General features: G+C 71.4%; 102 protein-coding genes and 1 tRNA gene (1 of these 103 cut by a window edge). 41 read left to right on the forward strand and 62 right to left on the reverse strand.

The window, feature by feature from the left end; genetic code table 11:
• The first annotated feature begins 520 nt into the window (after window positions 1–520).
• Window positions 521–1,591: a tryptophan--tRNA ligase gene (gene trpS, locus ABT137_RS29455; RefSeq protein ID WP_351714137.1), complete on the forward strand. Its 1,071-nt coding sequence runs from the start codon at window positions 521–523 to the stop codon at window positions 1,589–1,591.
• Here the strand turns inward: trpS and ABT137_RS29460 are convergent.
• Window positions 1,486–2,535 (reverse strand): GlxA family transcriptional regulator, encoded by a 1,050-nt coding sequence (locus tag ABT137_RS29460; RefSeq protein ID WP_351714138.1) that lies wholly within the window; start codon window positions 2,533–2,535, stop codon window positions 1,486–1,488. The genes trpS and ABT137_RS29460 overlap by 106 nt on opposite strands.
• Window positions 2,536–2,610: 75 nt before the next feature.
• Here ABT137_RS29460 and ABT137_RS29465 point away from each other — a divergent pair, with 75 nt between their 5' ends.
• The gene (locus ABT137_RS29465) at window positions 2,611–3,276 is read left to right on the forward strand and encodes a cysteine hydrolase family protein (RefSeq protein WP_351714139.1); all 666 of its coding nucleotides are present in this window, start codon (window positions 2,611–2,613) and stop codon (window positions 3,274–3,276) included.
• A gap of 18 nt (window positions 3,277–3,294) precedes the next feature.
• On the opposite strand, the gene proC is transcribed toward ABT137_RS29465, so the two are convergent.
• The 7 genes from proC to ABT137_RS29500 all read right to left on the reverse strand — a co-directional run bounded on the left by proC (window position 3,295) and on the right by ABT137_RS29500 (window position 8,134).
• Window positions 3,295–4,107, reverse strand: a complete 813-nt coding sequence (gene proC / locus ABT137_RS29470; RefSeq protein WP_294009600.1) for a pyrroline-5-carboxylate reductase — start codon at window positions 4,105–4,107, stop codon at window positions 3,295–3,297.
• A gap of 68 nt (window positions 4,108–4,175) precedes the next feature.
• Window positions 4,176–4,967 (reverse strand): ABC transporter permease, encoded by a 792-nt coding sequence (locus ABT137_RS29475; protein ID WP_351714140.1) that lies wholly within the window; start codon window positions 4,965–4,967, stop codon window positions 4,176–4,178.
• Window positions 4,964–5,773 (reverse strand): ABC transporter ATP-binding protein, encoded by an 810-nt coding sequence (locus ABT137_RS29480; RefSeq protein WP_351714141.1) that lies wholly within the window; start codon window positions 5,771–5,773, stop codon window positions 4,964–4,966. Before ABT137_RS29480 ends, ABT137_RS29475 begins: the two co-directional genes overlap by 4 nt.
• A gap of 170 nt (window positions 5,774–5,943) precedes the next feature.
• Window positions 5,944–6,765 carry a class I SAM-dependent methyltransferase gene (locus ABT137_RS29485; protein ID WP_351714142.1) on the reverse strand — a complete coding sequence of 274 codons (822 nt, stop codon included), beginning with the start codon at window positions 6,763–6,765 and terminating at the stop codon, window positions 5,944–5,946.
• Between the two features lie 121 nt (window positions 6,766–6,886).
• The gene (locus ABT137_RS29490; RefSeq protein WP_351714144.1) at window positions 6,887–7,393 is read right to left on the reverse strand and encodes an EamA/RhaT family transporter; all 507 of its coding nucleotides are present in this window, start codon (window positions 7,391–7,393) and stop codon (window positions 6,887–6,889) included.
• 56 nt (window positions 7,394–7,449) lie between these two features.
• Complete coding sequence (locus tag ABT137_RS29495) at window positions 7,450–7,731, reverse strand: SH3 domain-containing protein (RefSeq protein ID WP_351714145.1); 282 nt, start codon at window positions 7,729–7,731, stop codon at window positions 7,450–7,452.
• Between the two features lie 76 nt (window positions 7,732–7,807).
• A complete protein-coding gene (locus tag ABT137_RS29500; protein ID WP_351714146.1) occupies window positions 7,808–8,134 on the reverse strand; it encodes an SH3 domain-containing protein in 327 nt (108 codons plus the stop codon).
• 180 nt (window positions 8,135–8,314) lie between these two features.
• Here ABT137_RS29500 and ABT137_RS29505 point away from each other — a divergent pair, with 180 nt between their 5' ends.
• Window positions 8,315–10,456 (forward strand): serine/threonine-protein kinase, encoded by a 2,142-nt coding sequence (locus ABT137_RS29505; RefSeq protein WP_351714147.1) that lies wholly within the window; start codon window positions 8,315–8,317, stop codon window positions 10,454–10,456.
• A 60-nt stretch (window positions 10,457–10,516) separates the two neighbouring features.
• Here ABT137_RS29505 and ilvD read toward each other — a convergent pair whose 3' ends face one another.
• From ilvD to ABT137_RS29525, 4 genes are all read right to left on the reverse strand, one after another.
• Window positions 10,517–12,370: a dihydroxy-acid dehydratase gene (gene ilvD / locus ABT137_RS29510; RefSeq protein ID WP_351714148.1), complete on the reverse strand. Its 1,854-nt coding sequence runs from the start codon at window positions 12,368–12,370 to the stop codon at window positions 10,517–10,519.
• A 109-nt stretch (window positions 12,371–12,479) separates the two neighbouring features.
• Window positions 12,480–13,175 (reverse strand): TetR/AcrR family transcriptional regulator, encoded by a 696-nt coding sequence (locus ABT137_RS29515; protein ID WP_351714149.1) that lies wholly within the window; start codon window positions 13,173–13,175, stop codon window positions 12,480–12,482.
• On the reverse strand, window positions 13,172–14,002 hold the full coding sequence (locus tag ABT137_RS29520) for a sugar phosphate isomerase/epimerase family protein (protein WP_351496963.1): 831 nt from the start codon (window positions 14,000–14,002) through the stop codon (window positions 13,172–13,174). Before ABT137_RS29520 ends, ABT137_RS29515 begins: the two co-directional genes overlap by 4 nt.
• Before the next feature lie 152 nt (window positions 14,003–14,154).
• The gene (locus ABT137_RS29525; RefSeq protein WP_351714150.1) at window positions 14,155–15,087 is read right to left on the reverse strand and encodes a Ppx/GppA family phosphatase; all 933 of its coding nucleotides are present in this window, start codon (window positions 15,085–15,087) and stop codon (window positions 14,155–14,157) included.
• 80 nt (window positions 15,088–15,167) lie between these two features.
• Between ABT137_RS29525 and ABT137_RS29530 the strand changes: the two genes are divergently transcribed.
• On the forward strand, window positions 15,168–16,025 hold the full coding sequence (locus ABT137_RS29530; RefSeq protein ID WP_351714151.1) for a DUF3109 family protein: 858 nt from the start codon (window positions 15,168–15,170) through the stop codon (window positions 16,023–16,025).
• A 461-nt stretch (window positions 16,026–16,486) separates the two neighbouring features.
• On the opposite strand, the gene ABT137_RS29535 is transcribed toward ABT137_RS29530, so the two are convergent.
• Window positions 16,487–18,190: a BACON domain-containing protein gene (locus ABT137_RS29535; protein ID WP_351714152.1), complete on the reverse strand. Its 1,704-nt coding sequence runs from the start codon at window positions 18,188–18,190 to the stop codon at window positions 16,487–16,489.
• A 207-nt stretch (window positions 18,191–18,397) separates the two neighbouring features.
• Here ABT137_RS29535 and radA point away from each other — a divergent pair, with 207 nt between their 5' ends.
• Both radA and disA read left to right on the forward strand, forming a co-directional pair.
• Window positions 18,398–19,807, forward strand: coding sequence for a DNA repair protein RadA (radA, locus tag ABT137_RS29540; protein ID WP_351714153.1), 1,410 nt, complete (start codon window positions 18,398–18,400; stop codon window positions 19,805–19,807).
• 80 nt (window positions 19,808–19,887) lie between these two features.
• On the forward strand, window positions 19,888–21,012 hold the full coding sequence (disA, locus tag ABT137_RS29545; RefSeq protein ID WP_351714154.1) for a DNA integrity scanning diadenylate cyclase DisA: 1,125 nt from the start codon (window positions 19,888–19,890) through the stop codon (window positions 21,010–21,012).
• Window positions 21,013–21,129: 117 nt separating this feature from the next.
• Here the strand turns inward: disA and ABT137_RS29550 are convergent, their stop codons facing one another.
• A complete protein-coding gene (locus tag ABT137_RS29550; RefSeq protein WP_351714155.1) occupies window positions 21,130–21,990 on the reverse strand; it encodes a hypothetical protein in 861 nt (286 codons plus the stop codon).
• Window positions 21,991–22,192: 202 nt separating this feature from the next.
• Here ABT137_RS29550 and ABT137_RS29555 point away from each other — a divergent pair, with 202 nt between their 5' ends.
• The 5 genes from ABT137_RS29555 (at window position 22,193) to cseC (ending at window position 26,679) form a co-directional block, all read left to right on the forward strand.
• Window positions 22,193–23,068 (forward strand): HhH-GPD family protein, encoded by an 876-nt coding sequence (locus tag ABT137_RS29555; protein WP_351714156.1) that lies wholly within the window; start codon window positions 22,193–22,195, stop codon window positions 23,066–23,068.
• 267 nt (window positions 23,069–23,335) lie between these two features.
• Entirely contained in the window at window positions 23,336–23,875 is a 540-nt protein-coding gene (locus ABT137_RS29560) for a SigE family RNA polymerase sigma factor (RefSeq protein WP_294009562.1), read from the forward strand.
• Window positions 23,863–24,534 (forward strand): hypothetical protein, encoded by a 672-nt coding sequence (locus tag ABT137_RS29565; protein ID WP_351714157.1) that lies wholly within the window; start codon window positions 23,863–23,865, stop codon window positions 24,532–24,534. Before ABT137_RS29560 ends, ABT137_RS29565 begins: the two co-directional genes overlap by 13 nt.
• Before the next feature lie 76 nt (window positions 24,535–24,610).
• Window positions 24,611–25,315, forward strand: a complete 705-nt coding sequence (gene cseB, locus ABT137_RS29570; RefSeq protein ID WP_351714158.1) for a two-component system response regulator CseB — start codon at window positions 24,611–24,613, stop codon at window positions 25,313–25,315.
• Window positions 25,316–25,326: 11 nt separating this feature from the next.
• A complete protein-coding gene (gene cseC / locus ABT137_RS29575) occupies window positions 25,327–26,679 on the forward strand; it encodes a two-component system sensor histidine kinase CseC (protein ID WP_351714159.1) in 1,353 nt (450 codons plus the stop codon).
• A gap of 88 nt (window positions 26,680–26,767) precedes the next feature.
• Here cseC and ABT137_RS29580 read toward each other — a convergent pair whose 3' ends face one another.
• The 4 genes from ABT137_RS29580 to ABT137_RS29595 all read right to left on the reverse strand — a co-directional run bounded on the left by ABT137_RS29580 (window position 26,768) and on the right by ABT137_RS29595 (window position 30,370).
• Window positions 26,768–27,661, reverse strand: coding sequence for a class I SAM-dependent methyltransferase (locus ABT137_RS29580; protein ID WP_351714160.1), 894 nt, complete (start codon window positions 27,659–27,661; stop codon window positions 26,768–26,770).
• Between the two features lie 2 nt (window positions 27,662–27,663).
• Window positions 27,664–28,095, reverse strand: a complete 432-nt coding sequence (locus ABT137_RS29585) for a VOC family protein (protein ID WP_351714161.1) — start codon at window positions 28,093–28,095, stop codon at window positions 27,664–27,666.
• 32 nt (window positions 28,096–28,127) lie between these two features.
• Entirely contained in the window at window positions 28,128–28,589 is a 462-nt protein-coding gene (locus ABT137_RS29590) for a helix-turn-helix transcriptional regulator (RefSeq protein WP_351714260.1), read from the reverse strand.
• A gap of 182 nt (window positions 28,590–28,771) precedes the next feature.
• A complete protein-coding gene (locus ABT137_RS29595; RefSeq protein WP_351714162.1) occupies window positions 28,772–30,370 on the reverse strand; it encodes an MDR family MFS transporter in 1,599 nt (532 codons plus the stop codon).
• Between the two features lie 148 nt (window positions 30,371–30,518).
• Here ABT137_RS29595 and ABT137_RS29600 point away from each other — a divergent pair, with 148 nt between their 5' ends.
• A complete protein-coding gene (locus ABT137_RS29600) occupies window positions 30,519–31,115 on the forward strand; it encodes a TetR/AcrR family transcriptional regulator (protein ID WP_351714163.1) in 597 nt (198 codons plus the stop codon).
• Between the two features lie 23 nt (window positions 31,116–31,138).
• On the opposite strand, the gene ABT137_RS29605 is transcribed toward ABT137_RS29600, so the two are convergent.
• Entirely contained in the window at window positions 31,139–31,690 is a 552-nt protein-coding gene (locus tag ABT137_RS29605; RefSeq protein WP_351714164.1) for a M23 family metallopeptidase, read from the reverse strand.
• A 382-nt stretch (window positions 31,691–32,072) separates the two neighbouring features.
• Between ABT137_RS29605 and ABT137_RS29610 the strand changes: the two genes are divergently transcribed.
• The 3 genes from ABT137_RS29610 (at window position 32,073) to ABT137_RS29620 (ending at window position 38,952) form a co-directional block, all read left to right on the forward strand.
• On the forward strand, window positions 32,073–35,099 hold the full coding sequence (locus ABT137_RS29610; protein ID WP_351714165.1) for an NACHT domain-containing protein: 3,027 nt from the start codon (window positions 32,073–32,075) through the stop codon (window positions 35,097–35,099).
• A gap of 143 nt (window positions 35,100–35,242) precedes the next feature.
• Window positions 35,243–35,845: an HAD family acid phosphatase gene (locus ABT137_RS29615; protein WP_351714166.1), complete on the forward strand. Its 603-nt coding sequence runs from the start codon at window positions 35,243–35,245 to the stop codon at window positions 35,843–35,845.
• Between the two features lie 47 nt (window positions 35,846–35,892).
• A complete protein-coding gene (locus tag ABT137_RS29620; protein WP_351714167.1) occupies window positions 35,893–38,952 on the forward strand; it encodes an NACHT domain-containing protein in 3,060 nt (1,019 codons plus the stop codon).
• Window positions 38,953–39,004: 52 nt separating this feature from the next.
• Here ABT137_RS29620 and ABT137_RS29625 read toward each other — a convergent pair whose 3' ends face one another.
• The gene (locus ABT137_RS29625) at window positions 39,005–41,530 is read right to left on the reverse strand and encodes an ATP-dependent Clp protease ATP-binding subunit (protein ID WP_351714168.1); all 2,526 of its coding nucleotides are present in this window, start codon (window positions 41,528–41,530) and stop codon (window positions 39,005–39,007) included.
• 430 nt (window positions 41,531–41,960) lie between these two features.
• On the opposite strand from ABT137_RS29625, the gene ABT137_RS29630 reads away from it, so the two are divergent.
• Window positions 41,961–42,716 carry an SCO3374 family protein gene (locus tag ABT137_RS29630; protein WP_351714169.1) on the forward strand — a complete coding sequence of 252 codons (756 nt, stop codon included), beginning with the start codon at window positions 41,961–41,963 and terminating at the stop codon, window positions 42,714–42,716.
• Here the strand turns inward: ABT137_RS29630 and ABT137_RS29635 are convergent.
• From ABT137_RS29635 to ABT137_RS29680, 10 genes are all read right to left on the reverse strand, one after another.
• Window positions 42,695–43,030: a histone-like nucleoid-structuring protein Lsr2 gene (locus tag ABT137_RS29635; RefSeq protein ID WP_351714170.1), complete on the reverse strand. Its 336-nt coding sequence runs from the start codon at window positions 43,028–43,030 to the stop codon at window positions 42,695–42,697. The genes ABT137_RS29630 and ABT137_RS29635 overlap by 22 nt on opposite strands.
• Before the next feature lie 298 nt (window positions 43,031–43,328).
• Complete coding sequence (locus tag ABT137_RS29640) at window positions 43,329–43,862, reverse strand: amino-acid N-acetyltransferase (RefSeq protein ID WP_294009416.1); 534 nt, start codon at window positions 43,860–43,862, stop codon at window positions 43,329–43,331.
• A 9-nt stretch (window positions 43,863–43,871) separates the two neighbouring features.
• Window positions 43,872–44,294: a BlaI/MecI/CopY family transcriptional regulator gene (locus ABT137_RS29645; RefSeq protein WP_502984592.1), complete on the reverse strand. Its 423-nt coding sequence runs from the start codon at window positions 44,292–44,294 to the stop codon at window positions 43,872–43,874.
• A 171-nt stretch (window positions 44,295–44,465) separates the two neighbouring features.
• A complete protein-coding gene (locus tag ABT137_RS29650; protein ID WP_093500017.1) occupies window positions 44,466–44,645 on the reverse strand; it encodes a hypothetical protein in 180 nt (59 codons plus the stop codon).
• 83 nt (window positions 44,646–44,728) lie between these two features.
• Entirely contained in the window at window positions 44,729–45,346 is a 618-nt protein-coding gene (locus tag ABT137_RS29655; protein WP_351714261.1) for a hypothetical protein, read from the reverse strand.
• A 318-nt stretch (window positions 45,347–45,664) separates the two neighbouring features.
• On the reverse strand, window positions 45,665–46,462 hold the full coding sequence (locus tag ABT137_RS29660; RefSeq protein ID WP_351714172.1) for a type III pantothenate kinase: 798 nt from the start codon (window positions 46,460–46,462) through the stop codon (window positions 45,665–45,667).
• Between the two features lie 4 nt (window positions 46,463–46,466).
• Window positions 46,467–47,444, reverse strand: coding sequence for a carboxylating nicotinate-nucleotide diphosphorylase (gene nadC, locus ABT137_RS29665; protein ID WP_351714173.1), 978 nt, complete (start codon window positions 47,442–47,444; stop codon window positions 46,467–46,469).
• A 5-nt stretch (window positions 47,445–47,449) separates the two neighbouring features.
• Window positions 47,450–49,198 carry an L-aspartate oxidase gene (locus ABT137_RS29670; protein WP_351714174.1) on the reverse strand — a complete coding sequence of 583 codons (1,749 nt, stop codon included), beginning with the start codon at window positions 49,196–49,198 and terminating at the stop codon, window positions 47,450–47,452.
• Window positions 49,195–50,196, reverse strand: a complete 1,002-nt coding sequence (gene panC, locus ABT137_RS29675) for a pantoate--beta-alanine ligase (protein ID WP_351714175.1) — start codon at window positions 50,194–50,196, stop codon at window positions 49,195–49,197. The genes ABT137_RS29670 and panC overlap by 4 nt, the downstream gene beginning before the upstream one ends.
• Window positions 50,193–51,149, reverse strand: a complete 957-nt coding sequence (locus ABT137_RS29680) for a Rossmann-like and DUF2520 domain-containing protein (RefSeq protein WP_351714176.1) — start codon at window positions 51,147–51,149, stop codon at window positions 50,193–50,195. Before ABT137_RS29680 ends, panC begins: the two co-directional genes overlap by 4 nt.
• A gap of 186 nt (window positions 51,150–51,335) precedes the next feature.
• Between ABT137_RS29680 and ABT137_RS29685 the strand changes: the two genes are divergently transcribed.
• Together ABT137_RS29685 and ABT137_RS29690 are read left to right on the forward strand one after the other, a co-directional pair.
• Window positions 51,336–52,541 (forward strand): threonine aldolase family protein, encoded by a 1,206-nt coding sequence (locus tag ABT137_RS29685; protein WP_351714177.1) that lies wholly within the window; start codon window positions 51,336–51,338, stop codon window positions 52,539–52,541.
• Between the two features lie 144 nt (window positions 52,542–52,685).
• Window positions 52,686–53,810: a DUF5937 family protein gene (locus ABT137_RS29690; protein WP_351714178.1), complete on the forward strand. Its 1,125-nt coding sequence runs from the start codon at window positions 52,686–52,688 to the stop codon at window positions 53,808–53,810.
• 28 nt (window positions 53,811–53,838) lie between these two features.
• Here ABT137_RS29690 and ABT137_RS29695 read toward each other — a convergent pair whose 3' ends face one another.
• A complete protein-coding gene (locus ABT137_RS29695; protein ID WP_351714179.1) occupies window positions 53,839–54,513 on the reverse strand; it encodes a response regulator in 675 nt (224 codons plus the stop codon).
• Window positions 54,514–54,599: 86 nt separating this feature from the next.
• Window positions 54,600–55,805, reverse strand: a complete 1,206-nt coding sequence (locus ABT137_RS29700; RefSeq protein WP_351714180.1) for a sensor histidine kinase — start codon at window positions 55,803–55,805, stop codon at window positions 54,600–54,602.
• 118 nt (window positions 55,806–55,923) lie between these two features.
• Here ABT137_RS29700 and ABT137_RS29705 point away from each other — a divergent pair, with 118 nt between their 5' ends.
• On the forward strand, window positions 55,924–56,946 hold the full coding sequence (locus ABT137_RS29705) for an SAM-dependent methyltransferase (protein WP_351714181.1): 1,023 nt from the start codon (window positions 55,924–55,926) through the stop codon (window positions 56,944–56,946).
• Between the two features lie 63 nt (window positions 56,947–57,009).
• Here the strand turns inward: ABT137_RS29705 and ABT137_RS29710 are convergent, their stop codons facing one another.
• On the reverse strand, window positions 57,010–58,161 hold the full coding sequence (locus tag ABT137_RS29710; RefSeq protein WP_351714182.1) for an NADH-quinone oxidoreductase subunit D: 1,152 nt from the start codon (window positions 58,159–58,161) through the stop codon (window positions 57,010–57,012).
• A 31-nt stretch (window positions 58,162–58,192) separates the two neighbouring features.
• Here ABT137_RS29710 and ABT137_RS29715 point away from each other — a divergent pair, with 31 nt between their 5' ends.
• Together ABT137_RS29715 and ABT137_RS29720 are read left to right on the forward strand one after the other, a co-directional pair.
• Window positions 58,193–58,696 (forward strand): PH domain-containing protein, encoded by a 504-nt coding sequence (locus ABT137_RS29715; protein WP_351714184.1) that lies wholly within the window; start codon window positions 58,193–58,195, stop codon window positions 58,694–58,696.
• The gene (locus ABT137_RS29720; RefSeq protein WP_351714185.1) at window positions 58,693–60,021 is read left to right on the forward strand and encodes a PH domain-containing protein; all 1,329 of its coding nucleotides are present in this window, start codon (window positions 58,693–58,695) and stop codon (window positions 60,019–60,021) included. The genes ABT137_RS29715 and ABT137_RS29720 overlap by 4 nt, the downstream gene beginning before the upstream one ends.
• Window positions 60,022–60,177: 156 nt before the next feature.
• Here ABT137_RS29720 and ABT137_RS29725 read toward each other — a convergent pair whose 3' ends face one another.
• Both ABT137_RS29725 and ABT137_RS29730 read right to left on the reverse strand, forming a co-directional pair.
• The gene (locus tag ABT137_RS29725) at window positions 60,178–61,404 is read right to left on the reverse strand and encodes a hypothetical protein (RefSeq protein WP_351714186.1); all 1,227 of its coding nucleotides are present in this window, start codon (window positions 61,402–61,404) and stop codon (window positions 60,178–60,180) included.
• Window positions 61,405–61,501: 97 nt separating this feature from the next.
• The gene (locus tag ABT137_RS29730; RefSeq protein WP_351714187.1) at window positions 61,502–62,614 is read right to left on the reverse strand and encodes an alpha/beta hydrolase; all 1,113 of its coding nucleotides are present in this window, start codon (window positions 62,612–62,614) and stop codon (window positions 61,502–61,504) included.
• Between the two features lie 224 nt (window positions 62,615–62,838).
• Here ABT137_RS29730 and ABT137_RS29735 point away from each other — a divergent pair, with 224 nt between their 5' ends.
• The 6 genes from ABT137_RS29735 to ABT137_RS29760 all read left to right on the forward strand — a co-directional run bounded on the left by ABT137_RS29735 (window position 62,839) and on the right by ABT137_RS29760 (window position 67,980).
• The gene (locus ABT137_RS29735; protein WP_351714188.1) at window positions 62,839–64,650 is read left to right on the forward strand and encodes a phosphatidylglycerol lysyltransferase domain-containing protein; all 1,812 of its coding nucleotides are present in this window, start codon (window positions 62,839–62,841) and stop codon (window positions 64,648–64,650) included.
• Window positions 64,651–64,750: 100 nt separating this feature from the next.
• Window positions 64,751–65,695, forward strand: coding sequence for a dihydropteroate synthase (gene folP, locus ABT137_RS29740; RefSeq protein ID WP_351714189.1), 945 nt, complete (start codon window positions 64,751–64,753; stop codon window positions 65,693–65,695).
• A complete protein-coding gene (locus ABT137_RS29745) occupies window positions 65,692–66,195 on the forward strand; it encodes a nuclear transport factor 2 family protein (RefSeq protein ID WP_351714190.1) in 504 nt (167 codons plus the stop codon). Before folP ends, ABT137_RS29745 begins: the two co-directional genes overlap by 4 nt.
• A 278-nt stretch (window positions 66,196–66,473) precedes the next feature.
• Window positions 66,474–66,833: a dihydroneopterin aldolase gene (gene folB / locus ABT137_RS29750; protein WP_351714191.1), complete on the forward strand. Its 360-nt coding sequence runs from the start codon at window positions 66,474–66,476 to the stop codon at window positions 66,831–66,833.
• Window positions 66,830–67,441, forward strand: coding sequence for a 2-amino-4-hydroxy-6-hydroxymethyldihydropteridine diphosphokinase (gene folK, locus ABT137_RS29755; RefSeq protein WP_351714192.1), 612 nt, complete (start codon window positions 66,830–66,832; stop codon window positions 67,439–67,441). The genes folB and folK overlap by 4 nt, the downstream gene beginning before the upstream one ends.
• A gap of 50 nt (window positions 67,442–67,491) precedes the next feature.
• Entirely contained in the window at window positions 67,492–67,980 is a 489-nt protein-coding gene (locus ABT137_RS29760) for a DUF3180 domain-containing protein (protein ID WP_351714193.1), read from the forward strand.
• Window positions 67,981–67,999: 19 nt separating this feature from the next.
• Here the strand turns inward: ABT137_RS29760 and folE are convergent, their stop codons facing one another.
• The 6 genes from folE to dacB all read right to left on the reverse strand — a co-directional run bounded on the left by folE (window position 68,000) and on the right by dacB (window position 75,837).
• The gene (folE, locus tag ABT137_RS29765; protein WP_351714194.1) at window positions 68,000–68,605 is read right to left on the reverse strand and encodes a GTP cyclohydrolase I FolE; all 606 of its coding nucleotides are present in this window, start codon (window positions 68,603–68,605) and stop codon (window positions 68,000–68,002) included.
• 137 nt (window positions 68,606–68,742) lie between these two features.
• Window positions 68,743–70,782, reverse strand: coding sequence for an ATP-dependent zinc metalloprotease FtsH (gene ftsH / locus ABT137_RS29770; RefSeq protein WP_351714195.1), 2,040 nt, complete (start codon window positions 70,780–70,782; stop codon window positions 68,743–68,745).
• A 209-nt stretch (window positions 70,783–70,991) separates the two neighbouring features.
• Window positions 70,992–71,552 (reverse strand): hypoxanthine phosphoribosyltransferase, encoded by a 561-nt coding sequence (gene hpt, locus ABT137_RS29775; RefSeq protein WP_093500061.1) that lies wholly within the window; start codon window positions 71,550–71,552, stop codon window positions 70,992–70,994.
• A 76-nt stretch (window positions 71,553–71,628) separates the two neighbouring features.
• The gene (tilS, locus tag ABT137_RS29780; protein ID WP_351714196.1) at window positions 71,629–72,741 is read right to left on the reverse strand and encodes a tRNA lysidine(34) synthetase TilS; all 1,113 of its coding nucleotides are present in this window, start codon (window positions 72,739–72,741) and stop codon (window positions 71,629–71,631) included.
• 191 nt (window positions 72,742–72,932) lie between these two features.
• Window positions 72,933–74,066, reverse strand: coding sequence for an Rv3626c family coenzyme F420 biosynthesis-associated protein (locus tag ABT137_RS29785; RefSeq protein ID WP_351714197.1), 1,134 nt, complete (start codon window positions 74,064–74,066; stop codon window positions 72,933–72,935).
• Window positions 74,067–74,220: 154 nt separating this feature from the next.
• Window positions 74,221–75,837 carry a D-alanyl-D-alanine carboxypeptidase/D-alanyl-D-alanine endopeptidase gene (gene dacB, locus ABT137_RS29790; protein WP_351714198.1) on the reverse strand — a complete coding sequence of 539 codons (1,617 nt, stop codon included), beginning with the start codon at window positions 75,835–75,837 and terminating at the stop codon, window positions 74,221–74,223.
• Between the two features lie 124 nt (window positions 75,838–75,961).
• On the opposite strand from dacB, the gene ABT137_RS29795 reads away from it, so the two are divergent.
• Window positions 75,962–76,453 (forward strand): inorganic diphosphatase, encoded by a 492-nt coding sequence (locus tag ABT137_RS29795; protein WP_351714199.1) that lies wholly within the window; start codon window positions 75,962–75,964, stop codon window positions 76,451–76,453.
• Between the two features lie 161 nt (window positions 76,454–76,614).
• Window positions 76,615–78,270, forward strand: coding sequence for a threonine/serine exporter family protein (locus tag ABT137_RS29800; protein WP_351714200.1), 1,656 nt, complete (start codon window positions 76,615–76,617; stop codon window positions 78,268–78,270).
• Window positions 78,271–78,376: 106 nt separating this feature from the next.
• Here the strand turns inward: ABT137_RS29800 and ABT137_RS29805 are convergent, their stop codons facing one another.
• Window positions 78,377–79,306: a DedA family protein gene (locus ABT137_RS29805; RefSeq protein WP_351714262.1), complete on the reverse strand. Its 930-nt coding sequence runs from the start codon at window positions 79,304–79,306 to the stop codon at window positions 78,377–78,379.
• A gap of 156 nt (window positions 79,307–79,462) precedes the next feature.
• On the opposite strand from ABT137_RS29805, the gene ABT137_RS29810 reads away from it, so the two are divergent.
• A complete protein-coding gene (locus ABT137_RS29810; RefSeq protein ID WP_351714201.1) occupies window positions 79,463–79,828 on the forward strand; it encodes a YbjQ family protein in 366 nt (121 codons plus the stop codon).
• 12 nt (window positions 79,829–79,840) lie between these two features.
• Here the strand turns inward: ABT137_RS29810 and ABT137_RS29815 are convergent, their stop codons facing one another.
• On the reverse strand, window positions 79,841–80,602 hold the full coding sequence (locus ABT137_RS29815) for a MerR family transcriptional regulator (RefSeq protein ID WP_351714202.1): 762 nt from the start codon (window positions 80,600–80,602) through the stop codon (window positions 79,841–79,843).
• 136 nt (window positions 80,603–80,738) lie between these two features.
• Between ABT137_RS29815 and ABT137_RS29820 the strand changes: the two genes are divergently transcribed.
• Both ABT137_RS29820 and gad read left to right on the forward strand, forming a co-directional pair.
• Complete coding sequence (locus ABT137_RS29820; protein ID WP_351714203.1) at window positions 80,739–82,025, forward strand: ion channel protein; 1,287 nt, start codon at window positions 80,739–80,741, stop codon at window positions 82,023–82,025.
• A 40-nt stretch (window positions 82,026–82,065) separates the two neighbouring features.
• Window positions 82,066–83,475 carry a glutamate decarboxylase gene (gene gad, locus ABT137_RS29825; RefSeq protein ID WP_351714204.1) on the forward strand — a complete coding sequence of 470 codons (1,410 nt, stop codon included), beginning with the start codon at window positions 82,066–82,068 and terminating at the stop codon, window positions 83,473–83,475.
• Between the two features lie 3 nt (window positions 83,476–83,478).
• Here gad and ABT137_RS29830 read toward each other — a convergent pair whose 3' ends face one another.
• From ABT137_RS29830 to ABT137_RS29840, 3 genes are all read right to left on the reverse strand, one after another.
• Window positions 83,479–84,018 carry a DinB family protein gene (locus ABT137_RS29830; RefSeq protein ID WP_351714205.1) on the reverse strand — a complete coding sequence of 180 codons (540 nt, stop codon included), beginning with the start codon at window positions 84,016–84,018 and terminating at the stop codon, window positions 83,479–83,481.
• 122 nt (window positions 84,019–84,140) lie between these two features.
• The gene (locus ABT137_RS29835) at window positions 84,141–85,601 is read right to left on the reverse strand and encodes an aldehyde dehydrogenase family protein (protein WP_351714206.1); all 1,461 of its coding nucleotides are present in this window, start codon (window positions 85,599–85,601) and stop codon (window positions 84,141–84,143) included.
• 176 nt (window positions 85,602–85,777) lie between these two features.
• Window positions 85,778–86,614 carry a Sco1979 family transcriptional regulator gene (locus ABT137_RS29840; RefSeq protein ID WP_502984594.1) on the reverse strand — a complete coding sequence of 279 codons (837 nt, stop codon included), beginning with the start codon at window positions 86,612–86,614 and terminating at the stop codon, window positions 85,778–85,780.
• 321 nt (window positions 86,615–86,935) lie between these two features.
• On the opposite strand from ABT137_RS29840, the gene ABT137_RS29845 reads away from it, so the two are divergent.
• The gene (locus ABT137_RS29845; RefSeq protein ID WP_351714207.1) at window positions 86,936–87,436 is read left to right on the forward strand and encodes an ATP-binding protein; all 501 of its coding nucleotides are present in this window, start codon (window positions 86,936–86,938) and stop codon (window positions 87,434–87,436) included.
• Window positions 87,437–87,527: 91 nt separating this feature from the next.
• On the opposite strand, the gene ABT137_RS29850 is transcribed toward ABT137_RS29845, so the two are convergent.
• From ABT137_RS29850 to rpmG, 5 genes are all read right to left on the reverse strand, one after another.
• Window positions 87,528–87,797 carry a DUF397 domain-containing protein gene (locus tag ABT137_RS29850; RefSeq protein ID WP_177232996.1) on the reverse strand — a complete coding sequence of 90 codons (270 nt, stop codon included), beginning with the start codon at window positions 87,795–87,797 and terminating at the stop codon, window positions 87,528–87,530.
• A gap of 541 nt (window positions 87,798–88,338) precedes the next feature.
• A complete protein-coding gene (gene rpsR, locus ABT137_RS29855; protein ID WP_351714208.1) occupies window positions 88,339–88,575 on the reverse strand; it encodes a 30S ribosomal protein S18 in 237 nt (78 codons plus the stop codon).
• 4 nt (window positions 88,576–88,579) lie between these two features.
• Window positions 88,580–89,779, reverse strand: coding sequence for a CobW family GTP-binding protein (locus ABT137_RS29860; protein ID WP_351714209.1), 1,200 nt, complete (start codon window positions 89,777–89,779; stop codon window positions 88,580–88,582).
• Complete coding sequence (locus ABT137_RS29865) at window positions 89,779–90,039, reverse strand: type B 50S ribosomal protein L31 (RefSeq protein ID WP_351714210.1); 261 nt, start codon at window positions 90,037–90,039, stop codon at window positions 89,779–89,781. The genes ABT137_RS29860 and ABT137_RS29865 overlap by 1 nt, the downstream gene beginning before the upstream one ends.
• A gap of 9 nt (window positions 90,040–90,048) precedes the next feature.
• Window positions 90,049–90,213: a 50S ribosomal protein L33 gene (rpmG, locus tag ABT137_RS29870; RefSeq protein ID WP_217556043.1), complete on the reverse strand. Its 165-nt coding sequence runs from the start codon at window positions 90,211–90,213 to the stop codon at window positions 90,049–90,051.
• Between the two features lie 74 nt (window positions 90,214–90,287).
• Between rpmG and rpmB the strand changes: the two genes are divergently transcribed.
• From rpmB to ABT137_RS29890, 4 genes are all read left to right on the forward strand, one after another.
• A complete protein-coding gene (gene rpmB / locus ABT137_RS29875; protein WP_351714211.1) occupies window positions 90,288–90,524 on the forward strand; it encodes a 50S ribosomal protein L28 in 237 nt (78 codons plus the stop codon).
• A gap of 18 nt (window positions 90,525–90,542) precedes the next feature.
• A complete protein-coding gene (gene rpsN / locus ABT137_RS29880) occupies window positions 90,543–90,848 on the forward strand; it encodes a 30S ribosomal protein S14 (RefSeq protein WP_351714212.1) in 306 nt (101 codons plus the stop codon).
• 227 nt (window positions 90,849–91,075) lie between these two features.
• Entirely contained in the window at window positions 91,076–91,525 is a 450-nt protein-coding gene (locus tag ABT137_RS29885; protein WP_351714265.1) for a hypothetical protein, read from the forward strand.
• A gap of 166 nt (window positions 91,526–91,691) precedes the next feature.
• A complete protein-coding gene (locus ABT137_RS29890) occupies window positions 91,692–92,216 on the forward strand; it encodes a DUF4232 domain-containing protein (protein ID WP_351714213.1) in 525 nt (174 codons plus the stop codon).
• A gap of 98 nt (window positions 92,217–92,314) precedes the next feature.
• On the opposite strand, the gene ABT137_RS29895 is transcribed toward ABT137_RS29890, so the two are convergent.
• On the reverse strand, window positions 92,315–93,451 hold the full coding sequence (locus tag ABT137_RS29895) for a DUF2786 domain-containing protein (protein WP_351714214.1): 1,137 nt from the start codon (window positions 93,449–93,451) through the stop codon (window positions 92,315–92,317).
• A gap of 149 nt (window positions 93,452–93,600) precedes the next feature.
• On the opposite strand from ABT137_RS29895, the gene ABT137_RS29900 reads away from it, so the two are divergent.
• A complete protein-coding gene (locus ABT137_RS29900; protein WP_351714215.1) occupies window positions 93,601–94,359 on the forward strand; it encodes a Clp protease N-terminal domain-containing protein in 759 nt (252 codons plus the stop codon).
• Window positions 94,360–94,426: 67 nt separating this feature from the next.
• Window positions 94,427–96,115 carry a bifunctional 3'-5' exonuclease/DNA polymerase gene (locus ABT137_RS29905; protein ID WP_351714216.1) on the forward strand — a complete coding sequence of 563 codons (1,689 nt, stop codon included), beginning with the start codon at window positions 94,427–94,429 and terminating at the stop codon, window positions 96,113–96,115.
• On the opposite strand, the gene ABT137_RS29910 is transcribed toward ABT137_RS29905, so the two are convergent.
• The 7 genes from ABT137_RS29910 to ABT137_RS29940 form a co-directional block, all read right to left on the reverse strand.
• The gene (locus tag ABT137_RS29910; protein WP_351714217.1) at window positions 96,116–99,481 is read right to left on the reverse strand and encodes an AfsR/SARP family transcriptional regulator; all 3,366 of its coding nucleotides are present in this window, start codon (window positions 99,479–99,481) and stop codon (window positions 96,116–96,118) included.
• Window positions 99,482–99,992: 511 nt separating this feature from the next.
• Entirely contained in the window at window positions 99,993–100,886 is an 894-nt protein-coding gene (locus tag ABT137_RS29915; protein WP_351714218.1) for a glycosyltransferase family 2 protein, read from the reverse strand.
• Between the two features lie 381 nt (window positions 100,887–101,267).
• The gene (locus ABT137_RS29920; protein ID WP_351714219.1) at window positions 101,268–102,611 is read right to left on the reverse strand and encodes an MFS transporter; all 1,344 of its coding nucleotides are present in this window, start codon (window positions 102,609–102,611) and stop codon (window positions 101,268–101,270) included.
• Window positions 102,612–102,623: 12 nt separating this feature from the next.
• Window positions 102,624–103,688 carry a sugar ABC transporter substrate-binding protein gene (locus ABT137_RS29925; RefSeq protein ID WP_351714220.1) on the reverse strand — a complete coding sequence of 355 codons (1,065 nt, stop codon included), beginning with the start codon at window positions 103,686–103,688 and terminating at the stop codon, window positions 102,624–102,626.
• Window positions 103,689–103,969: 281 nt separating this feature from the next.
• Window positions 103,970–105,232: a sugar ABC transporter permease gene (locus ABT137_RS29930; RefSeq protein ID WP_351714221.1), complete on the reverse strand. Its 1,263-nt coding sequence runs from the start codon at window positions 105,230–105,232 to the stop codon at window positions 103,970–103,972.
• A 14-nt stretch (window positions 105,233–105,246) separates the two neighbouring features.
• Entirely contained in the window at window positions 105,247–106,026 is a 780-nt protein-coding gene (locus ABT137_RS29935; RefSeq protein ID WP_351714222.1) for an ATP-binding cassette domain-containing protein, read from the reverse strand.
• 41 nt (window positions 106,027–106,067) lie between these two features.
• Entirely contained in the window at window positions 106,068–106,616 is a 549-nt protein-coding gene (locus ABT137_RS29940; RefSeq protein ID WP_351714223.1) for a substrate-binding domain-containing protein, read from the reverse strand.
• 108 nt (window positions 106,617–106,724) lie between these two features.
• On the opposite strand from ABT137_RS29940, the gene ABT137_RS29945 reads away from it, so the two are divergent.
• Window positions 106,725–109,253, forward strand: coding sequence for a SpoIIE family protein phosphatase (locus tag ABT137_RS29945; RefSeq protein ID WP_351714224.1), 2,529 nt, complete (start codon window positions 106,725–106,727; stop codon window positions 109,251–109,253).
• Window positions 109,250–110,359 carry a sugar ABC transporter substrate-binding protein gene (locus tag ABT137_RS29950; protein WP_351714225.1) on the forward strand — a complete coding sequence of 370 codons (1,110 nt, stop codon included), beginning with the start codon at window positions 109,250–109,252 and terminating at the stop codon, window positions 110,357–110,359. The genes ABT137_RS29945 and ABT137_RS29950 overlap by 4 nt, the downstream gene beginning before the upstream one ends.
• A gap of 316 nt (window positions 110,360–110,675) precedes the next feature.
• On the opposite strand, the gene ABT137_RS29955 is transcribed toward ABT137_RS29950, so the two are convergent.
• From ABT137_RS29955 to ABT137_RS29965, 3 genes are all read right to left on the reverse strand, one after another.
• Window positions 110,676–110,752 (reverse strand) — tRNA-Thr (locus ABT137_RS29955).
• A 107-nt stretch (window positions 110,753–110,859) separates the two neighbouring features.
• On the reverse strand, window positions 110,860–112,476 hold the full coding sequence (locus ABT137_RS29960) for an alpha/beta hydrolase (RefSeq protein ID WP_351714226.1): 1,617 nt from the start codon (window positions 112,474–112,476) through the stop codon (window positions 110,860–110,862).
• A 109-nt stretch (window positions 112,477–112,585) separates the two neighbouring features.
• A protein-coding gene (locus tag ABT137_RS29965) for a DNA polymerase III subunit delta' (RefSeq protein WP_351714227.1) crosses the window boundary here: on the reverse strand, window positions 112,586–113,236 show its 3' portion. It continues 555 nt past the right edge of the window; the window shows 651 of its 1,206 coding nt (coding positions 556–1,206); the start codon falls outside the window, past its right edge — the gene reads right to left on this strand; the stop codon is at window positions 112,586–112,588.

The following is a 113,236-nucleotide window of genomic DNA, read 5'->3' on the forward strand; positions in this document are numbered from 1 at the left end:
TTCCCTTTCCGGCGGTTCCGACTCTATCAGATCCTTTCGGCGTCTGATTCCCAGTCAGCGGGTGTTGCCTTCCCGGCCGTTGAGCCGTTCCGACGAGTGAGACTTTAGCGGATTCCCGGCCTCCGAGCTAATCGGGGGCCGCGTCCTTTCGAACGTGGATTCCTCATTACGCGAATACGCATGCCAAAGCACTCGACGACGTGTCGCCGATTACTGGTAGGTACTTGCGAAATGGCTGTCCGGGGACCGACCGGGGTCGGCGCTCACGTCGGACAACTCGGAGAACACTACGTATCCGGTTGGGGCGTGTCAACTTACGGCGGGACGGCACCCCGGCGGCGTATGGTGGACGCCATGACTACGCGTACGTGTACCCAGCAGTGGTGGCCCGCCTGACGGCGGCCGCGCTCACGTACGTATTCAACGGCCGCCGCCTCGGCGGCCGTTCGCGTATCTCCCTCCAGAACCCCTGAGGGCCGGCCGCCGGGGACGGCGGCCTCGACCAGGAGGTGGAGAGGGAATGACACGGGTCTTCAGCGGGATCAAGCCGACCGGGCACCTGACACTGGGGAACTACCTGGGAGCGATGCGGCAGTGGGCTGCCGTGGACCAGCACCAGTCCGACGCCCTGTTCTGCGTCGTCGATCTGCACGGCATGACCGTGGACCACGATCCGGCCCGGCTGCGCAGGCTCACCCGGCAGGCGGCGTCGCTGCTGCTGGCCGCCGGGCTGGATCCGGAGCTGTGCACCGTGTTCGTGCAGAGCCATGTCGACGAGCACACCCGGCTGTCGTACGTCATGGAGTGCGTGGCGACCGACGGTGAGATGCGGCGGATGATCCAGTACAAGGAGAAGGTCGCGAGCGAAGGGGCGCGTGGGCGGGGGGTGCGGCTGTCCCTGCTGACGTATCCGGCGCTGATGGCGGCGGACATCCTCGCGTACGGGGCGGACGAGGTGCCGGTCGGGGACGACCAGGCACAGCACGTGGAGCTGACGCGGGATCTCGCGGTGCGGTTCAACCAGCGGTACGGGCACACCTTCGTGGTGCCGAAGGCGACCGTGCCGACGGTGGCGGCGCGGGTGATGAACCTGCAGGATCCGACGTCGAAGATGGGCAAGAGCGACGACTCCGGCCCCGGGATCGTCTATCTGCTCGACGAGCCGGACGTGATCCGGAAGAAGGTCATGCGGGCCGTGACCGACAGCGGGCGGGAGGTCGTGTACGACCGGGAGGAGCAACCCGGGGTCGCGAATCTGCTGGAGATTCTCGCTGCGTGCACGGGTGGGAACCCTGAGTCACTGGCAACCGTTCACGATTCGTACGGCGCTCTGAAGCAGGCCACCGCGGAGGCGGTCCTGGAGACGCTCAGGCCCGTGCAGGCCAGGCACAAGGAGTTGTGTGCCGATCCGGGATATGTGGAGGGGGTGCTGCGGCATGGGGCGGAGAAGGCTCGGGCGATCGCCCGGCCGATCGTCGATACGGCTTACCGGGCGATCGGGCTGTTGCCACCGGGCGCCGTCTCTGGCGCGGGCTCGGTCCCGGTTGCGGGCTCGGTGACAGCTGAGCCGGCGTTGAACGCGGCGCGGTAGGCGCGGGGGCTGGTGGCGAGGCGCGACGCGAAGTGCTGGCGCATCGTGACCTCGCTGCCGAACCCGGCCCGGCGGGCGATCTCGGGCATGGGCAGGTCGGTGCGTTCGAGGAGTTTCTGAGCCGCGGCGAGGCGCTGGTCGAGGAGCCAGCGGAGCGGGGTCGTGCCGGTCTCCGCCGTGAAGTGGCGGGCGAAGCTGCGCGGGGACATGCCGGCGTGCGCGGCCAGGTCGGCGACCGTCAGTGGTTCGTGGAGGTGGCGCAGGGCGTGTTCGCGTACGGCGGCCAGGGTGTCGGCGTCGCGGCCGGCGCGCGGTGTGGGGTGCTCGATGAACTGAGCCTGGGTTCCGGTGCGGAAGGGGGCCGTGACCATCGAGCGGGCGATGGTGGCCGCGACCTCCGCGCCGTGGGCCTGCCGGACCAGGTGGAGGCAGAGGTCGATGCCGGCCGCCGTGCCGGCGGCGGTCCAGATGTTGTCGTCCTCGATGAAGAGGGCGTCGGGGACGACGGTGATGCGGGGGTGCCGGGTGCGGAGGAGGTCGATCAGGTTCCAGTGGGTGATGGCGCGGCGGCCGTCGAGCAGGCCGGCCTGGGCGAGGGTGAAGGCGCCGCCGCAGAGGGCGGCGACGGTGGTGCCGCGGGCGTGGGCGCGGCGAAGTGCGTCGAGAACGGGGGTGGGTGCGGGGGTGAGGTCGTCGTCGAGGCCGGGGACGACGATGAGATCGGCTCGGTTCAGCCAGGCGAGGGTGCGGTCGGGGTGCAGGGCCAGGCCGCCGCGCATCGGGATGGGGGTGCTGTCCACGGCGACTCTGCGCAGGTCGAAGGCGGGGGCGCCGCGGTCGGTGCGGTCGGCGCCCCAGACCTCGGTGATCACGGAGACGTCGAAGGCGCGAATGCCGGGGAAGGCGACGAGGGCGATGCGCTGTGCGGGGGCCGTGGTCGGCATGGCTGGCAGTAAACCATCGATCGCTGGCTTTTGCCGCTCTGGGGTGTGGCGGTCCCCGGCGGCAGGATCGTGGCCATGGGAAACGACACGGAAAGCACGCAGCGCACGGAAAGCACGCAGCGCACGGAGAGCGCAGAGAGCACGGTGCTCGCGGTTGCCGCCGACTCGGCTCTGGTGGTCATCGACGTGCAGAAGGGCTTCGAGGAGCTCGGCTTCTGGGGGCCGAGGAACAACCCCGGGGCCGATGAGAACATCGCGGCGCTCATCGACGTATGGCAGGGGACCGGGCGGCCGGTGGTGTTCGTGCGGCACGACTCGTCCAAGCCGCAGTCGCCGCTGCGGGCGGGTCAGGAGGGGAACGAGTTCAAGGAGTACGTGGCGGAGCGGAGGGGGAAGGGGGCTACCGGGGGCGGCGTCGAGCTGCTGGTCACGAAGTCCGTGAACTCGGCGTTTCTCGGGGCGCCGGATCTGGGGGCCTGGCTGGCGGGGCAGGGCATCGGGCAGATCGTGCTGGCCGGGATCCAGACCAACATGTGCGTCGAGACGACGGCCCGGATGGGCGGGAACCTCGGGTACGACGTGCTGGTGGCGTACGACGCGACGTACACCTTTGATCTGGTGGGGCCGTTCGGCTGGCGGCGCGGTGCGGAGGAGCTGGCGCAGGCGTCGGCGGTGTCCCTGCACGGGGGTGGCTTCGCGCGGGTGCTGACCACGAAGGAGATCGTGGCGGCGGCGCGGTGAACACCCCCGGGCGGACCGTCAGTCCTTCTTGCCGGAGGCGAGTTCGCGGCTGCGGTCGCGGGCGGCTTCGAGGGCGGCGATGAGGGCGGCGCGGACGCCGTGGTTCTCCAGTTCGCGAATGGCGTTGATGGTGGTGCCGGCGGGTGAGGTGACGTTCTCGCGGAGTTTGACGGGGTGTTCGCCGCTGTCGCGGAGCATCACGGCGGCGCCGATCGCGGACTGGACGATGAGGTCGTGGGCCTTGTCGCGGGGCAGGCCGAGCAGGATGCCGGCGTCGGTCATGGCCTCGACCAGGTAGAAGAAGTACGCCGGGCCCGAGCCGGAGAGGGCGGTGCAGGCGTCCTGCTGGGACTCGGGTACCCGGAGGGTCTTGCCGACGGCGCCGAAGATCTCCTCGGCGTGGGCGACATGGGCCTCGGTGGCGTGGGTGCCGGCGGAGATGACGGACATCGCCTCGTCGACGAGGGCGGGGGTGTTCGTCATGACGCGGACGACCGGGGTGCCGGTGGCGAGGCGCTCCTCGAAGAAGGAGGTGGGGATGCCCGCGGCGCCGCTGATGACGAGGCGGTCGGCGGGCAGGTGCGGGGCGAGTTCGTCGAGCAGGGTGCCCATGTCCTGGGGCTTGACCGTGAGGATCAGGGTGTCGGCGGTCTTCGCGGCCTCGGGGTTGGTGACCGGGGTGACTCCGTGGCGGGCGCGGAGTTCTTCGGCCCGTTCGGGGCGGCGGGCGGTGACCAGGAGGTCGGCAGGGGCCCAGCCGGCGCGGATCATTCCGCTGAGCAGGGCTTCGCCGATCTTGCCGGTGCCGAGGACTGCGACTTTCTGGCTCATGCGGTTCAGTCTGGCACCGGGGGTGCGGGCGGGGGCCGGTTGTCCGCTGGACGGACGTCGGCGGCGGGTTACGCGGTCCGCCGGCGCAGGGTGGCGGCTCCGAGGGCCAGGACCAGCAGGGCGCAGCCGGCGACGATCAGGACGTCCCTGACGAAGGTGGCGGTCATGTCGGTGTGGTGGAGGACCTCGTTCATGCCGTCGACGGCGTAGGACATGGGCAGGACGTCGGAGATGGCTTCGAGGGCGGGGTGCATCTCGGAGCGCGGGGTGAAGAGGCCGCAGAGGAGGAGCTGGGGGAAGATCACCGCGGGCATGAACTGGACCGCCTGGAATTCCGAGGCCGCGAAGGCCGAGACGAAGAGACCGAGGGCCGTGCCGAGCAGGGCGTCGAGCAGGGCGACCAGGAGCAGGAGCCAGGGGGAGCCGGTGACGTCGAGGCCCAGGAGCCAGACGGCCAGGCCGGTGGCGAGGGCCGACTGGATGATCGCGAGGATGCCGAAGGCGAGGGCGTAGCCGGCGATGAGGTCGGCCTTGCCGAGGGGCATGGCGAGGAGGCGTTCGAGGGTGCCCGAGGTGCGTTCGCGGAGGGTGGCGATGGAGGTCACCAGGAACATCGTGATGAGCGGGAAGATGCCGAGGAGTGAGGCGCCGATGTTGTCGAAGGTGTGCGGGCTGCCGTCGAAGACGTAGCGGAGCAGGACCAGCATCAGGCAGGGGATGAGGATCAGCAGCGCGATGGTGCGGGGGTCGTGGCGGAGCTGGCGCAGGACGCGGGCGGCGGTGGCGGTGGTGCGGGAGAGGTTCAGGGCGCTGACGGGGATGGCCGCAGTGGTTCCTGTGGTGGCCGGCTGAGTGGTCATCGTGCCGATTCCTTCGTGCGGGAGTTGGCGGTGGCTTCGTCGACGAGGTGGAGGAAGGCGGCTTCGACGGTGTCGGAGCCGGTGCGGGTGCGCAGGGCCTCGGGGGTGTCGTCGGCGAGGATCTCGCCCTCGCGCATGAGGAGGAGGCGATGGCAGCGTTCGGCCTCGTCCATGACGTGGGAGGAGATGAGGAGGGTGGCGCCGCGGGTGGCGGCGATGGAGTGGAAGAGGTTCCAGAGGTCGCGGCGCAGGACGGGGTCGAGGCCGACGGTGGGTTCGTCGAGGACGAGGAGTTCGGGGCTGCCGAGCAGGGCGACGGCGAGGGAGACGCGGTTGCGCTGGCCGCCGGAGAGGTTGCCGGCGAGGGCGTCGGCGTGGCTGGTGAGGTCGACTTCGCCGAGGACGCGGTCGACGTCGGCGCGGCGGGCCGCGGTGGGGCGGGTGGGGGCGAGGATCGAGCCGAAGTAGTCGAGGTTCTGGCGGATGGTCAGGTCGTCGTAGACGGAGGCGGCTTGGGTGACGTAGCCGATGCGGGTGCGCAGGGAGGGGTGTCCGGCGGGGCGCCCGAGGACGTTCAGGGTGCCGGTGACCTTGGCCTGGGTGCCGACGACGGCGCGCATCAGGGTGGACTTGCCGCATCCGGAGGGGCCGAGGAGGCCGGTGATCTGACCGCGCGGGACGGTGAAGTCGAGGCCGCGCAGGACGGTGCGGGGGCCGCGGACCGCGGTGAGTCCGGCGGCCTGGATGGCGGGGGGCAGGGCTGGGTTGCCGGGGGCCTGGGGCGGCTCCGGCGAATAATTCACCATGTGATGAATAATTGCTCGGGAGGGGATGGGGCGTCAAGGGGAGGAGGCGGGCGCCGCGTCAGGGGCGCTGAGGGTACCCCCGGCCGAAGGCTGGGGGAGGAACTGCGCGACCAGCCCCCACCGGCCCGCAGCCGAATCGCTGCCGCGGGCCGGTGCCTACCAGCACGCGCTCAGGTGTTGAGGGCGACGAGGAGGAGGACGTCGTACGTCTCCTCGACGGCACCGTCCGGGAAGATCTTCAGGAGGTGGGCGCGTTCCTCGGCAAGGAAGTCGGTGCGGCGGGCCTCGGGGGTGACGAGGAACGCCGAGTGGCTGCTGATGTTGGCGAGGTGGGTGTCGACCGGGACGCGGCGGCTCCAGCGGACCTCACGGCGGGCGAAGCGGAGCCGGCCACTGGGGTCGGCGAGGTCGGTGCGGTCCGCCCTCTTGCTCTGCTCGGCCGCGTTGTCGATCCCGAAGAAGTTGCTGATGCGGTCGGAGGCGTCGGCGATCCAGTCGACGTCGAGTGCGCTGGTGTTCCACCACAGCGCCAGCGCCCCGCCGGGACGCAGCACGCGGAGCGCCTCGGGCACGGAGCGGGCCGGGTCGGTCCAGTGCCAGGCCTGGGCGTAGGTGAGGAAGTCGGCGGTGGCGTCGGCGAGCGGAAGGGCATTGCCGTTGCCGCGGACGATCGGGATGTCGGGGCGGGTGGCGTGGAACTGCGCCGCCATGCCCTCCCCCGGCTCCACCGCGACCACTTCGGCGCCGCGCGCGTGCAGGAGGGCGGTCGCGATGCCGGTGCCCGCGCCGACGTCGACCACCCGGGCGCCCGTGAGGGAGCGGCCGGCCTCCTCCTCGACGGCGTCGAGGAGAGCGGGCGGGTAGGAGGGGCGGTTCGCGGCGTACTGGGCAGCGGCGGCGTTGAAGGACCGCGCGCGTGCGGCGTGGGAGGGGGCGGGGGTCGGGTTGGGGCTCGGGTTTCGGGGGTGCGACTGCGACTGGCCTGTGGTCATGGGGCCATGGTCCCGGGGGGTGGGGCGGGGGCGACAGGGATTTCCGGGGGGGCGGGTTGGATCCGGCGCGTCGGCTACCGCACTCGCGCTTCTCCTTCGCGACCGTGCGTCGGCCTCGGCGTCAGCGCTTCCGCTTCTTCTTCGACGGGTTGCCCGAGCGGCGGGTGGTGCGGTGTTCGTGTTCCTGGACGGCGGTGTCGTACTCGGTGCGGTGGAGCTTCTCGCCGGGGGCCTCGGCGAGGGAGCGGAAGAAGTAGGCGAGGAGCGAGCCGACGAAGCCGATGGCGAGGAGGCCGCGCAGGGAGGCCTGGCGTTCGAGGTCGGGGCGCTTGCCGAAGGACTCCCAGGTGTTGCGGAAGGCCAGGGCGCTGCAGATGGCGAACATCGCGACGACGAGGACGGTCACGAAGGAGCCGGTGTCGGCGAGCTGGACGCCCTCGTAGGCGAGGCGCAGCACCAGGCAGGAGACGACGGCCGCAGCGAGCGAGCCCACGGCCACGCCGATCCGGCGGGCGGTGTAGCCGTCGTCGTGGTTCACCCAGGACGTGCCGAAGAAACGGAGGGGCTCGGGGCGGGGTCCGCCGGTGGAGCCCGCGGGGATGTCCGGGGTGCCTGGTTCGTCGCTCACGGGACGATTATGGCGCCGGGCGGCCGCGGGCTCCGGGTCGGGTCGGACCGGCAGGGTCAGGCGCAGCGGTCGGCTACGTAGCCGTCGCTGCCCGTGTTGACGTAGGCGTCCGAGACGAATTCGCCGTTGTCGATGTTGTCCCAGATGTTCGACGTGCCGTAGTAGCCGGACACCGTCGTACCCGGGGTCTGGCAGAAGATCGGGACCTTGGTGTTCTCGGGGAGGGTCCGGGTGATGCTGTAGCTGGTGCCCGGGCCGCTGCGGACGTTCAGGCGGATGTTCGGGGCCACCGAGTACGTCGATACGGCGGCGGCGGAGGAAGCCGTCCCCAGGACCATGAGGAAGGCTCCTGCGGAGCCTGCGAGAAGGACGGAAGCGCGTTTCAAGGGTGTCATCCCAGTCCTCCTGGACCGGTCAGGAGCAGCGGTCGGCCACGTAGCCGTCGCTGCCCGTGTTGACGTAGGCGTCTGACACGAACTCGCCGTTGCTGATGTTGTCCCAGATGTTCGACGTGCCGTAGTAGCCGGACACCGAGGTGCCCGGCGTCTGGCAGTAGATCGGGACCTTGGCGCCCTCGGGGAGGGTGCGGGTGATGTCGTAGCTGGTGCCCGGGCCGCTGCGGACGTTCAGGCGGACGCCCGGGGCGACTGAGTAGTAGCGAACTGTGGTGGCTGCCGCCAGCATCGTGGCGGCTTCTTCCTCGCCGCTGCTTTCGGCTTCCTTCACGTGGTCGACAGACATGCAGTGCTCCCCCCACTGGACCCATGAGTGCCATGGAGTCCCGTTGATTCCCCTGATTCGAGCCACGAAACACATGTGCGTAACTCGCACGCGGAGGCCAGCAAGCCGCCTCTGTCCCGAACGAGTCATCGACTAGGCTCCGTGCGTCGCGCTCCGCGGAAATAGCACGGGGGTGGTCCCTTGACGCCACAGCGCAACACCGGAGCGGGCGCGGAAGCGGAACTTCCCGAGTACGCCGGGCACTACCGCCTTGAGTCCTGCCTCGGGTCCGGTGGCATGGGTGTGGTGCACCTGGCCCGCAGCACCTCGGGGCTGAAGCTCGCGGTGAAGGTCGTACACGCTCAGTACGCCACGGACCGTGAGTTCAGGGGCCGTTTCCGGCAGGAGGTGGCCGCCGCGCGCAAGGTCAGCGGCGCCTTCACCGCACCCGTCGTGGACGCCGACCCCGAGGCCGAGCGGCCCTGGATGGCCACCCTCTTCATCCCCGGCCCGACCCTTGCCGAGCACGTGAAGCGGAACGGGCCGATGCCTCCTGCCCAGTTGCGCCGGCTGATGGCCGGACTGGCGGAGGCGTTGCGCGATATTCACAGGGTCGGCGTGGTGCATCGGGATCTGAAGCCGAGCAATGTGCTGCTCGCCGAGGACGGTCCCAAGGTCATCGACTTCGGTATCTCCCGACCGAAAGACAGCGAACTGCGGACCGAGACCGGGAAGTTGATCGGTACGCCGCCGTTCATGGCGCCGGAGCAGTTCCGGCGGCCGCGTGAAGTGGGGCCCGCCGCCGACATCTTCGCGCTCGGGTCGGTGCTGGTGCACGCGGCGACGGGGCGGGGGCCGTTCGACTCCGACAGTCCGTACGTCGTCGCCTACCAGGTCGTGCACGACGAGCCCGAGCTCACCGGCATGCCGGAGGAACTCGCTCCACTGGTGCTGCGCTGCCTCGCCAAGGAGCCCGAGGACCGGCCGACGCCCGACGAACTCATGCGGGGACTGCGGTCGTTGTCCGCGTCGTACGACACGCAGGCGTTCATACCGGCACAGCGGGTCACCGTCGGTGATGACATCAGCGAGGCCGCGAAATCGGAGCCGCCGAAGGAGACGGAGGAGAAGCCTCCGAAGGATGAGAAGCCGCAGCAGCCGGGCAGACCTCGGCTCGGCAGGCGAGCCGCCTTGGCCACGGGTGCCGTTGTCCTCGCGCTCGGCGCGGTCGCGGCGTTGGTCGAGTGGGGCGTCGGGAGCACCTCGCAGCCGCAGGTCAGCAACCCGAGAACGACGGCCGCCGCCTTCTCCGCCTGGCAGGCGAAGCCCGTCACCAAGGGTGCGACCACTCCCCAATGCGCCGTCGGCGAGGGGAGGTTGTTCTGTACCGAGGCGTCGGTGGCGTTCGCCCTGGACCCGGTGACAGGTGACGTGCTCTGGCGGCACTCCGTCGCGAACGCCCACTGGAACCGGCCCCCGGTCCTCTCCGGCGGGCTCCTCCAGCTCGTCACGGACAAGGCCCGGCACGTAACCGCGCTCGACCCGGACTCAGGCAAGAGCCGATGGCAGCGGGACCTGCCCGAGAACAGAGGGATGAAGTACGCCGGCGACACGCTCCTGCTCACACACGCCGACGGCACGGTCACCGGGGTGGACGGCGCCACCGGCACCACCAGGTGGAGCCGGCCGACGGGGATTCATGGCACAGCGCGGATCGACTTCTTCCCCGCGGATCCGTCCTCGGCATACGTGACCAGTACGTCCGCGGACGGGACCAGCACGCAGGTCACCGTCCTGGATCCGGCCACCGGAGACGTACGGGCGGACACGCGGTTGCAGGGACTGCTGACACCGGTCGGCGCACAGGACGGGACGGTGTTCCTGCGGTCCTCCGATCCGGTCTACGGCGACGCCGACGCCGTGATCCGCTACACGCCGGGGTCCGGGGACACCCGCCGGGTCAAGCTGCCCGTACCGCGTGAGGACGTGCAGGCCGGGGTGCACGGCGGCGTGGTCTATGTGCTGGCCGCCACCGGCTCGCTGGACGCAGTCGACATGACGGCGGGCAGGCGCACGTGGCATGCGGAGACCTCGGTCAGCCGGGGCTCGGCACCCGTCGCCGACGACCGGTACGTGTACTTCTCGGCTGCCGACGGTCGGCTCATGGCCGTCGACGTGCGCAGCGGAGCGGTCGCCGGACAGACCTCGGCCCGCTTCGGAACGGCCTCGGACGGAGTCACCACCTCGGTGCCCGCCCCCCTGCTCCTCGACGGCCACGTCTACGCCACCGCCCCCGACGGCACCGTCTTCGCCGTGGACGCGGCGGACCCCGCCGACTGGTGACGACCGGCGAAGGGGCCGCCCCCCTGCGGGAGGCGGCCCCTTCGGGGTTTACGGGGCGGCTCAGCCCAGCTTCGTCACGTCACGGACCGCGCCCTTGTCGGCGCTGGTGGCCATCGCGGCGTAGGCGCGCAGGGCCGCCGAGACCTTGCGGTCGCGGTTCTTCGGGGCGTAGACGCCGTTGAGGGCCTGCTCGCGGCGGGACAGTTCGGCCTCGTCGACGAGGAGTTCGATCGTGCGGTTCGGGATGTCGATGCGGATGCGGTCGCCGTCCTCGACGAGGGCGATGGTGCCGCCGGAGGCCGCCTCCGGGGAGGCGTGGCCGATGGAGAGGCCCGAGGTGCCGCCGGAGAAGCGGCCGTCGGTGATCAGCGCGCAGGTCTTGCCGAGGCCGCGGCCCTTGAGGAAGGACGTCGGGTAGAGCATCTCCTGCATGCCGGGGCCGCCCTTGGGACCCTCGTAGCGGATCACGACGACGTCGCCGTCGGTGACCTGCTTGTTGAGGATCTTCTCGACGGCTTCCTCCTGGGACTCGCAGACGACCGCGGGGCCCTCGAAGGTCCAGATCGACTCGTCGACGCCGGCCGTCTTCACCACGCAGCCGTCGACGGCGAGGTTGCCCTTGAGGACCGCGAGGCCGCCGTCCTTGGAGTACGCGTGGTCGACGCTGCGGATGCAGCCCTCCGCCGCGTCCTCGTCCAGGGCCTCCCAGCGCTCGGACTGCGAGAACGCCTCGGCGGAGCGGACGCAGCCGGGGGCCGCGTGCCAGAGCTCGACGGCCTCGGGGGACGGGGAGCCGCCGCGCACGTCCCACGTCTTCAGCCAGTCCGCGAGGGAGGGGCTGTGGACGGAGTGCACGTCCTCGTTGAGGAGGCCGCCGCGGTGCAGTTCGCCGAGGAGGGCGGGGATGCCGCCGGCCCGGTGCACGTCCTCCATGTAGTAGGTGCGGGTCTTCGCGACGTTCGGGGCCACCTTGGCCAGGCAGGGCACCCGGCGCGAGACCTCGTTGATCTCCTCCAGGCCGAAGGGGACGCCCGCCTCCTGGGCGGCGGCCAGCAGGTGGAGGATCGTGTTCGTGGAGCCGCCCATCGCGATGTCGAGGGCCATCGCGTTCTCGAACGCGGCGAAGGTCGCGATGTTGAGCGGCAGGACCGTGTCGTCGTCCTGCTCGTAGTAGCGGCGGGTGAGGTCCATGACCGTGCGGGCCGCGTCGACGTACAGCTGTTTGCGGGCCGTGTGGGTGGCCAGGACCGAGCCGTTGCCGGGGAGGGAGAGGCCGATCACCTCGGTCAGGCAGTTCATCGAGTTGGCGGTGAACATGCCGGAGCAGGAGCCGCAGGTCGGACAGGCGTTCTCCTCGATCTTGAGGACGTCCTCGTCGGAGACGTTCTCGTTCGCCGCCTCGACCATCGCGTCGATCAGGTCGAGGGTGCGGACCGTGCCGTCCACGAGGGTCGCGCGGCCGGCCTCCATGGGGCCGCCGGAGACGAAGACCGTCGGGATGTTCAGGCGCAGGGCGGCCATGAGCATGCCCGGTGTGATCTTGTCGCAGTTGGAGATGCAGACCAGGGCGTCGGCGCAGTGCGCCTCGACCATGTATTCCACGCTGTCCGCGATCAGGTCGCGGGAGGGCAGGGAGTACAGCATGCCGCCGTGGCCCATCGCGATGCCGTCGTCGACGGCGATCGTGTTGAACTCGCGCGGGATACCGCCCGCCTCCTTGATCGCCTCGGAGACGATCCGGCCGACCGGCTGGAGGTGGGTGTGGCCCGGCACGAACTCCGTGAAGGAGTTCGCGACGGCGATGATCGGCTTGCGGCCGATGTCCGCACCCGGTACACCGGAGGCGCGCATAAGGGCGCGGGCGCCCGCCATGTTGCGACCGTGGGTGACTGTGCGGGACCTCAGCTCGGGCATCGTCGCTCGCTCCTTCAGACAGATAGGGCTGCTGTCGAGCGTACGCCCGTTGTTCAGGCCTCGGGACGAGGTGTCCGGAATGCGGGACGGGTGTCTCGCACGGCCGGGCTCACGGCCCGGTCAGATGCCCCTGCACCACCGGGGCGACCCTGCTCACGATCTGCTCCAGGTCCGCGGACGCCAGCGGCTCCACCTTGATCACGTAGCGCAGCATCGCGCACCCCACCAGTTGCGCCGCGGCCAGCTCGGCGCGCAGCTCCCCGTCGGGGTGGTCCAGCTGCTCCGCGAGCCGGCGCAGCAGCTGGGCGGCGATCAGGCGGCGGAAGACGGCGGCGGCCGTGTCGTTGTTGACGGCGGAGCGGACGATCGCGAGGAGGGGCGTACGGGTGGTGGGGTTCTCCCAGATGCCGAAGATGAACCGGGTCAGCCGCTCGCCGACGCCCTCCAGCGGGCCGTCGGCGACGGCGACGGGCGCGTTGAGCGCGGGGGCGAAGGCGACCGAGATGGCGGCCTCGAAGATCTGTTCCTTGGTGCCGAAGTAGTGGTGGACCAGGGCGGAGTCGACCCCGGCGGCCTTGGCGATGGCACGTACGGACGTCTTCTCGTAGCCGTGTTCGGAGAACTCCTCGCGGGCGGTGACGAGGATACGGTCCCGGGTGTCGGCCGACTCGGTACGCGGGGGGCGGCCGCGGCGGCGGACACCGGTGCCGCCGTTCCCCGAGCCGCCGTTCCCCGAGCCGCCGTTCCCCGAGCCGGCGTTCCCCGAGCCGGCGTTCCCGGTGCCGCCGCTTTCGGTGCGGGTCATCGGCGGGGCACCTTCACCGCCGAGGCCAGATGCAGCCGGGTGAAGGCCAGGGCCTCCGCGAGGTCGGCCTCGCGTTCCGCGCCGGACATCGCGCGCCGGGTGTTGACCTCGATGACGACATGCCCGTCGAAGCCGGTGACCGCGAGCCGCTCCAGCAGCTCGGCGCAGGGCTGGGTGCCGCGCCCCGGCACCAGGTGCTCGTCCTTGGCGGAGCCGCGGCCGTCGGCGAGGTGGACGTGGCCGAGCCGGCCGCCCATACGGTCGAGCATGGCGAGCGCGTCGACACGGGACGTCGCGGCATGGCTGAGGTCGATCGTGAAGTGCCGGTAGTCGTCCTTGGTGACGTCCCAGTCGGGGGCGTACGCGAGCATCTCGCGGTCGCGGTAGCGCCACGGGTACATGTTCTCCACCGCGAACCGCACATCCGTCTCGTTCGCCATGCGCCAGATCCCCTCGACGAAGTCGCGGGCGTACTGGCGCTGCCAGCGGAACGGGGGGTGGACGACGACCGTGCTCGCGCCCAGCTTCTCCGCGGCCGCCCGGGCCCGCTGGAGCTTCACCCAGGGGTCGGTGGACCAGACCCGCTGGGTGATCAGCAGACAGGGCGCGTGGACGGCGAGGATCGGGATGCGGTGGTAGTCGCTCAGCCGGCGCAGGGCCTCGATGTCCTGGCTGACCGGATCGGTCCACACCATGACCTCGACGCCGTCGTAACCGAGGCGTGCGGCGATCTCGAAGGCCGTCGCCGTCGACTCCGGGTAGACGGAGGCCGTGGAGAGCGCGACCTTCGCATCCGGGATGCGGACGACGTCCCTTGGGTTTGCCACGAGGGACAGGTTACGGGGTGGGGACGGGTGGGCAGGGGGCGCCTGCTCGCCGTTGTGACCGGGGTCGCGTTGGCGGTGCGGCGCCGTTTTGGTTGATCGCGCCCGCGCGGCGGAGCCGCATATCGATACAGCCCCGCGCCCCTGAAGGGGCGCTACGCGGAACCCATGTGATCAAGGCGACGCAGGATCACGCCCTCCCTCAGGGCCCACGGGCACACCTCCACGGTCTCCACCTCCAGGAGGTCCATCGCCGCCTCCGCCACCAGCGCGCCCGCCACCAGCTGGCCCGACCGTCCCTCCGAGACTCCCGGGAGTGCGGAGCGCTGGGCCGTGGTCATGGCCGCCAGTCTCGGGACCCAGGTCTGCAGCGGGCCCCGCTTGAGTTCGCGCTGGACGTAGAGGCCGTCGGCGGAGCGGGCCGCGCCGGCGATGCGGGCCAGCTGCTTGAAGGTCTTGGACGTGGCGACCACGTGGTCGGGGGCGCCGAAGCGGCTGAACTCGCCGACCGTACGGGCGATCTCGGCGCGTACGTGGCGGCGCAGCGCCCGTATGTCGTCGGAGGACGGCGGATCGTCGGGGAGCCAGCCGGCAGTGAGCCGGCCGGCGCCAAGCGGCAGCGAGACGGCCGTGTCGGGCTCCTCGTCGATGCCGTAGGCGATCTCGAGAGAGCCGCCGCCGATGTCCAGGACCAGCAGCTTTCCGGCGGACCAGCCGAACCAGCGGCGGACCGCGAGGAAGGTCAGCCGGGCCTCCTCGGCGCCGGTGAGAACCTGGAGCTCGACACCGGTGTCGGCCTTCACGCGCGCGAGGACGTCGTCGGCGTTGCTGGCCTCGCGCACGGCGGAGGTGGCGAACGGCAGCAGGTCCTCGACGCCCTTGTCCTCCGCGGCCTGCAGGGCGTCCTTGACGACACCGACCAGTTTCTCGACCCCGTCGGGGCCGATCGCCCCGTTGCCGTCGAGAAGTTGGGCAAGGCGCAACTCCGCCTTGTGCGAGTGCGCCGGCAGCGGGCGCGCGCCGGGGTGCGCATCCACCACCAGCAGATGCACCGTGTTAGATCCCACGTCGAGGACACCGAGTCTCATGTACGGAACTGTACGGAACACTGCTGACGGCGGGCCCTGAGCAGTCCCCGGAGCGGCCTTCGGCGACTTACCCTGGACGCGTGCCAAAGACGAAAAAGACGAAGGACCACAAGGCCGCCAAATCAGCCGACGGTTCTTCGCGGGCTAAGCCACCGAAGCAGTCGAAGACCCCGAAGACGCCCCTCGCGGCGGACGAGAAGGGTCTGGACTTCGCGCGCGCGTGGGTGGAGTTCCCGGATCCGGCGGACGACGAGCAGGTGTTCCGCTGTGATCTGACCTGGCTGACCTCTCGCTGGAACTGCATCTTCGGCAGCGGCTGCCAGGGCATCCAGGCGGGCCGCGCGGACGACGGCTGCTGCACGCTGGGCGCGCACTTCTCCGACGAGGACGACGAGAAGCGGGTCGCCGGTCATGTGGCGAGGCTCACGCCGGAGATCTGGCAGCACCACGACGAGGGCACCCGCGACGGCTGGGTCTCGGAGGACGACGAGGGCTCCCGTCAGACCCGCCCGTTCAACGGCTCGTGCATCTTCCAGAACCGGCCCGGTTTCGCGGGCGGCGCGGGCTGCTCGCTGCACATCCTGGCGCTGCGGGAGGGCCGCGAGCCGCTGGAGACCAAGCCGGACGTCTGCTGGCAGCTCCCGATCCGCCGGACGTACGACTGGATCGACCGCCCCGACGACACCCGGGTCCTCCAGGTCTCGATCGGCGAGTACGACCGCAGGGGCTGGGGCCCGGGCGGCCACGACCTGCACTGGTGGTGCACCTCGGCGACCTCGGCACACGGCGCGGGCGACCCGGTGTACGTCTCCTACCGGGCGGAACTGACCGAACTGATGGGCAAGGCCGGCTACGACCGCCTGGCGGAGCTGTGCGAGGAACGCCTCGCTTCCCAGCTCCCGCTGCTGGCGCCGCATCCGGCGGATCCGGTCGGGTAGCGCCCACTGCAGCGCCCCGAAAGGGGCGCTGGGGGTACCCCCGGCCGAAGGCTGGGGGAGGAACTGCGCGACCAGCCACGACGCCGCCGCACCCGCCGACGCACCGCACCGGCAACGGCGGGTGGCGCCGAGCCCGGCACCGCCGAATTCCACCGTCGTGGCCGAGCGCCGTCGCGGCGGAAAGAGGAAACCGGCGGAAGCAACGGAATCAAGAGACCGGCAGAGGCAAGAGACCCGCAGAGGCAAGAGACCGGCGGAGGCAAGAGACCGGCGGAGGGAACGGCCGGCGGAAAGAGGGCGGCCGGTGAAGGTGCTCACGGAGTCGGTCGTGGGCCCTCTGTGCTCGCGGAATCCGGAGCGGGCCCCCGGCACTCGCCGAGTCCGTAGCGGACCCCCGGCACTCGCCGAGTCCGAAGTAGGCCCCGCAACACTCACAGAGTCCGAAGTAGGCCCCCCGGCACTCACGGAGTCGGTGGTGGACTCTCGCTGCCGGGGTCCGTCGGCGAAGCCGACCCCGTGGGACCTGGGGTATCCGACTCCGTGGGCGTCGGTGTGGGCGAAGCCGAGGTCGGCGGATCGGTGACCGGCGGTGTCGGCTGGGTCGGGTCGGATGCCGTCGGTGTCGGCGTCGGCCGCCCCGCAGGGGGCGGTTTCGGCCCCCCGCGCGTCGGCGGAGCCATCCCGTATCCGTCGATCGACACCACCGTGCCCGCCGGCGCCACCGCCACCCGCGCGCTCCAGTGCCCGGCCGGCTCCCGCAGATGATCGACGTACACCTTGATCGTGAACGACTCGCCCGGCCGGAGCGTTCCCGACGGCCGGGAGAAGTACAGCCAGCCCGCCGAGGTGGACACCGACCACCGCACCGCCGCGTCCCCGGACGCCGCGAGCGTGATCAGGGTCGTGTCGCCGTCGTTCGCGGCGGTCACGGCGAGGTGCCCCGCACCGGCTCTCTTCCGGTCGGCTCCCGTGACGCTGATCACCTCCACCGACACGTCGGCCTTGCCGTCCTTGCCGATGCGCGGCCCGGGTCTGGTGCTGGCGTTGCCGGCGTTCTCGTAGCCCCCGCCCGCGTCGCCGTCGAGCGCGTCGGGTCCTGCGGCCTCCCGCGCGGTCGCGGACGGCCCGTCGTGGCCCTCCCCCGCCGGCGAGCCCCGGTAGGCCGCCCACAGGGCCAGCACCGGCGCGGCCACCACCGTGGCGACGACGGTCGTCGTGACGGCACGCGCGCGTAGGCGGTCGCGGCGGGCCGCGCGGTCCTTGGGGTCCATCGGGAAGCCGCGCCGGTCGAAGCGCGGGGCGGCGGCGCCACGCGCGCGTGGCTGGTGCGCCATGGCCACGTGCAGGGCGGCGCGGGGCGCCTCCAGGACGGGCAGCTCGGCGGGCGTGGTCATCGCGCCGGGCCACCGGCCGGGGGCCGCGCGCTCGGCGGTACGGCGGCAGCGCGGACAGTCGTCGACGTGCCGGACCAGTTCGCGGCGCAGGGCGCTGCTGAGGACCAGCTGGCTGTCGCCGGTGAGGTGGGACACGCTCGGGCAGCCGCCGGTCTCGACGACGGCGAGGGCCGCGCGGGTGCGTTCGACCTCGCAGGCGGCGGAGGCGAGCAGCTCCCGGGCGCCGGCCAGGTCCATGCCGAGGACGGCGGCGACCTCGTGGGCGGCCAGGTGGTGGCGTACGGCGAGTTCGAGCGCCTCGCGCTGCTCGGGGGTGGTGCCGGCGGCTTCCGGCCAGGCGAGCAGGGCGAGTTCGCGGCGCCGCTGCTCCTGGGTGTCGGCGGGGGCCACGACCACGGGGTCGGGGGCGAGGTGCCGGCCCGCCGCGTGGGTGGCCTGACGTTTCTGCTTGGCCTGGGCGAGCCCGCGCAGACAGGCCCAGCGGGCCAGCGCGTACAGCCAGGCCCTGCGGTCCCCGGCGGCCTCCGGGACGCGCTGGCCGCGCCGATCGGCGAGGGCGAGGACGTCCCCGAGGGCGGCGGTGGCCGCGTCGTGGTCGCACAGCACCGAGAGGCAGTAGGTGAACAGCCCGTCCAGGTACGGCTCGTAGCGGGCCGGCGGCCGCTGCGCCAGCGCACGCGCCGCCGCGCGGTCACGCGCCGTGCGCGCCTCCCGGTGCGCCCGGTGTGCGCCGGTCATGCGGGGCGAGGTCTCCGGACTGATGCTCATCACCCGTGCGACCGTAGGCGGCGCCGGATGGCCCCATCTTGCGGCTTGAGCTCTTTTAATCCGTACGGGTGAAACGATCCCTCAATCGGGGACAGGAACCTGTTCTACCGCGGCTCATTCCCGTCCCGGGGTGGCCTGGGCCGGTCCACCCACACCTGTCACGCGGGCCACCGTGGACCCACTGTCGGTGGCGGGGGCTACGGTTTCCGCATGGCTGCCCGTACCAAGACCTCGAAGGACCGTCCGTCCTACCGCTGCACCGAGTGCGGCTGGCAGACGGCCAAGTGGCTCGGCCGGTGTGCCGAGTGCCAGGCGTGGGGGACGGTCGAGGAGTACGGCGCGCCCGCGGTCCGTACGACGGCACCCGGCCGGGTCACCACCTCCGCGGTGCCGATCGGCCAGGTCGACGGCCGTCAGGCCACCGCCCGCACCACCGGCGTCCCTGAACTGGACCGGGTCCTCGGCGGCGGCCTGGTGCCCGGCGCGGTGGTGCTGCTCGCCGGCGAGCCCGGGGTCGGCAAGTCCACCCTCCTGCTCGACGTCGCGGCCAAGGCGGCCAGCGACGAGCACCGCACGCTCTATGTCACCGGCGAGGAGTCGGCGAGCCAGGTCCGGCTGCGCGCCGACCGCATCGGCGCCATCGACGACCACCTCTATCTCGCCGCCGAGACCGATCTGGCCGCCGTCCTCGGCCACTTGGACGCGGTGAAGCCGTCGCTGCTGATCCTGGACTCCGTGCAGACGGTCGCCTCCCCGGAGATCGACGGCGCCCCGGGCGGCATGGCCCAGGTGCGCGAGGTGGCCGGCGCCCTCATCCGCGCATCGAAGGAGCGGGGCATGTCCACGCTCCTCGTGGGCCATGTCACCAAGGACGGCGCGATCGCAGGACCGCGGCTCCTCGAACACCTGGTGGACGTCGTCCTGCACTTCGAGGGCGACCGGCACGCGCGCCTGCGCCTGGTCCGGGGCGTCAAGAACCGCTACGGCACCACGGACGAGGTCGGCTGCTTCGAACTGCACGACGAGGGCATCACGGGCCTCGCCGACCCGAGCGGACTCTTCCTGACACGACGTGCCGAGCCGGTCCCGGGCACCTGCCTGACCGTCACCCTGGAGGGCCGCCGCCCGCTGGTGGCCGAGGTCCAGGCGCTGACGGTGGACTCGCAGATCCCCTCCCCGCGCCGGACCACCTCCGGCCTGGAGACCTCCCGGGTCTCGATGATGCTGGCCGTCCTGGAGCAGCGCGGCCGGATCAGCGCACTCGGCAAGCGGGACATCTACTCCGCGACCGTCGGCGGGGTGAAGCTCTCCGAGCCCGCCGCGGACCTGGCCATCGCCCTCGCCCTGGCCTCCGCCGCCAGCGACACCCCGCTCCCGAAGAACCTGGTCGCCATCGGGGAGGTCGGCCTCGCGGGCGAGGTCAGACGGGTCACCGGGGTCCAGCGCAGGCTCGCGGAGGCGCACCGGCTCGGCTTCACGCACGCGCTCGTACCGGGCGATCCCGGCAAGATCCCGGCGGGCATGAAGGTCCTGGAAGTCGCCGACATGGGGGACGCGCTGCGGGTGCTGCCGCGCTCCCGTCGCCGAGAGGCCCCACGGGAGGCGGAGGAGCGCCGGTAGACTTTGCCCTGGTCTCGCCCGTCCGTACGAACCGAGTGCGGGGACGGCAGCGCCTCAGAACCTGCGACCGGAGGAGTGCAGTGGCAGCCAACGACCGGGCAGGAGCTCCCGGAAAGTCCGGTGGGAGTGCCGGTTCCGATGGCCTGATGCGCGCCTCGCTGAGCGCCGTGGCTCCGGGCACGTCCATGCGCGACGGCCTGGAGCGGGTCCTCCGCGGCAACACGGGCGGACTCATCGTCCTCGGCTTCGACAAGACGGTCGAATCGATGTGCACGGGCGGTTTCGTCCTGGATGTCGAGTTCACGGCGACGCGGCTGCGCGAGCTGTGCAAGCTCGACGGCGGCATCGTGATCTCCTCCGACCTGTCGAAGATCCTCCGGGCGGGTGTGCAGTTCGTTCCGGACGCGACGATCCCCACGGAGGAGACGGGCACCCGGCACCGCACGGCGGACCGCGTCTCCAAGCAGGTCGGGTTCCCGGTGGTCTCGGTCTCCCAGTCGATGCGGCTGATCGCGCTGTACGTAGAGGGGCAGCGCCGTGTCCTGGAGGACTCGGCGGCGATCCTCTCCCGCGCGAACCAGGCGCTGGCGACCCTGGAGCGGTACAAGCTCCGCCTGGACGAGGTCGCGGGAACGTTGTCGGCGCTGGAGATCGAGGACCTGGTGACGGTCCGCGACGTGTCGGCGGTCGCCCAGCGTCTTGAGATGGTCCGCCGCATCGCCACGGAGATCGCCGAGTACGTGGTCGAGCTGGGCACCGACGGGCGGCTGCTCGCCCTCCAGCTGGACGAGCTGATCGCCGGGGTGGAGCCCGAGCGCGAGCTGGTGGTCCGGGACTACGTCCCCGAGCCGACGGCAAAACGCTCCCGCACGGTGGACGAGGCGCTGTCCGAGCTGGACGCCCTGAGCCATGCGGAGCTGCTCGAACTGCCGACGGTGGCGCGGGCGTTGGGGTACACGGGTTCGCCGGAGGCCCTGGACTCGGCGGTGTCGCCGCGCGGCTTCCGGCTGCTGGCGAAGGTGCCGCGGCTGCCGGGGGCGATCATCGACCGGCTGGTGGAGCACTTCGGGGGCCTGCAGAAGCTGCTCGCTGCGAGCGTCGACGACCTGCAGACGGTGGACGGAGTGGGCGAGGCTCGCGCCCGAAGCGTCCGGGAGGGGCTGTCCCGGCTGGCGGAGTCTTCGATTCTTGAGCGGTATGTCTGATTTCGCCGATTAGCTCGGGCTGCTGCGCTGTCCGGCGGCTGCGGGTGGGTGGGGGTTGCTCGCGCAGTTCCTCCCCCAGCCTTCGGCCGGGGGTACCCCCAGCGCCCCTACGGGGCGCTAGTCCGCCGCCAGCACGAAAGACGCCTGGGCCTTGGCGTACCCCGGTGCCGTCGCCTCCAGCAGATACGTGCCCGTCCCGGCCGACCCCGCAGGAGGCGTCGCGCACTGGGCGGCGCTCGGCTTGCGGTCCCACTTCAGGGTGTACGTGATGCTGCTCCCGGACGGCACCCGGTACCACCGGCTCCCCGCCGCCTTCGGGCAGTCCGCCGACGACCAGTAGGTGTCGTCCGCACTGGCCTGCGTGATGGTCAGCACCGCGTTCTTCGGCCCGAGGTCGATCTTGCAGTCGCTGGACGACGCGTTCTTCGCGGTGAGCTCGAAGGTCGGCGCCTGCTCCGGCGAGTACGAGTTGTGCAGGCTCCGCAGCGTCAACGCCACCGACCCGGCGGTGCAGTTGGGCAGCGTGGAAGTCCCCGGCAGCGAGGCGACCGTACCGCCGGAACCCGACGTCACGTCGTCCCCCGAGCCGGACGTGGAACCCGACGAGCCCGCGGAACCGCCCGCGCCGGCCGACGTGTCGCCGCCCGAGCCCGCCGAACTCCCGCCGTCGGCACCGGAACCGGAGCTCGACCCGGAACTCGAACCGGAACCGCCCCCCGAACCGCCCCCGCTCGACCCGTCCCGGCCACCCGGTGCCTGGCTGATCGCCGGCCCGCTGCCGGACGGCCCCGGCGTGATCGTGGACACGGGATTCTTGCCGTCCGACCCGCCGGCGTTCTTCTTGCCGCCCCCGCCGCTCGACGTCACGATCCACGCGATCAGCAGCGCCAGGACGACGAGCGCCGACAGCATGAAGACCCTCCGTCGCCAGTAGATGGAGGAGGGAAGCGGCCCGACCGGATTGCGCAGAGATCCCACGGCGCAAACTGTACGAGAGATCCGTGCAGTTCCTCGCCCCACCCGCCGCCCAAACCTCAACTTTTCCGGATCATCATTCCGGCAACTCCCGTCGGCACGGCCGCCCTTCGCGGCAGGTGGCGTCAACCCCGGCCCCGCCGCGCCCCCGCCGTGAACCACGTCCACCCCACCCGTCGCCGGACGTGGCAGGATCGGAAGGGCCATGACTGAGAAGCTGCACACCCCTGTGATCGCCTGGTTCGACGCCCACGCCCGTGACCTCCCCTGGCGCCGCCCGGAGGCGGGCCCGTGGGGTGTGATGGTCAGCGAGTTCATGCTGCAGCAGACCCCGGTGAGCCGAGTGCTGCCCGTGTACGAGCAGTGGCTGGCCCGCTGGCCGCGCCCCGCCGACCTCGCCGCGGAGGCGCCCGGCGAGGCGGTCCGCGCCTGGGGCCGGCTCGGCTACCCGCGCCGCGCCCTGCGGCTGCACGGCGCCGCCGTCGCCATAACGGAACGGCACGGCGGGGACGTACCGACGGATCACGGGCAGCTGCTCGCGCTGCCGGGCATCGGCGAGTACACCGCCGCGGCCGTGGCCTCGTTCGCGTACGGGCAGCGGCACGCCGTGCTCGACACCAATGTGCGGCGGGTGTTCGCGCGGGCGGTGACCGGTGTGCAGTACCCGCCGAACGCCACCACCGCCGCCGAGCGCAAGCTCGCCCGCGAACTGCTGCCCTCGGACGACAAGACCGCCGCCCGCTGGGCCGCCGCCTCGATGGAGCTGGGCGCGCTGGTCTGCACGGCGAAGAACGAGACGTGCCAGCGGTGTCCGATCGCCGGGGAGTGTGCCTGGCGGCTGGCCGGCAAGCCGGAGCACGAGGGGCCGCCGCGGCGCGGGCAGACGTACGCCGGTACCGACCGGCAGGTGCGCGGCAAGCTGCTCGCCGTCCTGCGGGAGGCGCACGCCCCGGTGGCACAGACGGCGCTCGACCGGGTGTGGCACGAGCCGGTGCAGCGGGCCCGCGCGCTGGACGGGCTGGTCTCGGACGGCCTGGTGGAGCCGCTCGCGGGCGGTCTGTACCGGCTTCCGCTGAGCTGACGTACAGCCACATCACAGGAGACAGGGCTCTGTTACGGCTCCACCCTCACGGCAAATCAATCCATAGTCGGGCATACAACCGCACCCGCTTACCCCGCACCTACTTCCGTTACACAACCGACGGACAGCCGATTGCTACCCGCAGGCTGCTCCGCACAGCCCCGTGACAACGGGTCCGTAGCTTCGTTTCTGTGCCCGCCAGGACCGCGGGACGGCAGGAACTCAGGCACAGGGCCGGGGAATACGGGGATCGGGAGGCGGTTGATCATGGCGCAGGGCGAGGTGCTCGAATTCGAGGAGTACGTCCGCACTCGACAGGACGCGCTGCTGCGCAGCGCCCGCCGGCTGGTCCCGGACCCGACGGACGCCCAGGACCTGCTGCAGACGGCGCTGGTCCGGACGTACGGCCGCTGGGAGACCATCGAGGACAAGAAGCTCGCGGACGCCTACCTGCGCCGGGTCATGATCAACACGCGGACCGAGTGGTGGCGGGCCCGGAAGCTGGAGGAGGTCCCGACCGAGCAGCTGCCCGACGCCTGCGTGGAGGACTCCACCGAGCAGCACGCGGACCGCGCTCTCCTCATGGACATCATGAAGGTGCTGGCTCCGAAGCAGCGCAGTGTCGTGGTGCTGCGACACTGGGAGCAGATGTCCACGGAGGAGACGGCCGCCGCCCTCGGCATGTCGGCCGGAACGGTCAAGAGCACGCTGCACCGGGCGCTCGCCCGGCTCCGCGAGGAGCTGGAGTCACGCGACCTCGACGCACGCGCGCTGGAGCGTGAGGAGCAGGAGCGTTGCGCGGCCTGACCGGCACGGGGTCCAGCAGGGGCCCGGCGAGTGCACAGGCGGTGATCACGGCGACGGCCGTGCTCGCCGCCCTCGCCCTTTTCGCCGCGGCCTGCGGCACCGGCGGCACCGGAGCCCGTGACGAGGGCCCGGCGCACGCCGGCTCGGTCGCGCCCGCCCCGGCCGCCAAGGCCCCCTCGCCCAACCCGTCACAGACGTACGAGAAGGTCGACGCGGTCGCCCTGGTGAAGGCCGACCCGGCGGTCTCGGCCACGGTGAAGCGGGACCTGAAGCCGTGCTCGGGCGACGAGTACCCCGTCGACGTGACGTACGGCGATCTGACCGGCGGCCCGGTCGAGGACATCGTCGTGAACGTCCTGACCTGCGGGGACGCGGTCGGGATCGGGGCGTACGTGTACCGCAGGGAGAGTGGCGCGTACAAGAACGTCTTCAAGGCGGAGGAGTCTCCGGTCTACGCGGAGATAGACCGGGGCGACCTGAGCGTGACCAAGCAGGTGTACGAGAAGGGCGACCCGGTGTCGAGCCCCTCGGGCGAGAACGTGATCACCTACGGCTGGTCCGCGGGACGTTTCGTCCAGGAGGACTTCCACCACACCGACTACGGCAACGCGGCCGGCAGCGGCGACGACGTCACGCCGGAGCCCTCCCCGGCCAACTGAACCAGCTGAACCAACTGAACCCGCCGCACCTGTCGTACCCACTGAACCGACCCCACCGACTACCGAGAGAGCCGGGATGGCAGACCAGACCCACGTCCTCTTCGTCGAGGACGACGACGTCATCCGCGAGGCCACCCAGCTCGCCCTGGAGCGGGACGGCTTCGCGGTCACCGCCATGCCCGACGGCCTGTCGGGCCTTGAGGCCTTCCGCGCCGACCGGCCCGACATCGCCCTGCTGGACGTGATGGTGCCGGGCCTGGACGGGGTGAGCCTGTGCCGGCGCATCCGGGACGAGTCGACCGTCCCGGTGATCATGCTGTCGGCACGCGCCGACTCGATCGACGTGGTGCTCGGCCTGGAGGCGGGCGCCGACGACTACGTCACCAAGCCGTTCGACGGGGCCGTCCTGGTCGCCCGGATCCGGGCCGTGCTGCGCCGCTTCGGGCACGCGAGCGGCGGCGAGAAGCCGCACGAGGACGCGGCGGAGGTGACGGGTGGCATGCTCACCTTCGGCGATCTGGAGATCGACACCGAGGGCATGGAGGTGCGCCGGGCCGGGCAGCCGGTCGCGCTGACGCCCACCGAGATGCGGCTGCTCCTGGAGTTCTCCTCGGCGCCGGGGACCGTACTCTCCCGCGACAAGCTGCTCGAACGCGTCTGGGACTACGGCTGGGGCGGGGACACTCGCGTCGTCGACGTCCATGTCCAGCGGCTGCGGACCAAGATCGGGCAGGACCGGATCGAGACGGTCCGCGGTTTCGGCTACAAGTTGAAGGCCTGAGCGAGGCGGTCATGCGGGGGTTCTCCAACAAGTACCGGGGTCCGGGACTGCGCACCGGACTCAGATGGAAGCTGAGCGCGGCGATCGCGCTGGTCGGCGCGCTGGTCGCGATCGCGCTGAGCCTGGTGGTGCACAACGCCGCCCGGGTCTCGATGCTGGACAACGCGCGCGAGCTGGCCAACGAGCGGCTGCAGATCGGCCAGCGCAACTACGAGCTGTACGGGAGGGCGAACTTCCCCGACGTCAAGGTCAACGACCCCCGGCTGCCGCCGGCCCTGCGCGAGCGGGTCGACGCGGGCCGCCGGGCGACCGACGTCATCGACCACGGCAGCGGCGCGCCGGACATCTGGGCCGCGGTGCAGGCCAAGGACGGGCGGGTGCTGTCCCTGCACAGCACCTTCGCGAACCGCAGCAGCAATGTGCTGAAGGACCTCGACCAGGCCCTGGTCATCGGGTCCATCGCGGTCGTCCTCGGCGGCAGCGCGCTCGGTGTGCTGATCGGCGGGCAGCTCTCGGTCCGGCTGCGCAAGGCGGCGGCCGCGGCCAACCAGGTCGCCCAGGGCGAGCCGGACGTGCGGGTGCGGGAGGCGATCGGCGGGGTCGTACGGGACGAGACCGACGACCTGGCGCGGGCCGTGGACGCCATGGCGGACGCGTTGCAGCAGCGCCTGGAGGCCGAGCGGCGGGTGACGGCCGACATCGCGCACGAGCTGCGTACGCCGGTGACCGGCCTGCTCACGGCGGCCGAGCTGCTGCCGCCCGGCCGTCCGACCGAGCTGGTCCTGGACCGGGCGAAGGCGATGCGCACCCTCGTCGAGGACGTGCTGGAGGTGGCCCGCCTCGACAGCGCCTCCGAGCGGGCCGAGCTGCAGGACATCATGCTGGGCGAGTTCGTCGCCCGGCGGGTGGCCGCGAAGGACCCGGAGATCGAGGTGCGGGTGGTGCACGAGTCGGAGGTGACCACGGATCCGCGCCGGCTGGAGCGGGTGCTGTTCAACCTGCTCGCCAACGCGGCCCGGCACGGCAAGCCGCCCATCGAGGTGACCGTCGAGGGCCGGGTCATCCGGGTCCGCGACCACGGTCCCGGCTTCCCCGAGAAACTCCTCGCCGAGGGGCCGAGCCGCTTCCGCACCGGCAGCGAGGACCGGGCCGGCCAGGGCCACGGCCTGGGCCTGACCATCGCGGCGGGCCAGGCCCGCGTCCTGGGCGCCCGCCTGACCTTCCGCAACATCCGCCCGGCCGGCGCACCCGCGCACATCCCGGCGGAGGGCGCGGTGGCCGTCCTGTGGCTCCCGGAGCACGCCCCGACGGCCACCGGCAGCTACCCGATGCTGCCGGGCCCGACCCAGGCGGGAAGCCGCTGAGAAACACCCCGGCCGCGCCTCGGGTGGGGGCCAGTCCGTACCTCAGGTGGGGGCCACGCCGTGCCTCGGGTGGGGACCAGTCCGTACCTCAGGTGGAGGCCACGAGGAGTTCCTCGCCGCGGGACGGGCGGAGTCCGTCGGTGCGGTCGGCGAAGTAGCGGTCGGCGAGTTCCTCCGCCGGGACGTGCCGGGTGTCCCGGAAGCCGGCCTCGCGGGCGAGGGCCGCCATCCGCTCGGGTGCGTAGAAGCTCAGGAAGGGCGTGCCCGAGGCCCGCGCGCCCCGCTGGGCCACCCGGAGCTGCTCCTGCTGGTCCGGCTCGACGTCCTCGATCGGCCGCAGGAACGTCGTGACCAGCGTCGACCCGGGGGCGAGCCGCGCGATGTGCCGGAAGGTGGCGGCGACGGCGTCCTCCGTGAGGTACATCGTGACCCCGGCGGACGCGACCACGGCCGGCCGGCGCGGATCGAACCCGACGGCCACCAGCTGCCCCCACCAGTCCCCCTCGAAGTCCACCGGCACCAGCGTCAGCCAGTCGGGCACCCCGTACCCCAGCTCGGTCAGCCGCCGCCGCTTCCAGGCCACGGCCCCGGCCCGGTCCGCCTCGAACACCCGCAGCCCGGCGGCCACCGCGTCGGCGGCCCGGCGCTGCGCGAAGGTGTCGAGCCCCGCGCCGAGAACGAGGTACTGGTCCACCCCGCGCCCGGCCTGCGCCACCACCAGGTCCTCGACGAACCGGGCCCGGGCCACGATGGACGCCCGGGTCCGCCGGGTGGCTTCGACGTCCATGTCCGGCCGGGCCCGCCAGCCCTCACCGTTCCCGTCTACGTCGCCGTCCCCGTCCCCGTCCCCGGCGTCCGGTTCGGCGAGCCGCAGCCCGACCTCGTCCTCGATGACGTACGGCGGCGCGTCGGCGCGCAGGTGCAGCGCCCGCCACAGGGCGGTGCGGACGGCGGTGTGATCGGGCCCGGCCTCCGTGGGCATGCTCAGAACTCCTTGGAGAAGTCGAGCTCTTCGCTGCGCTCGGTCAGCGAGTACCAGTTGCCGTTGTCGTCACGGAAGATCGCCTCGATGCCGTACGGCCGTTCCTTGGGCTCCTGGACGAACTCGACGCCCCGCGCCCTGAAGGTCTCGTAGTCGCCGCGGCAGTCGTCCGTGCGGAACGCGCCGGCCCCCATGGCCCCCTTGGCGACCAGCTTGCGCAGCGCCTCGGCGGACTCGGGGTCGAGGCCCGGTCCGTCCAGGCGCATCAGCGCGAGTTCGACGCCGGGCTGGTCCTTGGCGCCGACGGTGATCCACCGCATGTCGCCCATCGCGATGTCGGCGCGGACCTCGAAGCCGAGCTTCTCGGTGAAGAAGGCCTTGGTGCGCTGCTGGTCGAAGGTCCACACGGTGGTGATGGCCAGGCCCTGGATCATGGTTCCGCTCTCCTGCCTGCCCGGCCTTGGCCTCAGCCGCCGGACGGTCGCTGTTCCTGTCCGTCACCGTAGGCAGCGGGGTCCGGGCCACGCTTCTCGGAAGTTGCGCTTCTGGTCGGGAACCCGCCCGCCCAGAGCAGGGCGTAGCAGCCGGGGATGAGGGAGGCGCCGCGGCCGACGTGCTCGGTCCGGTACGCGGTGGGGCTGAGCCCGGTACGGGCCTTGAACTTCGCCGAGAAGGTGCCGAGGCTGCTGAAGCCGACCAGATGGCAGATCTCGGTGACGGTGAGGTCCGCGCTGCGGAGCATCTCCTCCGCCCGCTCGATCCTGCGGTGCGTCAGGTACTGGCCGGGGGTCTCGCCGTAGGCCTCCTTGAAGGCGCGCAGGAAGTGGTACCGCGAGTACCCGGCGTGCGCGGCGACCGCGTCGAGGTCCAGGGCGGGGTCGGCCCAGTCCCGGTCCATGGCGTCCTTGGCGAGGCGTAGCTGCCGCAGTTTGTCCACGCCGTCAATTCTCCACGCCGTCGATTCCCGGCCCGGAACGGCGAAGCGGGGGCCCCGGGGCGGTAACCCCCCGGAACCCCCGCACATCGATCAGACGGCATCGACCGCCGGGACATCGTTCGGTCTCGACCGCCGGGACATCGTTCAGACGGTCTCGGCCGCCGGAACCCTGGTCAGATGGCCTCGACCGCCGGCATCGGCGCCGCCTCGTCCGCCTTCTGCGGCCCGCCCCGCAGCGGGACCTCCTTCACGAAGACCGCCGCCACCAGCACCAGCACGGCGATCACGGCACCGAGCAGGAACGCCGAGTGGGTACCGGCCGACACCGCGTGCTGGTACGCCTCGCGGGCCGCCGCCGGCAGCTTCGCCAGGCTCTTCGCGTCCAGCTGCGCCGACTGCTCGGTGATCTTGGAGCCCAGCGAGCCGGCCCGCTCGGCCATGACGTTCTTGACCCGGTCGTTGAAGATCGCGCCCATGATGGCGACACCGAAGGACGAACCGAGCGTACGGAACAGGGTGGTGGACGAGGACGCGACGCCCATGTCCTTCATCTCCACGCTGTTCTGCGCGACCAGCATGGTGATCTGCATCAGGCAGCCCATGCCGAGGCCGACCACGGCCATGTAGACACCGGAGGTGAACCGGGTGGTGTCCGTGTCCATGGTGGACAGCAGGTACAGGCCGACGGTGAGCAGCACGCCGCCCGCGAGGGGGAAGATCTTGTAGCGGCCGGTGTTGGTGGTGACCCGGCCGGCGACCATCGAGGTCACCAGCATCGCGCCGAGCATCGGGAGCAGCAGCAGACCGGAGTTGGTCGCGGACGCGCCCTGCACGGACTGCTGGTACAGCGGCAGGAACAGCGTGGCGCCGAACATCACGAAGCCCACGATGAAGCCGATGATCGACATCAGGGTGAAGTTGCGGCTGCGGAAGATGTGCAGCGGCAGGACCGGCTCGGCGGCCTTGGTCTGCCAGAAGACGAAGCCGATCAGCGCGACGACGCCGATGGCGATCAGTTCCATGATCCGCGCGGACGTCCAGGCGTACTGGGAGCCGCCCCAGGTGGTGACCAGCACGATCGAGGTGATGCCGAGGGTCAGCAGACCGGCGCCGAGGTAGTCGATGCGCGTCTTGTTCCGCTTCCTCGGCAGGTGCAGTACGGCGCTGATGGCGGCCAGCGCGACCACGCCGAGCGGCAGGTTGATGTAGAAGGCCCAGCGCCAGCCCCAGTTGTCGGTGATGGTGCCGCCGACCAGCGGGCCGCCGATCATGGCGAGCGCCATGACGCCGGCCATCATGCCCTGGTACTTGCCGCGCTCGCGGGGCGGCACGAGGTCGCCGATGATCGCCATGACGCCGACCATCAGACCGCCGGCGCCGAGGCCCTGGATGGCCCGGAACCCGATCAGCTGGCCCATGTCCTGGGCCATGCCGCTGAGCGCGGAGCCGATCAGGAAGATGACTATGGAGGTCATGAAGGCGCCCTTGCGCCCGTACATGTCGCCGAGCTTGCCCCAGAGCGGGGTGGAGGCCGCGGTCGCGAGGGTGTAGGCGGTCACGACCCACGACAGGTGCTCCAGACCGCCCAGCTCACCCACGATCGTCGGCATCGCGGTGCCCACGATCATGTTGTCGAGCATCGCGAGCATCATCGCGACCATGAGCGCGAGCATCACGACCCGTACGCTCTTGGGCTCTTTCTCCGGTTGCGCGACCGCTTCCGGTGCCCCCGGTGTTTCCTGGCCGGTCTCGGCCGCCTGGGTGTCCGCCATCTCTCCCACTCCCCCTGGCGACAGCTACTTACTTGCCGCCCGGCTAGTTCAGTACACTCGGAAGTTAGACCCGTTACTAGCCGGGCGTCAAGTAAGTTCACTAGCCGGGCGGCAAGCAAGTTTTCGCGGGAGCACAAGGAGTAAGAGGATGAGCGTCACCATGGACGGCACGAAGCAGCAGCGCCGCGGGAACACCCGCCAGCGCATCCAGGACGTGGCGCTCGAACTCTTCGCCGAGCAGGGCTACGAGAAGACCTCCCTGCGGGAGATCGCCGAGCACCTCGACGTGACCAAGGCGGCCCTGTACTACCACTTCAAGACCAAGGAAGAGATCCTGGTCAGCGTCTTCGAGGACCTGACGCAGCCGATCGGGGACCTGATCGAGTGGGGCAAGGGCCAGCCGCACACCCTGGAGACCAAGCAGGAGATCGTACGGCGCTACCACCGGGCGCTGGGCGACGCCGAGCCGCTGTTCCGGTTCATGCAGGAGAACCAGGCGACGGTCCGGGAACTGAAGATCGGCGACACCTTCAAGGACCGGATGCGCGGCCTGCGGAACATCATCATCGACCCGGACGCGGCCCTGCCCGACCAGATCCGCTGCATCAGCGCGCTCTTCACGCTGCACGCCGGCATGTTCGTGATGCAGGACATCGAGGGCGACCCCCGGGAGAAGCGCGAGGCCGTCCTGGAGGTCGCCGTGGACCTGGTGACCCAGGCCCACCGGGGCTCGCACCCCGCGTAGCGCGCCGCGGTGCGCCTCACCCCTTAGACGATCACGCCCTTGGCGCGCAGGAAGGTGACGGGGTCGACCGCGGAGCCGTAGTTCGGGGTCGTCCGGATCTCGAAGTGCAGGTGCGGGCCGGAGGAGTTGCCGGTGTTGCCGGAGCGGGCGAGGTGCTGACCGGTCTTGACGATCTGGCCGACCCTGACGTCGATGCGGGACAGGTGGGCGTACTGCGAGTACTGGCCGTTGCCGTGCTTGACGACGATGGCGTTGCCGTACGCGGGACCGTCACCGGCGCCGTTGCCGCCGGCCTTGACGACGGTGCCGCCGTGCGCCGCGACGACCTCGGTGCCGCTCGGCACCGCGAAGTCCTGACCGCTGTGCCTGGCCGCCCACATGCCGCCGGCCTGGTTGAAGGTCGCGGAAAGCGTGTACTTCTTCACCGGGTCGACCCAGGCCGCGGCGCTGGAGGTGGCGGCCGACGCGACCCCGGACCCCACCACGGCCGTGACCCCGACGCCGGCGGCCAGAACGGCGGCCCGCTTGCGGAGCGAGGACGTACGGGGGGAACGGAGAGCGGCGCGCAGGGACATCGGAACCTCGTGGAGTAGACAACAGGGCCCCCGCCGGCACCGGCCCACGGGGGGGGCGGCCGCCGAACGGGGCATCTCTTGGTAACCCGGAGGCGGGCCTTCGCCCAACCCCCCGCATCTACGAGGCTTGCTAGTAAGAAAACCAAGAATTGACTGTTCCTTGAAGACTCCCCTTGGGCGACCAACCCCACCCCGACCTCGACGCCTCACCGATGAGCGTGAGACAAAAGCTCCTTCCAGCCTGATATCGGGCTCTACTATCCCTCTTGGTAAGGGCCATTTCACCCGTGCGGTATGTCACCGGTCCCTGCGATCCGCACCCGCCGAAATGTGACGGGCACTACGCTGACCGCCATGCGCACGACTGCGGGGGTGGGCGCGGATGGATCCGGCGGTACTCGGCACGAAGCTCGCGTCGAGCCTTGTCGCTCCGCTGGTGAAACGCCTCTTCGTACGTGACGCGGCCGGCGCCGGCCTGGTGGAACGGCCCGTACGGGTGTCCGCCCTGGTGTCCTTCCGGGGAGAGAAGCGCACGCTGGCCGAACCGGACGTGCACAAGATCGCCGGCGTCCTCGTCCGCACGGCCCTCCGGTCCCCGGGTGAGCGCCCGTTCCCGGCCGACGAGGAGACAGCCGTCACCGACGCCCTCGCCCGTACCCTGCTCGCGCTCGGCGACCTCGACATGGACGACGTCCAGGCGGTCCGCCTCGGCCACGGCGAGCTCGCCCGGGAACTGCTCCGCCGGGCCCCGACGGAAGAGCTCACCGCCGACGCCGAGCACTTCCTGCGTTCGGCCACCGAGTGGGCCTGCGTGCATGTGATCGACTTCTTCACCCGGCGCTCCTCCTTTGTCGCCCGCACCCTGGTGGAACAGGTCCGTGGCCAGGCCGAACTGATCTCCCGGGTGGACGAGCTGATCGCCCGCACCCCCCGCCGGGACGGACGCGACAGCGCATTCGAGCGCCGCTACCTCGCGTACATCGCCAAGAAGCACAGCAAGCTGTTCATCTACGGCATCGACCTGATCAACTCGCCCGGCCGCTGGCCACTGGACGCGGCGTACCTGAGCCTGCAGGCGACCGCGCCCAGCGGCCTGGCCGAGGAGATCGTCTATTTCGACACGGCCCGGCGGAACGCGGAACGGACCCTCATCGCGGCGGAGAACGCGTTACGGCAGGCGGTGACCGCAGGCCTGAGCCAGACCGCGCGGGAGCGCGTCCAGCAGGCCAAGGCCACCCTCGAACACGCCGTCTACCGCACCGCCTCCCTGGCCGCCCTGCATCAGACCTCCCGCATCCCGCTCCCGGCGGACGAGGCCCTGGCCGACCACGAGCGCATCATGCTGCGGGGAGAGGCCGGATCGGGCAAGACCACCCTCATCCAGTGGCTGGCCGTCTCCGCCGCCCGCCCCACCGGCGACAGCGGGCGCATGACGTATCTGCGCGACCGCATCCCGTTCGTCCTGCCGCTGCGGTCCCTGACCCGGCACGGGGGCCGGCTGCCCGCGCCCCAGCACTTCCTCGACGCCGTGGGCGCGGCGATCGCCGGGGAGCAGCCGGCCGGCTGGGAGGCACGAGTCCTGAGCGCCGGCCGCGGGCTCGTCCTCGTCGACGGAATCGACGAGGTACCCGAGGCCGAGCGAGCGCTGGCCCGGGCCTGGCTCGTGGACCTGGTCGACGCCTATCCGGGCAACCGGTGGCTGGTCACCTCCCGGCCCTCGGCCGTCAGGGAGGACTGGCTGGCCGACGAGTCCTTCACCGAACTGGTGCTGTCCCCGATGCGGCCGGAGGACGTGGTCTCCTTCGTCCGGCGCTGGCACACCGCCGCCCGGCCGGCCACCCCGGGGGACGACAGCGACCTCGACCGGTACCAGGCCCAGCTGATCCATGCCGTGCGCGCGAAACCCGATCTCGGCCGGCTCGCCACCAACCCCCTCATGTGCGGGCTGATCTGCGCCCTGCACCGCGACCGCCGCGGCTTCCTCCCGCTCGGCCGCAAGGAGTTGTACGAGGCCGCCCTCACCATGCTGCTGGCCCGCCGCGACCGGGAGCGCGGGATGCCGAGCCCGGAACTGCGGGAGGAACCGCAGTTGCAGATACTGCAGCGGCTGGCGTACTGGCTCATCAAGGACGGCCGGACCGAGATGGCCCGCGAGCGGGCCGTCGCCGAGATCGACAAGGCGCTGCCCGCCCTGCCCGAAGCGGCCGCGCTCGGCGACGCCGACACGGTGCTGGCCCACCTGCTGAACCGCAGCGGTCTGCTGCGAGCCCCGTCCACCGACACCATCGACTTCTGCCACCGCACCTTCCAGGACTTCCTGGGCGCCCGGGCCCTGCTCGACGAGGGCACCTTCGGGATGGTCCACAAACATGCCGCCGACGACCAGTGGGAAGACGTCATCCGCATGGCGGTGGCCCAGGGCCGGCCGCGCGACCGCGGTCAGATCCTGGGCGAGCTGCTGCGCGCGGACTCCCCGCGCGCCCTGCTGCTCGCCGCGTCCTGCCTGGAGCAGGCCACCGAGCTGGACCCGTCGGTGCGCACCGCCATCGAGAACGGTGTCGCCGGGCTGGTACCCCCGCCCGACCTGGAGTCCGCCTACGAACTGGCCGCCGTCGGCCCCCTCATCCTCGACTTCCTGCCCACCCCGCAGCAGCTCACCTCCTCCGGTGCAGAGACCCGCGCGGGCGACGGCGCCGCCGAGGCAGCCCACCTCTGTGTCATCACCGCCTCGCTGATCGGCACCGACACGGCGATCCCGTACCTCGCGGAGTTCGCCGACCACCCCTCCTGGCGGGTCCGCAAGCAGCTCTCGGGCTCCTGGCACCGGTTCGACACGGAGGTGTACGGACGGGAGGTGGTCGCCCGGCTCCGCCACGACGACCTGTACCTGGTCGCGCACTCCGCCGCCGAACTCGCGGCCGTCCGCGCGATGGGCGGCCGTCGCTGGATGCAACTGGAGGGCGACTTCGCCCCGGAGGACCTGACCGCCCATCTTGCCCCGGACCAGCTGACCAGGCTCGACCTGCGCGGCACCGTCCGGGACCTGTCGGTCCTGGCCCGTTTCCCCCGGCTGGAGACGCTGTACATCACCGAATGCCCGCCCGAGGTCTTCCTCGCCGGCCTGGCGGAGCTGCCCCTGCTCACCCAGGCCGGACTGTCGGCCCAGCACGCGGCCGTCTCCGCGCAGGCCGGGCTCGTCCTCCCCCAGGTCACCACTCTCCACGTCTACGACCTCGGCACGGAGCGGCAGTTGAGGTCCCTGCCGGCCGCCTTCCCGGCGCTGCGCGTGCTGCGCCTCCTGCTGCGACCGGGCTACGACCCCCGCAAGGACAGCGGGCTGCTGACCGAGCTCTTCCCCGGCGTGTCGGTACGGGTGGCCGAGGCGGCCCGTCGCGGCAACCACGAGTGACGTCCACGGTCCGCACCGTGTGATCGGCCTCTCAGCCGGGATTACCCTCCAGTAACCCCGCAGTTCCCCCTGCGCCATCCGGGCCTCAGATCATGCACCTGCCATCAGGTACGCGTACGGACGTGAGAGGACACCCCACACCGATGACCACAGGCACCTGGATCCGCCGCACAGCCGTTACCGCCGTCTCCGTGGCCGCGCTCGCCGGGCTGGCCGCGCCGGCCCAGGCCGCGACGGAGAGCAGCTCCACCACGGTCGACTACGCCACCTGGCAGCAGGACTGCCAGTCCGTGATGGACCAGGCCCTGCCCTACCTGAAGCAGCGCATCGCCGCCGCCGAGCCGGGCGAGAAGCAGGCGATCGTCTTCGACATCGACAACACCACCCTGGAGACCGACTTCGGCTTCAGCTACCCCCAGCCGGCCAACAAGCCGGTCCTGAACGTCGCCAAGTACGCCCAGGAGCACGGCGTCTCCCTGTTCTTCGTCACCGCGCGCCCCGGCATCATCTACCTGCCGACCGAGTACAACCTCGAACACGACGGCTACCAGGTCTCCGGCCTCTACGTCCGCGGCTTCCTCGACCTGTTCAAGGACGTCGCGGCCTACAAGACCGCCCAGCGCGTCGACATCGAGAACAAGGGCTACGACATCATCGCGAACATCGGCAACAGCGCCACCGACCTCTCGGGCGGCCACGCCGACAAGACGTTCAAGCTGCCGGACTACAACGGCCAGTTGTCGTAACTCACCGCTAGGCTCCATCCGTTCGCGGAAATCACGGGGGTGGGCGGATGGAGCCGGCGGTACTGGGCGGCAAGCTGGCGTCGAGCCTGATGGGCCCGCTGCTGAAGAAACTGTTCGTGGCGGACGGGCCGGGCGCGGGGCTGGTGGACCGGCCGGTGCGGCTGAAGAGCCTGGTGTCCTTCCGCGGCGAGAAGCGTGCACTGGTCGAGAAGGACGTGCACAAGCTCGCCGAACACCTGGTCCGACAGGCGGTCGACTCACCCGGTGAGCCGCCTTTCCGGACCAGGGAACAGATCGCCGTCGCCGACGCACTGGCCCGCAGACTGCTCGCGCTCGGCGATCTCGACATGGACGACGTGCAGGCGGTACGGCTGGGCCACCTCGAACTGGCCGCGAAGCTGCAGCACGTGGCACCCGCGCCCGACGGCCTCTCCTCCGACGCCTGCTACTTCCTCGACTCCGCGACGGAGTGGGCCTGCCTGCAGATCCTGGAGTTCTTCACCCGCCGCTCCACCTTTGTGGCCCGCACCCTGGTGGAACAGACTCGGGTCCATGCCGAACTGATCGCCAAGATCGATGAGCTGCTCGCCCGCTCACCACGCCCCGACGCCCGCGACACCGCATTCGAGCGCCGCTACCGCGCCTACGTCGCCGAACGCCACAACCACATCACCATCTACGGCCTCGACCTGCGGGACTCCCCCGACCGCTGGCCGCTCGAAGTGGCCTATCTGAGCCTGGAGGCGACGGCCGCCGACGACAGCGCCCTCCCCGGTGACGGCCCCGGCGCGGCCCCGGTCACCGTCCAGCTCCCCGCCGAGGAAGCCCTGCTCACCCACGACCGCGTCCTGCTGCGCGGCGACGCCGGTTCCGGCAAGACGACGCTGGTGCAGTGGCTGGCGGTGACGGCGGCACGCGAGGGCACGCACATCCCGTACGTCCTTCCGCTGCGCACCGTGATCCGCGGCTCCGGCGCTCTGCCCTTCCCCTCTTCCTTCGTAAGCGCGGTGAGCGCCCCGTTGTCCGCACCCGAGGGCTGGACGGAACGCGTCCTCCGAGCGGGCCGCGCCATGATCCTCGTCGACGGTCTGGACGAGATCCCCACCGTCGACCGCCGTTACGTCCGTGACTGGCTGCTCTCCCTCATCAACGCCTACCCGGGCAACCGCTGGCTGCTGACCTCCCGCCCCACCGCGGTCCGCCCGGACTGGCTCGCCGCACAGGGCTTCCGCGAACTGACCCTGGCCCCCATGCGCCGCACGGACGTGGCAACCTTCGTCCACCGCTGGCACACGGCGGCCGACGCCCCGCAGTTCGAGGGCCCGCTCCTCGACTCCCTGCGCACCAAACGCGACCTGGCCCGCCTCGCCACCAACCCCCTGATGTGCGGCCTGATCTGCGCCCTGCACCGGGAACGACGGGGCTACCTCCCGACCGGCCGCAAGGAACTCTACGACGCCGCCCTCACGATGCTGCTGGCCCGCCGCGACCGGGAGCGGGGCATGGGCTCGGTGGACGAGGTGGAGTTGAGCGAGGAGGCCCAGCTGGAGCTGCTGCAACGGCTCGCCTACGCGCTCGTGCTGAGCAACCGTACGGAGATGGACCTGGAGACCGCCGAAACGATCGTGGACCGCAGTCTGCCCTCCATCGCGCTGCCGCGGGGACAGTCGGACGCGTCGACGGTGCTGCGCACCCTGCTCCTCCGCAGCGGCCTGATCCGCCAACCCGCTGACGGGGTCCTGGACTTCGTCCACCGCACCTTCCAGGACTATCTCGGCGCCCGGTACGCGGTGGAGGAAGGCCACTTGAACGTCCTCGCCGACCATGCGGACGACACCCAGTGGGAGGACGTGATCCGCATGGCCGTAGCCCATGCGCGGCCCGGGGAACGGGCGTCGCTGCTACGGCGGTTGCTCGCTGCTCGGTCGCCCCGGCTGACCCTGCTGGCGCTGGCCTGCCTGGAGCATGCGGTGGCGCTGGACGCGGGCGTGCGGGCGGAGGTGGAGAGGCGGTCGGCGGAGCTGATCCCGCCGCAGACCAGGGAGGACGCGCAGACGCTCGCGGAGGCCGGGCCCCTGGTGCTGGAGCTGCTGCCGGGGCCCGAGGGGCTGACCGCGGAGGAGGCGCAGAGCGTCACCGTCACCGCCTCCCTGCTCGGCACCGAGGAGCCGGAGGGAGCCCTCGGAGTGCTGCGCCGGTTCCGCGAACACCGGGACCTCAAGGTGCGTCGGCAGCTGGTGGGGACCTGGAGCCGCTTCGACACCACGGTCTACGCGTCGGAGGTGCTGGACGAGCTGCGTCGCACAGGCCTCTACCTCACCTGTGAGTCCGCCGAGCAGCGTGCCGCTCTGACCGGGATGCGGCCTTGGCCCGGTCTCGCGTTCCTGGGCAGGCACTCGGTCGAACAGATCCTGGACGCGGTCCCCGAGCCCGGGGCCGTGACCCTCCTCGACCTGCGGGACAACCCGCTCCTCACGGACCTGGGCGACCTGTTGTCCTTCGGGTCCCTGCACGATCTGCTGCTGGCCCGCTGTCCGGCGGCGCACGGCCTGGAGCGGCTCGCGGAGCTTCCGCTCGCCGAGCTGATCTGCGGGCAGATCGCCGACGTCACGGGCCTGAGGTCGCTGGGCTCGCTCGTCCGGCTCACCGTGGAACAGGAGCTCCCGGGCGACAGCCTCAGCGAGGTGCTGCCCCTCGACGCGGCACTGGAGTTCCTCTTCCTCGGCCGGACCAGCACGAACCGCACCGGGCTGCGCGGCCTGGAGCACTGGACGAGCCTCACCGAACTCAGTCTCGGACCACTGACCGCGGAGCTGACGGCGGCCGACTGGCAGTCGGTGACCGGACTGCCCGGGCTGCGGACCCTGCATCTGAACGCGCGGATCCTGCGGGAACTGCCGCTCTCCGTCGATCGCATGCCGGAGCTCTCCGGCGTCGAGGTACTGCGCGTCCCCGGGCTGCTCGGCACCGAGGACTTCTCCGCCCTGGCACGCCGGCTGCCCGCCGTGCGCGCCGTGATCCTGCAGAACATGCCGGGGCACGCTTTTCCCACGTCCCGGTTCTCCGAGCACTTCCCGGGAGCGGACATCAGCCTGGTGAAACGCTGAAGGGGCCGGTGCTCCGAAAAGCACCGGCCCCTTCAAGGCACAGCCCTGAGGCTTACGCCTCCTTGCTCAGGTTCGGTCCGGCACCGCCGGCCGCCTGCTCGATCGGCGGGACGTCGGGCAGCGCCGACTTCTCCTCACCGCGGAAGGTGAAGGTCTTGGCCTCACCCTCGCCCTCGGTGTCCACGACCACGATGTGACCGGGGCGCAGCTCGCCGAAGAGGATCTTCTCCGAGAGCGTGTCCTCGATCTCGCGCTGGATCGTGCGACGCAGCGGACGCGCGCCCAGCACCGGGTCGTAGCCCTTCTTGGACAGCAGCTCCTTGGCGGACTGGGAGAGCTCGATGCCCATGTCCCGGTCCTTGAGGCGCTCGTCCACCTTGCCGACCATCAGGTCGACGATCCGCAGGATGTCCTCCTGCGTCAGCTGCGGGAAGACGACCACGTCGTCGACGCGGTTGAGGAACTCGGGCCGGAAGTGCTGCTTGAGCTCGTCCTGGACCTTGTTCTTCATGCGCTCGTAGTTGGACTTCGTGTCACCCGTGGCCGCGAAGCCCAGGTTGAAGCCCTTGGAGATGTCCCGGGTGCCGAGGTTGGTCGTCATGATGATGACCGTGTTCTTGAAGTCCACGACCCGGCCCTGGGAGTCGGTCAGGCGACCGTCCTCCAGGATCTGCAGCAGGCTGTTGAAGATGTCCGGGTGGGCCTTCTCCACCTCGTCGAAGAGGACGACGGAGAACGGCTTGCGGCGGACCTTCTCGGTCAGCTGGCCGCCCTCTTCGTAGCCCACGTAACCGGGGGGCGAACCGAAGAGACGCGACACCGTGTGCTTCTCGCTGAACTCCGACATGTCGAGGGAGATCAGCGCGTCCTCGTCACCGAAGAGGAACTCGGCGAGGGCCTTGGACAGCTCGGTCTTACCGACACCGGACGGGCCGGCGAAGATGAACGAGCCACCGGGGCGCTTCGGGTCCTTCAGACCGGCACGCGTACGGCGGATCGCCTTCGACAGCGCCTTGACGGCGTCGACCTGGCCGATGACCCGCTTGTGGAGCTCGTCCTCCATGCGCAGCAGACGCGAGGACTCCTCCTCGGTCAGCTTGAAGACCGGGATGCCGGTGGCCGTGGCGAGGACCTCGGCGATCAGCTCGCCGTCGACCTCGGCGACGACGTCCATGTCGCCGGCCTTCCACTCCTTCTCCCGCTTGGCCTTGGCGGCCAGGAGCTGCTTCTCCTTGTCGCGGAGGGAGGCGGCCTTCTCGAAGTCCTGCGAGTCGATCGCGGACTCCTTGTCCCGGCGGACGGCGGCGATCTTCTCGTCGAACTCGCGCAGGTCCGGCGGAGCGGTCATCCGGCGGATGCGCATCCGGGAGCCGGCCTCGTCGATCAGGTCGATCGCCTTGTCCGGCAGGAAGCGGTCCGAGATGTAGCGGTCGGCCAGGGTGGCCGCCTGGACCAGCGCCTCGTCCGTGATGGAGACCCGGTGGTGGGCCTCGTACCGGTCACGCAGACCCTTGAGGATCTCGATCGTGTGCGGCAGGGACGGCTCGGCGACCTGGATGGGCTGGAAGCGGCGCTCCAGGGCCGCGTCCTTCTCCAGGTGCTTGCGGTACTCGTCCAGGGTGGTGGCACCGATGGTCTGCAGCTCACCGCGGGCCAGCATCGGCTTCAGGATGGAAGCCGCGTCGATGGCGCCCTCGGCGGCACCCGCACCGACCAGCGTGTGCAGCTCGTCGATGAACAGGATGATGTCGCCGCGGGTGCGGATCTCCTTGAGCACCTTCTTCAGGCGCTCCTCGAAGTCACCGCGGTAGCGGGAGCCGGCGACCAGGGCGCCGAGGTCCAGGGTGTAGAGGTGCTTGTCCTTGAGGGTCTCGGGCACCTCGCCCTTGACGATGGCCTGGGCGAGGCCCTCGACGACGGCGGTCTTGCCGACGCCGGGCTCACCGATCAGGACCGGGTTGTTCTTGGTACGGCGGGACAGCACCTGCATGACCCGCTCGATCTCCTTCTCGCGCCCGATGACCGGGTCGAGCTTGGACTCACGAGCGGCCTGGGTGAGGTTCCGGCCGAACTGGTCGAGGACCAGGGACGTCGAGGGGGTGCCCTCGGCAGGGCCGCCCGCGGTGGCGGTCTCCTTGCCCTGGTAGCCGGAGAGCAGCTGGATGACCTGCTGCCGCACCCGGTTGAGATCAGCGCCCAGCTTGACCAGGACCTGGGCTGCGACGCCCTCGCCCTCACGGATCAGGCCGAGCAGGATGTGCTCCGTGCCGATGTAGTTGTGGCCCAGCTGAAGAGCCTCGCGGAGCGACAGCTCCAGGACCTTCTTGGCACGGGGGGTGAAGGGGATGTGCCCGGACGGGGCCTGCTGGCCCTGGCCGATGATCTCCTCCACCTGCTGGCGGACCGCCTCGAGCGAAATCCCGAGGCTCTCAAGGGCCTTGGCGGCGACACCCTCACCCTCATGGATCAGGCCCAGGAGGATGTGCTCGGTGCCGATGTAGTTGTGGTTGAGCATCCGGGCTTCTTCCTGAGCCAGGACGACAACCCGCCGCGCGCGGTCGGTGAACCTCTCGAACATCGTTAATCGCTCCTCAGAGCGGTCAGGCAGTGGGGGGAACTTCCCCTCCCTGTCCTACCGCAGCTTAGTCCCGCAAGCAGGGACCGCTCATTCCAACTGCCGACACCGTCGATGGCCTCCTGACCCCGAACGCCGACATCTGCTCCAACCCGATGGTGCGAGACGATGTTCCCGCAGGCCAGGCAGTTACCCCTTCCGCCAGTACGCCGATGGCGAACGTGAGACGGCCTCGCCTGCGTGTCGCCCCCTCCCACTAGGGATGTCTTACCCGCAGCTACTGACAGTCCATGCCGTGGGCCCCCGGTCCCTCCGCTACGGGCGAACAACCTTGCGTCCCTCCGGACCTCCGCACACCCCTTCTTCGGGCACCGTGCGCAGCCATACGCACACCCAGCGTAACCCCGGTGGCCTCGGGACGGTTGAACTCGGCATGGCTGGCACAGCGCCTCTGGCCGCTTCAACGCTCCCTCACCCCCGTAGGCCGTCCGACAGGCTCTCCGGCAGTCCGTCCGGTTCCGATTCCGGTTCCGAGTACGGCACCGGTCCCGGTTCCACTCAGGGCACCGGCCGGGCCGTCGCGCCGGACACCCGGCAGCCGAACCGGCTCCGGCACTGGTACGAGAACGATCTGGGGTGGGCAACGGTGCCCGCGGCGCCCGGAGAGCCGCTACGGCTGGTCACGGGCGTGCGTTTCGACGTGTTGGAGGTGCCCGCGCGGGCGGGTGTACGGGCGCTCAGACACCTGGCGCCGGGCTCTCCGGTGGCCCTTCAGGGCGGCCGGATGCGGCTGCTGGTGGCAGCGGGCAGCGCGGAGGAGCTGCCGGGGCTGCTGGCCTGGCTGGAGTGGGGCGCACCGGCCCTCGATCTCGATCTGCGGGCGCTGAGCGCCGGGGGCGCGATGGACGCTCCGGCACGGCCCTGGCCGACGGTCACCGGGATCCGGCCGCCTTCCGGATCCGCCGGGGTCCCGGCCGGGCCCGTACAGGGGGCCGCCGTCTGGTTGCGGCCCCCCGAGTCGGGGTGCGAGGCCGAGGCCTCGCTGCCGACGCTGTCGGCCATGGGGGGCGTTGGAAGCGCCCCCGATCTCGTACGACTGGTGAACACGGTGGCCACGGAGTGCCACCGGGTCCGGCTGCGGCGCGTGGGCCACGGGCCGGAGGACAGTCAGGCGTTCGCGTCCTCGTAAGCCTGGCGAATCGTCGCCGGAACACGGCCACGGTCGTTGACGTCGTAACCGTTCTCCTTGGCCCACGCGCGAATCTGCGCGGTGTCCTGGCTGCCGCCGGAAGCCGAACGGGCCTTTCCGCGTCCGCCCGAAGCACGGCCACCGGTACGCCGGCCGCCCTTGACATAGGCGTCGAGAAGGCCGCGCAGCTTGTCCGCATTGGCGGTCGTGAGGTCGATCTCGTACGTCTTGCCGTCCAACGCGAACGTCACGGTCTCGTCCGCCTCGCCGCCGTCGAGGTCGTCGACAAGAAGGACCTGAACCTTCTGTGCCACCGGATTTCCTTTCATCGATAACTTCAGGGCCGGGGTGTGCGGCGCCCGCCGTTTCGCCGCCCCCTGTTATATGCAGTACTGCAGTACGTCGGAAAGCAAACCGCTTTTGCGGGAAAAACACAAACCCCTGGGAGAGACCGAGGGGCCCGCTCCCACCCGGAAACATGCGCGTTTCGGACATAGGGCACCGGGGCAAGGGGGGATGCCCGGAATAGAGGGCCGATCTCCGGCCCATCACTGCCCATCACTGCCCATCACTGCCGCGATGGCCCTTGTCCGCCGCGATCCCTCTCGGCGATCACAGATGCAGAAGCATCCGGCTGTTGCCCAAGGTGTTCGGTTTCACTCGTTCGAGTCCGAGGAACTCCGCGACACCCTCGTCATAGGAACGCAGCAGCTCCGCGTAGACATCGGTGTCCACGGGTGTCTCGCCGATCTCCACGAAGCCGTGCTTCCCGAAGAACTCGACTTCGAAGGTCAGACAGAAAACACGGCGAACACCAAGCCAACGTGCGGTCTCCAGCAACTTCTCCAGCAACTGATGACCGACACCGGCACCCTTGAGGCCCCGGTTCACCGCGAGAGTGCGCACTTCCGCGAGGTCTTCCCACATCACGTGCAGTGCGCCGCAGCCGACCACCTCGGCGTTGTCGTCGCGTTCCGCGACCCAGAACTCCTGGATGTCCTCGTAAAGCGTCACCGTGGCTTTGTCGAGCAGGATGCGGTCGCGAACGTACACGTCGAGGAGGCGGCGCACGGCCGGGACATCGCTGGTCCGGGCCCGCCGGACGGTGATGGCTTTTGCGGTGACTTCGGGGCGCGTCGCTGACATGAGCGGACGCTATCGCCCGCCGGAGTCCGCCACGGAGCCGGGGTTCTCCTCTTGCGGAGCTTCCCGCTCTTCCCTCTCGCTATCCGGACCCTGCACGATGCGTACGGCGTCCCGCAGGGCCTGCCGCTGTTCGTCGCTCATCATCCCGAAGAAGGCGACGAGTGCGGCGGCCGGGTTGTCACTCTGCGACCAGGCGTCGTTCATCAGGGCGGCGGCGTAGGCGGCCCGGGTGGAGACGGCTTCATATCGATAGGCCCGCCCTTCGGCCTCCCGCCGGACCCAGCCCTTCTGATGGAGATTGTCCAAAACGGTCATCACCGTGGTGTACGCGATGGACCGTTCCCGCTGAAGGTCTTCCAGGACTTCTCGAACGGTCACCGGGCGGTTCCACTTCCACACCCGCGTCATGACCGCGTCTTCGAGTTCTCCCAATGGGCGAGGCACAGCTCAGAACAATAGTGGGAGATCCCGCCAATGGCGTGCCGGACGTGCACTTTCAGCGACAAAGGCGAACAAAAAGGGCGTACGACTCGGAAATCGCGGTACGGGGAAGGGGCACCGGGAGCGCGTCGCCCGCCGCGGCAGGCGCGGGAAGCCCGGCTCTCAGACGCCGTCGGTCTTGGAGACGGCGGCCTGGCGGGCGTTCTCCGCGAAGGCCGCGTCGACGGCGGCGTCCTCCTTGGCCTTGGCGGCCCCGCCCTGGGTCTTCACGATCACCCGGACCAGACCGATGAAGAAGATCGCCATGACGACCGGAGGCACGAGCGCGGAGACGTAGTCCATGGGTCCAGCGTAGCCACGGAGTACCGGGCGAAAGGGGCGGGGTGGGCGAACCGCTCCACAACCCCCCGCCAGCTGCCGTTTTCTCAGCCGGCGGCGAGTTGCTGCGGGGGCCCGGCGGGCGGCGCGGCGGGCCGGCGCCGCGGAAAGACCTCGCCCGGCGTGGGAATGGGCCGCCTCGGCGCGGCGGGCTCGGGAGCCGCGGGCCGCGGGGCGGGCCGCTCCGCCGGCTTCTCCTTGGGCTTCTTCTCCGGCTCCTTCGCCACCCCGCCCGGCAGGGCCGTCAGCCGGACCCTGGAGGCCGGAACGGCCGGTGCCGGGACCTTCCGGGCCCCCTGGGCGAGCCGGGCCCTCACGTCGCGCTCGGCGAGGTCCTGGCAGCGGCAGAGCAGAGCGGCGGCACCGGCGTCCCCCCGCAGCGCCCGCAGCGCGGCGAGGTCGTCCGGGGTGGGCCGGTGCCCGGCCCCCAGCGCCTCCTCCAGGAGGGCCAGGTAACCGGCGACGGCCCCCGGCAGGGCGGCACGGTACCGGGCCAGATCGGCCACCAGGAAGGCACGCAGTCGGGCCCCCTCGCCGATCGCCTCGTCGAGCGACTCGGCGAGCCGATGACAGTCCTTGACGTCCTCGGCGGAGACGGGACCGGGGTGAAGGGCGAGGGCGAGGGCACGGCGGAGCACACGCAGCTCCTCCGCACCGAACACCATGCCGCCGCGGGATCCGTATGGCGTGGGCATGGACCGAAGATACGCGTAAATCAGACAAACTCGACATAGCGACCGGGTGTGGCGCGACAGGGCCACCCACCTGGCCGCGAGCCGGTCCGCACCCGATCCAGCCCGTCTGGGGGTACCCCCTCTGGGGGAGTTTGAGGACGAGGCCGTTCAGGCCGAAGCGGGGTCCGGGGACGGCGGCCCCCGAAACGGACGGCCGCAACGGGAGGTCGAAGGGGGCCCACCCCCTGGAGGACGGGACGGGTAGGGGCAGCGGGGGCGAAGAACCCGCGCCCGCCCCCCACCGCCCGCTCACATCCGCGACACGTTCCGCTCGTACACCAGCCTCAGCCCCACCAGCGTCAGCCACGGCTCATGCTCGTCGATCACCGACGACTCCCCCAGCACCATCGGCGCCAGCCCACCCGTCGCGATCACCGTCACATCGTCCGGATCGTCCGCCAGCTCCCGCGCCATCCGCCCGACCACCCCGTCGACCTGCCCGGCGAACCCGTACACGATGCCCGCCTGCATGGCCTCCACCGTGTTCTTCCCGATCACACTCCGCGGCCGCGCCACCTCGATCTTCCGCAGCTGCGCACCCCTGACGCCCAGCGCCTCCACGGAGATCTCGATACCGGGCGCGATCACACCCCCGACGTACTCCCCGCGCGCGGACACCGCGTCGAAGGTCGTGGCCGTCCCGAAGTCGACGACGATCGCCGGCCCCCCGAACAGCTCGACGGCGGCGACCGCGTTGATGATCCGGTCGGCGCCGACCTCCTTGGGGTTGTCGGTGAGGATCGGCACCCCGGTCTTCACCCCGGGCTCCACCAGCACCGCCGGCACATCGCCGTAGTACCGCCGCGTGACCTCGCGCAGCTCGTGCAGCACGCTCGGCACGGTCGCGCAGATCGCGATCCCGTCGATGCCGTCGCCCAGCTCGTCGCCGAGCAGCGGGTGCATGCCCATCAGGCCCTGGAGGAGCACCGCCAGCTCGTCGGCGGTACGGCGCGCGTCCGTGGAGATGCGCCAGTGCTCGACGATGTCCTCGCCGTCGAAGAGCCCGAGGACGGTGTGCGTGTTGCCGACGTCGATCGTGAGGAGCATGGGGTCACTCCGCCTCGCGCAGGTCCAGGCCGATGTCCAGGATCGGCGAGGAGTGGGTGAGGGCGCCGACGGCCAGGAAGTCCACGCCCGTCTCGGCGTACGCCCGCGCGTTGTCCAGCGTGAGCCGCCCGGACGCCTCCAGGAGCGCGCGCCCGCCGACGATGGCGACGGCCTCCTCGCACTCCATCGGCGTGAAGTTGTCCAGCAGGATCAGGTCGGCGCCCGCGTCGACGACCTCGCGCAGCTGGTGCAGGGTGTCGACCTCGACCTCGATCGGCAGCTCCGGGAACGCCTCCCGTACCGCCTTGAAGGCCTGGCCGACGCCGCCGGCGGCGACCACGTGGTTGTCCTTGACCAGGGCCGCGTCGGAGAGCGACATGCGGTGGTTGACGCCGCCGCCGCTGCGCACCGCGAACTTCTCCAGGGAGCGCAGCCCCGGGGTGGTCTTGCGGGTGTCCCGCACGCGCGTGGTCGTGCCCTCCAGCTCGTCCGCCCACGCGCGCGTGGCCGTCGCGATGCCGGAGAGGCGGTTCAGGATGTTGAGGGCGCTGCGTTCGGCGGTGAGCAGGTCGCGGGTGCGGGTGGTGATCGACAGCAGGCGCTGCCCGGCCTCGACCCGGTCGCCGTCCTCGACGTGCCGCTCGACCTCGAACTCGTCGGTGCAGACCACGGAGACCACGGCCTCGGCGACCCTGAGGCCCGCGACGACACCGGCCTCGCGCGCGACGAAGTCGCCGGTCGCCACCGCCTCCTCGGGGATGGTCGCGACGGTCGTCACGTCCAGGCCGCCCGCCAGGTCCTCCTGAATGGCCACGTTGGCGACGTCCTCGACCTCGATGGGGTCGAGCCCGGCGGCGGCCAGCAGTTCGGCGAGCGCGGGGTCGAGACCGCACTCCAGGTACTCCTCGTCGCCCTCGGCGCCACAGGCACAGCCGTCGCCGCAGCCGCCGCCGTCGGCGAGGGGAAGGTCGTTGGTGCTCACGTCTGTCACTGCTCCTGGTGTGGCTGGTGCGGCCGGGTAGGGGGGAAGTCTGCGGTGTCGGTGGTGCCCACGGCCAGCGTCCGGTCGGGATTCAGCCGTACGACGATGTGGCGCCCCCAGCGGGCGTCGTCGCGGTCGGCGTGGTCCTCGCGCCAGTGGCAGCCGCGGGTCTCCTCACGGCGGCGGGCCGCCTCGACGAGCACGCGCGCGACGCACAGGAGGTTGGTGGCCTCCCAGGTGTCGACGCCGGGCTCGGCGGTCTTGCCGTTCTCGTCCAGGGCGTCGCGGGCGTCCGCGTGCAGCCGCTGGAGCTGTGCGGCGGCCCTGGCCAGGGACGCCTCGGAGCGCAGCACGCCGGCGCCCTCGGTCATGATCCGCTGGATCGCGAACCGTGCCTCGGGGGTCTGCAACGGGTGCGCGGGCTTCTCGGGGTGCGGGACCGGTGCGGGCACGCGCGCGTGCAGGCCGTGGTCCGCGCGGGCCGCCGTGATGTCGGCGGCGATGCGCTCGGCGTAGACGAGGCCTTCGAGGAGGGAGTTGGAGGCGAGCCGGTTCGCGCCGTGCACGCCGGTGCACGCGACCTCGCCGCACGCGTAGAGCCCGGGAACGGTCGTGCGCCCGCGCGCGTCGGTGCGTACGCCCCCGGAGGCGTAGTGGGCGGCGGGCGCTATCGGGATGGGCTCGGTGACCGGGTCGATGCCGTGGGCGCGGCAGGCGGCCAGGATGGTCGGGAAGCGGTGTTCCCACATGTCGGCGCCGAAGTGCCGGGCGTCGAGGTACATGTGCTCGGCGCCCTGCGCCAGCATCCGGCGCAGGATGCCCTTGGCGACGATGTCCCGGGGCGCCAGTTCGGCGAGTTCGTGCTGCCCCACCATGAAGCGCACGCCCTCGGCGTCGACCAGGTGGGCGCCCTCGCCGCGCACCGCCTCGGAGACCAGCGGCTGCTGGCCCTCCGCGTCGGGGCCCAGGAAGAGCACGGTCGGGTGGAACTGCACGAATTCGAGGTCGCTGACCTCCGCGCCTGCGCGCAGGGCCAGCGCCACACCGTCGCCGGTCGACACCGACGGGTTGGTGGTCGCGGAGAACACCTGGCCCATGCCACCGGTGGCGAGGACGACCGCGGGGGCGTGCACGGCGCCCACGCCGTCGTGCTGGCCCTCGCCCATGACGTGCAGGGTGACACCGGCCGTACGGCCCTCGGCGTCGGTCAGCAGGTCCAGGACGAGCGCGTTCTCGAAGGTGCGCAGCCCACGCGCGCGTACCGCCTCCACGAGGGCCCGGGAGACCTCGGCGCCGGTGGCGTCGCCGCCCGCGTGCGCGATCCGGCGCCGGTGGTGGCCGCCCTCACGGGTGAGGTCCAGGCCGCCTTCCGAGGACTCGTCGAAGATGGCGCCGGTGTCGATGAGACGGCGTACCGCGCCCGGGCCCTCGGTGACGAGGATCCGTACCGCTTCCTCGTCGCAGAGGCCGGCGCCGGCCACCAGGGTGTCCCCGAGGTGCTGTTCGGGGGTGTCGCCCTCGCCGAGGGCCGCGGCGATGCCGCCCTGGGCCCAGCGGGTGGAGCCGTCGTCCAGGCGGGCCTTGGTGACGACGACCGTGGTGAGCCCGGCGGCCTGACAGCGCAGGGCCGCGGTGAGGCCGGCCACCCCGGACCCGACGACGACCACGTCCGCCGAGATGCTCCACCCGGGGGCGGGCGCGTGCAGTCGTATGCCGGTGCTGGTGCCTGTACTGCTGGTGCCTGTGCTGGTCACGAGGCGGCTCCGAGGGTTCCGAAGGTGAGCGGAAGGTTGTCGATCAGCCGGGTCGTCCCGACCCGGGCGGCGACGGCGAGGACGGCCTCTCCGGTGAAGTCGTCGTCGATCTCGGTGAAGTCGGACGGGTCGACCAGGGCGAGGTAGTCCAGTTCGAGCGGCGGGTCGTAGTGGACGGCCTCGTCCAGGACCTGGCGGGCGGCCGCGCGGACCGCCGCGGCGGCGTTCGGCACGGCCTTGGCGACGGCGTGCGCGTCGGCGGCCGCGCGGGACTCGCCTATGGCGCTGAGCGCCTCGGCGCGCGCCCGCGTGGACGGCACCTCGAGCGCCCGCGCGCGCAGCGCCTCCTGTGCCGCGTGCCGGTCGCGGCCGGCGAACAGCGCGCGGGACAGCGTGAGCGCCGTGCGCCGGTCGTCGACCGACAGGTAGCGGTTGCGGCTGGACAGCGCGAGCCCGTCGGCCTCGCGCACGGTCGGTACGCCGACGATCTCGATGCCGAAGTTCAGGTCGCGCACCATGCGCCGGATCACGGCCAGCTGCTGGGCGTCCTTCTGCCCGAACAGGGCCGCGTCGGGCCGGGTGAGGTGCAGCAGCTTGGCGACGACGGTGAGGACGCCGTCGAAGTGCCCGGGGCGGGAGGCGCCCTCCAGGACCGTGCCCATGGGACCGGCGGTGACCCGCACCTGGGGCTCCCCGCCCGGGTAGACCTCGTCGACGAAGGGAGCGAACACCACGTCCGCGCCGGCCTGCTCGGCGATCTTCAGATCGGCGTCCAGGGTGCGCGGGTAGCGGTCGAGGTCCTCGCCGGCACCGAACTGGAGCGGGTTGACGAAGACCGTGACGACGACCTCGCCGTCCCGGCCCGCGATCTCGCGCGCGGCACGGATCAGGGTGGCGTGGCCCTCGTGCAGGGCGCCCATGGTCATCACGACGGCGCGGCGCCCGTGCCGCACGCGCGCGTGCAGTTCCTCGGCGGTACGCAGCAGGGCGGTGCTCATCGGGGGTTCCCCTCGGTGCCGTTGGTGCCGGACGTGCCGGTGCCGCCGTCGGCGCTGTGCGCGAGGACACCGAGCAGGTCCTCGGCGAGCTCCGGCTTCAGCAGGCCGTGCGCGAGCGCCCGGTCGGCCGTCGCGCGGGCCATCGCCAGGTAGCCGTCGACGGCCTGCGGGGCGTGCCTGCGCAACTCCGTGACGTGCGCGGCGACGGTGCCCGCGTCCCCGCGCGCGACCGGCCCGGTCAGCGCCGCGTCGCCGGAGCGCAGGGCGTTGTCCAGGGCGGCGCCGAGCAGCGGCCCGAGCATCCGGTCGGGGGCTTCCACGCCGGCGGTGCGCAGCAGCTCCATGGCCTGGGCGACCAGGGTGACCAGGTGGTTGGCGCCGAGGGCGAGGGCCGCGTGGTACAGCGGGCGGTTCTCCTCGAAGATCCACTCCGGTTCGCCGCCCATCTCGATGACCAGGGCCTCGGCGGCCAGCCGCAGCTCCTCGGGCGCGGTCACCCCGAACGAGCAGCCGGCCAGCCGCTGCACGTCGACGGGCGTCCCGGTGAAGGTCATCGCCGGGTGCAGGGCCAGCGGCAGCGCGCCCGCGCGCAGGGCCGGGTCCAGGACCTTCGCGCCGTACCGCCCCGAGGTGTGCACGAGCAGCTGGCCGGGCCGTACGGCACCGGTCTCGGCGAGGCCGGCGACCAGGCCGGGCAGGGCGTCGTCGGGGACGGTCAGCAGGACCAGGTCGGCGCGCCGGAGGACCTCGGCGGGGGGTACCAGCGGGACGTCGGGCAGCATCGCCTCGGCGCGCCGCCGGGAGGCGTCGGAGACCCCGGAGACGGCCACCGGGCGGTGCCCGGCGAGCTGCAGGGACGCGGCCAGCGCGGGGCCCACCCGGCCCGCGCCGACAACGCCGACGGTGAGCCGCGCGGGGCGGTCACTGGGGTCTGGCTGTTGGACTGTACTCACGCGAGGGTGGCCTTCCCGTTCCAGTCCGCTCTGGGTACCGGACGATTTCTCGTCATGTTAACGCTATCCGGTCCGGAGCCGATCGGCCGTCCACAGGCTGTGGGTGACGGGTCACACCGGCGGTACGGAAAGCGGTTCTGAAAAATGACAGGCCCCCGGTCGACGTGCCACGGCATCATCCACGGCATGAGTGATACGGCGACGGCCCAGGACGAGCAGCCGAAGGAACCCCTGTCGGCGGAAGACCGGATGCGGGAGCGGCGCTCCGCCGCCTACCGGGGGGCCACCCGCCTCCTCGCGCGCGTGGGCGTGCGGGCCTCGCTGCGCGAACGGCTCGCGCGGCTCCAGGAGGCCGCCCCCGAGGTGTACGACCTGGACGAACCGTCGGACATCTACGGCAACGGCGTCGTCGAGGCCCTGGAGCGGCGCGTCGCGGCCCTGCTGGGCACGGAGGCCGCCGCGTTCTTCCCGACCGGCACGATGGCCCAGCAGGTCGCCCTGCGCTGCTGGGCGGCCCGCACCGGCAACCCCACGGTCGCCGTGCACGCCCTCGCCCACCCCGAGGTGCACGAGCGCAACGCCTTTCGCGAGGTGGCCGGCCTGCGCACCGTGCGCGTCACCGGCGAGCCCCGGCTCCCCACCGCCCAGGAGATACGCGACTTCGCGGAGCCCTTCGGGGCGCTGATGCTGGAGCTGCCCCTCAGGGACGCCGGTTTCGTCCTGCCCTCCTGGGAGGAGCTCACGGAGCTGGTGGAGGCGGCGCGGGAGCGCGACGCGGTGGTGCACTTCGACGGCGCGCGCCTGTGGGAGTCCACCGTCCACTTCGGTCGCCCCCTGCCCGAGATCGCGGACCTGGCGGACAGCGTCTACGTGTCGTTCTACAAGTCCCTCGACGGCTTCGGCGGCGCCGCGCTGGCCGGCCCGAAGCCCCTGGTCGAGGAGGCGAAGACCTGGCGCCACCGCTACGGCGGCATGGTCTTCCAGCAGTTCCCGACCGCCCTGGCGGCCCTGGCCGGCCTGGACCGCGAACTGCCCCGCCTCCCGGAGTACGTCCGCCACGCGCGCGTGGTCGCCACGGCCCTGCGGGACGGCTTCACCGAGTCGGGCGTCCCCTGGTCCCGCATCCACCCCGAGGAACCCCACACCCACCAGTTCCAGGTCTGGCTGCCGTACGCCGCCGACGTACTCCTGGAGACGGCGGTACGCCAGGCCGAGGAGACCGGTACCTACCTCTTCCCCGGCTTCTGGGACCCGAGGGGCCCGGGCCTGTCCATGACCGAGGTCACGGTGACGGCCGAGGGCCTGGAGTGGACACCGGAGGACGTGAGGGCGGCGGTCGCGGACTTCGTGGGGCGACTGCCTGGAACGCCGCGAGCTGAAGCGCCCCTTTAGGGGCGCTGGGGGTACCCCCGGCCGAAGGCTGGGGGAGGAACTGCGCGAGCAACCCCACACAACCCGCACCCGCCACTCGACCGCACCCGGCACCCCGGTAGGCGCCCGGCCTACCCACGTCGTGGCAACGTGCACGATGGGCATATGAGCGTACGTATCGACATCGCCGGGCTGCGCCCCGAGAGCGTCGCCGTCGTGCCCTCCCCGCTGGCCGAGCTCGGCATGGCGCTGCACGCGCTGTCCGAGCCGGGGCACCACCCCGGCCTGCAGGGCTGGGCGACCGGCGTGACCGCCCGCATGGAGCCGCATCTGGCCGACCGGATGTGCGAGGCGGACTTCCTGTGGCGGACGACGTTCTCGGACCTGTTCCTGCCGTACGCGGCGATGCCGGACGCCCTCCCGGCCGGCACGCTCGTGGCCGAACTCGACCAGCTGGACAAGCTGCCGGACGAACAGTTCGTCGACGCGGCCATGGAGTTCACGTGCGTACTCACCTACGCCACGCGGGCGCCGGCCCTCCTGTCGGATCCCGCCGGGCGCCGCAGGGCACTGGAGGTGGCCGCCTCGCGGGGCCCGCAGCAGGTCCGGTTCGCCCAGCGGCTGCTCGACGATCCGCCGAGCGTGCGCGCGTGGCTGCGCCGGTTCCTGGAGGACTGTGCCGAGGCGTTCTTCGACGAGGCGTGGTCACGGCTGCGCCACCAGCTGGCGGCCGACGCCCGGCACAAGACGGAGCTGCTGCGCCGCAAGGGGCCGGCCGAGGCGCTGGCGGCGGTCTCGCCCGCCGTGACGCTCGACGACGTGACGCTCGACGAGACGGGCGAGAGGCGCGCGCGGATCACCGTGGACAAGCTCACCGACGGCCACGCGCGCGTGGCGGCGGACGGCCTGCTGCTGGTGCCCACGAGCCTGGGCCGGCCGCACCTGATGGTCCTGCACCGCTACGGCTGGCAGCCGGTGCTGCACTACCCGGTCGGCTCGCCGGAGCTCGCCCCGCCCGCGTCGGTGGAGGAGCTGACGCTGCGGATGGCGGCGCTGTCCCATCCGGTGCGGATGCGGCTGTGCCGGCATCTGGCCCGCAGCGCGTACACCACCAGCGAGCTGGCGCAGGTGCACGGCCTGTCGGCGCCGGAGGTGTCCCGGCATCTGGGCGTGCTCAAGAAAGCGGGCCTGGTCACGACGCGCCGCCGCGGCCGGTACGTACTGCACCAGCTGGACGTCACGGTCGTCGCCCGGCTCGGCAGCGACTTCCTGGAGGGGATACTCCGTTAGTCGTGCGGTTCGCCGGCCGTGGGGCACGCTAGCCGTGTCCGCCGCCCGCCCGCACCAGCCCGGTCTCGTAGGCCAGGACGACCACCTGCACGCGGTCCCGGAGCCCGAGCTTGGTCAGGATGCGGCCCACATGGGTCTTCACGGTCGCCTCGGACAGCACCAGCCGGCTCGCGATCTCGCCGTTGGACAGGCCCTGCGCGACCAGCACCATCACCTCGCGCTCGCGCTCGGTGAGCCGCTCCAGTTCCTGGTGCCGGGGCTCCCTGCCGGCGGAGGGCAGCATCGGCGCGAACCGGTCGAGGAGGCGCCGGGTGGTGGAGGGCGCGACGACGGCGTCGCCGCTGTGCACGGAACGGATGGCGGCCAGCAGCTCGCCCGGGGGCACGTCCTTGAGCATGAAGCCGGAGGCGCCCGCCTTCAGCCCCGAGAAGGCGTACTCGTCGAGGTCGAAGGTGGTCAGGATGAGCACCTTGGGCGCGTCGGGCTGCTCGCAGATGCGCCGGGTGGCCTCCACGCCGTCCAGCTTGGGCATGCGCACGTCCATCAGGACGACGTCCACCGCGGTGGACGCGAGCACCTGGAGGGCCTCGACGCCGTCGCCCGCCTCCGCGACGACCTCCATGTCCGGCTGGGCCGCGAGCACCATCCGGAACCCGGTGCGCAGCAGCACCTGGTCGTCGACGAGCATCACGCGGATCGTCATCGGGTCCTCTTCCGTTTCTCATTCGTTCTTGTTCGGCCGCTCGGCCTGGGGGCGTGACAGGTGTCAACCGGGGGCGTGCGTCTGCGTCAATGCGCCGGTTTGAGCGGCAGCAGGGCACTGATGCGGAATCCTCCGCCAGGGCGGGGGCCCGCGTCGAGGGTGCCACCCACCATGCCGACGCGTTCGCGCATACCGATCAGGCCGTGCCCCTGGCCGTCGGCACCGCCCTCCTCGTACATCTCGTGCGGGGCGCCCTTGCCGTCGTCCTCGACCAGCAGGCCGAGTCCGTCGTCGAAGTAGACCAGCCGCACGCTGGCGCCCGTGTTGGGGCCGCCGTGCTTGCGGGTGTTGGTGAGCGCCTCCTGCACGATCCGGTACGCCGTGAGCTCGACGCCGCTGGGCAGCGGTCGCGGGGTGCCCTCGACCTTGAAGTCGACGGGCAGGCCGGAGGTGCGGCACTGCTCGATGAGGTCGTCGATCTGCTCGACGTCGGGCTGCGGGACGTACTCGCCGACCTCCTTGTGCTCGCCGGTGCGCAGCACGCCCAGCAGGCGGCGCATCTCGGCGAGGGCCTGGCGGCCGGTGGAGGAGATCGTCTCCAGGGCCTTCTTCGCCTGGTCGGGGGCGGCGTCGAGGACGTAGGCGGCGCCGTCGGCCTGGACCACCATCACCGACACGTTGTGCGCGACCACGTCGTGCAGCTCGCGCGCGATCCGGGCGCGCTCCGCGGCGACCGCGACCTTGGCCTGCGCCTCGCGCTCCTTCTCCAGCCGGGCGGCGCGCTCCTCCAGCTGTGCGAAGTAGGCGCGGCGGGTGCGCATGGAGTCACCGAGCACCCAGGCGAGCACGAACGGCACCGTCTGGAACAGCACGATCGCGACCTGCCCCGGGAAGCTCGCCTCCTGCTGCGGCCACCGGATCTGCGCCAGGGGCGCGGCGCCCAGCCCCGCGTAGAGGCCGAACCGGGACGCCCAGCGGGCGCCGACGGCCGCGTTCGTGCACACGATCACCAGCATGGCGAAGTTGGCGACGGTCGTCTCCACGTCCAGCATCAGCTGGGCCAGGCCGGTGGCCGCGGCCAGCAGCAGCATCGGCTCCGGGAAACGGCGGCGCAGCGCGACGACGACGCTCATCACGACGGACACGGCCAGCATGGCGGCCTTGGATCCGTGGTGCGGCTGAGCCTCGCCGAGCTTCCAGATGCTCGCGCCGGAGATCCCGAGCAGGACGACGGCCCAGAAGCTGTCGACCCATGTCGGGTGCCTGCGGAGGAAGTCATAGAGGCGCTGCACGTAACCCAGAGTAGGGAAGCGTGATAGGTGCAGGGGTCAACCGGAGGGCCGATCCCTGTTCCGCACGCGTACTCCGCAAGGTGGAGAAGGTGATCACCTGTGCGCCTAGTCTGGCCCGGTGACGGATGAGGCGACGCGAGAGACGGCCGACGACGCCCGTGGCTGGCGTGCGGCCACCGAGGCGGCCCTGTACGGCCCCGGCGGCTTCTACCGCCGCCCGGAGGGCCCGGCCGGGCACTTCCGTACGTCGGTGCACGCCTCGCGGCTGTTCGCCGAGGCCGTGGCCGAACTGCTGTGCCGGGTCGACGAGGCGCTGGGCCGCCCCGAGGCACTGGACTTCGTGGACATGGGCGCCGGCCGGGGCGAACTGGTCACGGGCGTGCTCGCGGCCCTGCCCGCGGACGTGGCGGCACGCACGCGTGCGTACGCCGTCGAACTCGCCGACCGCCCGCCGGGCCTTCCCGACCGGATCACCTGGCTGACCGAACTCCCCCGCACGGTCCGCGGCCTGCTCTTCGCCAACGAATGGCTCGACAACGTGCCGGTCGAGGTCGCCGAGGTGGACCCGGCCGGGGTGCCCCGCCTGGTGCACGTCCGGCGGGACGGCACCGAACTGCTCGGCGAGCGCGTGTCGGGCGCGGACGCCCAGTGGCTCGCGCGGTGGTGGCCGCTGGGCACCGAACCGGGACTGCGCGCGGAGATCGGGCTGCCCCGGGACCGGGCGTGGGCGTCCGCCGTCACCAGCCTCCAGCGGGGGCTCGCGGTGGCCGTGGACTACGCGCACACCGTGGCCACGCGTCCCCCGTTCGGGACGCTCACCGGATTCCGCGAGGGCCGCGCGACGGCACCCGTGCCGGACGGGGCGTGCGACATCACGGCGCATGTGGCGCTGGACGCGTGCACGGCGCTCGACCCGGCGCTCAGGCTGCCCGAGGCGCTCCTGCGCACGCAGCGGGACGCCTTGCGCGCCCTCGGCCTGGTCAGCGCACGCCCGCCGCTCACGCTCGCCTCCACGAACCCCGCCGGATACGTGCGCGCCCTCGCGACCGCGGGCGAGGCCGCCGAACTCACCGCCCCCGGCGGCCTCGGCGACTTCCTCTGGCTGCTCCAGCCGGTGGGCATCGACGACGTGCTGCTCTAGCGCGCCGCGCGCGCCGCACGCCCTGCTCGTCGCTGCCTGTCGCTGCCTGTCACCATTTGGTCGCTACTTGTCGATGTCGCCCACCACGAAGAACAGCGACCCCAGGATCGCGACCATGTCCGCCACCAGCGTCCCCGGCAGCAGTTCGGTCAGGACCTGGATGTTGTTGTACGACGCAGAGCGCAGCTTCAGCCGGTACGGGGTCTTCTCGCCCTTGCTGACGAGGTAGTAGCCGTTGATGCCGAGGGGATTCTCGGTCCAGGCGTAGGTGTGGCCCTCGGGCGCCTTGAGGACCTTGGGGAGCCGCTGGTTGATCGGTCCCGGCGGCAGGTCGGCGAGCCGGTCCAGACAGGCGTCGGCCAGGTCGAGGGCGTTGTGGGTCTGCTCCAGGAGGCACTCGAAGCGGGCCAGGCAGTCGCCCTCGGTCCGGGTGACGACCTTCAGGGTGTCCTGGAGCTCGCCGTAGGCCAGGTAGGGCTCGTCGCGGCGCAGGTCGAAGTCGACGCCCGAGGCGCGCGCGATGGGCCCGCTCACGCCGTACGCGTGCACGGCCTCCGGCGCGAGGACGCCCACGCCCCGGGTCCGGCCGCGGAAGATCTCGTTGCCGAGGACCAGGTCGTCGAAGACGTCCGTACGGGAGCGCACGGCGGCCACGGCGGCACGCGCGCGTGCGGTCCAGCCGGCCGGCAGGTCCTCCTTGAGGCCGCCGACGCGGTTGAACATGTAGTGCATGCGCCCGCCGGAGACCTCCTCCATGACGTTCTGGAGCTCCTCGCGCTCGCGGAACGCGTAGAAGACCGGGGTGATCCCGCCCAGTTCCAGCGGATACGAGCCGAGGAACATCAGGTGGTTGAGGACCCGGTTCAGCTCGGCGAGCAGGGTGCGGGTCCACACCGCGCGGACGGGCACCTCCATGCCGAGCATGCGCTCGACGGCGAGGACCACGCCCAGCTCGTTGGAGAAGGCCGACAGCCAGTCGTGGCGGTTGGCGAGCATGATGATCTGCCGGTAGTCGCGGGCCTCGAAGAGCTTCTCCGCGCCCCGGTGCATGTAGCCGATCACCGGCTCCGCGGAGACGATCCGCTCGCCGTCCAGCACCAGCCGCAGCCGCAGCACGCCGTGCGTGGAGGGGTGCTGGGGGCCGATGTTGAGCACCATGTCGGTGCTCTCGGCGGCGCCGCCGATCCCGACCGTGGTCTCCGTCGTAGGCGTCATGGACCCAGTCTCCCCTACGTACGCTGGCCCTATGGAGACGGGGAGCGCCACCGGCGCCGAGACCACGGGGACCGAGCCGGTGTGGACGGGGCTGCCGCCCGGCCTGCTGCGGATGCGCCGGCTGCTGCTGGTGGTGTGGCTGGGGCTGCTCGCCCTGGCCCTGGGACTGCTGCTCGGCCTGCTCGCGGGCCCGGTGTGGGCGGCCTTCGCGCTGCTGCCGCTGGCCGTGCTGGCCTGGGGCTGGGTGCTGCTGGGCCGCAACTGGCGGTCCTGGCGGTACGCCGAGCGCGCCGACGACCTGCTGATCACCCGCGGGGTGCTGTGGCGCGAGGAGACCGTGGTGCCGTACGGGCGGATGCAGCTGGTGGAGGTCACCTCGGGACCCGTCGAGCGGCACTTCGGGCTGGCCAGTGTGCAGCTGCACACCGCGGCCGCGGCCACCGACGCGACGATCCCCGGGCTCGACCCGGCCGAGGCGGAACGGCTGCGCGACCGGCTCACCGAGCTCGGCGAGGCCCGATCGGCGGGGCTGTGACCGCGCCGGGCGTCGAGGGCGCCATACGCGCGGGCAAGGCCGTCGGCGAGCGGCGGCTGCACCCGGTGACGCCGTTCCGGCGGGCGTGGGCGCCGGTCGCGGTGCTCACCGGCTGGGCGGTGCACGACCCGAACCAGGCGCAGGAGCAGCTGACGAAGCTGACCACCACCATGGTCCTGGGCGGGCTCGCCGCCCTGGTCACGGCGGGTGCCCTGTACGGGTTCCTCACCTGGTGGTTCACCTATTTCTCGGTGACCGACAGCGAACTGCGGATACGCACCGGCCTGTTGTTCCGGCGCACCGCGCACATCCGGCTGGAGCGGATCCAGGCCGTCGACATCACCCAGCCGCTTCTCGCGCGCGTGGCGGGCGTCGCCAAGCTGCGGATAGACGTCGTCGGCACCGACAAGAAGGACGAACTCGCCTTCCTCGGCCAGGGCGAGGCGCGTGCGCTGCGCGCGGAGCTGCTCGCGCGCGCCGCCGGTTTTGCGCCCGAGACGGCGCGCGAGGTCGGCGAGGCGCCGGCGCACGAGCTGATGCGGGTGCCCCCGGCCAAGCTGGCGCTCTCGATCGTGCTGACGGGCGCCACCTGGGGCTCCCTGGCGGCCGCCCTCGTGGCCCCGCCGTTCCTGTGGCTGGCCACCCACAGCGTGTGGACGGTTCTCGCGACCGCCGTGCCGCTGCTCGGCGCGGCGGCCACGACCAGTGTGGGGCGGTTCGTCGGGGAGTACGACTGGACGGTCGGGGAGTCCCCGGACGGGCTGCGCATCGACCACGGGCTCCTCGACCGCACGCACGAGACGGTGCCGCCGGGGCGGGTGCAGACCGTGCGGATCGTGGAGCCGCTGATGTGGCGGCCGCTGCGCTGGGTGCGGGTGGAGCTGGACGTGGCCGGGTCGGCGAACTCGGTGCTGGTCCCGGTCGCACCGCGTGCGGTCGCCGAGTCGGTCGTCGCGCGCGTGCTGCCCGGTGTGACCGTGCCCGGTGAGCTGCTGCGGCCGCCGGGGCGGGCCCGGTGGTGCGTGCCGCTGTGGTGGCGCGGGTACGGGCTCGCGGTCACGGACGCGGTGTTCGCGGCGCGGCACGGGCTGCTGCGCCGGCGCCTCGCGCTCGTCCCGCACGCCAAGGTCCAGAGCGTACGGCTGACCCAGGGGCCCTGGAGGCGGCTGTGGCGGCTCGCGGACGTTCATGTGGACACGGGGGCCGACAAGACCGTGACGGCCCGGCTGCGGGGCGCCGAGGAGGCCGCGGCGCTGCTGCGGGAGCAGGCCGAGCGGTCGCGGACGGGGCGCCGGGCGGCACGGCCGGACCGCTGGATGGCCTGACTCCCCCGACCCCTGGCCCCCGACCCTTCTGCCCCCCTGGCCCCCGCCGCCCCTGAACGGCCTGGGCCGGAGCACCCGTCGGGTGCTCCGGCCCAGGATCGCCGCGTGTCCAGGAGGCGGCGCAGCTTCAGGAGATGCTTCAGGCGCTCAGGTGGTTCAGGAGGCGGCGCTGCGCAGGCCGCCGAGGTTGATCTGCTCCGTCTCGTCGTGCGCGGTCAGGTCGATGACCTGCCCGACGCCCCGCGCCTGCGCGTCGGCGGGCTTGAACTCCGCCTCGGACTCGGCCTTGTGGAGCGCCAGCGCCTCCTGGCCGACGACGTCCGCGAGGTCCTCGTTGTGCATGGAGTCCAGGCCGCCCGCCTGCGAGCCCTTCTGGGTGCCGAAGAAGTCGAAGCCGCCGGTGACCAGCGGGCGCGGGATCGGCGCGGCCGGCAGGACCGCCACCGCGGTCGGCACCGTGAAGTGACCCGAGGGCTTGACGGAGTTCGCGGACGGAGCCGGCGTGGGGTGGGCGTCCTGCTCCGCCGGCGCCGGGGTGGTGTCCTCGTCCGGCCCGGCCGTGATGGCGGCGGCCGCGCGCGCGTGCCCGTCGGCCGCCTCGGGCTGCCCCTGCGCCTCGTCCTCCGGCGCGGTCTCGCCCGTCGGGGCGGCCTCGGGCTCGGCGGCCGTCTCCGCCGTACCCTCGGCCTCGGTGCCCGCGTCGGTCCCGCTCTTGGGGGCGTCCTTCTCGTCGAACCGGGCCAATGCCACCTTGGCCCGCAGGAACAGCTTGGAACCCTCCGGCGAGAAGACCGCGGGAGCCGTCTCCTCGACCGTCAGCGCCTCGGACGTGTCCTCGGCCTTGTCCTCGGCCTTCTCCTCGACGGCCGCCGCGGACTCCTCCGCCTCTTCCGCGCTGCGGGCGGCCGGCAGCGCGTTCGACGGCGCGGTGGCCTCGATCTCCAGCAGGCGGCGGCCCTCCAGGGCGCTCGCGCGCTCGGTCTCGGCCGTGGCGTAGCGGCGCAGCAGGGACGCGTGCTCGTTGCGCAGCCCCGCCAGCTCCGAACGCTTCGCGCGCAGCCGCTGCTCCAGCTTGGCGCGCAGCTCCCGCGACTCCTCGAGGTCGGTCTCCAGCTCGGCGATCCGCTCCTCGTGGCGCCACTCGTCGCTCGCACGCGCGCGTGACAGGTCGGCCACCTGCTTGCCCGCCTCGCTGTCCCAGCGCCGCATGACGGCGGCGCCGACGGCCGTGGTGGCCGCGGCTATCGCGGCCAGGGTGCGCAGCACCGTCGGTTGGGAGAACAACCAGGGGCCCAGGGCGCAGACGAGGGAGACACCGGCGATCGCCGAGGGAGGCAACAGCCTGTGCAAGGGCGGGGAATGACGGTGACGTCCACGTGGCATGGCCAGAAACTTACCGCGCGTAGGCGAATCGTGGTGCCCCGGGCCGTAAAAACACAGCGACAACGAAGTCTTCACACGGTATCGGCAGGGCCCGGACTCAGCGGTCGCTCAACCGGCCGCTGATCCACTGGAGCGTCGCGGGGATCTCGCGGCGCCAGGTGTTGAAGTTGTGGCCGCCGCTGTCGAGGATGATCGACGAGATCCGGGTCAGCTTCGTGGCCTCCACGCTCGCGATGAATTTCAGCGTGGCCTTGTAGTTGGTTTCTCCGACTTTGCTGCTGGTGACCAGCAGGGAGGTGTCCGGGGCGGGCTCGTGCTTCAGGAACCACCAGAGGTCGGCTCGGTTCTGGAGATTCCGGTCGCCCTGGAAGAGGTCGCCGGTCGTGGCGTCGAGGGGCGCCTTGTACGACGGGGAGAGCCCGGCCCCGGCCGCGTACACGCCGGGATGGTGCACCGCGAGCTTGAGCGCGCAGTACCCGCCCGTCGAGTCGCCGACGATCCCCCAGCCGCCCGGCTTCACGGCGGCCCGGTAGTGCGCGCGCACGGCGTCGGGCAGGTCCCTGGCGAAGAAGGTCTCGGTCTGCGGGCCGTGCGGGACGTCCACGCACTCGGTGTCCCGGGGCGGCGCGACCGTGGGCCGCAGCATCACGAGGATCGTCGGCCGCATCTTCCCGTCCCGGACCAGGTGCTGCGCCGTGCGCGGGTAGTGCAGCTTGTCGACCAGCGCCCGGGCGGTGCCGGGATAGCCGCTGAGGACGACCACCACCGGGAACGTCCGCGTGCGGTACTGCGGCTGGAAGTACTCCGGCGGCAGGTACACGTACGCGGGCGTGGTGATGTGGGTGGTACGGCCGACTATGCCGACCTGCTGGATCTGACCGGCCGTCCGGGGCAGCGAGCCGCCCATGCCGTGCACCTCCGACGTGGACAGCACCTGGACCGGGCCGGACGCATGGTTGACGACGACGCCCTGGTCGGTTTCGGTGCCGAACAGGTCCGCCCAGCTCGCGTAGAAACCGAAGGCCTGGTTGACCGCTATCCCGACGCACGCGAAGAGTGCCAACTGGGTGGCCAGCAGAATGCCGACCCGGCCGCTGACGGCCCGCCAGGTCCGGCTGCCCAGCCGGGGCCACAGCCACACCGTGCCTACGAACAGCAGTACGGCGGACAAGATCGCCAATGCCAGCAGTTTATTGCTCGTGAGACCCATGAGGTGCTTCCTGCCTGCGCTTTCCCCCGTGGCCTTCGCTGCTTTCAGCGAGCCTTGCCCCGGGCTTTCCCTGGCCTTTGAACCGGCTTTCCGGTGGGGAGTGAACCTCTCCCCCCGAGACACCGTCCTAGAGGGCGCAATGTCGCCGGATGCCCGAATCGGGCCCGGATTCAAGGTCTCTCGCAGAACTACGGGATGCGATGTCTGTCAGGATAGATGGGGAAATGTCGGGCGAGGTTCCGAGCCGATCAAGCCGGGCGCGGCGCATAATCCGCGGCCCGCGGCCCGAGGCCGTCCCCGCTCTGGTCGGCAGGGCGTGCGCGGTCGTAGGCGTCCTGGACATTGCCGCGGGCGTGTTCCCGCGCTTCCGTCACAGCCGTATGCACGCCATGGCCGAGGTACTGCCCGGCTCGCTCGGCCCGTTCGCCGCCGCGCTCTCGCTCAGCGTCGGCGTGCTGTTGCTGCTGCTCGCACACGGGCTCAAGCGGCGCAAGCGCCGGGCCTGGCGGGCCGCGGTCGCGCTGCTGCCGGCCGGCGCGGTCTCGCAGTTCGTGTACCGGCACTCGGTCATCGGCGCGCTGATCTCACTGGCCCTGTTCGTGCCGCTCGTGATCCACCGCGACGAGTTCAAGGCGCTGCCCGACCCGCGCAGCCGGTGGCGCGCACTCGCCAACTTCGTCCTCATGAGCGCCGGTTCGCTCGCGCTCGGCCTGGTGATCGTCAGCGCCCACCCCAAGCGCACCATCGGCGACCCCAGCCTGGCCGACCGCATCACCCACGTCCTGTACGGCCTGTTCGGCTTCGAGGGCCCCGTCGACTACGAGGGCTCCACCTCCTGGACGGTCGCCTTCTCCCTCGGCGCCCTCGGCCTGATCACCGCGGTCACCACCATCTACCTCGCCTTCCGCCCCGAACACCCCGCCGCACACCTCACCGAGGAGGACGAGACCCAGCTGCGCGCCCTGCTGGAGAAGCACGGCGCCCGCGACTCCCTCGGCCACTTCGCGCTCCGCCGCGACAAGGCGGTCGTCTTCTCGCCCAGCGGCAAGGCGGCGGTCACCTACCGCGTCGTCTCCGGCGTCATGCTCGCCAGCGGCGACCCGATCGGCGACGTCGAGGCCTGGCCCGGCGCCATCGAACGCTTCATGGACGAGGCCAAGGCCCACTCCTGGACCCCCGCCGTCATGGGCTGCTCGGAGACGGGCGGCGAGGTGTGGACCCGCGAGACCGGCCTGGACGCCCTCGAACTGGGCGACGAGGCGGTGGTGGACGTGGCGGATTTCTCGCTCGCCGGACGCGCGATGCGCAACGTGCGCCAGATGGTCAAGCGCATCGAGCGGGCCGGCTACGAAACCCGGGTACGGCGCATCCGTGACCTCGGCGAGGCCGAACTGGACCGCATCCGCCGGGCCGCCGAGGACTGGCGCGGCACCGACACCGAACGCGGCTTCTCCATGGCCCTCGGCCGCATCGGCGACCCCGCCGACGGCGACTGCCTGATCGCCACCGCCCACAAGGCCGACGAGACACCCGGCCAGTACGGCGACCTCAAGGCGATCCTGCACTTCGTGCCCTGGGGCACCGACGGCGTCTCGCTCGACCTGATGCGCCGCGACCGCTCCGCCGACCCCGGGATGAACGAACTGCTCATCGTGGCCGCCCTCCAGGCGGCCCCGAAGCTCGGCATCACCAGGATCTCGCTCAACTTCGCGATGTTCCGCTCGGCGCTCGCCCGCGGCGAGAAGATCGGCGCCGGACCGGTGCTGCGCGCCTGGCGCGGGCTGCTGGTGTTCCTCTCGCGCTGGTTCCAGATCGAGTCGCTGTACAAGTTCAACGCCAAGTTCCAGCCCCGCTGGGAGCCGCGCTTCGTGGTCTACCGGGCCTCCGGCGACCTCCCGCGCATCGGCCTCGCCGCCATGCAGGCCGAGGGCTTCGTCAGCCTCGCCCTCCCGCTCCCACGCTTCCTGCGCCGCCAGGCACCCGCCCCCCGCCCGTGCGCCCACAGCATCGCCGAACAGGGTGTACGAGCGGCCTGACCCCGAGACCGGCCCGAGCGGACGCCCCTCCCCCTCCAGCCCCGGGGCGCCGCTCGGGCGACGGGGGCTGGCCGCGGGGCCCTGGGCCTACGCTGAACGTATGAGCAACCACAGCGGACGTGGCCAGGTGACAGGGCTTCCGGCATGGGACCGGTGCGCGGTCATGGGGGTCGTGAACGTCACCCCCGACTCCTTCTCCGACGGCGGCCGCTGGTTCGACACGACGGCCGCGGTCAAGCACGGCCTCGACCTCGGCGCCCAGGGCGCCGACCTGGTCGACGTCGGCGGCGAGTCCACCCGCCCGGGCGCCACCCGCGTCGACGAGGACGAGGAACTGCGCCGGGTCGTCCCCGTCGTCCGCGGCCTCGCCTCCGAAGGCGTCGTCGTCTCCGTCGACACCATGCGCGCCTCCGTCGCCCGGCAGGCCCTCGCCGCCGGCGCCGCCCTCGTCAACGACGTCAGCGGCGGCCTCGCCGACCCCGACATGATCCCGGTCGTCGCCGACTCCGGCGCCCCCTTCGTCGTCATGCACTGGCGCGGCTTCCTGGAGGGCGGCAACGTCAAGGGCGTGTACGACGACGTCGTCGGCGAAGTCCTCGACGAACTCCACGCGCGCGTGGACGCCGTCCTGGCCGGCGGCATCTCCCCCGACCGGATCGTCGTCGACCCCGGTCTCGGCTTCTCCAAGAACTCCGAGCACGACCTGACCCTGCTCGCCCACCTCGACCGGCTGCACGCCCTGGGCCGCCCCCTGCTCGTCGCCGCCTCCCGCAAGCGGTTCCTCGGCCGGGTCCTGGCCGGGCCCGAAGGGGCGCCCCCGCCGGCCCGGGAGCGTGACGCGGCGACGGCCGCCGTCTCGGCGCTCGCGGCGCACGCCGGCGCGTGGGCGGTGCGCGTGCACGAGGTACACGCCACGGCGGACGCGGTACGGGTCGCGCGCGCCATAGAGGAGGCACGCGCCGGAACGGACGCGCCGGGCGCACGGACCGCGCAGGCCACTTCCGCTGCGCAGAACGCTCCCCACCGCGCAGAAGGAGCCCGGTGAGCGCCCCCCATACCGACGTCGAGCAGGTCGAGGCCGCCAACACCGCCTTCTACGAGGCACTGGAGAACGGCGACTTCGAGGCGGTCTCCTCCCTCTGGCTCACCCCCGCCGACCTGGGCGTCGACGAGGAGTACCACGACCCCGCCGACAGCGGCGTGATCTCCTGCGTGCACCCGGGCTGGCCGGTGCTGACCGGCCGCGGCGAGGTCCTGCGGTCGTACGCGCTGATCATGGCGAACACCGACTACATCCAGTTCTTCCTCACCGACGTGCACGTCTCCGTCACCGGCGACACCGCCCTGGTGACCTGCACGGAGAACATCCTCAGCGGCGGCCCGGCCCCCGAGGGCGGCCAGGAACTCGGCCCGCTGGTCGGACAGCTGGTCGTCGCCACCAACGTGTTCCGGCGCACCCAGGACGGCTGGAAGCTCTGGTCCCACCACGCCTCCCCGGTGCTCTCCGAGACCGACGAGGACGAGGAGGACGACACGCCCTCCTGACCGCGGGCACCCCTCCGGCCCCCTCGCGAACCCCCGCGGGCCCCTTGCGGCCCAAGAAGTGGCTGGAATCACGAACTCGCGAGTAGGTACGGCTACCGGCCCATGAGCCGCCGGGTTCTCCAGGGGAAACACGCGATGAACCCTGCCGCACCCCGGCGAACCCCGTGCCCCGTACCCCGGCTCTGTCAGTGCCCGCAGGTAGATTCGTGTCTGGCCGGTCCATCGCCCGCACGCGGTGCGGCCCGGCCGCCACACCGACGATTGCAGGAGTGATTCGCGTGGATCGTGTCGCGCTGCGCGGCCTGAGGGCCCGCGGGCACCACGGTGTCTTCCCCAAGGAGCGCGAGGAGGGCCAGACCTTCATCGTGGACCTCGTCCTTGGCCTGGACACCCGGCAGGCGGCGGCCGACGACGACCTGGCGAAGACCGTGCACTACGGCATCGTGGCCGAGGAGGTCGTCGCCGTGGTCGAGGGGGAGCCGGTGAACCTGATCGAGACGCTCGCCGAGCGGATCGCCCAGGTCTGCCTGAAGCACGAGGGGGTAAGAGAGGTCGAGGTCCAGGTCCACAAGCCGGACGCGCCCATCACCGTCCCCTTCGACGACGTCACCGTCACCATCACCCGGAGCCGAGTATGACCGCATCCTCCCTGCGGGGTCCCAGCGACCCGACCGTCCAGCCGGTGCCCGCCTCCGTCGTCGAGCAGGTCGACGCCGCCGACACCACCCTGTCCAACCCCAAACGAGCCGTGATCGCCCTCGGCTCCAACCTCGGCAACCGCCTGGAGACCCTGCAGGGCGCCATCGACGCCCTGGAGGACACCCCGGGTGTCCGCATCAAGGCCGTGTCGCCGGTGTACGAGACGGAGCCGTGGGGCGTCGCGCCCGGCAGCCAGCCGACGTACTACAACGCGATCGTGGTGCTGAAGACCACCCTCCCGCCGTCCTCCCTGCTGGAGCGGGCACACGCGGTCGAGGAGGCGTTCAACCGGGTGCGGGACGAGCACTGGGGCCCGCGCACCCTCGACGTCGACATCGTCGCCTACGCCGACGTCGTCTCCGACGACCCGCACCTCACCCTCCCGCACCCGCGCGCCCACGAACGCGCCTTCGTGCTCGCCCCCTGGTACGACATCGACCCCGAGGCCCTGCTGCCCGGCCGCGGCACGGTCGCGGACCTCCTGGCCGCCGTCACCCGGCACGGTGTGGAAGCCCGCGGGGACCTGGAACTCCGACTGCCCGAGTAGTCGTTAAGGTCGAGACGACCACATCGCTGCGGGGGAGCTGAAGGAACACAGTGAAAGAGCTGCGGATCAGGGTGCTGGCCGGCGTCTTCGTCGTGGCCGGAGTGCTGTCCTGGGCGGCCGCCCGCCTCTGGAACGCGGTGGGGACGCTGCCCAGCGTGCCGGTGGCCGCCCCGATCGTCCTCGCCCTGATCGCCGTGGTCCTGCTCTCCACCGCGCTCTCGCTGCGCGCCCGCCTCAAGGCCCAGCGCGAGCGCCGCCCCGGCGCCAAGGGCGTCGACCCCCTGATGGCGGCCCGCGCGGTCGTCTTCGGCCAGGCCAGCGCCCTGGTCGCCGCCCTCGTCGCCGGCATGTACGGCGGCACCGGCGTCTTCCTCCTGGAACTCCTCGACTTCCCCACCCGCCGCGACCAGGCCCTCTACGCGGCCTTCTCGGTCGTCGCCGGCATCGGCGTGATAGCGGCGGCCATCTTCCTGGAACGGGTGTGCAAGCTCCCGGAGGACGACGACAACAACCACAGCGGGGCCGAGCCGGTGGCGTGACCCCGGGCAGGGGCAGGCGTCAGCGGGCCATGATGAGGCTCATCGCCTCGTTCCGGGTGGCCGCGTCCCGCAGCTGGCCGCGAACCGCCGACGTTATGGTCTTCGCGCCGGGCTTGCGGATCCCCCGCATCGACATGCACATGTGTTCGCACTCGACGACCACGATGACGCCCCGTGGCTCCAGGATCTGCATCAGCGAGTCCGCGATCTGCGTAGTGAGACGTTCCTGCACCTGGGGGCGGCGGGCGTAGACGTCGACCAGCCGGGCCAGTTTGGACAGCCCGGTGATCTTCCCCGTCACCGACGGGATGTATCCGACGTGGGCGACGCCGTGGAACGGGACCAGATGGTGTTCACATGTGCTGTAGACCTCGATGTCCTTCACCAGCACCATCTCGTCGTGCCCGATGTCGAACGTGGTGGTCAGGACGTCCTCGGGCTTCTGCCACAGCCCGGCGAAGATCTCCTTGTAGGCCCGCGCCACCCGCGCCGGAGTCTCCCGCAGGCCCTCGCGGTCCGGGTCCTCGCCGACCGCGATGAGGAGTTCGCGTACGGCGTTCTCGGCGCGTTTCTCGTCGAAGTCGCCGATGGTGCCTTCGCCGTCCAGGGTCACGGGGTCGGTCATCTGGGGTGCCTCGTTCCATCGGGTGTGCGCATGTGGATCACGCGCCTCATGTACAGGCATTACGGAAATGCCGCGCCCCCCAGGCTAGATCCTGGGGGGCGCGGCATCCATTCCGAGCCAGGTGAGACCGGTGTGACTCAGCTCTCGGGTCGGTCCTCCGGGGCCTTCTCGACCGCCGTGGCGGGCTCGGCCGCCGTGGACTTCGCGGTGCTGATCGCCGGCGTCGAGCCGTTCGCCCCGTTGGTCAGTGCGAGCTCCCTGGGGGAGAGCACCGGCGGGCGGGTGGACGGCGTACGGCGGGAGGAGCCGGTCCACGCGGGCCGCGCGGGCCGCTTGTGGATCGCCGCGAAGACCTCGGCGATCTCCTCCTTGTTCAGGGTCTCCTTCTCCAGGAGCTGGAGCACCAGGTTGTCGAGGACGTCGCGGTTCTCGACCAGGATCTCCCAGGCCTCGTTGTGCGCGTTCTCGATGAGCTTCTTGACTTCCTCGTCCACCAGGGCGGCGACCTCTTCCGAGTAGTCGCGCTGGTGGGACATCTCACGGCCGAGGAAGGGCTCGGTGTTGTCGCCGCCGAACTTGATCGCGCCGAGACGCTCGGTCATGCCGTACTGCGTGACCATCGCGCGAGCGGTGGCCGTGGCCTTCTCGATGTCGTTGGCGGCGCCGGTGGTCGGGTCGTGGAAGACCAGTTCCTCGGCCGCGCGGCCGCCCAGCATGTAGGCGAGCTGGTCGAGCATCTCGTTGCGCGTGGTCGAGTACTTGTCCTCGTCCGGCAGGACCATCGTGTAGCCGAGGGCGCGGCCGCGGGACAGGATCGTGATCTTGTGGACCGGGTCGGAGTTCGGGGAGGCCGCCGCCACCAGGGCGTGGCCGCCCTCGTGGTACGCGGTGATCTTCTTCTCCTTGTCCGACATGATCCGGGTCCGCTTCTGCGGGCCCGCGACCACGCGGTCGATCGCCTCGTCGAGCATCTGGTTGTCGATGAGCTTGCGGTCGCTGCGGGCCGTGAGCAGCGCCGCCTCGTTCAGCACGTTCGACAGGTCCGCGCCGGTGAAGCCCGGGGTGCGGCGGGCGACCGCCGCGAGGTCGACGTCGGGCGCGACCGGCTTGCCCTTCTGGTGGACCTTGAGGATCTCCAGACGGCCCTGCAGGTCCGGCGGGTCGACCGCGATCTGGCGGTCGAAGCGGCCGGGGCGCAGCAGCGCCGGGTCGAGGATGTCGGGCCGGTTCGTCGCGGCGATGAGGATCACGCCGCCCTTGACGTCGAAGCCGTCCATCTCGACGAGCAGCTGGTTGAGCGTCTGCTCGCGCTCGTCGTGACCGCCGCCGAGGCCTGCGCCACGGTGCCGGCCGACCGCGTCGATCTCGTCGACGAAGACGATCGCCGGGGCGTTCGCCTTGGCCTGCTCGAAGAGGTCACGGACTCGGGAGGCACCGACACCGACGAACATCTCGACGAAGTCGGAACCGGAGATCGAGTAGAAGGGGACCCCTGCCTCGCCGGCGACGGCGCGCGCGAGCAGCGTCTTGCCGGTGCCGGGACGGCCGTAGAGGAGCACGCCCTTGGGGATCTTGGCGCCGACGGCCTGGAACTTGGCCGGCTCCTGCAGGAACTCCTTGATCTCGTGGAGTTCCTCGACGGCCTCGTCGCAGCCCGCGACGTCCGCGAAGGTCGTCTTCGGGGTGTCCTTGGTGATGAGCTTCGCCTTGGACTTGCCGAAGTTCATGACCCGGGAGCCGCCGCCCTGCATCTGGTTCATCAGGAACAGGAAGACGACCACGATGAGGACGAAGGGCAGCAGGGAGAGCAGGACGCTCACGAAGGCGTTCTGCTTGGTCGGCGCGACGGTGTAGCCGTCGGGGATCTGCTTGTCCTGGTACTTGGTCTGCAGCGTGTTGGCGAGGGTGACGCCCTGGTCGCCGATGTAGCTCGCCTGGATCTTCGAGCTGCCGTCGACCTTCTCGCCGCTCTTGAGCGTGACCTTGATGGTCTGCTCGTCGCCGGTGGTCAGCTTGGCCGATTCCACCTTGTTGTCATTGATCGCCGCCACGACCTGGCCGGTGTCCACCGTCTTGTAGCCGCCGGACGAGCCGACGACCTGCATCAACACGACCACGGCAAGGACGGCCAGCACGATCCACATGACCGGCCCACGGAAGTATCGCTTCACGTCCATCCATACGGAGCGGTGTCGCCCCGTCCCTCCTGCCATAGTGAGTTTGATAAGACAGTTCTTCTGACGGTACCCCAGCATTGTGGCCCGAAGCCGCACGAAGCTGCGCGGACGACTGGTGAAACCCGTCTCTGCATGCTCCAACGGCGCGAAACCCGCTGGGGTTCCCGATCGTCTTACGTAAGTGGACCCTCCGGCGTATCAGCCGGGGTTCAGCCGCCGTAGACGTGAGGCGCGAGCGTACCGACGAACGGGAGATTGCGGTACTTCTCCGCGTAGTCGAGGCCGTAGCCGACGACGAACTCGTTGGGGATGTCGAAGCCGACCCACTCGACGTCGATGGCGACCTTGGCCGCGTCCGGCTTGCGCAGCAGGGTGCAGATCTTCAGGGTCTCGGGCTCGCGGGAGCCGAGGTTGTTGATCAGCCAGGACAGGGTCAGGCCCGAGTCGATGATGTCCTCGACGATCAGGACGTGCCGGCCCTTGATGTCGGTGTCGAGGTCCTTGAGGATCCGCACCACACCGGAGGACTGGGTGCCCGCGCCGTACGAGGACACGGCCATCCAGTCCATGGTGACGGGGGTGGACAGCGCCCGGGCGAGGTCCGCCATGACCATCACGGCGCCCTTGAGGACGCCGACGATGAGCAGGTCCTTGCCCGCGTACTCCGCGTCGATCTTCGCGGCCAGCTCGGCCAGCTTCGCGTCGATCTCTTCCTTGGTGATGAGCACCTGCTGGAGGTCGGCACCCATGTCTTTCGCGTCCACCCGCATCACTTTCGGTCGGTCGTCCCACCGGCGTACCCGGCCCTTCGCAGGAGCGCCGGTGAGCGCTCCAGCAGGTCGGGATTCAGCCTTGCCGAATCACCAGTCTGCCACCCTGGCGCTGGGCGACGACTTTGCCGGGGAGATTGATGCCCCCCTGGCCTCGCCAGCCGGTGATGAGGCGGTCGACTTCCTCGATGTGCCGGGCGAACAGGGAGCCGGCCGGTGCGCCCGCCTCGATGGCCGCGCGGCGCAGGATCCGGCGGCGTACCGCGGGGGGCAGGGCGTAGAGCTTGGCGCACTCCAGCAGGCCCGCGGCGTCCCGTACGGAGGCCTCGGCCTGGCTGGCCCAGGTGTCGAGGGCGTCGGCGTCGTCGCGGGAGAGCTGGGCGGTGCGGGCGAGCGCCTCGACGACGCCCTTGCCGAGGGCCTTCTCCAGGGCGGGCAGGCCCTCGTGGCGGAGCCGGGAGCGGGTGTAGGCCGGGTCCGCGTTGTGAGGGTCGTCCCAGACGGGCAGGGACTGGACCATGCAGGCCTTGCGGGCGGTCTGGCGGTCCAGCTGGAGGAACGGGCGGCGGTAACGGCCGCCGGCCCCCGAGACCGCGGCCATTCCGGACAGGGAGCGGATGCCGGAGCCGCGGGCCAGGCCGAGCAGGACGGTTTCGGCCTGGTCGTCCCTGGTGTGGCCGAGCAGGATCGCGGCGCCGCCGTGCCGTTCGAGCGCGGCGTCCAGGGCGGCGTAGCGGGCGTCCCGGGCGGCGGCTTCGGGTCCGCCGTCGCGGCCGACGGTCACGGTGATGGACTCGACCGGGTCGAGGCCGAGTTCGCGCAGCCGCAGGACGACCTCCTCGGCGCGCAGGTCGGAGCCGGGCTGCAGGCCGTGGTCGACGGTGATGCCGCCCGCGCGGATGCCGAGCTTGGGGGCCTCGAAGGCGAGGGCGGAGGCGAGCGCCATGGAGTCGGCGCCGCCGGAGCACGCGACGAGGACGAGCGGGGAGGGGGGCCGCTCGTTCGGTGTCTGCTCCGGGATCTCGGGGACCTCGGGGAGGCCGCCGGCGGGGCGCGCGAGGCGCACGCCGATGCGCCCACCGGAGCGCTCACCGGCGGTACGGCTGTGGCGGCTGTCGTCGGTGAGGATGTCGTGGAGGACGCGGCGGACCGCCAGGCGTATCGCCGCGACCGCAGGATGGGGACCCATGTCCGGTTCCCTTCATGAAGTTTTCGGGGGGTGAACCCGAGATCGGTCACTCAGAGTATGTAGATGGTGACAGAAACGGGCCGTTCCCCGAGCATCGCACGCCTACCCATCGCTCACGGTCCCTCGGACGGGTGATTGGAGGGGCGTTCGCCTGCCGTCGGCCGGTTTCCGTTCACCACACATCCGCTCGTTCACGACTCGGACTTGCGGTGCACCCGCGCGACCCAGTCCGCCGGTTTGGCGATCTCCGCCTTGGTCGGCAGGGTGTTCGGGGAGGTCCACACCCGGTTGAAGCCGTCCATGCCGACCTGCTCGACGACGGCCCGCACGAAGCGTTCGCCGTCCCGGTACTGACGGAGTTTGGCATCCAGGCCGAGCAGCTTGCGCAGGGTCATGTCGAGACGGGAGGCGCCCTTGGCGCGCCGCTGCTGGAACTTCTCGCGGATCTCGGCGACGGTCGGCACGACCGCGGGTCCGACGCCGTCCATGACGAAGTCGGCGTGGCCCTCCAGGAGGGACATGACGGCGGTGAGCCGGCCGAGGATCTCGCGCTGGGCCGGGGTCTGCACGAGTTCGACGAACGACCGTCCGCCGTCGTCCTCCTCGGCCTCGGGGCGGCTCCCGGCGAGGGACTGGGCGGCGTCCCGGATGCGTTCGAGCACGGTCATCGGGTCGACGTCGGTCTCCGACAGGAACGACTGGATCTCGCCCTCCAGATGGGCGCGCAGCCAGGGCACCGCCGTGAACTGGGTGCGGTGCGTCTCCTCGTGGAGGCAGACCCACAGGCGGAAGTCGTGGGGCTGGACGTCGAGTTCGCGCTCCACGTGGACGATGTTGGGGGCGACGAGCAGCAGCCGGCCGCCGCCGTTCTGGTCCGCCGGGAGGTCGCGGGAGGAGGGGGCGAAGGTCTCGTACTGGCCGAGGACCCGGGACGACAGGAACGACAGGAGCATGCCGAGCTCCACGCCGGTGACCTTGCCGCCGACCGCGCCGAGGACCGCGCCGCCGGGGGTGCCCGCGCGCCGCTCCTGCATCTTCTCGAGCAGCGGCTTGAGGAGTTCACGGAAACCGGCGACGTTCGCCTTGACCCAGCCGGGCCTGTCCACCACCAGAACGGGGGTGTCGTGAATGTCGTCGGTCCCCATACGAGTGAAGCCCCGGACGTGTTCCTCCGAGGCCTTCGCGTGCCGCCGCAGTTCCGCGACGATGCCCCGGGCCTCGTCGCGGCTCACCTCGGGCCCCGGCCGCACGAGCCGGGTCGCGGTCGCCACCGCGAGATTCCAGTCGACCATCCCAGAAGAAGCAGCGCCACCGATGCTCGTCATGCGTCAACCGTACGTTAGCGCTCCCACTTGGGGCAGGCCGTGGGGGTTGGTGAGGTTGGCGTGACTTGTGCGGTGGGGTGGGTTGGGGGGCTTGCGTCGGCAGGGGCGGGGTCGGTTTTCGGGTGCCCGGCGGGCGGCGCGCGGCGGGCCGTGGTTACAGGCCCGCCAGGGCCGTTGCCGTCTTGTCCAGGGCCTGCTGGGCCGCTACCGGGTTTGTCGTGTTCGACGTCAGGAAGGCGAAGGCCAGGAGGCGGCCGTCCTTGTCGACGACCGTGCCCGCGAGGGTGTTGACGCCGGTGAGGGTGCCGGTCTTCGCGCGTACGACGCCTGCCGCGCCGTCCGTGTAGCGGCCGGTGAGGGTGCCCGTGAAGTGGGCGACGGGGAGGCCGGTGAGGACCGCGCGCAGGCCTGGCCGTTCGACGTCGGCGGCCTTGACGAGGAGGGCGGTGAGGAGGTTCGCCGTCAGCCGGTCGTCGCGGTTCAGGCCGCTGCCGTCGTTGAAGGAGGCTCCGGCCATCGGCAGGCCCAGCTCGGTCAGCTGGGCGTCGATCGCGGCCGCTCCCCCGTCGAAGCTGGCCGCCTTGCCGCTCGCGAGCGCCGTCTGGCGGGCCAGGGCCTCGGCGATGTCGTTGTCGCTGTTGGTCAGCATGCGCTCGACGACGGCGGACAGCGGCGGCGAGGCGACGGTGGCGAGGGTCTCGGCCCGGCTGCTCGCCTTGGAGGTGCCCGGTGCCGAGGTCTTGATGCCGGCGTCCGCCAGGAAACCCGCGAACTTCCGTGCCGCGTCGGCCGCCGGGTCGCTCACCCGGAGCACGGGTCCCTCGGTGGAGTCGTTGGTGCGGGCCTCGTCGGCCATCAGGGGGCTCACGCGCGCGAGGTTGTCGTTGACGCCGATGGAATGCAGGTCGGGGCCGGAGTAGAGCGTGGTGTCGTACGAGAGGGTGATCTGCTTGATGCCCCGCGCGGTCAGCGATTTCGCCGTCTCGGTGGCGAGGGTGCGCAGGCTGGCCCAGCCGGCCGCGTCCTTGCGGGCGGTCAGGGTGGGGTCGCCGCCGCCGACCAGGACGACCTCCCTGGTGCCGGGTTCGAGGGCCACGCGCGTGGTGATGCGGTGATCGGGGCCCAGGGCGGAGAGGGCGGCGACGGCGGTGGCGATCTTGGTGGTGGAGGCGGGGGTCAGGGCGATGTCGGCGCCGGAGCCGTACAGGCGGCTGCCGGTGGCCACGTCGACGACCACGGCGGTACGGGTGCTGCCGAGCGCCGGGGCCTTCAGGAGAGGCCCCAGGAGGTTCGTGACGGCCGTTCCGGAGATGCCGACGGACTTTCCGGCGGGCGCCGACTTCACGGTGTTCGTGGCGCCGTCCAGCCCCGTGAGGACGGGTCCGGCGCTGGGCGCCGGGCCGGGCGCGCCGTCGGCTGTGACGGAGTCCGCACCGGAGCCGTGATCTGTGCCACCCGACCGCTCCAGGGCGGCGGCCCGGTCCCGCTCGGCCGTACGCTGACCGTTGGCGTCCCAGGGGCCCGCCGCGGTCACCACACCGGCGGCCAGCGCGAGCCCGGCCGTGGCGGCGCCCGCGGTGTACTGCCAGGTCCTGAGGATCCGGGACCGGGGTCGAGGGGGGCGGACCAGGGTGGCCAGCCGGGGTCCCGTCGCGCGCGCGACGCGTGCGAGCCGCGGTCCCACCGCTCGCCACAACCGCGCGACCTGCGGTTTCGTGGCGTTCACCAGGCGTGCCAGCCGCGGTCGTACGGCTCCCGCGATCTTCCGCACACGCGGTTTCGCGGACTGCCAAGGCCTCAGCTCTGGCACGACCACCAGCCCCTTTCGCGATCACACACCTGCGTGGGGGACACTTAACCATCAGAACTATGTGTTGATCATGGAGGAGCCACCGGTGGAGTTCGACGTCACGATCGAGATCCCGAAGGGTTCGCGGAACAAGTACGAGGTGGACCACGAGACCGGTCGGATCCGCCTCGACCGTCGTCTCTTCACCTCGACCGCCTACCCGACCGACTACGGATTCGTCGAGAACACCCTCGGCGAGGACGGCGACCCGCTGGACGCGCTGGTCATCCTGGACGAGCCGACGTTCCCGGGCTGCCTGATCAAGTGCCGCGCGATCGGCATGTTCCGGATGACGGACGAGGCCGGCGGCGACGACAAGCTGCTGTGCGTCCCGGCGACCGACCCGCGCGTGGAGCACCTGCGCGACATCCACCACGTGTCGGAGTTCGACCGCCTGGAGATCCAGCACTTCTTCGAGGTCTACAAGGACCTGGAGCCCGGCAAGTCCGTCGAGGGCGCCAACTGGGTGGGCCGCACCGACGCCGAGGTGGAGATCGAGCGGTCGTACAAGCGCTTCAAGGAGACGGGCGGTCACTGAGACCACCCCGGTAGGCCAACACCGGGAAACGGGCCGCACGCACGCGTGGGGCCCGTTTTTCGTGCCCGGGTTCTTCCCCGCGGCCGGTTTTCGTGTCCGCCGTGTGGTCACGCGCATACTGAGGCTGTCGTGAAAGGTGTCGTTCAGGGAGCGTTACGACGGTGACGGAGGCGGAGGACCGCAAGCCCAGGTCGGACGAGGCGCGGTACGACCCGGAGCTCACGTCCGAGTTCGCCGTCCCCCGGGGCATCGAGGTCCCCGAGGGCGGCGGTGAGCCGGAGACGACGTCCGAGTTCGCGGTGCCGGAGGGACTCGCGGCGCCGCAGCCGGCGGGTGCCGAGCCGGAGGGGTCGGCGTTCAGCCTGCCGAGCACCTACAGCGCCCACGAGGCCCCGCCCGTCTTCACACCCGCCTCCGGGTTCCCCGCGGTCAGCCTCGTCAAGGACGCGCCCTGGCAGGACCGGATGCGCACGATGCTGCGCATGCCGGTGGCCGAGCGGCCGGCCGTGGAGCCGGTGCAGAAGGCCGAGGAGGGCGCTCCCGCCGTCCCGCGCGTGCTCGACCTGACCCTGCGTATCGGGGAGTTGCTGCTGGCGGGCGGCGAGGGCGCGGAGGACGTGGAGGCCGCGATGTTCGCGGTCTGCCGGTCGTACGGGCTCGACCGGTGCGAGCCGGGCGTCACCTTCACGCTGCTGGCGATCTCGTACCAGCCCTCGCTCGTCGACGACCCCGTGACCGCGTCCCGGACGGTGCGGCGGCGCGGGACCGACTACACGCGCCTGTCCGCCGTCTTCCGGCTCGTGGACGACCTCACCGACCCCGAGACCCATGTCTCCCTGGAGGAGGCCTACCGGCGGCTCGCGGAGATCCGCCGCAACCGGCACCCGTACCCCGGCTGGGCGCTGACCGCCGCGAGCGGGCTGCTCGCCGGGGCCGCCTCCGTGCTGGTCGGCGGTGACCTGCTGGTGTTCGTGGCGGCCGCGATCGGCGCGATGCTCGGCGACCGGCTGGCGTGGCTGTGCGCGGGGCGGGGGCTGCCGGAGTTCTACCAGTTCATGATCGCCGCGATGCCCCCGGCCGCGATCGGGATCGCCTTCTCGCTCGCCCACGTCGACGTCGCGGCGTCCGCCGTCGTCACCGGTGGACTCTTCGCGCTGCTGCCCGGACGGGCCCTCGTCGCGGGCGTCCAGGACGGGCTCACCGGCTTCTACATCACCGCCGCCGCGCGCCTGCTGGAGGTCATGTACTTCTTCGTCGGCATCGTCATCGGGGTGCTGACGGTCCTGTACTTCGGCGTGAAGCTGGGCGGCCGGCTCAATCCCGACGCGGCACTGGTCGGCTCCGAACGGCCGCTGCTGCAGATCGCCGCGTCGATGGTGTTGTCGCTGACCTTCGCCGTCCTGCTCCAGCAGGAACGATCCACCGTGCTGGCCGTGACCCTCAACGGCGGTGTGGCGTGGTGCGTCTACGGTGCGATGCACTACGTCGGGGGGATCTCGCCGGTCGCCTCCACGGCGGTGGCGGCGGGGCTGGTGGGGTTGTTCGGGCAGTTGCTGTCGCGGTACCGGTTCGCCTCCGCGCTGCCGTACACGACGGCGGCGATCGGGCCGCTGCTGCCGGGGTCGGCGACCTATTTCGGGCTGCTGTCGATGGCTCAGAACGAGGTCGACAAAGGGCTGGTGTCGCTGGCCAAGGCGGCGTCGCTCGCCATGGCCATCGCCATCGGGGTCAATCTGGGGTCGGAGATCTCCCGGCTGACCCTGCGGGTGGGGTCGGCGGGGAAGCGTCGGGCCGCGAAGCGGACGAGGGGGTTCTGAGCGCCTCAGGGGGAGCCGGTGCGGGTCCGTCGGCGGGTGCGGGTGCGTCGTGGCTTGTCGCGCGGTCCCTCCCCCAGCCTTCGGCCGGGGGTACCCCCAGCGCCCCTTAGGGGCGGTACTGCTGGTCCTCGCTGTACGGGTACGGGTTCTGCTGCTGGCCGTAGCCGTTCTGGTCGTAGCCGCCCTGGTCGTAGCCGTTCTGGTCGTAGTACGGCTGCTGCTGGCCGTACCCGTACTGCTGCTGGGACTGGGGCTGGGGCTGCTGGCCGTACTGCTGCTGGGGCTGCTGGGGCTGCTGGGGCTGCTGCGGGGTGTACGTCGGCTCGATCCTGCGGAGCTGGGTCGTCGCGTCGTCCATCACCGGGGGTGCCGGGTACTGCCGGACCGGCTCCTGCTCCGGCTCCTGGGCCGCCGCCTTCTTGCCCTTCGCGCGGGCCCGCAGGAACTCGATGATGATCGGGACGACCGAGATCAGGACGATCAGGATCAGGATCGCCTCGATGTTGCTCTTGACGAAGTCGATCTTGCCGAGCCAGGAGCCGAGCAGGGTGACGCCGGCGCCCCACAGGACGCCGCCGATGACGTTGAAGGTGAGGAACGAGCGGTAGGCCATGCCGCTGACGCCGGCGATGATCGGCGTGAACGTGCGGATCACCGGCACGAAGCGGGCCAGGATCAGGGACTTGGGGCCGTGCTTCTCGAAGAACTCGTGCGCCTTCGCCACGTTCTCCTGCTTGAAGAGGCGGGAGTCCGAGCGGTTGAAGAGCGTCGGGCCGACCTTCTTGCCGAACATGTAGCCCGCCTGGTCGCCGAGGATCGCGGCGAGGCAGATCAGGCCGATGGCGCCCCACAGCGGGAAGTCCAGCTGGTTCGAGGTGATCAGCAGGCCGCAGGTGAAGAGGAGGGAGTCGCCCGGAAGGAAGAAGCCGATCAGGAGGCCGGACTCGGCGAAGACCACCAGGAGCAGGCCCCAGATGCCGAACGAGTCGAGAAGTTGGTTCGGATCCAGCCAGCTCGGGCCGAGAGCGAGCGTCATAGCGGTTCCGGTCGTCACGGTTCCGGGCTCCTGAAGGGGGAAGGCACGTCGGGTTCCTTGTGCGGGCGCACAAAGCTATCAACGTAATGTGTCCGCCCCAGGTTCCACCGGTGGAACCTGGATGGACTGTGCCCGGCCTGGGGAATGGCTGTGGACATGGGTATCGAAGAGTACGGCGGCGGTCAGGGACCGCAGGCCGATGTGCTGGTCGTCACCACGAACGACGTTCCCGGGTACCGGGTGCGGGAGGTCGTCGGCGAGGTCTTCGGGCTGACCGTGCGCTCCCGGCACCTGGGCAGTCAGATCGGCGCGGGTCTGAAGTCGATGATCGGCGGCGAGCTGAAGGGGCTGACGAAGACGCTCGTCCAGACCCGGAACCAGGCCATGGAACGGCTCATCGAGCAGGCACGCGCGCGTGGGGCCAACGCGGTGCTGGCCTTCCGGTTCGACGTGACCGAGGCCGCGGACGTGGGGACCGAGGTCTGCGCGTACGGCACCGCCGTCGTCATCGACAGGGAGTAGGTCCGACCCGGGTCACGCCGACTGCCGGGCCGCGTTCGCCTCGATCGCCTCCTTCAGGTGCTCGGCCAGGCCCGGGGCCATCGAGTCGTAGAAGGCCTTGAAGCGCTCGTCGGACACGTACATCGCGGCGAGGCAGCGGTGCATCTCGGGCGGGCAGTCGTAGAACCAGGCCGAGATGTGCCGCCGGTGTTCCTCCGCCATGTCCATGGCCCGTTCGCCGGCCGGCGGCTCGGCGGCGGTCACCAGGGCGGCGTAACGCGCGCTCCAGTCGTCGACCTCGGCCTTCATGCGCTGCCAGTCGGCCTTGGTGTAGCGGGCCGCGCGGCGCTGGGACTCGGCGTAGGCCTCGGTGCCGCCCCAGCGCTGCTCGGCCTCCTCGGCGTACTGCTCGGGGTCCTTGTCGCCGAAGACCTCGAAGCGTTCCTCGGGGGTGAGGTTGATGCCCATCCTGCGTGCCTCCATGGCGTGCTCCACGGCCGCGGCCATCTTCTGCAGCTGCTCGATCCGGGCGGTCAGCAGCTCGTGCTGCCGGCGCAGGTGCGCGCGGGGGTCCGCCTCCGGGTCGTCGAGCAGGGCCGCGACCTCGTCGAGCGGGAAGCCGAGCTCCCGGTAGAACAGGATCTTCTGCAGCCGGTCGAGGTCGGCGTCGCCGTAGCGCCGGTGTCCCGCGGTGCTGCGCTCGCCCGGCACCAGCAGGCCGATCTCGTCGTAGTGGTGCAGGGTGCGCACGGTGACGCCGGCGAACCCGGCGACCTGTCCTACGGAGTAGTTCACTTCCGCTCCTTTCCGTGCTCCACCCTGGGTCCTCACGTCACGTGAGGTGCAAGCCCGTTCCGCGCGGGAGCCTTCGGATCCCATACGGCGCACATTTCGGGATGTTGAGCCAGTTTTGCCCCCTTATGGTGAGCCCGTGGCCCAGGACACCGCGCAGCAGGCGCTCCCCATCCCGCCCCCGGCCCCCGCGCGTGCCCTGCTGCCGCTGATCCTGCCCGCTCTCGTCGTCGGTGTCGGCAGCAGCCTGCTGTTCCTGCTGGTGAGCTCGCTGGCCGAGCGGTTGCAGCACGTGCTGTGGAACAACCTGCCGGACGCGCTGGGCATCGGACGGTACTCGGTGCTGTGGATGCTGGTGATGCTGACGGCCACCGGGATCGCGGTGGGGCTGGTGGTGTGGAAGGTGCCGGGGCACGCGGGGCCCGATCCGGCCACCCTGGGCCTGGAGGCGGTGGCGCTGCCGCCGGCCGTGCTGCCGGGGCTGGTGCTGGCGACCGTGCTGATGCTGGCGGGCGGGCCGAGCCTCGGTCCGGAGAACCCCCTCATCGCCGTCAACGTCGGGCTCGCGCTGTGGCTGGGGCGGCTGGCGATGCCCCGGCTGCCGGGCTCGCTGTGGCCCGCGCTGGCCGACGCGGCGACGCTGGGCGCGCTGTTCGGGACGCCGGTGGCGGCGGCCCTGGTGATCTCCGAGGCGCTGGCCGGGAAGCCGCTGAAGGGGGCGCTGTGGGACAACCTCTTCGGGCCGCTGATGGCCGCGGGGGCGGGTTCGATGACGACCGCCCTGGTGGCCCGCCCCACCCTGGACCTCGGGCTGCCCGCGCTCGGCCACCCACGCTGGCCCGATCTGCTGGCGGTCCTGGTGATCGCGCCCGCGGCCGCACTGCTCGGCATGTGCGCCGTCTACGCCTTCCCGTCCGTCCACGGCGCCTTCCGGCGCCTCGGGCACCCCATGGTGGCCCTTCCGGTCGGCGGGCTGGTACTGGGCCTTCTGGGGGCACTGGGCGGCCATCTGACGCTCTTCAAGGGGCTGGACGAGGTCGCGGAGCTGGCGAAGGACCCGGAGGGCTGGTCGGCCGGGCAGTTCGCCGCGATGGCGGTCGTCAAGCTGGCCGCGCTGCTGGTGGCCGCCGCCTGCGGTTTCCGCGGTGGCCGGATCTTTCCCTCGGTGTTCATCGGCGCCGCCCTCGGGCTGTGCGCCCACGCCCTGGTGCCCGCGGTCCAGCCGTCGGTGGGCGTGGCGGCGGGTGTGCTGGGCATGCTGTTGGCGATCACCCGGCAGGGCTGGGTGAGCCTGTTCACGGCCGCGGTGCTCGTGGCCTCGGCGAGCGTCGTCGCGTTGCTGTGCATCGCGTCGCTGCCAGCGTGGCTGCTGGTGACCGGGCGGCCGAGAATGCAGTTGCGGGCGGACGGTACGGCCCTGCGCTGATCCTTGTGAATTCTCTCGTGTCGTTCAGGAGGCACTCCTCATGCCGCTGCACAAAGGTCCCCAGAAGCACCAAGAGCGACCCATGTCCGTCAACCCGTTCTTCGGTGAGGCGAACCCGGTCGCCGGCATGGCCGAGGCCCCGCCCACGCACCGGCTGCCGGACGGCCCGCTGCCGCCCTCGACCGCGTACCAGCTGGTGCACGACGAGCTGATGCTGGACGGCAACGCCCGGCTGAATCTGGCCACTTTCGTCACCACCTGGATGGAGCCCCAGGCCGGGATCCTGATGGCGGAGTGCGACGACAAGAACATGATCGACAAGGACGAGTACCCGCGCACCGCCGAGCTGGAGCGGCGCTGTGTGGCGATGCTCGCCGACCTGTGGAACGCGCCGGATCCGTCGAACACCATCGGCTGTTCGACGACCGGCTCCAGCGAGGCCTGCATGCTGGCCGGGATGGCGCTGAAGCGGCGCTGGACGCAGCGCAACACCGACCGCTATCCGGGCACCGCCCGCCCGAATCTGATCATGGGCATCAACGTCCAGGTCTGCTGGGAGAAGTTCTGCAACTTCTGGGAGGTGGAGCCCCGGTTCGTGCCCATGGAGGGCGACCGCTACCACCTGGACGCGCAGGCCGCAGCCGACCTCTGCGACGAGAACACCATCGGGGTCGTCGCCATCCTCGGCTCCACCTTCGACGGGTCCTACGAGCCGGTCGCCGACCTCTGCGCGGCCCTGGACGCCCTCCAGGAGCGCACCGGCATCGACGTCCCGGTCCACGTGGACGGGGCGTCCGGCGGGATGGTCGCGCCCTTCCTCGACGAGGACCTGGTGTGGGACTTCCGCCTCCCGCGGGTGGCGTCGATCAACACCTCGGGGCACAAGTACGGGCTGGTCTACCCGGGCGTCGGCTGGGCGCTGTGGCGGGACAGGGAGGCGCTGCCCGAGGAGCTGGTCTTCCGGGTCAACTACCTGGGCGGCGACATGCCCACCTTCGCCCTCAACTTCTCCCGCCCCGGCGCCCAGGTGGTCGCGCAGTACTACACCTTCCTGCGCCTGGGCCGGGACGGCTACCGCGCGGTGCAGCAGGCGTCCCGGGACGTGGCGACCGAGCTCGCCGAACGCATCGAGGCGCTCGGCGACTTCCGGCTCCTCACCCGAGGCGACGAGCTGCCCGTGTTCGCCTTCACCACGGCCGACCACGTGACGGCGTACGACGTCTTCGACGTGTCCCGGCGGCTGCGCGAGAACGGCTGGCTGGTGCCCGCGTACACCTTCCCGGCGAACCGGGAGGACCTGTCCGTGCTGCGGGTGGTGTGCCGCAACGGCTTCTCGAAGGACCTGGCGGACCTGTTCATCGAGGACCTGTCCCGGCTGCTGCCCGGACTGCGCCGGCAGCCGCATCCGCTGACCCATGACAAGGACGCGGCCACCGGCTTCCACCACTAGGAGCTACGAGCCCTGTTCCAGCGCCACCAGCTCGAAGGCGGTCTTCCCGTCCAGCGACTCGCGGATGACGTCGGCGTGGCCCGCGTGCCGGGCGGTCTCGCGGATCAGGTGGAGGCAGACCCAGCGCATGGAAACCCGGCCCTCCGGCGGGAACCAGGGCTGCGGCGGGAGCGGGAAGGTGTCGTCGAGGCTGGGGACCGAGCGGATGAACTTCTCGGTCTCGGCGGCGACCTGCTCCCAGTACGCCAGCTGCGAGGCCACCGTCTCGTCGCCGACCAGCTGGAAGGTCTCGTGCCAGTTCGACTGGTCCCGCTCGATCGCCGGCGGCTCCTGCTTGGCGCGGGCGATCCAGCTCTGCTCGACCTCCGCGCAGTGCTTGAGCAGGCCCGCCAGGGACAGTTCGCTCGCGCTCGGCCTGCTCGCGGCCTGCTCGTCCGTCAGGCCGAGCAGCGCCCGGCGGATGCCGCCCCGCTGCTCCTCGATGAAGGAGAGCAGTGCTCCGCGCTCGTCGCCCTGTGCTTCCGCGGGAACGTGAGTGACCATGACCGGCCGCCTTTCCTCAGGTGGTGTTTCCCTGACACGACCGAAACTACGGGCCCTTTAGGACAGGTCGCGTCCTAAAGGGCCCGGGGTGCCGAGCTGTTTCGGCGGGCTTCCGGAAGCTCCTAGAACGGGAAGCCGCTCCGGCCGTGCTGTACCGAGATCCACTTCAGGGTGGTGAAGGACTCCACGGTCGTCTCGCCGTTCAGGCGGCCGATCCCGGAGTGCTTCTCGCCGCCGAAGGGGACGACGGGCTCGTCGTGGACGGTCCCGTCGTTGACGTGGAACATCCCGGTGTCGATCTGCTTGGCGAAGGCCACGCCCCGCTCGATGTTCCCGGTGTGGACGGCACCGCTGAGGCCGTAGGGGGTGTCGTTGACCAGGCGTACGGCCTCCTCCTCGCCGTCGAACGGGATGAGGAAGGCGACCGGGCCGAAGACCTCCTGGCGGAGCAGGTCGGAGTCGGCCGGGACGCCGGTGAGGACCGAGGGCTCGACCAGGTTGTCGGTGGTCGTGCCGCGCACCAGCGCGGTGGCGCCCTCGGCGACGGCCTGCTCGACCGTGGCCGAAATCGACTCCGCCTGCTGGGAGTTGATCAGCGGGCCGATCACGGTCTGCGGGTCGCTCGGGTCGCCGGCCTTGAGGGTCCTGACCTTGGCGACGAACTTCTCGGTGAACTCGTCCGCGATCGAGCGGTCGACCAGGACGCGGTTGGCGGCCATGCAGACCTGGCCCTGGTGGACGTACCGGCTGAACACCGCGGCGTCGACCGCGTAGTCGATGTCGGCGTCGTCGAGGACCACGATCGCGCTGTTGCCGCCCAGTTCGAGCACCGAGCGCTTGAAGAGCGAGGCGCAGACGGTGGCCACGTGCCGGCCGACCTTGTCGGAGCCGGTGAAGGAGATGACCTTGGGGACCGGGTGCTCGATGAAGGCGTCGCCGATCTCCGCGATGTCGGTGACGACGACGTTGAGCAGGCCGCCGGGCAGGCCCGCGTCCTCGAAGATCTTCGCGACCAGGGTGCCGCCGACGATCGGGGTGTTCTGGTGCGGCTTGAGGACCACCGCGTTGCCGAGCGCGAGCGCCGGGGCGACCGACTTGATCGACAGCAGGAAGGGGAAGTTGAAGGGGCTGATCACGCCCACCACACCGACCGGCACCCGGTAGACGCGGTTCTCCTTGCCGTCCACCGGGGAGGGCAGGATTCTGCCCTCGGGGCGCAGCGCCCACTGGATCGACTCGCGCAGGAACTCCTTGGCGAGGTGCAGCTCGAAGGCGGCCTTCAGATGTGTGCCGCCGAGCTCGGCGATGATCGCCTCGGTGATCTCCGCGTCCCGCTCCTCGATGAGGCGCAGGGCCTTCTCGAAGACGGCGCGGCGGGCGTAGGGATTGGTGGCGGCCCACTGCTTCTGGGCGCGCGCGGCGGCCTGATAGGCCTGATCTATCTCCTCGACCGCGGCTATGGTGATCGACGCGAGCTTCTCACCGTCGTACGGGTTGAAGTCGATGATGTCCCAGGAACCGGTCCCCGGGCGCCACTCACCGTCGATGTACTGCTGGGCCAGGTCGGTGAAATAGGACGACATGTGATCCCTCGATCCCCTGCTGCGACGGCAGTCGATGCGGACACCCGGTCCACATCCACATCACGGTCTGATCACGCGTCATCGTACTTGCGTCACAGGGCAGTTGGGGCATCAGTTCGATGATCTAGGGGAATCCCCTGGTGCATCGATATATCTACGACAGCCGCGACAGATGTCTATGACAGCTGGAGCAGCCCGCGCAGCAGGTCCCGGCTCTCGTCCGGTCCCGGGCTGTCCTGCTGGAGTTCCTTGAGTGCCTGCTCGTACTGGGCGACGTCCTCGCGCTTGTCGAGGTAGAGGGCGCTGGTGAGCTGCTCCAGGTAGACCACGTCGGACAGGTCCGACTCGGGGAAGCTCAGGACGGTGAACGAGCCGCCCTCCCCGGAGTGCCCGCCGAAGCTGAACGGCATGATCTGCAGCCGTACGTTGGGCCGCTCGGAGATCTCGACGAGGTGCTGGAGCTGGCCGCGCATCACCTCGCGGTCGCCGTAGGGGCGGCGCAGGGCGGCCTCGTCGAGGACGATGTGGAAGTCGGGTGCGTTCTCGGCCACCAGGTACTTCTGCCGCTCCAGGCGCAGCGTGACCCGCCGCTCGACGTCGGCCTCACCGGCCCCCTTCATACCGCGCCGCACCACCGCGCGCGCGTACTCCTCGGTCTGCAGCAGGCCGTGGATGAACTGCACCTCGTAGGCGCGGATCAGATGCGCCGCGCCCTCCAGGCCGACATAGGTGGGGAACCAGGTCGGCAGCACGTCCGAGTAACTGTGCCACCAGCCGGCCACGTTGGCCTCCCGGGCGAGGGAGAGGAGCTGTTCGCGCTCGGCCTCGTCGGTGATGCCGTACAGCGTCAGCAGGTCTTCCACGTCCCTGGTCTTGAAGCTCACCCGGCCCAGCTCCATGCGACTGATCTTCGACTCGGACGCACGGATCGAGTACCCCGCGGCTTCCCGGGTGATCCCCCGGGCCTCGCGCAGCCGCCTGAGTTGCGAACCGAGCAGCATTCGCCGCACCACCGATCCGGGCTCTCCCGCGCTCACGTTCGCCAGCCTCCCCAACCGTCTTCAGGGCCCGCAGTCTGCCACTAAAACACTCCGAGCAGTACTCGTCCGGTTACGGAAACGGCAAGCGGCCAAAGTTTAAGCACAGGAACTTGCAAGCAGGTAGTAAGCCAAGGGCAGCAAGTTGGCGGAAAAAATGGCCAACAAGCGGTACGGGAGGGTCCAATTCGGTCGCGTGCACGTGCATCTGCCCTTGCATCTGCTGTGCGCATCCGAAACCATGGTCCCGCGCCACCGCTGCATCGCAACGACCGCGAATTCCCGGGAGTGCCTCGCATGGGGACGAATGGATCGACCATGCTCAAGCCATTACGGCAGGGCCTTCCGCCGCTTGATCCAGCGGCCGTGTCCAATGCCGCCTCCTGTGCCCTGCCCGCCCGCTACGAAGCGGTGCGCGAGGCCCGCCTGTTCACCCGGAGAACGCTCGGCCAGTGGGACGTCGGCGACCGCTTCGACGACATCTGTCTCGTCGTCTCGGAGCTCGTCACCAACGCCCTGCGGCACGCGGTGCCCGGCGAGACCGACTGCCTCGCGGCCCCGCAGGCGCCGGCGGTGCGGCTGCACCTGATGCGGTGGACCGGACGGCTGGTGTGCGCGGTGCGCGACCCCAGCCACGAGACGCCCGTCCCGCGCGACTCCGACGACTTCTCGGCGGAGTCGGGCCGCGGGCTGTTCCTGGTCGACTCGTTCAGCGACGGCTGGGGCTGGCACCCGCTGGCGGGCACCCTCAGCGGCAAGGTCGTGTGGGCGCTGTTCCGGCTGCAGGCCGCCGAATGACGGACCCGGCGTCTTCGGACGCCGGGTTTCTACGCGCGTTACCCGCAGGTTATGCACCGAACGCACCGAGTTGCCCCGGATACGGCCGCCGTCAGCTCGTGATCAGGTGGTCGAACTCGCCGTCCTTGACACCGAGGAGCATCGCCTCGATCTCGGCGCGCGTGTAGACGAGCGCGGGCCCGTCCGGGAAGCGCGAGTTTCGGACCGCCACGTCGCCGCCCGGCAGCCGGGCGAACTCCACGCAGGAACCCTGCGAGTTGCTGTGCCTGCTCTTCTGCCAGGCGACTCCGTCCAGCTGCGTGGCAGCCATGCCGTTGTACACGTCAAACCCCCCGTACACGCCGTCAACGTCGAGGTCCACAGGTCGCTCCCCGGTGGTGCACTAACTGGCTGATGTGACCATTGATGCAGCGGTCAACTGACCCGGATCATAACCTTGTTCACGTGCAGATGCATGAGCAGATGCACGTGCACGCGGGGTGTTCCTGCGGTTACAGCTTTGACGTCCGCTTTACCCAACCCGTTCCAGCGTCTGCCCCAGACTCCGCAGGACATGCGACCGCCAGCCCCCGTTCATGATCGCGCGCCGTCATCTGCGCGGGATCGCCCGGATCGAATCCTTCATGCACAAAGAAAAGACGCACACCCCGGCCCCCGTGTTCCAGCACCCGTGTGATGGTCCGGTGAGCGAGATTGACCGGATCGGGATCGGACCACCGGACGGACGGCGTCCACTGCCTGTCGTAGGCGAGAACCTGCACGTCGACGACGCGACAGAGGCCGGTGCGCGGTCATGCGACGGCCGCGCACCGGCCTCTTTGACGTTCCCCGTTGAGCTACGCCGATCGAGCTACGACGATCGAGCTACGCCGGCTGAGCTACGACGGCTGAAACACGACGAGTCATCGCGTGGTTCCGTACGGCAGCAGTGCCATCTCCCGCGCGTTCCTGATCGCCCTCGCCAGCAGCCGCTGCTGCCGGGCGGAGACGCGGGTGACGCGTCGGCTGCGGATCCTGCCGCGGTCGGAGACGAACTTCCGCAGCAGGTCGGTGTCCTTGTAGTCGATGTACGTCACCCCTGCCCGGTCCAGCGGGTTGGGCCGGCTCTGCACAGGCTTGCGGTCGGTCTTGCGGGGCATCGGGTCAGGCCTCCAGGAGGGTGTCGAAGGCGGGCGGCAGCCGTTTCCAGGCGGCGCGCCCGGCGGCATACTCGGCGTCGGTCAACAGGCAGGACTCCAGCAGCCGTTCGAGCCCGTCGCGGTCGAGCCCGGGGGACGTGAAGACCAGGTGCTGGCAGCAGTCGCCGTGCTCCGGGTGCCAGTCGAGGGCGGCGGCGGCCCGGCGTACGGGCGGGACCAGGTCCCAGGCCGCGTCCGGGAGGGAGGCGAGCCAGGGCCCCGCGCTCTCCACGCACAGGGCGCCGCCCGCCGCGTCCCAGTGCAGCAGCACGTCGGGCTTGTCGGCGAGCCAGAACCGGCCCCGGCTGCGGGCGGCCGCGCAGGTCAGGTCCTCCAGGGCGGCGTACAGCCGCTCGGGGTGGAACGGCCGCCTGCGGTGCCACACCAGCGTGGCGACGCCGTGGCCGTCGGCTTCGGCGGGGAGCAGCGCACAGGCCGGGTGCTGGGCGGCCGCGGCCGCCTCGACGTCGAAGCCGGCGAGGGCGGCCCGGGCCAGCGCGCCCGCGGCGCCCGCCAGGTCCCCGGGGTGGCCGCCCGGGAGGGGGACCTGGCGGGCTGTCGGGTGGAGCTGCGCGAGCAGCTCGCGGTCCTCGTCGTCGGCCTCCGGGGAGTCGAGGACGGCGAGGACGGGGGCGTACTCCAGCTGCCGGGCGAAGGTGTCGGCGACCGTGCGCCGGTCGGTGGCGGCCGCGGCGAGCCCGGCGTCGGCGAGATCGTCACCGTTGCCGAGGTACGGCAGCAGCAGCGCCGGGTCGACGGCGGTGATCACGCCGGTGACGGTGAGCCCGCCCGCGACGACGACCTCGGTCATCGCCTTGGGCTCGACGGAGTCCCACAGCTCGACGATCGCGAGCCGGGTGGCGCCGTCGGCGGCGAGCCGCCGCAGCTCGGGCACCAGGTCCTCGCGCAGGGCGCAGCACGCGCAGTCGTCGACCAGCGGCGTCTCACCGGTGGACAGCAGGCCGCCGGCGTCCCGGACCGTCCGTACGACCGTCCCGTCGGCGGCCGTGGCGAGGTCGTGGTGGAGTACGACACTTCCCGGGACGTCGGCGAGCAGCCGGGCGACGGCCTGCCTGCGGGCGTCGCCGTGCAGCCCGCCGACGATCACGACGGGGAGCGGGGCGGAAGGGCGCGGGGCGGAAGGGGGCAGGACGGAAGAGGGCATCAGCCGTGCTTTCCGTACCGTCGCTCGAAGCGCTCCACGCGCCCGGCGGTGTCCAGGACGCGGGCGGTGCCGGTGTAGAAGGGGTGGCTGACGTTCGAGATCTCGACGTCGACCACCGGGTAGGTCCGGCCGTCCTCCCACTCGACCGTCTTCCCGGTCCCCTCCGCGCCCGCCAGCGTCGAGCGGGTGAGGAAGGCGTGGTTCGCGGCCCGGTCACGGAACACGACGGGCCCGTAGGCGGGGTGGATTCCCTTGCGCATGGCGGCGGTTCAGCGCTCCTCTCGGAAGTCGACGTGCCGGCCGGCGACCGGGTCGAACTTGCGCAGGGTCATGCGGTCCGGGTCGTTGCGGCGGTTCTTGCGGGTCACGTAGGTGTAGCCGGTCCCTGCGGTGGACCGGAGCCTGATCACCGGGCGGAGTTCGTTGCGTGCCATGACTGGTAGCTTACTGAAAATGAATTCCATTAGCATCTGCTTCTGGGCCTCCCAGACGAGAGAGGTACGTCACCATGTCCGCCCACTGCATGCTGACCGGCGCCCAGCCCGGCTTCGGCAACCGGATCTCCCACTCCCACCGGCGGACCTCCCGCCGCTTCGACCCCAACATCCAGACCCGGCGCTACTGGCTGCCGAGCGAGAACCGGCAGGTACGGCTCCGGCTGAGCGCACGTGCCGTGAAAACCGTCGACACGATCGGCGTGGAGGCGGCCGTGGCCCGCATCCGCACGCGGGGCGTGAAGGTCTGACGGGGGCGAGGCACCGATATGGCGAAGAAGAGCAAGATCGCGAAGAACGAGCGGCGGCAGGAGGTCGTCGCGCGGTACGCCGCCCGCAGGGCCGAACTGAAGGAGATCCTCCGGCGGCCGTCCTCGACCGGGGCGGAGCGCCTCGCCGCGGGTCGTGAGCTGCGCGGGCAGCCGCGCGACGCGAGCGCCACGCGCGTGCGCAACCGCGACCAGGTGGACGGCCGTCCTCGCGGTTACTTCCGTGCGTTCGGCCTGTCCCGGGTGAATCTGCGGGACCAGGCCCACAGCGGATACCTACCTGGCGTACGCAAGTCCTCCTGGTGAGTGCTGGTAGCTTGCCGCTGTCGTCCGGGCGGCCGGGCGGCCGACCCCTAGAGCTCGGGAGCGTTGCGGTGACCACCACGGCTACGGCGAGTACGGCTACGACGCGCGGGGAGACGGCGTCGGCGGAGACCGCTCCGGCGGGGACTGCTTCCGCGGCGACCGCTGCTGCGCGGACGGCTGCGGCGACCGCCCGGCCGGCTCTGCGGATCGTGGCCGCCGCCGCGGGGATGGTGGGCGCGCTCGCGCTGACCGCGTGCAGCGGCGGCGGCGGGTCCGGCAGCGACTCCTCGGCCACCCCGTCGGGCACGTCGTCCGCCGGCGCCACCGCCACGTCCGGTTCGGACGGCTCCACGGCCTCCTCCGACGCGCTGCAGGGCAGCTGGATCACCACGAGCGGCGGCAAGATCGTCGCACTGGTCGTCACCGGCAAGCAGGCCGGGCTCTTCGAGACCGGCGGTGCCGTGTGCAGCGGGACCGCCGGGGAGGAGGCCGGGATGCGGATGATCCATCTCACCTGCACGGACGGCAGCAAGAACCGGGTCACCGGAATGGTGGACTCGGTCAGCAAGAGCGGCATGAAGGTCACCTGGTCCGGAAAATCGGGCGAGGAGATCTACACCAGGGCGGAGGGCGGCAAGCTGCCGACGGGGCTGCCGACGGCGAGCCTTGGGCAGTAGGGCCCGGTAGGGCCGTGTCCGACCGCCGTGCGGCGTGTTCCCGGCGGCCTGCGCGGGGCGGCGGGAACGCGCCGGGATGGGTCCGGAAGCGGGGGCGGGCGCGCGGCGCCCGGGCCGGGGCGTGATGATGCTGGGACACCGTCACGACCTCGATGGGGATCTGCACATGCGCGCCATTCCGCTCACCGTCACCGCCGTCACCACCGTCGCCGCCGCCCTCGCCCTGACCGCCTGCAATGACGGCGGCTCGGGCTCCAGCGGCAAGAACAGCTCGGCCTGCGAGATCGGCACGGTCTCCGTCCAGGTCGGCTCCGCGAGCGTCGCGCCGGCCGCGGGGGACACCGGTGAGGTGCCGGTGAGCATCACCAACCAGAGCGCGCCGTGCACGCTGGACGGCTTCGCCGGCGTCACGCTGAAGGCGGGCGGTACGTCGGCGACGGTCGCCGCGCAGTCGGGCGCGAAGAGCGAGAAGATCAAGCTCGCCAAGGGCGACTCCGCGACGTTCTCGATCAGCTACGTGCGCGGCAAGGACGGCGACAAGGCAAGCCTCGCGGCCACCTCGCTGACGGTGTCCCTGCCGGGGAGCGACGCGACGGAGAGCTTCCCGTGGAAGTACGGGGCGGTGGCGGGCAAGGGGACGGCGGAGAAGCCGAACGCTGCGGTGGGGGCGTTCCAGCAGGCGGGGGACTGATCCGGGGGCGGGGCGGGGCAGTGCGGTTGCGGTTCGGCCGACCGCCGGTGGGGGGTTCTCGCGCAGTTCCCCGCGCCCCTGACGGGGTGCGTTGCGGCTCAGGGGAGTTGGGTGTGTGAGTGGACCTGGGCCTGGTCGGCTGCTCTGGTGCCCTCTGTCCAGCCGACCTCGTCGGTGACTCCGCGCAGGCGGGTCGTGGTGGTATCCGGGAACATCTGCTCCATGCGGTCGGTCACGGCCAGCTCTCTCGTGGCCAGGACCGGGAGCAGGTCCCGGGGCGACTCGGTGTCGGCCACGGCCGACCGGGCGGCTGCTCTGAGGCGGTCGCCGACCCGGTGGGCGTAGGCCGCCAGGAAGGACTGGCGGAAGGTCTTCGTACGCTTGCGGCCGCCCGCCCGCTGCGCCGCCTCCGCCTTCGTCATCGCGTGCGTGGCCTGCACCAGCAGCGAGGTGTGGAGCAGTTCGACCGCCGCCAGGTCCGCCTCGAAGCCGACGACCGTGGAGAAGGCCAGCGGCTCGTTCCACACCGCGCGGCAGTGGTTGGCCGTGGCGACCGCGTCCAGCAGCACCGCCTTGGCCTGCTCGTAGGGCGGCTCGACGCCGATCCGGCAGGCACCCGGCGCGTCCGGCGCGGTCGCACCCGCGGCGAGCAGCGCCTCGTCCACGCTGTGCCGGGCCATCAGTTCCTGCGCCTTGGCGCTGAGCGCCTCCGCCTCCTCCGGAAAGCCGGTCGCCTCGGCCTTGGCGAGCAGCGCGCGGATCCGGGCGAGCATGCGGGACTCCGGGCGGTGCGCGGCCGCAGCGGGTCGGGGCTCGTCGAGGGGCTCCAGGGCGGGCAGCCGCAGCAGCAGGCGGTAGAGCTCCAGGACGGCGGTGGCCTGCGAGAAACGGTCGCCCACGCGTGCGTGGCCGTCCGTCTCAGGCAGCGCGTCGAGCTGCGCCCGCCAGCGGGGGCCGCGCGGCCGGTCGTCCGGTGCCTGTGCCCGGATCAGCCCGGCGGCGAGCCGGAGGTGGGGGTCGTCCAGCTCGCGCCGCACCAGCCGTACGACGTCGGCGGGCTGCCAGCCGCGCCGCCAGGCCGCCGCGACGAACTCGCGGCCTCGGTGCGCGAGTTCGGCGTCGGCGCTCGAGTCGGCCGCGAGGAGGGACGCACCCGTGTCGAGGCCGGAGTCGGTGTCGTCGTACAGCGCGCTCTGGAAGGCTCGGTCGACGGTGCTGGGCTGGCTGCTGGTCACGTGTCGATCGTGCCACGCGGCACGGACAGTGGTCCGCGGCCGTCCACACCCTGTGGATAAGTGCCCGCTCCGCTGTCGCCGGGCGTCCCCTGCCGTCAAAGTGTCAACCGAAGGTTGACAGGGATCATGTGTCAACCTAGGGTTGACACATGGCTACCGACCCGAACATCACGGCATCCGTACGCCTCGACGACCTCATCGCGGCGATCAAGAAGGTGCACCCCGAACCCCTCGACCAGCTCCAGGACGCGGTGATCGCCGCCGACCACCTGGGCGATGTGGCCGACCACCTGATCGGGCACTTCGTCGACCAGGCCCGGCGCTCGGGCGCGTCCTGGTCCGAGATCGGCAAAAGCATGGGCGTGACCCGGCAGGCGGCGCAGAAGCGCTTCGTGCCGAAGGAGTCCGCCGCCCTCGACCCCGGCCAGGGCTTCGACCGCTACACCCCGCGCGCGCGGAACGTGGTGATGGCGGCCCACAACGAGGCGCTCGCGGCCCGCAACCCCGAGGGCCGCCCCGAGCACCTGGTCCTCGGCCTGCTGGCCGAACCGGACGGCATCGCGGCGAAGGCGATCCTCGCGCAGGGCGTCCTGCTCGACACCGTGCGCCAGGCGGCGACGGCCGCCCTGCCGCCGGCCTCGGACGACATCCCCGACCTCGTCCCCTACGGCCCGGAGGCCAAGAAGGTCCTCGAACTCACCTTCCGCGAGGCCCTCCGCCTCGGCCACAACTACATCGGCACCGAACACCTGCTGCTGGCCCTCCTGGAACACGAGAACGGCGACGGCGTCCTCAGCGAACTGGGCATCACCAAGCCGACGGCCGAGGAGTACATCGCCAAGGTGCTGGGGCTGCTGCTGGAACAGAAGAAGGCCGCGGCCGAGCCGAAGCGGGGTGAGGCGGGCTGAAAGGCCCGTCAGAGCACTGAATCCCCAGTTCAGAGCGATTGTCAGTGGTGGGTGCCACACTCGCAGCATGACCGACCGGTGGGCTCTCGCTCCGGCCGAGGACGGTGGCGTGGACGTCGCCCCCCTCGGTCCGGACGGGCTGCCCGCCGGGCCGGTGCGGCGGGAGCCCGATCTCGCCGGGGCGGTCAGGGGCCGCCCGGAGGTAACGCGCTGGGTGTGGCGGTCGACCGCCGAGGTCTACCCGCGTCTGCTCGCCACGGGGGTGCGAGTAGAGCGGTGCTACGACATCGAGGACGCCGAGACACTTCTGCTGGGCCACGAGGGACGGTCCGGCGAGCCGCACTCGGCCGCCGCCGCCCTGGCCCGCCTCCGCGGCGGCCCCGTACCGCCCGACCCGCCGCAGCGCGCGGCCGAGCCGGGCGCGCAGTCCCCGCTGTTCGAGCCGCAGGGCGCCGCCCGCCTGACGCTCGACGAGCTCCTCGCGGTCTACGCCGAGCAGCAGCGCCGGCACGACCGGGCCGAACACCCGGACCGGATGCGGCTGCTGACCGCCGCCGAGTCGGCGGGAATGCTGATCGCCGCCGAGATGAACGGCGCGGGCGTGCCCTGGAGCGCCGAGGTCCACCGCGAGGTGCTGCGCGAACTGCTCGGCGAGCGGTACGCGGGCGGCGGCGAGCCGCGCCGGCTGGCCGAGCTGGCCGACGAGGTCTCGGCCGCGTTCGGCAGGCGGGTCCGCCCGGATCTGCCGGCCGATGTGATCAAGGCCTTCGCCCAGGCCGGGATCAAGGTGAAGTCCACCCGCCGCTGGGAGCTCTCGGACATCGATCATCCGGCCGTGAAACCACTCCTCGAATACAAGAAGCTGTACCGGATCTGGGTGGCGCACGGCTGGACCTGGCTCCAGGACTGGGTACGCGACGGCCGTTTCCGGCCCGAGTTCCACGCGGGCGGTACGGTCACCGGGCGCTGGGTGACCAACGGCGGGGGCGCGCTGCAGATCCCCAAGGTGATCCGCCGGGCCGCGGTCGCCGCCCCCGGCTGGCGGCTGGTCGTGGCCGACGCCGACCAGATGGAACCGCGCGTGCTGGCGGCGATCTCCCGCGACCCCGGACTGATGGAGGTCGCCGCGCGGGAGACCGACCTCTACCAGTCCGTCTCCGACCGCGCCTTCTCCGGTGACCGCGCGCAGGCCAAGCTCGCCGTCCTCGGCGCGGTCTACGGCCAGACCTCGGGTGACGGACTGAAGAACCTGGCCGCGCTCAGACGCCGTTTCCCCAAGGCGGTGGCCTACGTCGACGAGGCGGCGCGGGCGGGCGAGGAGGGCCGGCTGGTGCGCACCTGGCTGGGCCGTACCTGTCCGCCGGCGACCGGTGCGGGCGACGGCACCGACGAGGCGGGGATGCCCCAGGAGGAGCCGGAGGAGCAGGCGGCCGAGGGCTGGGTGCCGGGGTACGCCTCCACCAACTCCCGGGCCAGAGGCCGCTTCGCGCGCAACTTCGTGGTCCAGGGCAGCGCCGCCGACTGGGCCCTGCTGATGCTCGCGGCGCTGCGCAGGACCTGCACGGGCCTGGCGGCCGAGCTGGTCTTCTTCCAGCACGATGAGGTGATCGTGCACTGCCCCGAGGAGGAGACCGAGACGGTCGTGGCGGCGATACGGGAGGCGGCCGACCTGGCCGGACGGCTGACGTTCGGGCAGACGCCGGTGCGGTTCCCGTTCACGACGGCGGTGGTGGAGTGCTATGCCGACGCGAAGTGATCACTCGGGTCGGTCGGATCGGTCGGGTCGGTCACCGGGGGCCAGCAGGGTGCGCAGCTCGGCGAGGACGTCCGGCTCGTCCGTGCCGTCCAGAGCGGTGAGGGCCGCGCGCCAGACGTCGTACGCCTCGCCGGTGCGCCCCTGCTCACGCAGGAGCAGACCGAGTTGGTGGCGGGCGAGACCGCCGCTGTAGCGGTCGGCGCGGGCGTCGGCCCGGCGCAGGAGTTCGGCGCACTCATGGTGGGCGCGCTCGGTCCGGCCGAGGGCGCGCAGCGCGCGGACCAGACCGAGCCGGGTCTGGGACTCGCCGTGCCAGTCGCCGTGGCCGCCGAGGATGCGCAGGCTCTCCTCGAAGTGCGCGGCGGCGGCCGCCGGTTCGCCGAGACGGAGATGGGCGTAGCCGATGTTGCAGTGCGCCGAGTGCTGCAGGATGACGGCGCCGATCGCATCCCCGATCGCGAGGGAGCGCCGGTGCTGCTCGATGGCTGCGCGCGGGTCGGTGTGCTCGTAGAGGTTGCCGAGATGGCTGTGGGTGACGGCCTCGCCGTAGGGGTCGTTCAGCTGCCGGGAGTGGTCCAGGCTCTGCCGCAGTGCCTCGCCCGACTCGTCGTACCGGCCGAGCCCCTCAAGGAGCAGCCCCCGGTTGTTCAGGCCGCGCCGGATCCAGGACACCACGCCCAGCCGCCGCCACAGGGCCAGCGCCCCGTCGGTCAGGGCGAGGGCCTCCCGCTGGCGGCCGGTGAGGAAGCGCAGGCCGGCGAGGTCGCCCAGGGCGTAGGCCTCGGCGGGCTCGTCACCGAGGCGCCGGGCGGCGGCCAGGGCGGCGGTGCCGAGCACCTCCATCTCGGCGACCCGGCCGCTGCGCAGCACGTAGGGGTAGAGGAGACGGACGAGCGTGGAGAGGTAGGCGCTGATCCGCACGTCGGCGGTGTCGGCGTACCGCTCCACCAGGGCGACGATGTTCTCCAACTCCATGTCGCCCCAGGCGAAGGCGTGCTCGGCGCATTCGAAGGACGGCAGGGCGGCGGTGTACGGCTGGTGTTCGGGGGGCTGGGCGGTGGTGGGCCGGCGGCGGTCTCCCCGGTCGAGTCCTGGTTCGAGGATCGCGAGGAGGGCACGTTCGGCGACGGCGGCGAACCAGCGCAGGGCGGTGAGAGCGGCCTCGGTGCGGTCAGTGCCGTCGGTGCCGCCAGTGCGACCGCTGCCGTCGATCCCGTCGATCCCGTCGGTCCCGTCGGCCAGCTCGCGGGCAAAGTCCCGTACCAGGTCGTGCGGGGTGTAGCGGCCGTATGCGGTCTCCTCCAGCAGGGCGACGTCGACCAGGCGGTCCAGGGCGGCCTCGGCGCGGCGTTCGTCGGTGCCGGTGAGCCGGGCGATCAGGGGGGCGCCGTAGGTGGGCAGATCGAGGGCGCCGAGGTGGCGCAGGACGAGGGCGGCGTCGCGGTCGGGGGCGCGGTCGGAGCCGGCGAGGGCGTCATGGGCGACGGCGAGGGAGCGCCGGACGCTCAGGTCGTCGTATTCCAGGTGGTGCAACCTGTCCTCGGTGGCGGCCAGTTGACCGGCCAGCACCTCGGGGGTGAGCGCGCGGCGGGCGGCCAGCCGGGCGGCCACCACGCGCAGGGCGAGCGGGAGCCGTCCGGTGAGGCCGACGAGCGGGTGACCGGCGTCGATCTCCGCACGCCCGCTGACCGCACGCAGCAGCGCCGCGCTGTCCTCGCCGGTCAGCGGCCCGAGCGGGAAGCGGCGGGCGCCGTCGAGCGCGGTGAGCGGCGAACGGCTGGTGACGATCACCGCGCAGCCGGGGCCGGCGGGGAGCAGCGGCCGCACCTGGGCGGCGTTCGCGGCGTCGTCGAGGAGCAGCAGGGTGCGGGTCGGCGCGAGCAGGGAGCGCAGCAGAGCGGCGGCCGCGTCCGGGTGTTCGGGGATGTGCCGGGGGTCGGCGCCGAGGTCCCGCAGCAGCGCGGCGAGCGCCTGGCCGGGGGTGAGCGGGGGCATGCCGGGGGTGGCGCCGTGCAGGTTGACGTAGAGCTGGCCGTCGGGGAAACGATCCCGCAGCTGATGCGCCACGTGCAGCGCGAGTGCGCTCTTGCCGACGCCGGCCATGCCGGTGAGTACGGCGACGGCGGAGGTGGGGGCGGCCGTGGCCTCGGCTTCGCCTTCGGCCTTCGTGTTTCCACCCGCACCACCCGTCACGGTCTCTTCGTCGGGTGCGGGTGGCCCCTGTGGGGCGGATTCGCCGTCGGCGGCCGGGGGCGGACGGGCCCCGGTGCGGTCGGGGGCAAGGAGTGGCGGGGTGAGGGTGTGGGTCAGTTCTTCGCCGGTGGCGGTACGGCCGGTGAAGTGGGCGGGGGGCGGGGGAAGTTGGGCGGGGCGGGGGGACGCCGGGAGGTCGTCGCGCGTAGAACCGGGGGTGACGGGGCCGGGCGGGACGGGCTCCGGTCGGTCATCGGTGCCTTCGGCGTTCGGCCGACGGCCCGTCGACGCGCCCCTCGGGGGCGCGGGGAACTGCGCGACCGGCCACAACGCACCCGCACCCGCCCCACCGCCCAAGGCCCCCTCGTCAGGCAGCCCTTCATCCGACGCGCCCTCGTCAGTCGGCCCCTCCCCCACCCCACCGCTCCCCCGCAGCACCTCCACATGGGCCCGGCGCACCGCCGGGCCGGGCTCGATGCCGAGTTCCTCTCGCAGGCGGTTGCGCAGGTCGCGGTGGACGGCGAGGGCCTCGGCCTGCCGGCCGCCGCGGTGGAGGGCGAGCATCAGCTGGCGGTGATAGGTCTCGCGGAGCGGATACTCCGCGACGAGCGCGGCCAACTCCGGTACGACGCCGCCCAGCCGGGCTCCGCCGAGGGCGAGCTCCGCGTCGTAGCGCCACTCCAGGAGCAGCAGCCGGGCCTCCTCCAGGCGCTGCACGAAGGCGAAGCCGCCGAGTTCGGCGGGGAGGCCGCCGAGCGGGCTGCCACGCCAGAGCGCGAGCGCGTCGGCGCAGGCGCGCAGCACCGGCGCCCACTCCCGCCGCCCGTGCGCCGCGCGCGCCTGGGCCACCCGGGCGTCGAACACGTCGACGTCCAGTTCACCGTCGTCGACACGCAGCAGGTACCCGGGCGGTACGGCCCGCAGCCGCTCCGGGTCGTCGAGGAGCCGGCGCAGCCGGGTGACGTGGTTGTGCAGCGAGGCGCGCGCCGACACCGGGGGCGCCCCGCCCCACAGCGCCTCCCTCAGCGACTCGACGGAGACGACCCGCCCGGCCTCCAGGAGCAGCGCGGCGAGCAGCGCGCGCACCTTGGGGCTGCCGATGGGGCGTACGTCGGCCGCGTCGTAGAGAACCGGAGGTCCCAGCAGTCCGAACCGCAGCTCGTGCCGCCGCATCACTCCGCCCCTCGCCTCCCCGCACGGCGGAGGTGCCCGCCGGTCCTGGATCCTGGCGGAATTGCACCCCGTCGGGGACGAGTTCCCGCCACCTTCTCTGCGCCGGTCGGAACCGGAATCCGCTGGGTTTCCGGCCTGCCCCCCGGAGTCGTACGACGGCTTCGCGCCAACCGGTTCGCGACCTCCGGGAGAACCGCTGGCCACATGTTAGCGATCCGTTGGCGAGTCCTGATGTGATCTTCGCATCGGATCGGGTCCGACGGCGCACGCGTGGATCGCGTAACTCGGGGGAGTGTCGCCGCAGGCCCGGGTCCGGGGACGCGAGAGGGTTCCGGTCGGCGGAGGTGATCGACCGGGGCCCTCGTCGCGTCTCCCGACCGGACTACGGGATTCCCAGCGTCCGAGCCTCCCCTGTCCCCCGGTCCACGGCTCCCCGACCGCCCGGCTCCACGTCTCCACAGCTCCCCGGCTCCCCGGCTCCCCGGCTCCCCGGCTCCCCGGCTCCCCGGCTTCAGATGACGGGTGGGCGCCCGAGCCGCGTGAGCCGCCAGACCGTGCGCCAGCGCATGGGGCGGCGCTCCCCGGCCGGCTCGCGCAACCCCTCGGCGAAGCCGGCGAACCAGGCCCGCAGGCCGCCCGTCGAACGGGTGCGCAGGAGCGTGATCAGTATCCAGACGCCGAGGTGGACCGGGATGAGCGGCAGGGGCAGCCGACGGCGGGTCAGCCAGACGCGGTTGCGGGCGGTGACCCGGAAGTAGACGGCGTGCCGGGCGGGCGAGGTCCGCGGGTGCTGGAGGAGCAGTTCGGGCGCGTAGAGGATCCGCCAGCCGGCGTCGGCGGCCCGCCAGGCGAGGTCGGTCTCCTCGTGCGCGAAGAAGAACTCGGCGGGCCAGTCACCGGTCTCGGCGAGCATGGCCATCCGCAGGGCGTGGCCGCCGCCGAGGAACCCCGTGACGTAACCCCCGCGCATGGGGTCGGCGTTGCCGACCCGCGGCACGTGCCGCCGCTGGGTCACGCCGCGCTCGTCCGCGATACGGAAGCCGACGATGCCGAGGCAGGGGTCGGCGGCGAACAGATCCCGTACCTGCCGGAACACCTCGACGTCGACGAGCAGGCCGTCGTCGTCCAGTTCGACAACGACGTCCACGTCGCCGAACGCGCGCAGGGTGGCGAGGGCGACGTTGCGGCCGCCGGGGCAGCCGAGGTTGTCCTCGACGTCGACGATGGTGACCTCCCCGGGCAGGTCGAGGCGGCGGGCGAACTCGGACAGCCGGCAGCCGTTGCCGACGATCACGATGCGGTCGGGGGCGAGGTCCTGCTTGGCGACGGACCTGAGCAGAGCGTCGACTTCGTCGGGCCGGTTCCCCATGGTCACCACGGCGACCCCCAGCCTCGGCTCCGCCATGCCCCTCACCTCATCCGGCCGACGGCGGTGCCCGCGTCCCGACCGAGAGACACTCGCCGTTAACCAAGATGTTGCCTCACGTGCGGCCGTAGTCCTGGCTTCGGTTTAGTTTGCAGCCCTTTTACAGGGTTTTTCCCTGGGGAGGACGAACCTCGGCTCCGGCGATGCGTTCGGACAGCCCCGCATCCCGGCGTCCGCCACGAGATCCGGTCCGGGCACTGTTCCGCTCATCGAGGCCGCCGGCCGACGCGCACGGTGCGGCGGCGCCGTCTCCCCGGCGGACCCCGTCGCGGACCGCTTCGGCCGAGGGGCTGGCAGCAAGACGTCAGAGCGCGATCGCCGCTTATTTCCCGCGCCGTTGATGTGTTTGGCTCCGGAGAGTTACCTGGCAGCCGATGATTCCGAGGGACGCGCGATGGAAAAGTACGGCGAGACCCTGTTCTCTCTCGACGAGGACGAGGAGGTCCGGCTGCGACTGCTCGGCGAGGTCTTCGACCCCCTCGACCTCTCACTGCTCGACCGGGTGCCGGAACCCCGGCTCCGCCGGCTGGTGCACGACGTCACCACCGACCCGTTCCCGGAGAACTCCTTCGACGTCATCCACGCACGGCTGTTCAGCGCCGGTGCACGGAGTTCAGATCCACCGTCAGGAGCTGCAGCGCCGCCTCGTGCGGCGAACGCACCCTGGAGCACCAGGGAGACGCCGAGCATCGTGCGGGGCGGGACTTTCTGCAGGATGCGCGGACCGACGGTGCCGGCGACGATCTGGCCCACGCCGATGCCGAGCAGCACCAGGCCGGCGACCATCGAGGACAGACCGAGCACGTTCTGGACGTACAGGCCGGTGAAGAAGATCAGCGCGGTCTCGCCGCCGAAGATGAACAGAGCGGCGAGGTTGCCGCAGGCGATGTCGGGCTTCTTGAGGATCTTCACGGGTACCAGGGCGTCGGCCGTACGGCTCTCGACGGCCCAGAGGACGCCGAGCAGGACGGCGGCCGCGATCAGCGAGCCGCCCGCGGCCGCATCGAGTCCCTCCTCACCGATGCGGGTGACACCGTAGATCCCGGCGAACAGGCCCAGGGTGATCAGCAGCGCGCCGGGCAGGTCGATGCGGCTGCGCTGCTCCGCCCGGCTCTCGTCGACGACGAGCGGCACCACGACGATCGCCGCGACGGCCACGGGAATGTTGATGAAGAAGGCCCAGCGCCACGAGAACACGTCCGTGAGGACACCGCCGAGGATCGCGCCGACGCTGAAGCCGGAACTCATCATCACGCTGTTGAGGCCCAGCGCCCGGGTACGCAGGCCGGGCTCGGTGAAGGAGGTCGTCAGCAGGGCGAGCGCGGCGGGCGTGACGGCGGCGGCGGCCAGACCCTGCAGCGTACGGGCGGCCAGCAGCATCGCGGGGGAGTCGGCGAGGCCGCCGACGAGCGAGGACGCGGTCAGCACGACCATCCCGGCGGTGAAGATCCGCCGACGTCCCACGTAGTCACCGACCCGTCCGAAGACCAGCGTGCACCCGGCGGCGCACAGCGCGAACATCGTGGTGATCCACTGCAGGCTGCCCGTCGAGAACCCCAAGGACGTGCCGACCTCGGGCAGCGCGACGTTCAGCACGGAGAAGTCGGCGGCCATCATGAACTGCGACGCCAGCAGCACCACCAGGGCTGCGAGGGCCTCCGGCCCGCTGCCCTCGATGGGCTCCGAAGCCGACAGGGCGGACACTCCGCGGTTCAGTCAGCCAAGACTGTTGCCCCACAGAGATGTGTCGGTGCTCTTGAGGCTGGGGACGCCGCCATACGTGCCGCCGTCGGCGGTGACGAGCGGGGCGGAGAGTTGGTCTTCCAGAATTCCGTCGCGGACCCGCACGATGGTGCTCTCGTGGTCGGTCTTGCCGGGCTTGAACGTCTTCCCGTCGATCGCTGCCTTCAGGTAGTACAGGGCGTACTTGGCGTAAAGGTCGACCGGCTGGGACACGGTGGCGTCGATTTTGCCGTCGGAGATGGCCTTGAGCTCCCTGGGGATGCCGTCGTTGGAGACGACGAACACGTGCTTCGGGTCCTTCGGGCCGACCAGCAGCCCCTGCTGCCTGAGCACCTGGAGCGTGCCGGAAAGGGCGAAGCTGGCCTGCATGTAGATGCCCTTGGTGTCCGGGTGGGCGGTCAGGTCGGTCTGGAGCTTCTGCTCGGCGACGTCCTCGTCCCAGTTGGTGACCTCTCCGAACACCTTGATGTCCGGGTAGTTCACCTTCATGCATGCGTTGAACCCCTCGGTGCGGTCACGGCCGTTGATCGAGGAGAGGTCGCCCTGGAGCATCACGACCTTGCCCTTGCCGCCCAGCTTGGTGCCCAGGTACTTGCATGCCTTCTCGCCATAGGCGCGGTTGTCGGCGCGGACCACCATGTAGACCTTGCCGATGTCGGGGCGGGTGTCGATGGTGACGACCGGGATCTTCGCCGCCTGCAACTGCGCCAGGATCGGCGCGATGGCAAATGTGCTCTGCGGGGCCATCGCGATGCCCTTGACGCCCTGGAGGATGAATGTCTGCGCGTTGGCGGCGAGCTTGGCGACATCGTTCTGCGAGTTGGCGGTCTGGAGCGAGAGGCCGAGTTGCTTGGCGTACTCCGGCGTGTACTTGATGTACGCGTTCCAGAAGTCGGTGTCGGAGCGCGGATAGTCGACGCCGACCAGCGGCTTGCCGCCGCTCGACGTGGCCGTGCTGTCGGAGCCGCCGCTGCAGGCGCTGAGCACCAGTGCGGAGAGGGCGGAAGCAGTGGCACAGAGGACGGGTCTGGGCCTCATCAGTACTTTCCTCGCGCTGGGTCCCGAAGCGCCTGCCGTCTGCCCCTCGGAAGGGCTGGCTGTGAATCCCAGCTCACTCGGACCATGGAATGGTGGCGGGCTCACATGGCCGGCAGACACATGCCACCCGGCCGACACCAAATTGTCTCTTTATTCAATATACCTGTGACAGGATTCCATTCCTAACTAGTCATTTACCCTCGCATGCGTGTTTGCATGGACAGGATAGGGAGTCCTCGAAGAACGCCAGATCAAGCGTCCTTCACGAATCCGTGGAAGTGTCAGGCGACCCCGTGCGCCTGCTGTGTGTGCCGGGACAGTGAGTCAATGACCACCGCGGCGAAGAGCACCCCGCCCGTGATCACCAGCTGGACGGCGGTGGGCGTGTCGGTGAGGGCCATGCCCGAGGCGATCGACTGGATGACCAGTATGCCGAGCACTGCGGACCAGGTCGTACCGCGTCCTCCGAACAGGCTGGTGCCGCCGATGACGGCGGCAGCGATGGCGTTGAGCAGCAGGACGCCGGAGCCGGAGTTCTGGCTCACCGACGTGATGCGCGAGGCCAGGAACAGGCCGCCGGTCGCCGCCAGGGTGCCGGAGACTGCGAGCACGGCCGTCTGTACGCCGATCACGCTGAGGCTGGCGCGACGAGCCGCCTCGACGCTGCTCCCCAGCGCGTAGACCTGCCGCCCGTAGGGCGTGCGCCGGAGCACGATGTCGAGGCCCGCCACCGTGGCGAGGAAGATCAGCAGAGCCAGCGGCAGGCCCTGGAACTGGTTCAGCAGATAGGCGGATCCGAACGCGATCACCGCCACTGCTCCTGTGCGCACCCCGATGTCATGCAGCGGGCGGTGTGGCATGCCGACGGCTCTGCGGCGGCGCCTGTTCAGGTAGGAGGCGAGGAAGACCAGAGCTGTGGCGAGTGCCGCCACCGCGTAGGCGACGCCGGCGTTGGTGAAGTAGTAGCTGGTGAGGTGGGCGATGAGCCCGTCCTCGTCGAGGTTGACGGTGCCGCTGGTACCGAGGATGACGAGCATGAGGCCGTTCCACGTCAGCAGCCCGGCGAGGGTGACCACGAAGGCCGGCACCCGGGTCCTGGCGATGGAGTACCCCTGGACGGTTCCCGCCACGGTGCCCGTCAGGACGGCGGCGATCAGGGCGAGCCATTCCGGCACGCCGTTGTTGACGCTGAGAACCGCGAAGACCGCGGCGGCGAGCCCGCTGATCGAGCCGACCGACAGGTCGAGTTCACCGAGCAGCAGCACGAAGACGATGCCGACCGCGATGAGGCCCGTGCCCACGATGTCCACGCTGAGGTTGGACAGGTTACGGGGCGAGAGGAAGGCGGAGTTCAGGCTCTGGAAGATGATCCAGACCGCGGCGAGGACGAGGGTGACGGGAAGTTGGCCCAGCTCACCGGCGCTCAGCCTGCGCCGCCGGACGGCGATCCAGCCGGCCACGGCACGGCCGGCGGCCCGCCCGGCACGGCGCCCACGGGCTTTCGGGGTAGCTGCCGTGGGATCGGCCCGCGTCTCGTCCGGCATGTCATGCATCCCTTTCACCGCTCGGCCTCGCGGTGGGCCGGCGGGCGGGGCACGTTGTCCGTGGCGCCCGTGATGGAGGAGATGATCTGCTCCTGGGGGGTGGTGCTCACGTCGAAGAAGCCGTTGTTGCGGCCGAGCCGCAGCACGGCGGCCCGGTCCGCGAGGGCCTTCACATCGCTCATGTTGTGGCTGATGAGCAGGATCCCCAGGCCGTGGTCGCGGAGACGGTCGACGAGGTCGAGGACCTCGGTGGTCTGCTCGAACCCCAGCGCCGCGGTCGGTTCGTCCAGAAGAAGGACGCGTGGGTCGCCGAGAAGCGAGCGGGCGATGGCGACGGTCTGCCGCTGGCCGCTGGACAGTGACACCAAGGGACCGCGCAGATCGGGGATGCTCCGGGTCAGGCCCTCCAGCAGCTGCGTGGTGCGGCGCTCCATCTCCACCTCGTCGAGGAAGCCGAACCTGCGGAGCTCTCGTCCGAGGAAGAGGTTGCCGACGACGTCGAGGTTTCCGCACAGCGCCAGGTCCTGGTAGACGGTGGCGATGCCGAGGTCCCGAGCTTCTTGGGGACGCCGAATGTGAACGGGCCGGCCCTCCCACTCGATGCTCCCCGTGTCCGCGGGAGCGACCCCGGAGATCACCTTGACCAGGGTGGACTTGCCGGCTCCGTTGTCGCCGAGCAGGGCAAGGACCTGGCCGGCGTGGATCTCCAGCTCGATGTCCCGGAGGACCTCGACGACGCCGAAGCGTTTACACACGCCGTGCAGGGCGAGCAAGGCGGGCGGCAAGAGAATCATCTCCTTCCCGGGCCTGGGGTCGGCCGGTCCCGCCTGTCAGGTCAGCCCGGCCTTGTGGCAGTCGCCAGCGAGTGGCGGGGGCAGATTTGTTCGAGCGTGTACACGCCGTCCTTCACCACGGTGTTCTTGATGGTGGCAAGGATCACGGGCACCGGAGTGAGCAGCACGGCCGGAACCTCCGCACCGCTGCGGGTTTTCACCCGCCTGGTGGTCACCCCGTCGAGGCGCTGACCACGCGCCGCGGCCAGGGCCATGGCGCCGGCGGCGGCAGCCTCGGACCCGAACGGCTTGTGGACCGTCATGTACTGATCGCCGCTGACGATGAGCCGTACGGCTGCGAGCTCGGCGTCCTGCCCCGTGACGGGGGACAGCGGGGTGCTCTTGTTGGCCTTGAGGGCGGCAATACTGCCAGCAGCGAGGCCGTCGTTGGCGGCGCAGACGCCGTTGATGCAGCCGGCGCTCAGGCGCAACGTGGCCCGCCGGCGCGGGGCGGGGTCCCGATCGACACCTGCCCGGACCAGGCGAAAGCCGCAAAACGACCACGTCGCCAGTGTGACACCGGCCACAGTGAACTGCGAGCCCGGCGCCACGGAGCCGACACGACATCAACCTGTCCGGTTCATCCCTCTATGCGATTCTGGTAAGGGGAGTCACCAGCGGTAGCCGTGTCGGCACCCCGGCACGGACGGGAGGTGGACATGCCTCACGACGGCAGTGCCGGGGCCGGACTCTCGCAGCCGGGGACGGCCGCGGCCGGCGTCGCGGACACCGACTCACCACCGGGGCCGAAGACCCCCGTGAGCGTCCGCGCCCTGACGTTCGCAGGAGCGGCGTTGGCAGTGCTCTATGTACCCGACGCGGGTTCTGGCGACCTCCGGTCGGTGGACACGGCCGGATGCGCCCCTGCCGAGTACGGGCTGCCGGAACGCCTGGCCCTGTCCGGCGGCTCGCCTGCGGCCCGCGCCTTCCGCGCCTCCCACCCCGTGTGGCTGACCCCCGCGACACTCGCCTCCTGTCCCGAGGGAGGTCCGGCGCCGCCGCGAGCCCGGACATCGCTCGGTGCCCTGCCCCTGGGCGCCGAGGGCAGACGGCTCGGCTGCCTCGTCGTCGTGGGCGCAGGCGGGAACGGTTTCGAAGCCGAGCAGCAGCGCTTCCTGGAGTGCTATGCCAACGCGGTCGCCGACGTGCTGGAGACGGGGGCCGGGGGAGGACCGCCGGCGGCACCCTTGAGTTCCGCACTGCGCCGCATGCGCGTCGGCTCCTTCGTCCTGGTGCCGGAAACCGGCGTGATCGACGCGGACGAGATGCTGCGCGAACTGGTCGGCATCGAGCCGGACGACTTCGATGGCAGGGCGGACTCCCTGCTCGCGCACGCACTGCCGGAAGACTTGCACGCGCTGATGTCGGTGCTGGAGCCGTCCCCCCGGACGTTCGGCCCACGGAACCTGGACTTCCGCGTCCGCTGCCCCACCGGTGGGATGCGCTGGCTGAGCCTGAGGTGCCGCGTGGCGGCGGGTGCCGACGACCGGCCGGAGCAGGTGCTGGGTGTGGTGACGGCGACGCCGGTCCTGCCCCGGGGCGCCGACGACGTCTCCCGGATCCAGTGGCTGACCGCCGCACTCGATGAGGCCACCACCGTGCGCGACGTCAGCCACGTGGTGGTCACCCTGCGCGAACCCCTGAACGCCGACCGGGTGGCGCTCGCCGAGCTGCAGCACGAACGACTCCAGGTCACCCTGCTCGACCCGCCGCAGCCCGCGGCCTGGCCGCAGGCATGGCGTCTCCAGTGGCGTTCGGAGTGGCCCGACGCACCCCTCAGTGCCCTGCCCACCCTGCAGATGGCTCTGCGAGACGGACATATGGACCTGTGGCCGACAGGCACCGCCTTCGAACCGGGACTCGACGGCATCGGCCCCGGAGGCCTCGCCGTCCTGCCGCTGCCCGCCAAGGGCCGGGTCGCCGGCGTGTGCCTGATCGGCTGGGACCGGCCGCACCGGTTCGTCCCCGAGGAACGTTCGCTGCTGACCGCCACCGCCTCGCTGTCCGGCCAGGCCCTCACCCGCGCCCACGCCTATGACGCCGAACAGGAACTCGCGACGATGCTGCAGCGCAGCCTGCTGCCGCGACGTCTGCCCGAGCTTCCCGGCGGGATCGCCGTCGCCCGCTATCTGCCCGCCCGGCGAGGACTGCAGGTGGGCGGCGACTGGTACGACGTGATCGCCCTCTCCGAGGACCGGGTGGCGCTGGTCATCGGCGACGTGCAGGGCCACAGCGCCGCAGCCGCGACGATCATGGGACAGATGCGTACCGCGGTCAGGGCGTACGCGGTGGAAGGCCACCCGCCCGACGTGGTCGTCTCGCACGCCAACCGCCTCCTCGTCGGGATGGAGACGGATCTGTTCGCCACCTGCTGCTACGCCGAACTGGACATGGACGAGGGCGACGTCCTGTTCGTCCGGGCCGGGCACGTCGCACCGCTGCTGCGCCATCCCGACGGCAGCACCGAGGAGGTCGAAGTCGAGGGCGGCCTTCCGCTGGGCATTTCCATGGAGGCGGACTTCCCGATGACCGCGGTGGCACTGGCGCCAGGAATGATGCTCGCCCTGATCACCGACGGGCTGATCGAGGCCGCCGATCTGTCCCTGGACGAGGGCATGCGCCGCGCGCGCGCCATCCTCGCCACGGCCGACCCGTCGGATCCTGGGCGGGTGGCCGACGACCTGCTGGGCGACTTCGGCCGTCGCGAGGACGACGTGGCGCTGTTGTTGCTGCGCTACGACGGCATGAAGATTCGGCCGATCCGGTCGGGCTGGGTGGTGTGGCGGCTGCCCGACGCCGTCATGCACGCCCGTCGCTTCACCGCGCGCACGCTGCGCCGCTGGAAGGTCGAGGAAGCCACCGACCCGGTGCTACTGGTGGTGTCCGAACTCGTCACCAACGCCCTGGTGCACACCCAGGGCCCGGTCCGTCTCGAACTTGTGCTCCGCGGGGACCGTGTGCGTGTCTGTGTGAGCGACTCCTCGCCACGAGCGCCCGCCAAGCCCGTGATCGTGGACTGGGAGTCGACCGGTGGCCGGGGTCTCCTCCTGGTCGAGGCGATGTCGGAGTCCTTCGGCACCGTGCCGGTGGCCGGCGGCAAGCAGGTGTGCAGCGAGATTGCGGTACCGCGTCGTGAACCCGCTTCCGTAGGCGCAGATCCGGGCGCCGAGGACGGGGGCCGATCATGACGTGTCGTAGACGAAAAGTAACGCCACGTACGCGGTACGTGGTCGGCGCGCTCGTCGCGGGCCTGCTGACCGCGCCCTCGGCCGCCTGTACAGGAGACAGATCAGCCACAGCCACCACGGACAGCTTCACCGTCGGCCTGCTGCTGCCGAGCCGGGTGGTGCCACGCTGGGAGAACTCCGACAAGCCGCTGATCGAGCAACGGGTGAAACAGCTCTGCCCGCACTGCAAGATCACCTACGGCAACGCCGACGACGACTCAACGGCCCAGCGGCAACAGATGATCGCCATGATCACCAAGGGGGTCAGGGTCCTCATCCTCGGCGCCACCGACAACAGGGCACTGCGCTCCACCGTCCAGGAGGCGCACAACGCGGGCGTCCCCGTCGTCGCCTACGACAGGCTCGCCGACGGCCCGATCTCGGGCTACGTCAGCTTCGACGGTGTACAGGTCGGCACGCTGCAGGGCCAGGCTCTCCTGAAGGCCATGCGCACCCCGACCGAGCACGGGACCATCGTCATGATGAACGGCGACCCGACCAGCCCCAACGCCGCGTTGTACAAGCGGGGTGCACTGTCCGTCCTGCGGGACAAGGTGAGGATCGGCCGCTCCTACGACACCCCGGGCTGGAGCTCGAACAACGCGAATGCCAACATGTCCGCCGCCATCTCGGCCCTGGGCCCGGGCCGGATCGACGGCGTCCTGGCCGCCAACGACGCCATGGCCGCAGGCGTCATCTCCGCACTCAAGAGCGCCCACGTCAGGCGCCTTCCACCGGTCACCGGCCAGGACGCCGACCTCGACGCGGTGCAGCGCATCGTCAACGGCGAACAGTCCATGACGGTGTACAAGTCCTTCCGCGCGGAAGCCGAAGCAGCCGCTGCCATGGCCGTCGCCCTGGGCCGCGGCGAGAAGCTGCACACCATCGCCACGACGACGACCGACAGCCCCACCACCCACCACATCCCGTCCGTGCTCCTCACCCCGGCCGCCGTGACAACCGCCAACATCAAGCAGACCCTCATCAAGGACGGTGTGTACACCATCGCTCAGATCTGCACACCGCAGTTGCGGGCCGCTTGTGCGAAGGCAGGGCTGACTCCGTAGACGGGCGGGGACCGGTGTGAGGGGGCCCATCGCACAGCCCAGCAGGCGGCCGGAGAACAGGTCGATGACCGTGGCCAGATGGAGCTTGCCCCGGCCGGTTTCGATCTCCGTCATTTCCCCGCACCAGACCAGGGCGGGTGCCTCGGCGGTGAAGTCCCGCCGCACGAGGTCGGGGGCGGCCGGACGTTTACCGGCCGGGTCAGCCCCCACCGTCTGCGCGCCCTCCGCCCGACCGGGCCGAACTCGAACATGATCTTCGCGGTGGCGTTCACCATGAGAAAAGGCCAGGTCGGATGGGCTCCGACCTGACCTTTCGTGGAGCCGCTTTCGGGATTCGAACCCGAGACCTACGCATTACGAGTGCGTTGCTCTGGCCATCTGAGCTAAAGCGGCGCGTCGCCCGCACTATGGTGCGATCAGCGACGTCGGTAAGTCTACACAGTTTCCGGGGGCGCTCCGCACACGCCCCGGAGCATGGGCTCCGGGGCGGGCCGCAGGGGCTATGAGCAGCGCTTTCCCTTCGCCGGTGGGGTGCCGTTGAGGAGGTAGGTGTCGATCGCGGAGTCGATGCAGGTGCTGCCCCGGCCGTAGGCGGTGTGGCCGTCGCCGACGTAGGTGAGGAGGCGGCCCGAGGAGAGCTGGCCGGCCAGGGACCGGGCCCAGGGGTAGGGGGTCGCCGGGTCGCGGGTGGTGCCGACCACGACGATGGGGGCGGCGCCCTTCGCCGCGATCCGGTGCGGCTCGCCGGTGGCCCGCACCGGCCAGTACGCGCAGTTCAGCGACGCCCACGCCAGGTTCGGGCCGAAGACCGGGGACGCCTTCTCGAACTCGGGCAGTGCCTTCTCGACCCCCTCGGGGCTGGAGAAGGCGGGCGGCAGGTCCAGGCAGTTCACCGCGGCGTTGGCGAACATCAGGTTCGAGTAGCGGCCGTCGGCGTCCCGCTCGTAGTAGCTGTCGGAGAGGGCGAGCAGACCCGCGCCGTCGTTGTCCTTCATCGCCGTGTGCAGGGCGTCGCGCAGCTGCTCCCACTGGGCCTGGTCGTACATCGCCGCGATCACGCCGGTCGTCGCGAGGGACTCGGTCAGCTTGCGGCCGTCCGGGTCGCCGGTCGGGACGGGGTGCGCGTCCAGCTTCTTGAAGAACGTTCCGAGGTTGTCGGCGATCTGCGTCGGCGTGCTGCCCTTGCCGCCGAGCGGGCAGTCGGTGCGCTTCGCGCAGTCCCTGGCGAAGGACTGGAACGCCGTCTCGAACCCGGCCGTCTGCTGGAGGTTGAGCTCGCGCGCGGACAGGGACGGGTTCATCGCGCCGTCCAGGACCATCCGGCCGACCCGTTCCGGGAACAGGCCGGCGTAGGTCGCGCCGAGGAAGGTGCCGTAGGACGCCCCCACGTAGTTCAGCTTCGGGTCGCCGAGCACCGCCCGCAGGATGTCCATGTCCCGTGCCGAGTCGACGGTGGAGACATGGCGCAGCAGCTGCGCCGAATGCTTCCCGCAAGCCTCCGCGAACGTCTTGAACTCCCCGACCAGGCGGTGCGTCTCCTGCTGGTCGTCGGGGGTCATGTCGGTCTCGGTGAACGTGTCCATCTGCGGCCCGTCCAGGCACTCGACGGGCTCGCTGCGGGCGACTCCGCGGGGGTCCACGGCGACCATGTCGTAGCGCGCCCGCACCTCGGCGGGGTAGCCGATGCCCGCGTACTGCTGGAGGTAGTCCACCGCCGAGCCGCCCGGTCCGCCGGGGTTGACCAGCAGCGATCCGAGCGGCTTCGCCTTGCCGGTGGCCTTCTTGCGGGCGACCGCCAGCCGGACGTCACCCGCGCCGGGCTCGGCGTAGTCCAGCGGGGCCTTCATCGTCGTGCACTGGAAACCGGGGACGCCGCAGTCGCGCCAGGTGAGCTTCTGGTCGTAGTACGGCGCCAGCGCGGACGGCGTCGAGCGGGGCAGTGCGGCCAGCTGGGCGGTGCCGGCCGACGTGGACGCCGACGTCGCCGTCGACGCGCCCCCCGCGGAGGAGCACGCGGAGGCGAGCAGGGCGGCGGCCGAGAGCAGGGCGGCCGCCATGGTCCGGGTGTGGGCCCGGGGTCGAATTCGGGTCTGGCGGGGGATTCGCCTGATGTGCATCAATCGAGCGTAACGCTGAGAAATGATCTCCGTGCCGTGCGTGGTGACTGTGGCTCGTACGGGTGACCCTGGTCAACACCGTGCACGCCCAGGGCGCGGCATGTCGCCGTCAGCCCGCTCTGAGCGCCATCGTCATCGCCTCCACCGCCAGCAGCGGCGCCACGTTGCGGTCGAGGGCCTCCCGGCACGCGGCGATCGCCTCGATCCGGCGCAACGTGGCCTCGGGCGAGCCGGCGCGGGCGAGCCGCTCCAGAGAGTCCTCGGCGTCCCCGTTGGCGATCGCGACCCTGGAGCCCAGCTGGAGCGCGAGGACGTCGCGGTAGAAGCCGGTCAGGTCGGTGAGGGCGACGTCGAGGCTGTCGCGCTGGGTCCTGGTGCGGCGGCGCTTCTGCATGTCCTCCAGGTCCTTCATCACGCCCGCCGTGCCGCGCGGCAGGCGACCGCCCTCGGCCGCGCCGAGCGCCGTCTTCAGCTCCTCGGTCTCCTTGCCGTCCATCTCCTCGGCGAGCTGCTTGGCGTCCTCCGCCGCCGCGTCCACCAGCTCCTGGGCGGCCTTCAGGCACGCGCCGATCTCGTCCAGCCGCAGCGGCAGCTTCAGCACGGCCGCACGGCGCTCGCGGGCGGCCGGGTCGGTGGCCAGCCGGCGGGCCCGGTCGACGTGCCCCTGGGTGGCGCGGGCTGCGGCCGCGGCCACCTGGGGCTCGATGCCCTCGCGCCGGACGAGCATGTCGGCGACCGCGTCCACCGAGGGCGTGCGCAG

The sequence above is a fragment of the Streptomyces sp. NPDC001980 genome (genome assembly GCF_040296885.1).
Lineage (GTDB): Bacteria > Actinomycetota > Actinomycetes > Streptomycetales > Streptomycetaceae > Streptomyces.

What these genes read in the sequence shown, in the direction of transcription:
- ABT137_RS29690 (WP_351714178.1), top strand. Translation starts at nt 52,686, where the DNA reads ATGAGCGTACGTATCGACATCGCCGGGCTGCGCCCCGAGAGCGTCGCC.
- rpmG (WP_217556043.1), bottom strand. Translation starts at nt 90,213, where the DNA reads ATGGCACGCAACGAACTCCGCCCGGTGATCAGGCTCCGGTCCACCGCA.
- ABT137_RS29500 (WP_351714146.1), bottom strand. Translation starts at nt 8,134, where the DNA reads ATGTCTGTCGACCACGTGAAGGAAGCCGAAAGCAGCGGCGAGGAAGAA.
- ABT137_RS29930 (WP_351714221.1), bottom strand. Translation starts at nt 105,232, where the DNA reads ATGCCGGACGAGACGCGGGCCGATCCCACGGCAGCTACCCCGAAAGCC.
- tilS (WP_351714196.1), bottom strand. Translation starts at nt 72,741, where the DNA reads ATGGGTCCCCATCCTGCGGTCGCGGCGATACGCCTGGCGGTCCGCCGC.
- ABT137_RS29515 (WP_351714149.1), bottom strand. Translation starts at nt 13,175, where the DNA reads ATGACCCGCACCGAAAGCGGCGGCACCGGGAACGCCGGCTCGGGGAAC.
- ABT137_RS29650 (WP_093500017.1), bottom strand. Translation starts at nt 44,645, where the DNA reads ATGGACTACGTCTCCGCGCTCGTGCCTCCGGTCGTCATGGCGATCTTC.
- ABT137_RS29560 (WP_294009562.1), top strand. Translation starts at nt 23,336, where the DNA reads ATGGCGCAGGGCGAGGTGCTCGAATTCGAGGAGTACGTCCGCACTCGA.
- ABT137_RS29695 (WP_351714179.1), bottom strand. Translation starts at nt 54,513, where the DNA reads ATGACGATCCGCGTGATGCTCGTCGACGACCAGGTGCTGCTGCGCACC.
- ABT137_RS29525 (WP_351714150.1), bottom strand. Translation starts at nt 15,087, where the DNA reads ATGAGACTCGGTGTCCTCGACGTGGGATCTAACACGGTGCATCTGCTG.
- ABT137_RS29685 (WP_351714177.1), top strand. Translation starts at nt 51,336, where the DNA reads ATGAGTGATACGGCGACGGCCCAGGACGAGCAGCCGAAGGAACCCCTG.
- cseB (WP_351714158.1), top strand. Translation starts at nt 24,611, where the DNA reads ATGGCAGACCAGACCCACGTCCTCTTCGTCGAGGACGACGACGTCATC.
- ABT137_RS29805 (WP_351714262.1), bottom strand. Translation starts at nt 79,306, where the DNA reads ATGACGCTCGCTCTCGGCCCGAGCTGGCTGGATCCGAACCAACTTCTC.
- ABT137_RS29555 (WP_351714156.1), top strand. Translation starts at nt 22,193, where the DNA reads ATGACTGAGAAGCTGCACACCCCTGTGATCGCCTGGTTCGACGCCCAC.
- ABT137_RS29945 (WP_351714224.1), top strand. Translation starts at nt 106,725, where the DNA reads ATGCCTCACGACGGCAGTGCCGGGGCCGGACTCTCGCAGCCGGGGACG.
- ABT137_RS29610 (WP_351714165.1), top strand. Translation starts at nt 32,073, where the DNA reads ATGGATCCGGCGGTACTCGGCACGAAGCTCGCGTCGAGCCTTGTCGCT.
- folE (WP_351714194.1), bottom strand. Translation starts at nt 68,605, where the DNA reads ATGACCGACCCCGTGACCCTGGACGGCGAAGGCACCATCGGCGACTTC.
- rpmB (WP_351714211.1), top strand. Translation starts at nt 90,288, where the DNA reads ATGTCCGCCCACTGCATGCTGACCGGCGCCCAGCCCGGCTTCGGCAAC.
- ABT137_RS29715 (WP_351714184.1), top strand. Translation starts at nt 58,193, where the DNA reads ATGGAGACGGGGAGCGCCACCGGCGCCGAGACCACGGGGACCGAGCCG.
- ABT137_RS29890 (WP_351714213.1), top strand. Translation starts at nt 91,692, where the DNA reads ATGCGCGCCATTCCGCTCACCGTCACCGCCGTCACCACCGTCGCCGCC.
- ABT137_RS29600 (WP_351714163.1), top strand. Translation starts at nt 30,519, where the DNA reads ATGAGCGTCACCATGGACGGCACGAAGCAGCAGCGCCGCGGGAACACC.
- ABT137_RS29655 (WP_351714261.1), bottom strand. Translation starts at nt 45,346, where the DNA reads ATGGTGTTCGGTGCGGAGGAGCTGCGTGTGCTCCGCCGTGCCCTCGCC.
- ABT137_RS29585 (WP_351714161.1), bottom strand. Translation starts at nt 28,095, where the DNA reads ATGATCCAGGGCCTGGCCATCACCACCGTGTGGACCTTCGACCAGCAG.
- ABT137_RS29460 (WP_351714138.1), bottom strand. Translation starts at nt 2,535, where the DNA reads ATGCCGACCACGGCCCCCGCACAGCGCATCGCCCTCGTCGCCTTCCCC.
- ABT137_RS29905 (WP_351714216.1), top strand. Translation starts at nt 94,427, where the DNA reads ATGACCGACCGGTGGGCTCTCGCTCCGGCCGAGGACGGTGGCGTGGAC.
- ABT137_RS29845 (WP_351714207.1), top strand. Translation starts at nt 86,936, where the DNA reads ATGGGGACGAATGGATCGACCATGCTCAAGCCATTACGGCAGGGCCTT.
- ABT137_RS29950 (WP_351714225.1), top strand. Translation starts at nt 109,250, where the DNA reads ATGACGTGTCGTAGACGAAAAGTAACGCCACGTACGCGGTACGTGGTC.
- cseC (WP_351714159.1), top strand. Translation starts at nt 25,327, where the DNA reads ATGCGGGGGTTCTCCAACAAGTACCGGGGTCCGGGACTGCGCACCGGA.
- ABT137_RS29865 (WP_351714210.1), bottom strand. Translation starts at nt 90,039, where the DNA reads ATGCGCAAGGGAATCCACCCCGCCTACGGGCCCGTCGTGTTCCGTGAC.
- proC (WP_294009600.1), bottom strand. Translation starts at nt 4,107, where the DNA reads ATGAGCCAGAAAGTCGCAGTCCTCGGCACCGGCAAGATCGGCGAAGCC.
- ABT137_RS29475 (WP_351714140.1), bottom strand. Translation starts at nt 4,967, where the DNA reads ATGACCACTCAGCCGGCCACCACAGGAACCACTGCGGCCATCCCCGTC.
- ABT137_RS29595 (WP_351714162.1), bottom strand. Translation starts at nt 30,370, where the DNA reads ATGGCGGACACCCAGGCGGCCGAGACCGGCCAGGAAACACCGGGGGCA.
- ftsH (WP_351714195.1), bottom strand. Translation starts at nt 70,782, where the DNA reads ATGGACGTGAAGCGATACTTCCGTGGGCCGGTCATGTGGATCGTGCTG.
- trpS (WP_351714137.1), top strand. Translation starts at nt 521, where the DNA reads ATGACACGGGTCTTCAGCGGGATCAAGCCGACCGGGCACCTGACACTG.
- rpsR (WP_351714208.1), bottom strand. Translation starts at nt 88,575, where the DNA reads ATGCCCCGCAAGACCGACCGCAAGCCTGTGCAGAGCCGGCCCAACCCG.
- ABT137_RS29730 (WP_351714187.1), bottom strand. Translation starts at nt 62,614, where the DNA reads ATGGGTCTCACGAGCAATAAACTGCTGGCATTGGCGATCTTGTCCGCC.
- folP (WP_351714189.1), top strand. Translation starts at nt 64,751, where the DNA reads ATGAGCAACCACAGCGGACGTGGCCAGGTGACAGGGCTTCCGGCATGG.
- ABT137_RS29615 (WP_351714166.1), top strand. Translation starts at nt 35,243, where the DNA reads ATGACCACAGGCACCTGGATCCGCCGCACAGCCGTTACCGCCGTCTCC.
- ABT137_RS29900 (WP_351714215.1), top strand. Translation starts at nt 93,601, where the DNA reads ATGGCTACCGACCCGAACATCACGGCATCCGTACGCCTCGACGACCTC.
- ABT137_RS29810 (WP_351714201.1), top strand. Translation starts at nt 79,463, where the DNA reads ATGGGTATCGAAGAGTACGGCGGCGGTCAGGGACCGCAGGCCGATGTG.
- ABT137_RS29630 (WP_351714169.1), top strand. Translation starts at nt 41,961, where the DNA reads ATGGCTGGCACAGCGCCTCTGGCCGCTTCAACGCTCCCTCACCCCCGT.
- ABT137_RS29785 (WP_351714197.1), bottom strand. Translation starts at nt 74,066, where the DNA reads ATGACGAGCATCGGTGGCGCTGCTTCTTCTGGGATGGTCGACTGGAAT.
- ABT137_RS29620 (WP_351714167.1), top strand. Translation starts at nt 35,893, where the DNA reads ATGGAGCCGGCGGTACTGGGCGGCAAGCTGGCGTCGAGCCTGATGGGC.
- ilvD (WP_351714148.1), bottom strand. Translation starts at nt 12,370, where the DNA reads ATGCCCGAGCTGAGGTCCCGCACAGTCACCCACGGTCGCAACATGGCG.
- ABT137_RS29710 (WP_351714182.1), bottom strand. Translation starts at nt 58,161, where the DNA reads ATGACGCCTACGACGGAGACCACGGTCGGGATCGGCGGCGCCGCCGAG.
- ABT137_RS29625 (WP_351714168.1), bottom strand. Translation starts at nt 41,530, where the DNA reads ATGTTCGAGAGGTTCACCGACCGCGCGCGGCGGGTTGTCGTCCTGGCT.
- ABT137_RS29605 (WP_351714164.1), bottom strand. Translation starts at nt 31,690, where the DNA reads ATGTCCCTGCGCGCCGCTCTCCGTTCCCCCCGTACGTCCTCGCTCCGC.
- panC (WP_351714175.1), bottom strand. Translation starts at nt 50,196, where the DNA reads ATGAGCACCGCCCTGCTGCGTACCGCCGAGGAACTGCACGCGCGCGTG.
- ABT137_RS29725 (WP_351714186.1), bottom strand. Translation starts at nt 61,404, where the DNA reads ATGCCACGTGGACGTCACCGTCATTCCCCGCCCTTGCACAGGCTGTTG.
- ABT137_RS29640 (WP_294009416.1), bottom strand. Translation starts at nt 43,862, where the DNA reads ATGTCAGCGACGCGCCCCGAAGTCACCGCAAAAGCCATCACCGTCCGG.
- ABT137_RS29935 (WP_351714222.1), bottom strand. Translation starts at nt 106,026, where the DNA reads ATGATTCTCTTGCCGCCCGCCTTGCTCGCCCTGCACGGCGTGTGTAAA.
- ABT137_RS29910 (WP_351714217.1), bottom strand. Translation starts at nt 99,481, where the DNA reads ATGCGGCGGCACGAGCTGCGGTTCGGACTGCTGGGACCTCCGGTTCTC.
- ABT137_RS29660 (WP_351714172.1), bottom strand. Translation starts at nt 46,462, where the DNA reads ATGCTCCTCACGATCGACGTCGGCAACACGCACACCGTCCTCGGGCTC.
- ABT137_RS29485 (WP_351714142.1), bottom strand. Translation starts at nt 6,765, where the DNA reads ATGACCACAGGCCAGTCGCAGTCGCACCCCCGAAACCCGAGCCCCAAC.
- ABT137_RS29835 (WP_351714206.1), bottom strand. Translation starts at nt 85,601, where the DNA reads ATGTCGTCCTATTTCACCGACCTGGCCCAGCAGTACATCGACGGTGAG.
- ABT137_RS29860 (WP_351714209.1), bottom strand. Translation starts at nt 89,779, where the DNA reads ATGCCCTCTTCCGTCCTGCCCCCTTCCGCCCCGCGCCCTTCCGCCCCG.
- folK (WP_351714192.1), top strand. Translation starts at nt 66,830, where the DNA reads ATGACCGCATCCTCCCTGCGGGGTCCCAGCGACCCGACCGTCCAGCCG.
- ABT137_RS29580 (WP_351714160.1), bottom strand. Translation starts at nt 27,661, where the DNA reads ATGCCCACGGAGGCCGGGCCCGATCACACCGCCGTCCGCACCGCCCTG.
- hpt (WP_093500061.1), bottom strand. Translation starts at nt 71,552, where the DNA reads ATGCGGGTGGACGCGAAAGACATGGGTGCCGACCTCCAGCAGGTGCTC.
- rpsN (WP_351714212.1), top strand. Translation starts at nt 90,543, where the DNA reads ATGGCGAAGAAGAGCAAGATCGCGAAGAACGAGCGGCGGCAGGAGGTC.
- ABT137_RS29735 (WP_351714188.1), top strand. Translation starts at nt 62,839, where the DNA reads ATGTCGGGCGAGGTTCCGAGCCGATCAAGCCGGGCGCGGCGCATAATC.
- ABT137_RS29495 (WP_351714145.1), bottom strand. Translation starts at nt 7,731, where the DNA reads ATGGTCCTGGGGACGGCTTCCTCCGCCGCCGCCGTATCGACGTACTCG.
- ABT137_RS29915 (WP_351714218.1), bottom strand. Translation starts at nt 100,886, where the DNA reads ATGGCGGAGCCGAGGCTGGGGGTCGCCGTGGTGACCATGGGGAACCGG.
- ABT137_RS29465 (WP_351714139.1), top strand. Translation starts at nt 2,611, where the DNA reads ATGGGAAACGACACGGAAAGCACGCAGCGCACGGAAAGCACGCAGCGC.
- ABT137_RS29480 (WP_351714141.1), bottom strand. Translation starts at nt 5,773, where the DNA reads ATGGTGAATTATTCGCCGGAGCCGCCCCAGGCCCCCGGCAACCCAGCC.
- ABT137_RS29925 (WP_351714220.1), bottom strand. Translation starts at nt 103,688, where the DNA reads ATGAGGCCCAGACCCGTCCTCTGTGCCACTGCTTCCGCCCTCTCCGCA.
- radA (WP_351714153.1), top strand. Translation starts at nt 18,398, where the DNA reads ATGGCTGCCCGTACCAAGACCTCGAAGGACCGTCCGTCCTACCGCTGC.
- ABT137_RS29960 (WP_351714226.1), bottom strand. Translation starts at nt 112,476, where the DNA reads ATGCACATCAGGCGAATCCCCCGCCAGACCCGAATTCGACCCCGGGCC.
- gad (WP_351714204.1), top strand. Translation starts at nt 82,066, where the DNA reads ATGCCGCTGCACAAAGGTCCCCAGAAGCACCAAGAGCGACCCATGTCC.
- ABT137_RS29885 (WP_351714265.1), top strand. Translation starts at nt 91,076, where the DNA reads ATGGTGGGCGCGCTCGCGCTGACCGCGTGCAGCGGCGGCGGCGGGTCC.
- ABT137_RS29830 (WP_351714205.1), bottom strand. Translation starts at nt 84,018, where the DNA reads ATGGTCACTCACGTTCCCGCGGAAGCACAGGGCGACGAGCGCGGAGCA.